The organism is Shewanella sp. SP2S2-6 (genome assembly GCF_031931965.1).
GTDB classification, from domain to species: Bacteria; Pseudomonadota; Gammaproteobacteria; order Enterobacterales; family Shewanellaceae; genus Shewanella; species Shewanella baltica.
In genome coordinates this window covers 1-115,343 of the sequence record NZ_JAUOEQ010000006.1, presented here as the reverse complement: position 1 = coordinate 115,343, position 115,343 = coordinate 1, and the positions used below count along the sequence as shown (strand labels likewise).

Genomic DNA, 115,343 nt, shown 5'->3' with positions numbered 1-115,343 from the left:
ACCAATATCTTAGGGCATAGCAGTTTAGTTAAGTTAACCGACATCACCATGGCATATTGACCGCTGGATAATTCCACCACACTGCCGGGAGGATAAATGCCGAGCATCTTGATCATCTTGCCAATGTATTCTTGATTAAGCTTAGTTTTGTATTGCTTGTATAAATGTCCCAGAGCGGCATAGGGCATTCTGGCTTTGCCCTGTTGGCTTGGATAACACAGGGAGTCATATTCGTTCACTACCGCAATCAATTGCGAAACTTTATCGAGAGCCTCTTCCTTTAGGCCTTTGGGATAACCACTGCCATCGAGAAACTCATGGTGATTGATGATTGCAGGTAAGGCTGCTTGGGGAAAATTATCGGCTAATTTGAGCAGTTCAATCCCAAGTAATGGATGCTGCTTGATGAAATTAAGCTCTGGCGCCGACCAAGGAGTCGATTTTTTAAGAATTTGGGGTGGAATTTTTAATTTACCCACGTCGTGGAATAGGGCACTGAGACCCACTGTTTCAATCTCACTTCTATCCCATTCGAGTTCTTTGGCGATCAGCATAGAAAGAATCGCGACGTTTAAAGAATGGTAGTAAATGCTTTCATCTTGCTTAGCATCGCTCATTAAGTGCAGCACTAAGTTATCTGAGTTGAGCAGCTGCTCGACTATGGTATGGACCAAATCTTTGGCGTCATCGACCGCATTTAAGGGGCGATTACGCAGCTTAGAGATGAGGCTGCGCATCATGGCTACCGAACGGGTAAAGTTTTGCTCGGTTTTATGAATATCGCGGCGTAATTTTTTTTGCACTTCGATTTGTTCGGCCTTGTACTGATCCATGTCGTTCTTAAGCACATTGATCTCAGCACTTGGCGGTAATTTGATTGGGTTGACTGCGTCAGCATCTATGGGAGCGACATCACTGCGTTCTAAATCGACAATGACATGCTCGATGCCTAGATTTTTAATCAACTCGATTTGTGCAGCTTGTTTAATATGAAAGCTACTGAATAAAAAGGGATGATCTTTCCAAGCCACAGGCAAACGCACAAAGTTGCCGACTTGAAGTTGATGGACTGAGACTTTACAGCTTTTTTTCATATTCTTGTTATCGTGAAGCCTAATGTGAGTTATTTTATCTCAATGATGCTGCTTTACAATTACTTAACTAACATGTCAGCATAGTAAGCCTAGAAAGTAGTCAATCCATTGAGGAAGTATGGACTTTATTGAAGTATACCCTAATGCGTTGCCGAATGACTTGTGTGACCGTCTCATTCTGGCATTTGAGCAACACGCTGGCGTTGTTGATGGACAAACGGGCAATGGCGTTGATTTGGAGAAGAAGATCAGCCGCGATTTGGCTTTAGATAGTTTCGTCGACCTGCAGCCCCTCAGAAACGAACTCTTAGGTTATACCTTAAAGGGCGCAGTAGATTATTTCACAAAGTACTCAATGGCGCTAATGGGCGCGGTCGCAGTGTCTGTGAGTGATGAAGAAGGCCAACCTGTGACGCTAACTCCGACTAATTTTTCGACGCTGGGTGCGCCTAGGGCCGATGGTTTAGTGAAGTATTTGTATCGCAGTGGCAGTATTAATGTTCAAAAGTATCAGCAGAATAAAGGCGGTTATCCCCACTGGCATTCGGAGCAATTCCCGCAGAATGGTCACAATGAAGCCTTGCATCGCGTCGTGCTTTACATGTTTTATTTAAATGATGTGGAAGAGGGCGGTGAAACCGAATTTTATTATCAGCAGCGTAAAATTTCCCCGAAAAAAGGCACTATGGTGATAGCACCTGCGGGATTTACTCATACGCATAGGGGTAATAAACCTGTGAGTGGTGACAAATATATTGCTACCTCTTGGATCATGTTCAATCGAGCTGAGCAGTTATACGCTGTGATTGCCTGATAAAGTTCACTATTCACACATAGTTACACATCCTTGTTTTAACTATTTGTATTTAGCCTTTGTTGTGAGCTATCCCTGTCCTTAAACAGGGATACTGATCCTAAAGAGTGCACCTTCTAAGCGGCTTTCCTCAATTTTTAAACTACCACCGTAGCTGTGAACGATTTCATCACATACGGCTAATCCGATACCTTGTCCTGGTGACTGGGTATCGGCTCGCACGCCGCGTTGGATAATCTTCTGTCTAAGGCTTTCTTCGACACCTGGGCCATCATCTTCGACGATAAGTTCAAACTCACCTTGTGAATTAATCTTAGCCAATACATGTACTTGGCTGATACATAAGCGGAAAGCGTTTTCCATCAGGTTACCACACAGCTCCATCAAGTCGCCCTTGTTGCCGGGGAACATTAAGGAAGGGGGAATGCTCGCTGAGAACTGCACTTGCTTATCGCGGTAAATTTTAAATAACATTTGCGCTAATTGATCGACTAAGGGCGCAATCACAGTCTGTTCTTGCTTCAGGCCTTGGCGGCCTAACATGGCGCGTTTTAATTGATATTTGACCAGCTGATCCATCTGGCTGACCTGTTCCATGATTTTTTCGCTCGCCGATTGTTTACTCAAACTGGCGTCATCTGTGATGGCATGCACAGCGGCTAAGCGGGTCTTAAGGCTGTGTGCTAAGTCATTCATGGCATTTTGATAGCGCTGTTGTTGGGCGCTCGATTGTTGCAGCATTTGGTTGAGTGCTTGGGTTACCCCTTCGAGTTCAACAGGATAACCCTCAGAAAGTGATTTACTCTTACCTTGGTTAATCGATTGCAGTTCATTCTGCATCCGTACTAAGGGGCGCATTCCCCAATAGGCGGCGCTGACCAATAGAATTAACGCTAAGGCTAATACCATGGCGAGTCGAATATAAGTGCGTTTACTGAACTTACTGTATTCCTGCTCGAGTTTAGCGGCATCTTTGAGGACGAGCAGGTTGTAATGTACGCTAGCAATTTCCACCGCGAGCAAATAGACGAAGTAACCTCTGTCATCGGCCATAGTAAGATAATAGGGCGGAGAATCGTTGCGAATTTCGTTAAAACGCTCGCAAGTATCAAATAAGCCACGGTCTACTGCGAGGGATGAAGTCCAAACTTGTTTGAATTTTTCATCACAACTCGCAATCACATAGCGTTCTTGCTTATTATTTTCCTCCAGCCACGCACTGGTATCGGGGATGAGATCGTGCTCCCGTAATTCGGCGGCGACTTGGGGAATTTCTGCAATGAGTTGTGCGGTTTCTTCGTTATAACTATTCTGCGCATGCAGGATATTGACCATCCATGCGAGCCCAAAACCCACTAAGGCAATAATCGATAGTGAGGTGAGAAACATCCGCGTCAGCAGACGTTTCTTAAATTTTAATCTTAATTGCATGGCAGGTTAAATTTATATCCTTGGCCGCGAATGGTGACGATAGGATTGTCAATGCCATCGCGGGTCAGTTTTTTACGTAGGCGGCTGACCATGACTTCAATTGTATTCGGATCGCCTTCTTTATCGCCATAAATCACATCGAGCAAACGTTGTTTGGCAACCACCTCATGGCAATGACGCATTAAATATTCGAGGATCAAATATTCAAAGGCAGTGACTTCCATGATTTCATCGCTCAGAGTGACTTGTTTAGCGGCGAGATCAAGTTTTAATTCTCCACTGCAAATCACAGGTTTAACAAAACCTGCGCTGCGGCGTACTAAGGCATCGAGTCTCGCGACGAGTTCTTCTTTTTGAAAGGGCTTGACTAAATAGTCATCGGCACCAGCATTAAGGCCTTCGACTTTATCCTGCCAATTAACTCGGGCGGTGAGGATTAATATCGGCGCTTTAAGACCCGCTTCTCTGAGTTGTTCAATTAAGCTAATGCCATCTTGATCGGGTAAACCTAAATCGACAATAGCCACATCGATGGGATAATTCGTGGCTTGATAGAAACCTTCTTTGGCAGTGAGCGCCACTTGAACTTGATTGCCGAGATCGCTTAATTGCACTTTTAAGTGGTGGGATAAAATAGGATCGTCTTCAACAACCAAAATTCTCATAATATACATGCCTTAAAGTGGATGAGCTAAGCCTTAGTTAGCAAAGCAGTCTACGCAAAATCACACTGATAACTAAATAGAGTATCAGCATATCTTAGTTGAACTTAACCTTTGCTGACCGAGCAGAACGTGTGGTCAAAATAAGTACTCATTTATTGTTGAATATGAAAGTTTTACTGATGAATTGCTAGCGTATCGGTGAATTTCCCCAAGGAGACTTTTGTTTTCTGATCCGCAAAATACCGTTACCACAGATAATTGCACCTAAGGTAAATAACATCACCGCCATCATAATAAAAGATAATCTCAACCAAGGCGCTTCTTGCGCTAAACGCATTTGTATCGCTTCAATCGTCGTGACGCCCCAGACGGTAAAGACACTCATAAATAATAAAGTTTGTAATAAACGCAGTAAGTAAACCGAGTTAAAGAATAAAACTAAGGGGGCAATTGCAAAGGGGATGGCAAAGCTAATTTGTTCATAACGTACAAAGTGGGCACACAATAGCCAGCAAGCTATCAGGATCCAAAGACTTCTCCACCACATTTGTTCAACTCCAATTAACGTATCAAAATAGTAAACATAATGTATCTAAAAACAAACTTCCGTACTATTGGCATGTTCACATTTTACTAATTTTAGAAAAATGAATTGGCATCATTAATGTAAACAAACAGCGCAGGTTTAAGTGTGAACAAAAAATATAAATAAAAACGCCCAACACAGAGGCTGGGCGTGATGGGTATTTAACTAAGGCTAGTTAGATTTATCTGAATGATGAACTTGCTCATCAAAACTTCTAGCAGCCTTACCCGCTTGTGTGTTGTTAAACACTTGCTCGTTAAATTCACCTTCAGATTTCGCAATAATCACTGTTGCGACACAGTCGCCCGTCACGTTAACTGCGGTACGTACCATGTCGAGTAGGCGATCAACACCGATAATCAATGCAATACCTTCAACCGGTAATCCAACTTGATTCAATACCATGGCCAGCATGATAAGTCCAACACCCGGAACGCCAGCTGTACCAATGGATGCCAATGTTGCTGTCACCACAACGGCGGCATAATCGGTGAGCGAGAGTTCAATGCCAAAAACCTGGGCGATAAATACAGTGGCCACACCTTGCATAATTGCAGTGCCATCCATATTAATGGTCGCACCTAAGGGGAGCGTGAAGGCAGCAATCTTATTATCGACACCTAATCTATGCTCAGAGGCTTCTATGGTAATAGGTAAAGTGGCATTTGAACTTGCTGTTGAGAAGGCAAACAATTGCACATCGCGCATTTTACGAATAAATATGAATGGATTGAGGCCTGAGAAGAGTTTTAGAAGTGTCGGGTAAACAATAAATGCATGGACCAGTAATACACCGAGAACCACGAAGAAATATTTAACTACGCTACCAAAGGTTTCTAAACCGAGCGTTAATGCTAATTTTGCCATCAGCGCAAACACACCATAAGGTGCCAATTGCATAATCAGTGTCACGACGCGCATGATGACTTCATTTAAATCTTCAAACAAAGCCGCAACTCGTTTACCTCGCTCACCAATATGGGCAATAGCAAAGCCAAAAATAACCGCAAAAATAATGATTTGCAGCATATTTCCTTCACTCAATGCCTGCATCGGATTGGTGGGGACTATATTGATAATCACGCTTGAAAGACTGGGCGCTTCTTTGGCAATGTATTCCATTTTTTCTGAAGCGAGTGAAGCGTTCCCAGGATGTATAAGTACGGCACTGACAATCGCAACTACGAGAGCAATTGCGGTGGTGAATAAATAGAAGGCGAGGGTTTTGCCACCTAAACGGCCTAATTTTGAAGGCTCACTCAGTGAGCAAGTGCCACAAACTAATGAAATAAAGACTAAAGGAACAACTAACATTTTTAAGCTGGAGATGAAAATGGTACCGATAACATGTAAAAAACCTTCGGTAATATAGTCTTTTACGATATCGCTTTCTGGAAAGGCATTGCGGAGTATGAGACCTAAGACAATACCTGTTCCCATACCGATCAGAATTTTACTTGTAAGGCCGAGTTTATTTTTTATCGAAATTGCCATGGGGAGTCCTGTGTGTTTTTTATACATTCTATTTTTTGGCGCTCACAAGACTAGCAAGAAAACGGCGAAGATGAAATGACAAATAGCGTTAAAGTATTTGTGTTATTTGTGAAATAAAATAAGGTTGTAGCGAGTAAAATTGGTGAAAATTGTGTAATGTTAGCCTATAAGTAATAAGCGTCTAGCTTAAGTATCATCATCAGAGTAACAGGGAGCCTGACAATGAAGTCAGCGTATAAGGTTTTTCTCGCAGGATTGTGTTCACTTTTCTTGGTCGCATGTGGCGGCGGAGGCAATATCTCCGACGATGGCACTGGCACTACACCATCAGATAAATATGTCATTAAACTGGGGCTGACAAATTCAAGTGGGCAACCAATTGATGAAGTTTCGAATGCTGCACCAGGAAAGTTAACAGCAACCTTGACGAAAAATTCTTCAGCTTTTAGTGGTGCAAGAATTGTTTTTAGTCTAGAAGGGCAAGGAGTGTTAACTCCTGATAGTGGGGTGACTAATGCTGAGGGTAAGGTTTCTATTGATGTCTTGACTGGTAATATACTTGGTTCTGGTGAAATTACAGCAACTTATACTCCAACAGGAGGTAGTGCTGTTACATCTGATATTTCCTTTAATACTAAAGGTGATGGTGGAGCATCAACAGGCGGTGCGCAGGTATCCTTGATTATGGTGAGTGACCCTGAGTCAAAAACTCCCATATCAACAATAACATCACTTTCACCAGGTTATCTTATTGCTAATGTTACAGGTATTTCCAAGCAAACAATTGTTCAATTTTCCAGTACGCGCGGTGAATTACCCATTGATACTGCTATTACTGAGCAAGGTGTTGCTTATGTTCAAATTTTAGCAGGTACTCAGCCAGGTGCTGGTAGTGCGACAGCGACGTTGCTAACGGGAGAAAAATCTGAACAACTAGTGTTTAGTATCGGTGCGACTAATGTGTTTATGGGAAGTGGTTCTCCATTTCAAAATGGTGTTGCATCTGTTGAGCCTTCAGTTGTTTCAGCGGGTGGGACTTCAAGTGTCTCAGTATCTATTCAGGATGACGCAGGAAATCTATTTGCCGATCCAGTTGAAGTTCAATTTACCTCTGTTTGTGCCTTGAAGGCGAATGCTGAAGCAGAATTAAGCACTCCTGTAGTCGCAGTTAACGGTATTGCAACCAGTACTTACTTAGCAAAAGGCTGTGTGGGGGACGACACTATTAATATAAGCGCTAATGTTGGTGGAAAATCTCTTACTGCCAAGGCGACGGTAAATGTCTTACCTGCAAGTGTTGGTAGTATCTTTTTCCTAGAGGCATTACCCGAAGTCATTAGGCTTAAAGGAACCGGTGGGGCAGAAGCCTCAACCGTGAAATTTAAAGTAATGGATAAAAATGGCATTCCGGTTAGTAATCAACGTGTGAATTTCTCGCTTAATACTGAAGTTGGCAATATCACTCTTGATCCTGAGTTTGCTACTACAAATGGTCAGGGAGTTGTTCAAACGGTAGTTAATTCGGGCTCAATATCAACAAGTGTCAGGGTTACTGCAGTGGTTGCTGGCAGTACGCCAGCAATATCAAGTCAATCGAATCAATTAGTTATTTCGACAGGTTTACCTGACCAAGATAGCTTTTCTTTATCGGCATCAAACCTAAGCCCTGAAGGTTGGGAATACGATGGCATTGAGGTTGATGTGACGGCACGATTGGCTGATGCATTCAACAACCCTGTACCCGATGGCACAGCTGTTTCCTTTACCACAGAGGGCGGTGTGATAGCGTCTTCGTGTTTGACAGTTAATGGTGCTTGTTCAGTTAAATGGACAAGCCAAAATCCTCGCCCTACTGGTGATACGTTAGCAATGCAAGGTAAAGAACCTTCGTTAGATGCGGAATTGGGTCAACCTTATGGCGGACGCGTGACGATATTAGCTACGGCTATCGGTGAAGAGTCTTTCCCAGATACTAATAGCAATGGACGTTTTGACGCATCTGAAGTGGCGAATTTTTTAAGCAAAAAGGATGTATCGGGTAATCCATATGACTTAAGTGAAGCGTTTGTCGACCATAATGAAGACCGTACTTTTAACCCAAGTGTAGCTGGTGGTGAAGAGGGAGGGGATGCTGAAGTGTTTACTGATTTTAATAGTAATGGCGTTTATGACCAAGCAGATGGTTTATACAATGGTAGTTTGTGCCAATTGGATGCTAATGGCAGTAAACATGCCGGATGTGCAGCGGGTAATACTTCGCTGAATGTGCGTGCTTCGTTAGTCTTGGTAATGTCGGGTAGTGATGCTATGGCTTCTGTTCCAGTAATTACTGATAGTTGTATTGATGATAAAGCTATAGTTGATGTGTGTGATGGTCTAAACGATAACAATACGATTGACATTATTGGTAAGTCGACTGGTGGCGTAACTATTATTATTGGGGATTTACATAATCAGCCTTTGCCTTCAGGAACAGTCATTACGTTTACCCCCTCAGCTGGTAGCTTAGCAAGTAAAGGCTCTTTCACTATCGCATCTTCAAATGATAACGGGGCAGGAAAGTATAGCGTTCTTATAAAAGGTGCTGACCAACCTGATGCAGGGTCATTAGTGATTGAAGCACTGACTAAAAAAGGTGTTTTAACGCAGATTGCAACGATCCCTGTCGTTATCCACTAGTCTATTGTCTATGAAATAAAATTATCGACAAGTGTTAACGCTATTTAGGACGGGTCAATAATATAAGTTAAAAGCGCACTTAATTGTGCGCTTTTATTGTCTAGTTTTTGGAATTATATTTATTCATTATCGCTGGAACTGATAAACGCTACCTAGTTTCATGATTTGCGTGAGCTCATCTAATGCAGTGCGTGATTCGATGATTAGCTGAGGGTCAGCAAGATCTTGGGTGGTTAATCTGTCACGGTAATGTTTGTCTACCCAAAGGTTTAAACGCGAAAATAAGGCATCATTCATTAGAGTGTGTTGATTCACTGCCGCGACTTCCATCTCATTCATGGCGACACGCAAACGCAGGCAGGCGGGGCCGCCGCCGTTTTGCATGCTTTGTTTTACGTCGAAGTAAAGCACTTGCTTAATGGGAGTATTCAGCGTCAGTAGTTCATTCAAATAGGCAAATACTGCCGGATTTTCTTGGCAATCGGTTGGGGCAATAATGGCCATTTCACCAGAAGGAAGCGTAATAATCTGGGTATTGAATAAATAGCTTTTGACGGCGTCGTTAATCGCCACTTTAGCGGTGGGCACTTCAATGAAATACAGTTCGGTATCGAGCTTACGTTTAATTTCATCAATTTTATGTTGGGTATTTAAGAAGGCTTGTTCATGGTAGAACAGCACATTTTGATTACCTACTGCGATAACATCATTATGGAATACACCTTGATCAATCACATCAGGATTCTGCTGGATGAAGACGCAATTATCTTCTTCAAGCTGATGTAAGCGTGCTACCGCCATCGATGCTTCTAAGGTTTGTCTAGCTGGATACTTTTGCGGTTTAGGGGCATTGGGATTGGTGGCTTCTTGCCCATAAACGAACAGCTCTACACCGGCATGGCCGTACTCGTTGCATAGCCTAGTGTGGTTCGCCGCACCTTCATCACCGAAGCTATTATGCTCAGGTAAGTGACTATGGTGATGAAAATAGTGGGGATCACTGAAAGTTGCTGTTAATATGCGCCCCGTTGTGAGGGGCTCGATGCTGCGATGCAGTTTATCGACTAAATTTGCTGGAGTGAAATGCAGTTTGCCGTCACGTGTATCTGCACTGGGTGAGACAGTTGCGGCATTGGCAGTCCACATACTGGATGCGCTGCAGCAGGCATTAAGTAGCATAGGCGCTTCTTTAGCAGCCTGTTTTAATACATTGGCGTCAGAGCCGGAAAATCCAATTCGGCGCAATGTGTAGAGGTCTGGACGCTCCTGAGGGGCTAACATGCCTTGAACCATGCCCATATCCGCGAGTGCTTTGGCTTTTTGGAGTCCTTGTTTCGCAGCAGCTTTGGGGTTGGAAACTAAGGCGGCATTGCTGAGCGAGGCGACATTGCCAAAAGACAACCCTGCGTAATTGTGTGTTGGTCCAACGAGTCCATCAAAATTCGCTTCAAAGTGCTTCATTGCTTATCCTTGTGATAGGGAAAGTTATTATTTGTTCATATGGTCCCTGAGGGAACCCAGTATACTGAAGCTTTTCGAGTGCACAAGCGGACGGTTTTGTGCTCAAAGCGACTTTTTCACGATAAATGCATAACTATTTCTTGCTTGCTGGCAAATAATGAAATATTAGTTTTTAATTACGCATATTATATTTTTACATTTTTTCAACTTTGATTAAAAAGTGACTCGCTGGTACATATAAAAGAGGGATTAACTTGAAACTATCAGTACAACCCTCTATATATGGTGCCAATTTCCACCTTCTTGAGATTTTTTGGCGCAAATTAAACTATGGGTAAATCGCTAGTTATTGTCGAATCACCGGCCAAAGCTAAGACTATTAATAAATATCTTGGCAAAGAATTCATCGTTAAATCGAGCGTAGGTCACATCCGTGATCTGCCGACATCATCGACTTCAGAAGGCAATGAAAAGGTTAAATCCGCTGCCGAAGTTAAGAAAATGTCGCCAGAAGAAAAAGCTCAATATAAAAAGGTGAAAGATCAGCAAGCGCTGGTGTCTCGCATGGGCGTAAACCCTGAAAAGGGCTGGGCAGCTAAGTATCAAATTTTGCCGGGTAAAGAAAAGGTCGTTAAAGAGTTACAGGCACTTGCCGATTCTGCCGACCAAATCTATCTCGCAACCGACTTAGACCGTGAGGGAGAAGCTATCGCCTGGCATTTGCAAGAGGTGATTGGTGGTGATCCTTCACGGTATCAACGTGTGGTTTTCAACGAAATTACTAAGTCTGCGATTCAAGACGCTTTTAGCAAGCCGTCGACACTCGACACTAACATGGTTAATGCCCAGCAAGCTCGTCGCTTCTTAGACAGAGTTGTCGGTTTTATGGTGTCGCCACTGCTGTGGAAAAAAGTCGCTCGCGGTTTGTCCGCAGGTAGAGTGCAGTCGGTTGCTGTTCGCTTAGTGGTTGAACGTGAAAGTGAAATTAAAGCTTTTGTGCCTGAAGAGTTTTGGGATGTACATGCAGAGCTCAATACGCCAGCTCAAGAAGCTTTGCGGATGGAAGTGGTTAAGCATCTAGATGCTGCCTTTAATCCCATCAACGAACAGCAAGCGATGGCCGCGGTTCAAGCGTTATCGGCGGTGAGTTTTACCGTGCTGGCCCGCGAAGACAAAGCGACCCAAAGCAAACCTTCTGCGCCCTTTATTACGTCGACATTGCAACAGGCAGCGAGTACGCGCTTAGGTTTCGGTGTCAAGAAGACCATGATGATGGCCCAGCGACTTTATGAAGCCGGTCATATCACTTATATGCGTACCGACTCGACCAATTTGAGTCAAGAAGCCGTTGAAAGCTTGCGCGATATGATTGCCAAAGAATTTGGTGATAAATATCTACCCGCTGAACCGATTCGCTACGGTTCTAAGGAAGGCGCACAAGAGGCTCACGAAGCGATTCGTCCATCAAACGTTCAGGTACAAGCGGCAAGCTTATCAGACATGGAGCGTGATGCTCAGCGCCTATATGAGCTGATTTGGCGCCAGTTTGTCTCGTGTCAGATGACGCCAGCACAATATGATGCCACTAAGTTGACCGTCAAAGCGGGTGACTATGAGCTCAAGGCAACAGGACGTACTTTACGTTTTGATGGTTGGACTCGGGTGCAAACAGCACTCAAGAAGAAAAACGAAGAAGACAATACGTTGCCATTTGTGGCGCAAGGCGATGTATTAGCATTGAAAGAGTTGCAGCCTAAGCAACACTTTACTAAGCCGCCAGCGCGATACAGCGAAGCCTCTTTAGTTAAAGAATTAGAGAAACGTGGTATTGGCCGTCCATCGACCTACGCAACCATCATTTCAACGATTCAAGATCGAGGTTATGTAAAAGTTGAGAATCGTCGTTTCTATGCCGAAAAAATGGGTGAAATTGTCAGCGAGCGATTAGTCAGCAGTTTTGCTGATTTGATGAGCTATGATTTTACCGCCAGCATGGAGCAAACATTGGATGATGTGGCTCGCGGCGAGTTAGACTGGAAAAAAGTGCTCGATGGTTTCTATGCTGACTTTACTAAGCAATTAGAAAAAGCGGAGCTCGATCCCGAAGAAGGTGGTATGCGTCTTAACCAAATGGTGATGACGGATATCAAGTGCCCAACCTGCGGCCGTTCTATGGGGATACGCACGGGAACAACTGGGGTTTTCTTGGGTTGTTCTGGTTATGAATTACCGCCTAAAGAGCGTTGTAAGACAACGATGAACCTAACACCTGGCGTTGAGGCAATTAGTGAAAACAGTGAAGATGCCGAGACTGATGCGCTGCGTGCTAAGCATCGATGTGGTATTTGCGGTACCGCAATGGACAGTTACCTTATCGATGAGAAGCGTAAGCTACATGTCTGTGGTAATAACCCGATTTGTGAAGGTTATGAGGTCGAAGAAGGCCAGTTCAAGATCAAAGGCTATGAAGGTCCGCTAATAGAGTGTGATCGTTGTGGCAACGACATGGAACTGAAAAACGGCCGTTTTGGTAAGTATTTTGGTTGTACCAATAGCGAATGTAAAAATACCCGTAAATTACTCAAAAACGGCGAGGCTGCGCCACCAAAAGAAGATCCTATCTATTTGCCTGATCTGAAATGCAGCAAATCGGATGCCCATTTCGTATTACGTGATGGTGCAGCAGGGATCTTCTTAGCGGCCAGTACTTTCCCTAAATCACGGGAAACCCGTGCACCTCTGGTTGAAGAGCTGGTTCAATACCGCGAGCTGCTGTGGCCTAAGTATCAATATTTAGCCGATGCGCCCGTCACTGATGACGAAGGCAATAAAGCTGCGGTGAAGTTTAGCCGTAAGACGAAAGAGCAATACGTTGCGACTGAAGTCGACGGTAAAGCTACTGGTTGGTCAGCCCATTACGTTAATGGCAAGTGGGTGAGTGAGACTACCAAGAAAGCCAAGAAAAGCGCATAGCGGCGGATTGAGTTAGCATAACGCCAAGATAATAACAAAAAAGCCAAGTCAATTATGACTTGGCTTTTTTGTTTCGATTTTCTTTAGAGACTGATTTGTTGCTGTAGATAATGAGCCAAAAATGTTACTCGCTTTACTCGCACTAACTCACCACGCCAATAACGCTGAAGAACGAGTGTAAGACGTGCCGCTAATTCAACTTAAAGGTAAGCAAACAGTAACTGATCACCATTTCTTTTTCGGTTGAAACAGCATGTCGATATCATCTTCTTCATTTTTAGGTCTAGGTGCACTGGGTTCAGATTGTTTTTGTGCGCCCATAATCTCATCAAGTAATTGTTTAGCCTCATCCACTTTACGACCAATGAAAGGGTCATTAGGCGTTTGTGCCTTAATCGCGTGCAATGTCGATAGTGCTTTAGTCACCATTTGTTTTGATGAACCATATTGCTTCATAAAACTGGCCGCTCTTGCACGGGAAAGCATGGAATCAACATTAATCCTGAGCTGTAAACTGTCGATACGACTTTCTTCCTGAGCAAAAATGCTCGGGTCGACTTTCCCTTTGTTATGTTCTGCTCTAAGTATCGCCTTGAGCTTTTTCAAGGTTTGCACTAGCGCTAAAATTTGTTTGTCGTTATCGGGTAGTCTGAAATTCTCAATCGGTGGTGATTGAGGTTGACCAGACTGTAAGGTTGTTATTTGATTGTTGATATCGGCTAGTCGGCGCTGGTAATCAGACTGTTGTTGGCTATTACTAATAGCTGTCGCAGCCTGCAAGGCATCTTGCACGCGACGGTACAAAACCAACACAATATTCGTGCTACAAGGCATCATCCCTGTGTTTGATAACACAGCTTCTGTTTCATCGATAATTGCTCTTTGACGGGCAAATTCAATGCGCCGCTCAGCCTCTACGCGTTCTTTTTGTTGTTGTAATACGTTAATTCCGATAACAAGCAGTAAAAGCGCACCGATGAGGATCAGAACCAAGGTGAATGACATAGATGTTCCATTATTTATCCAATTGAGCTAATGCTACAATAAATCAATAAACTAGCATAGTTATCTTAGCCTAGGTTATCATTTCTGTCGTATGAATCTGCAGACTTGTGCTCTATATTCCTATTTGCTTTAAGTTTTACTATATACTATAACGATTGATTATAGCTGAGAGTGCTTTGAGGGCTCAGTTGTTAATGGCATTTTGCGTGTTTGAAACAAGGAAATAAGATGAAACTGCAACAACTCAGGTATATTGCTGAGGTCGTAAAACATAACCTCAATGTATCGGCGACAGCTGAAAACTTGTATACCTCTCAACCTGGGATCAGTAAACAAGTTCGCATGCTTGAAGATGAGTTGGGGATCCAAATATTTGGTCGTAGCGGTAAGCACTTAACCCATGTCACACCTGCGGGTTTGCAAGTGATCAGCATTGCCAATGATATCTTGGGTAAAGTCGAGAGCATTAAAAAAGTTTCTGAGGAATATACTAAGCCCGATCAAGGCGAGTTAAATATTTCCACGACAGACACTCAGGCGCGCTATGCATTGCCGACGATCATTCGGCAGTTTATTGATCGCTACCCTAAAGTGAACTTGCATATGCATCAGGGGACGCCATCGCAGATCAGCGAACAGGCGGCTCGCGGTGATGCGGATTTCGCCATTGCGACTGAAGCAATGCATTTATATTCCGACTTAATTATGTTGCCTTGTTATCATTGGAATCGCTCCATCGTCGTTCCTAAAGATCATCCCCTTGCGACCCGTAGCCCAAATAATTTGATTAGTATCGAAGATTTAGCGCGCTTCCCCTTAGTGACTTATGTCTTTGGTTTTGACCGTGCTTCTGAAATTGAGAAAGCGTTCAATCGCGCCAATTTAGAGCCGCGTGTTGTTTTTAGTGCGACCAGTGCCGATGTGTTGAAAACCTATGTCCGTTTAGGATTAGGTGTGGGCGTTATTGCCTCTATGGCGATTGACCCTAATGTCGATAAAGACTTAGTTGCTATTGATGCTGGCCATTTGTTTGCCCACAGTACGACTAAAATTGGCTTCAGGAAGGGCAGCTTCTTGCGCAGTTATATGTATGATTTTATTCAGCACTTTGCGCCGCATTTAACCCGTGACGTGGTGGAGAAAGCTGTCGCCTTACGGGACCAGCAGCTTATCGATGAAATGTTTGCTGATAAAAATTTGCCAATGCGTTAATTGGCGACGAGTTGCCGACATAAAAATGCCGCTAATATAAGCGGCATTTTTGTGGGATGAGCGATTAAGATAAATCGACTTTATCCATTTCAAGTTGAGCAAGTGCTATAACAGCTTGGGTTCGGTTGCGAACGCCCAGTTTTCTAAAAATGGCAGTCGCGTGCGCCTTGATGGTCGCTTCTGAAACGCCAAGATCGTAGGCAATTTGCTTGTTTAACAAACCCTCGGCAAACATCTGCAGCACTTTATATTGCTGCGGCGTGAGATCGGATAATTTACTGGCCATTTTATCAACGGCATCGTCATCGATATCAATAATCTCAGTGTCTTTAGGTAACCAAATATCCCCGAATAACACTGCACTTAGCGCCTCTTTGAGGGTTTCCATCGAGGCCGATTTAGGGATAAAACCACTGCTGCCATAATGAATTGCACGGCTAATGGTATTGATATCCTCGTGGGCTGATATCACTACAACGGGTAGTTCGGGATAATGTGAGCGAAGATGGATAAGGGTGGAGTATCCGTGTGAACCTGGCATCTGCAGATCTAACAGTACAAGATCGTAGTCGACACTACGGACATCCAATACAGATTGCAGTGCATCAGCACTGTCGGCTTCAAACCATTGTGCATGCTCAAACGCTGTGGTCAGCGCTTGACGTAGTGCATTTCTGAACAATGGGTGATCGTCTGCGATAATAATATTTAAGTTTTCTAGCTTCATGGCTTTTATGATTATGTTCGGTGCGCGTGAAGATTGAACTCAATGTAACAGAAAAGTAATCAAGGATCCTATTGCTTTATTCATGAATCAGGACAAAATTTTGATATGTTTCTGGTTGTTAGACTTTGGTCGGTGTTATAAAAAACATATTCAAATTGTAAAGTCGCGATCAAAAGCCCGAGATGACGGGCGGTTCAGTGTCTTTCAATCGTCTACAAACTACTCGTATGTCCACACTTGGGTGGGATTTCGTTGTTCGTCAACTGCAACAAAGGTAAACACACCACGTATGGCATGCTCTCGATGGTCTTGATACATGTCTTCGACATAGATATTCACTTCAACTTTCAATGAGGTGTTACCTACATGGATCACCCGCGCGATCAGTTCGGCTAATGTGCCTGCGGGGATCGGTTTTTTAAAATCGATTCTATCGGAACTCACAGTTACTAAGGTTTTACGGCAAAAACGAGTCGCAGCGATAAAGGCTGTTTCATCCATCCACGCTAAAGCTTCACCACCAAATAAGGTATTGTGATGATTGGTGATGGATGGAAATACCGCCTTGATAACCCGCGCTTCTGAGGAATCGATTCGCGTTTGAATCGCTTCTGGGAATTGTGCTTCAGGAGGTTCGGTTCGGGAGGTATTTTCGGTGTTTGGAGAAATGGGCGTAAGCGACATACAGCAACCTAAGGTAATGCAGCAAATAAGGCAGAATTATAGAGATTTTTAATTCTTAAAGATAGAAATGCACTGGCTTTAACGCTCATTAAGAATGTGGCTGAAGATTATTAAACCGCTCTTAATTAAAAAACCGATCTAAGATCGGTTTTTTATTGGAAAACGTATATCGCTTCGGACATTTTTTCGAGCGTCAGGCTTATTTCGCTAACAGTGCTTTTCGCTCGCGGGAAGCGGCTGCCAGTTTACGCAGCAGGACTTCTGAGTCATCCCAATGTAAGCAGGCATCTGTGATGCTTTGGCCATAACAGAGTGGTTGGTCTGCAACGACTTTCTGGTTGCCTTCCTGTAAGAAGCTTTCAGCCATAATACCGGCGATGGCAGTGCTGCCTGCCCGCATTTGCGCCATGATTGCATCGGCAACGTTAAGCTGCTTAAGGTGGTTCTTTTCACTATTACCGTGGCTGAAATCAACCACCATACGTTGAGTTACCCCAACAGAGGCAAGTTGTTGCCGTGCCTTTTCGATATCTTCGGCGTGGTAATTAGGCGTTTTGCCGCCGCGCAGAATGATATGACCAAACGGATTACCGTGGGTGCGATAGACCGCCATCGCGCCATCTTTATCCGGTGAATAGAAAATATGTGGAACTTGCGCGGCGCGCACTGCATCGACGGCAATATTGATATTGCCATCGGTACCGTTTTTAAAACCAACAGGACAAGACAGTGCCGAGGCCATCTCACGGTGAACTTGGCTTTCAGTGGTGCGTGCGCCAATTGCGCCCCAAGTGATGAGATCGGCGATGTACTGACCGTTCACCATATCTAAAAATTCGGTGGCAATAGGTAATTTTAATTCAGTGATTTGTTGCAGTAGCTCGCGAGCAATACGTAGGCCTTTGTTTGGCTCGAAACTGCCATCAAGATCGGGATCTGAAATTAATCCTTTCCAGCCGACAACAGTGCGAGGTTTCTCAAAATAGACCCGCATTAAGATACACAAATCATCTTTCAATTCTTGATGTAATATAGCTAAACGCTGAGCATAATCTAATGCTGCTTTAGTATCGTGTATTGAGCATGGGCCTACGATCACCAATAGACGTTGGTCTTCACCCATAATAATGGCTTCGACTTCACGACGTTGCTGAACCAGATAATCGGCCGCATCTTGAGTTAATGGGAACTCAGATGCCAGTTGCGCAGGTGAGATGACTTTTGCTAATAAGGAAGTGCGTAGTTCGTCTGTTTTTATGGTCATTCAAAATACCGAGCTTGCGTGCGGCGCTTTTCGCCAGATTGCCTCGGATTATAACGAATCGAACCGAGTTGCACAGCGCCAATTGTGTTAATTGTCGGCAACTGTGCAATGAATTTGATTTAAGTTAGATTCAATTAAGCTAAATTCACTCGGTTTATCTTGCTGCTTTTTGCTCTACAAGCTTAGAACATGTGCCGTTCTAGGCCCGTGACATCCAATATCTTGGTGGCAATTTCTTCCACGGAATGATTCGTTGTATCTATATAAGGAATGCGTTCACGTTTAAATAGCATTTCGACTTCTTTGACTTCTAAGCGGCACTGCTTGAGTGACGAGTAGCGGCTATTCTCCATTCGACTCTGACGGATTTCATGTAAACGCACGGGGTCAATCGTTAAACCAAACAGCTTTTTCTTATTGCGTTTCAACGCTTCAGGTAACTTGAGGTTATCCATATCATCTTCGGTGAAAGGGTAGTTTGCTGCTTTGATTCCAAACTGCATCGATAAATACAGGCTAGAGGGCGTTTTGCCACAGCGTGAGACCCCAAGTAGAACTAGATCGGCTTGATCCATGTGTTTCATGGTCTGGCCGTCATCATTATCCATGGCGAAATTAATCGCATCAATTCGCGCTTCATAGCCGTGATTGGCTTTTCCATGGGTGCGATGTAGCACCGGAGAAGCTGAAACCCCTAAATGTTGTTCGAGTGGTGCCACGAAAGTATTCAAAAAATCATAATCTAAGCCTTCACTCGAATAAATAATGTCGCGAATTTCTGGTTTGACGATGGAATGGAACACTAACGGCCGCTCACCTGTTGTAATAAAACAATCATTAATTTGTCGCTTAACTTGCTCCGCTTTCGTCAGAGTTTCAACGAATGGAATTGTAAGTGACTCAAATTCTAATGGAAATTGCGAGAGAACCGCATGACCAAAAACTTCAGCTGTGATCGCTGTCCCGTCGGAGATATAGAATACTTTTGGTGCCATACTGACCTCTTGTAGTAATAAAATTACAAATAAAATTATAGATTTACGCGTGTTCGGCAGGAGTGTAAAATGCCGCTGCCCTCGTGTGAAGGGGCCACTGAAATAAACTTGCGGAGATAGAACTGTGCAGCAATACGTACTCTGGTATCAAGAATTAGGCATGGGTGACGTCAACTTGGTTGGCGGTAAAAATGCTTCTCTAGGCGAGATGATCAGCAATCTGGCCAATGCCGGTGTTCAAGTACCTGGCGGATTTGCGACAACTTCCCATGCGTTCAACGAGTTCCTTGAACAAAGCGGAGTTAACCAGAAGATTTATGACATTCTAGCCACACTGGATGTAGATGATGTCAATGCGCTGGCTAAAGTAGGTGCACAGATCAGGCAGTGGGTTATCGACACCCCATTTCAACCAGCATTAGAGCAAGCCATTCGTGAAGCTTACGATAAACTTGCCGCTGAAACTAGCGAAGCGTCATTCGCGGTACGTTCTTCTGCAACAGCTGAAGATATGCCAGATGCGTCTTTTGCGGGTCAGCAAGAAACTTTCTTAAACGTTAAAGGATTTGAATCTGTACTCGTGGCGATCAAGCACGTATACGCTTCACTCTTTAACGATCGCGCTATTTCCTACCGTGTCCACCAAGGTTATGAGCACCACGGTGTAGCCTTGTCTGCTGGCGTGCAACGCATGGTTCGTTCAGATAAAGCGGCTTCAGGTGTGATGTTCACTATGGACACTGAATCTGGCAATAACGATGTGGTGTTTATTACTTCATCTTTTGGTCTGGGTGAAATGGTTGTTCAAGGCGCGGTAAACCCTGATGAATTTTATGTTCACAAACCGATTTTAGCCTTAGGTCATAAAGCTGTTGTGCGCCGTAATATCGGTAGCAAGCTCATCCAAATGGTGTATTCAGATGATGCTGCTCACGGCAAACAAGTGAAAATTGAAGACGTGAGTGCTGACAAGCGTCGCCAATTCTCAATCAATGACGCTGAAGTCGAAGAATTAGCTAAGCAAGCTATGGTTATCGAAAAACATTACGGTCGTCCAATGGACATCGAATGGGCGAAAGACGGTAACGACGGCAAGCTGTATATCGTTCAAGCACGTCCAGAAACGGTTCGTAGCCGTGAAGATGTGCAATTAATTGAGCGTTATCACTTAAAGAGCCGTGGCGCTGTGATCTGTGAAGGTCGCGCTATCGGTCATAAAGTGGGTACTGGTGTAGCCAAAGTATTAACCTCAATCGCCGATATGGATCAAATCCAACCTGGCGACGTGTTAGTGACTGACATGACAGATCCTGATTGGGAACCTATCATGAAGCGCGCAAGTGCTATCGTCACAAACCGTGGCGGCCGTACCTGTCACGCGGCGATTATCGCCCGCGAATTGGGTGTGCCAGCAGTCGTAGGTTGTGGTGACGTAACTGACCGTATCAAGAATGGTCAAATCGTGACTGTGTCTTGCGCCGAAGGTGACACTGGCTTTATCTACGAAGGTAAACAAGAGTTTGAAGTGATTTCAAACCGTGTTGATTCTCTGCCTACATTGCCAATGAAAATCATGATGAACGTGGGTAACCCTGATCGTGCATTTGATTTTGCCCGTTTGCCAAACGAAGGCGTGGGTCTAGCGCGTTTAGAATTCATCATCAACCGTATGATCGGTATTCATCCAAAGGCACTGCTTGAGTTCAATCAACAAGACGCTGCGCTGCAAACTGAAATCAACGAGATGATCGCAGGTTATGAATCTCCAGTTGAGTTCTATATTGCCCGTCTGGTTGAAGGTATTGCGACTATTGGTTCAGCTTTCTATCCGAAGAAAGTGATCGTACGTATGTCAGACTTTAAGTCTAACGAATACGCAAACTTGGTTGGTGGTGACAGATACGAGCCAGAAGAAGAGAACCCAATGCTGGGCTTCCGCGGTGCGAGCCGTTATATCTCTGAATCCTTCCGTGACTGTTTTGCGCTTGAGTGTGAAGCGATCAAACGCGTTCGTAATGACATGGGGCTGAAAAACGTTGAAGTTATGATCCCATTCGTTCGCACAGTGAAAGAAGCTGAGCAAGTGGTCGGCCTGCTCAAAGAGCAAGGTTTAGAGCGCGGCAAAGACGGTTTACGCGTCATCATGATGTGTGAAGTGCCTTCAAACGCCTTGTTAGCTGACCAATTCCTTGAGCATTTCGATGGTTTCTCTATCGGCTCAAACGATTTAACTCAGCTGACACTCGGCCTTGACCGTGATTCAGGTATCATCAGCCACTTATTTGATGAGCGTGATGAAGCCGTTAAAATGCTACTTTCATTAGCCATTAAAGCGGCTAAAGCGAAGGGCGCTTACATAGGTATTTGTGGTCAAGGACCTTCAGATCACGCTGATTTTGCCGCTTGGTTGGTAGAACAAGGCATAGATACAGTGTCATTAAACCCTGATACTGTGATTGATACTTGGTTGTATTTAGCCGAAGCGCACGCTTGATCTAGATAGTCATTTTATAAACTTGTTAAAAAAGCCGCTTTTTAGCGGCTTTTTTTTGTTTATAATGGCGCCATAACGATAATTGACAGAAGCCATCTATGTTACCCCTGCTATCACATCAACAAACATTAGAGCCAGTGTATTTGGCATACCTTGATGCACTGGAGCAAAGTGAGTATTCCGGTGATATAGACAAACGTTACAGCGCACGTTTAGTGCAAGCCACCGACAACTCGGTATACCAATTTTTACCTCAAGCCGTGTTATATCCTAAAAATCAGCAGGATATCCAAATTGCATTGACGCTGGCCGCCAGCGACACATTTCGCAGCGTGACCTTTAGTGCGCGGGGCGGTGGTACGGGCACCAACGGACAATCCCTCACCCATGGTTTGATTTTAGATGTGTCGCGTTACATGAACCGCGTGCTCGAAGTGAATGCTGAGCAAGGTTGGGTGCGAGTTGAAGCTGGTGTCGTTAAAGATGCGCTCAACGATGTATTGCGTCCCCATGGATTCTTTTTTAGTCCCGATTTATCCACCTCAAACCGCGCCACAATTGGCGGCATGATTAATACCGATGCCTCGGGTGCGGGCTCACTGGTTTATGGTAAGACCTCAGATCACGTGCTGGCGCTACGCAGTGTGTTGATTGATGGCAGTGTGCTGGATACGCATCCCCTAGATGCGGGACTACTGTGTAACCCAGATAACGTCAGTGATAATCCGCTGGGGCAGAAACTGATTTCTGCTGTGGCGGCGGTATGCCGCGAAAAGCGTACTCAGATTGAAAACCAATTTCCTAAACTTAACCGTTTCCTCACTGGCTATGACTTAAAACACGTGTGGAACGACAGCCTGACACAATTCGATTTATCTCGGATTTTAACGGGCTCAGAGGGCACGCTTGCGGTAATAACCGAAGCTAAACTCAATCTCACCCCGCTGCCGACTGAGCGCGCTATGGTGAACATTAAGTACGATTCGTTCCAATCGGCATTGCGTCATGCGCCATCCTTAGTCGCCGCGCGGGCGACTGTGGTCGAAACCGTCGATTCAAAAGTGCTGAATTTAGCCCGTGAAGATATTGTCTGGCACTCGGTATCTGATCTGATCCAAGAAGTGCCGGGTAAAGTCATCGACGGCCTCAATATGGTCGAATTTGCTGGTGACACAGTAGAGGTTGAGCAAAAGCTTGCGAGTCTTGAAGCTGTCTTGACTGAGCAGATCAGCAAAGGCGAGTGCGGCGTATTGGGTTACCAAGTGACGCAAGACAAGCCAAGCATCGAAAAAATATACGGCATGCGCAAAAAAGCCGTTGGCTTACTCGGCGCCACTAAAGGACGTCGTAAACCTATCGCTTTTGCGGAAGATACTGCGGTGCCGCCCGAAAAACTCGCCGATTATATTATGGAGTTTCGCGCAGTACTCGATGGCCATAATCTGCAATACGGTATGTTCGGTCATGTGGATGCGGGCGTGTTGCATGTACGGCCCGCACTCGATATGTGCGATGTTGAAGATGAAAAACTACTGCGGGTCATTTCCGATCAAGTGGCTGCACTGACGCTTAAATATGGCGGCCTGATGTGGGGCGAGCACGGTAAAGGCGTGCGTGGTGAATACGGTCCTGCTGTCTTTGGTGATGAATTATACGGCGTTCTACAAGATATCAAAGGCTTGTTCGACCCCGACAACCGATTAAACCCCGGCAAGCTGGTGGCGCCTAAACAGACTGGCTCCCTCTATTACGATGTTGACAGTGTTAAGCGCGGTAAATTTGACCGACAAATTCCCATCGAAGTACGTGATGCGTTCCCCGATGTGATGAATTGTAACGGCAACGGCCTGTGTTTTAATTACAGTAGCTATTCGCCCATGTGCCCATCGTTTAAGGTGACAGGCGATAGAGTACAGTCGCCTAAGGGACGTGCAGGACTCATGAGAGAGTGGCTAAGGCTACTTGAGGCTGAAGGAGTTGATGTCAACGCACTGGCAAAAGCAAAGCCCTTAGGTTTGCTGCAGCGCGTTCAAAATACCCTGAACGCCCAGCGCGATTATGATTATTCCCACGAAGTGATGGAATCGCTCAAGGGCTGTTTGGCCTGTAAAGCCTGCTCTGGGCAATGTCCGGTCAAAGTGGATGTGCCTAAGTTTAGGGCGCAGTTCTTTAATATTTACTATCAACGCTATTTAAGACCGGCGAAGGACTATCTTGTTGCAGGTATCGAAGATAGCTTGCCATTAATGGCCGCTGCACCGCGTCTTACTAACTTTGCCGCGCAAAATCCATTGAGCCAATGGGTGATTAAAAAGGCGATTGGTTACGTGGACGCGCCTGCGTTATCTGTGCCGACCTTGAAGCAAAGACTCGATGGTCATGCAAGCCGTGGTTACGACTTAGCTGCACTGCAGGCTATCCCAGAAGAGGCGCGCTCACAGTTTGTGCTGGTGGTGCAAGATCCCTTTAACAGTTTCTATGACTCAGGTCTTGTGCTGCGCTTTATCCAGTTGATTGAAAAGCTTGGTTTAAAACCTGTGTTGTTGCCCTATAAACCCAATGGAAAGCCAACGCATATCAAGGGATTTTTAGATAAGTTCGCGAAAACTGCGCAGTCGAGTGCGGACTTTTTGAACCAAGTCCATAAACTGGGCATGCCTATGGTCGGTATCGATCCTGCCTTAGTCTTGTGTTATCGCGACGAATACCGTGAAGTCTTAGGCGCTAATCGCGGTCATTTTGAGGTTAAGTTAGCCAACGAATGGCTACTTAATGTCATCAAGGATCTACCCGCGAAAGCGCCACAAGATAAGCAATATACCTGGTTTAGTCATTGCACTGAATCGACGGCCAAGCCAAATACTGCCAACGAGTGGACTAAAATCTTCGCCCATTTTGGTGCTAAGTTAACCGCAGTCAATTTAGGTTGTTGTGGTATGGCCGGAACCTACGGTCATGAGGCGGAAAACTTAGAGCGCTCTAAGGCCTTGTTTGAGATGTCTTGGCTGCAAACGCTAGCAAAAATTGAACAGCCGCAAGTGCTAGTGTCTGGCTATTCTTGCCGTAGCCAGGTAAAACGTTTTGCCGGTTACAAGCCAAAACATCCACTGGAAGCCTTGCTTGAGTTAGCAAATATCTAGTGGTGTTTATCGCTTAGCTAGTGAGCTTGTTATTATCCTCACTAGCATATCCCAGTGTTGAATGTCACACTAAAGCCAGCCGCAAGGCTGGTTTTTTTATGGATGATGGAGGCCGGAGATGGAAAAGATGACAGACAGTATTGAGCACACACTCAAGCAATTCGCCGCCGATAGCAGGCTAACCTCGGTTGCGACATTGTGCAGTGAAGTCCCATTGTTTGACATTAACGCCTTGGGTGATTGGACGTATTTGGGTACATCGCTGCCAGCAAAGTTTGCTAAGTTGTTCGCCAGTATTTTGCATTGCATCGATGATGAGTATTTTTTAATTACCCCAGTGGAGAAGGTGCGAGTACGGGTTGAAGATGCGCCGCTGCTAATTGTCGATTTCGAGCGAGCGCAACCCCATTCTCTGCTCAATGTGAGCACCAGTATTGACACTCTGCACCACCATGTGGATATAAAGCAGATGAAGCTTACCGATGACAGTGTTTATTTGCCGCTTGAGCGTGGGTTATGGGGAAAATTAGGTCGTGCCTGTTACTATAATTTTGTGAATGAATTCAATTTATCTGATCTAAATGAGCAGTGAGTTCGTAGGTTAATAGCATAATTAGCTGTGGTGTTAGCTAGTTTATTGCGGGTTAAGTGGTAGTATTAAAACTGACTCTGTCTTCTTATAATGGCGCACAGGGTAAGTGAAAACGCGTTAAAACCTTTGTTGTAGGAGGTGCTGTTTGAATCGTCATGAAAGCTTAGGCTATCTTGTTTCCCACTTAAATATCGAGCTGCAAAATGAGCTTGATCTGCATCTTAAGCGATATCAACTCGATATAAAACTGTGGCCTGTGCTGTTTGCTTTGTGGCAAGAGGAGGGCATCAGCCAAACTGAATTGTCTAAGCGTTGCGATGTGGCAAATTACACTATGACGCGTTTACTCGATCAGTTACAGGTACAAGGTCTTATTACCCGCCATCAAGAAGCCGATAATCGGCGCGCCTTTCAAATCTTTTTGACCGATGAAGCCAAAGCGTTAGAGCAAGATCTGATTTGCGAAGCTGAGCGGGTCAACGAAAAATTCCTGTCTAACCTCAGTGATGAGGAGCAGCAGCAGTTCGTCTTACTGTTAAATAAGATCAATCGCTTGGCTTAATGATACGGATTCATTCGGTTTGGAGGGAGACTGCGGTTTAGCCGTTTTCGCTGCTATCTGTATGCGGTTGTCTAAATTCATTTTCTCCAGTTTAATTCCGTCATTCATCCGTTACTTCGCGGGATTAAACTGGTGCAATCAATTCAAGTAAAGTGCAAAGACGCACAGTAAGCTGACGGCTATTACTGAGTGTTGCAAATAACGGCGGCTGGCTAACAAATTTTCTTTGCCTTGTTTTAGGCTGGCGACGAGGGTGTGCTGCTTATAAATCCGGCACATCAACTCATCGGTTTGGGGATCGATAAGCAGTTCAAACTTGCAAGGTGCGCCGTCTTTAAGTTGAATAGTGTGTTCGCTCTGAGGCTTAAAATTCAGTTTGTGCGACACCATCTGACCGTTGACAAAGACCCGCTCTAAACCGCTCCAATTGCTGGCTTGCAGTTCTACCACATCTTGGTTGAGATCGTACTTGAAACGGATCATAGCGCTATCCTGTGCTGGGACCTGATAGGCTAATTCAAGCAGACAAATATGACGTTTTCCAGCGTGATTAAATGAATATTCTGTGTCGAAATTAAAAGCGCGGCTAAACCATGGGCTTAGCGTTAGATTAAATTTTAGATAACAAAAAGCGACCTCAGGTCGCTTTTGCGTATGTTACACAGGTAGAGATATTACTTTTTAGCGGCTTCGATAATGGCTTTGGCCATTTCATCTGCTACAGCGCCAGTTGTCCGGTTCTGTTCGTCAGCTTGGCTGAAGATTTTCAGCAGGGTGTTGTAAATTTCTTCTACTTTAGCGGTCGATTTCGCCGTATCGTAATCTTTTTCGAACGACACGTTGATAATGCCGCCTGCGTTGATCACATAGTCTGGCGCGTACAGTATGCCCATTTCTTTCAGCTGTTCACCGTGGCGTACTTCAGCTAATTGGTTGTTGGCACAGCCAGCAACAATTTTGGCTTTCAGCTGCGGTAAGGTCGCATCGTTTAAGGTTGCGCCAAGGGCACAAGGAGCATATACATCCACATCTTGCGCGTAGATTTCTTGTGGCGCGACCACAATAGCGCCAAAGTCGGTAGCGACTTTGTCTAACGAGGCTTGATGAATGTCGGTAACAATCAGTTCAGCGCCTTCGTTATGCAAGTGTTTGCACAGGTAATAGCCAACGTGACCTACGCCTTGAACGGCGATTTTAAGGCCTTTTAGGCTGTCTAAACCGAGTCTATGTTTAACCGCAGCTTTGATGCCTAAATAAGTGCCAAGGGCGGTGAACGGTGATGGGTCGCCACTCTTGCCTTCAAGACCTGCCATATAAGGGGTTTCTTCATGGGCAATCATGATATCTGCCGTGGTAGTACCCACGTCTTCAGCTGAATAATAGCGGCCGCCAAGGCTATTGATGAAACGGCCAAAAGCGCGAAATAGGGCTTCGCGGTCTTGTCTTTTTGGATCGGCGATGATCACTGATTTGCCGCCGCCCATGGTTAAACCGGCAAGGGCGTTTTTGTAAGTCATGCCACGAGAGAGGCGTAATACGTCAGTCAGGGCTTCATCATCCGATTGGTAATTCCACATCCGGCAACCACCCACGGCAGGGCCAAGGTTGGTGTTATGGATGGCGACAATGGCCTTTAAGCCACTTTCTTTATCATGACAGAATACGACCTGTTCATGTTCGTCAAAGGATACATGATTAAATACAGCCACGTGAATTTCTCCGCTATACACAATGAAAAAGCCGACGAGATGAGCCTCTATCGACTGCTTGTTATATTTATTGCAGAACCATAGCATTTAGCGATACTCTCAACCATGCATAATGACCGAATAAATACATTATTTGTGGCAATTTAGCTTTCCACTTTACGTAAACGTAAGCTTTGCGGTTGAAAATGGATTGTACTGAATTTAATGTAACGAATAGAATGAATCGCGTACTGATCCCAAGAATTAGGTTCGCGTTATAACAATAAGATAGGACGGAAGTATGACTGAACAAGCTGTCGACCAAACTCAACAGAATTTATCAGCGGAAGAAATAGAAAAGCTGCGTCAAGAGTGGGTCAGAACTCAATTTCAAAAAGCGAATCGTTTCCTCGCTGAAAAAGGCGTGATCCCAACTAAAGTCTTGGCCGATGAAAGTCGTTATCTTGCGCCTTACATGGCAATTTGGAAAATGGAATCCAAGCGTCCCAGCAACAAAACCTATTGGGTTATGTCGGGCGATTTACCCTCGGATTTCGTCGATGTGAAAGTGGCAGCAACGGCCCGTGATGCGGTACGTCATTTCTCTATGATGTGGCAAATGCAGGCGGAAAACTTAGTGCGTTCGGGTGCAACCCGTGATGCCACTCAGGCTAAATTTGCTCAATTATTAGTATCGCGTGCCGAGAGTTTATATCGTATGCACAATGACGATAAACTGTGGAATGCTTAAACTCAAATGAGTTGAGGATTGTATTTAGATAGTATTGAGTTAATACAGTCACTTGTGTTGGTTGCTCAAAATAACGGCATAAATAATAAAAAGGCACTCAATTGAGTGCCTTTTTTATACTGACTTTTATGTTGATTTCCTATGTTAAGAACAAGGTCATCGAACAAAGTCGATAGGGCTTATTCTTCGCTGTCGCTTAAGTAGAAGAAACCTTGATTGATGAGTTTCAATAGTAAGGCTTGAACTTCTTCATGCTGACATATTTCAGTTGCTTCATCGGCGTTTAAGCTGACGTTATCGCTCAACTGTGCGATAACGTCCACAGGTGTTTGGGGCAATTCGTGCACATCACCATTGATGAATAATCGCGGCGTGGCATCATTTTCAAGGCGCAATACTTTCAAACCACCGATACGGCTGACGCCAGCGCCTTGGGCGAAGGCATCTTGCAAATCTTCAATGCTGTAAGCTTCTTCGCCTTCACACAAATCAAGCTCGAAACGGTTTTGACTAAGCAACTTGCCCAGCACGATTTGATAACTATTAGGATCTTGGCTCAGCTGACTCAAGAGTGACATTATGCCCACTTGATGGTCTTGGCTGACGATACCCGCTGAACTCGGTTCAGTTTGCGACGTGAAACGCTGCTGACCTAAGTTATTGTCGAGCAGATAATCGGCGACTTCACTGATCAGTTCTTGCTGGCTTGGTGCACGAAAACCAATTGAGTAACTCATTGCCACTGTTAGGGTTTCGCCGCAATGTGGGAAACCTGGTGGAATATAAAGCATGTCACCTTTTTCTAACACCACATCGATAATTGGGGTGAAGTCTTCTACCAGCGGCGAGTTGGGATTGCCACCACGGCGTTGTTGCGGGGTATTGTCACCCACAGTCCAGCGACGTTCACCTTCACCTTGAATGATAAACACATCGTAGTTATCAACGTGCGGGCCCACACCACCACTTGGCGTTGCAAATGAGGCCATCAAGTCATCGAAACGCCAGTCAGGTAAAAAACGCAGCGCTTCAACTAATGGTTGCGAATCGGGGTACCAATGGTTGACCGCTTGCACTAGCAATTGCCAATGGGTTTCACCATAGCTGTCGTAATCTTCAAACGGGCCTTGAACCACTTCCCAGTTATCATCTTTAGTGACGACGATACGCGAAGAGATTTCTTCTTCACAGGCAAGGCCTGCTAGTTCATCGGCGCTGATCGGATCTTCAAACTGTGGAAACGCTTTTTTGATCAGTAGGGGTTTCTTTTGCCAGTATTCACTAAGAAACTGGGCAATATCGAGATTGAGTGTATACATAGTGTTAAAAAAGGCGACCACATCGCGGAGATGTGAGTCGCCTTAATCCTTATTTCTGTTTATGAAAGAGTATTGTCCATCGCCAATTTCAGCTAATAACTAAGTTTATTTAAAAACTAAGTTCAGTTAAAAACTTACTTCAGTTCGTCGACAAACGCTTCGGCGCGACCAATGTAATTGGCTGGCGTCATTTTCTTCAGTTCAGCTTTCACTGAGTCTGGTAATTCAAGTCCGTCAATAAACACTGACAGTTGCTGGGCGTCGATACGTTTACCGCGCGTCAGTTCTTTTAATTTTTCGTATGGCTTTTCAATACCATAACGACGCATCACAGTTTGTACGGGTTCTGCTAACACTTCCCAGTTGTGATCGAGTTCATCACGCAGATGCGCTTCGTTAACTTCTAACTTGCTGATGCCTTTTAAGGTCGCTTGATACGCGATCAACGCATGGGCAATACCTACGCCTAAGTTACGCAGCACAGTTGAGTCAGTTAAGTCACGTTGCCATCTTGATAACGGCAGCTTAGACGCTAAATGTTGCATCAGCGCGTTAGCGATACCTAAGTTACCCTCAGAGTTTTCAAAATCGATTGGGTTAACTTTGTGCGGCATAGTCGATGAACCGATTTCACCGGCGATAGTGCGTTGTTTGAAGTGACCTAGGGCAATGTAACCCCAAATGTCACGATCAAAGTCAATCAGCACTGTGTTGAAACGGGCAACCGCATCAAACAGTTCGGCAATATAATCGTGTGGCTCGATTTGCGTCGTGTAAGCGTTCCAGTGCAGGCCAAGGCTAGTCACAAAACGCTCAGATAGTTCATGCCAGTTAACTTCAGGATAGGCTGACAGGTGAGCATTGTAGTTACCTACGGCACCGTTCAGTTTGCCCATGATTTCAACATTGGCGATTTGTTTGATTTGACGCTCAAGACGCATTGCCACGTTCGCCATCTCTTTACCGAGTGTCGAAGGTGAAGCAGGTTGGCCATGGGTGCGTGACATTAATGGCACAGAGCGATATTCAATCGCCAGCTTTTTAATCGCAGTCAGCAACTCGTTGCAATATGGCAGTAATACTTGCTCACGGGCTTCAGTCAACATTAAACCGTGGCTTAAGTTGTTGATATCTTCGGAAGTACAGGCAAAGTGAACAAACTCACCCACAGCGGCTAATTCGCTATTGCCCGCGATTTTTTCTTTGATGAAGTATTCAACCGCTTTCACATCGTGGTTAGTGGTGCTTTCAATAGCCTTAACACGCAGCGCATCTTGTTCGTTGAAATTGTCTTTAATGCCATCGAGCACAGCGATAGCAGACTCGCTTAGCGGCGGCACTTCGCTAATGTCTGGGCAGTTTGCTAACAGTTTTAACCAATTGATTTCAACCTGAACACGGTACTTGGTAAGACCGAACTCGCTGAAAATCCCTCTCAATGACGCGGTTTTACTACCATAACGACCGTCTACCGGAGAGATAGCAGTTAGTGCGGAAAGATCCATGTGAAGCTCCTTGATGAACGCTAATTTTATTATAGGGTAAGACTTTTCTTGGCTGTATCGACTATGGCTTTGCGGGCGAAGACTAAGTGTCGACGCTTACCGCCAAGTTGGCGCCACAGTACAGCACTGCGCATGGCTGCAAGCAGCAGAGCACGAATTTTTTGTTGTACGATAGGGCGTTGCAAACATACTGGATTACCAGAGATTTGGATTTTCGGCCCTAAATTACTGATGATGTCACTGTAAATGCTGGCAAGATTGGCAATGACTTGTTCATCGGTGATCGCAAAATGATGTAGCTGGCGATTCACTTGATTAATGCGCTCGGCCAACATGCCTAAACCGCTGTTTGAGCGAACTAATTTTCGCTCTAGCGCCAACACGCCAACTAAATAGCGGGTGATTTCAACATCTTTTTGACTGCTGTCACCGAGCTGATTCAGGATCAGCTTATAGCCTTTTTGCAATACGATTTTGTCTTGGTAGACATCGGCCGTATTGTCAGGATTGGTGACAAGAATGGTGTTTAAGCTCGCCGCGAGCTCGGCATTATCTAATTCGCCATGGCGGGCTAAATGTTGAACTTGGGCAATGGCTTGCAGTATGCCCGCAAACGCCATGGTCCGATTAACTAATTGCTCGTTCACGCTTTACCCTCGGATCAATTGATCTATGATGCCGCCACCTAGGCAGACTTCACCATCATAAAATACCGCAGACTGTCCTGGCGTCACCGCCGCAACAGGTTCATCGAAGACCACGCGTAAGGTGTGTTCATCTGTGTAGGTCAAAGTACAAGGCACATCTTGTTGGCGATAACGGGTTTTCACTGCAATATGACAGCCATCGATAGGTCCGATTCTATCCACCCAATGCAGTTGGTTAACTGTCATGCCGGTCGACATCAAACGAGGATGGTGTCCGCCTTGCCCTACGATCAATACGTTACGCTCAAGATCTTTATCGACGACATACCAAGGATCGTCATTGCTGTTTTTCATACCGCCAATGCCTAGGCCTTTACGCTGGCCTAAAGTGTGGTACATCAGCCCTTGGTGTGTGCCTATGATTTCACCTTCTGGGGTTTCGATATTGCCAGGCTGCGCAGGTAAATAAGTGCCCAGGAATTCAGTGAACTTGCGCTCACCGATAAAGCAGATGCCGGTGCTGTCTTTTTTATCATGGGTGATTAGGCCCATTTCTTTTGCGATTTCACGTACTTGATGTTTTTCCAATTCACCGACAGGGAACAGACTTCGGGCCACTTGCTCGTGGCTAAGGGTGTAGAGGAAATAACTTTGATCTTTATTGCCATCGACGCCACGGAGCATTTGTGTGCTGCCATCGCTATTGTCGCGGCGGCGCACATAGTGGCCCATGGCGATGTAATCGGCGTCGAGGATTTCGTCGGCAAATTCTAAAAATGCCTTAAATTTGATTTCTTTGTTGCACATGATATCGGGATTTGGCGTGCGGCCGGCTTTGTATTCGGCGAGGAAATACTCAAATACATTGTCCCAATATTCGGCAGCAAAGTTAACTGTGTGTAGCTTGATCCCGAGCTTGTCGCATACGGCTTGGGCATCTTTTAAATCTTCTGCGGCAGCGCAGTACTCGTTGTTATCATCTTCTTCCCAGTTCTTCATGAAAAGGCCTTCAACCTGATAGCCTTGCTGCATAAGCAAATAGGCTGAAACAGATGAATCTACACCGCCGGACATGCCGACAATGACTTTTTTTCCTGTATGAGTGGGTTCGATTGATGTCATAGATCCTAAAAACCATTGAGTATGTGTGTTGGCTAGGTTGTTGAAGTTAAGCCGCGACATTGAGCGCGTAACAAAAGTGCCTAACAAAAGTGCCTAACCTAGCTTAAAATATGGGCTAGCATTAAATCCAAGCTAACTTAAAAGCTAACTTAAAAATCTGGGTGTAGTGCGAGCGGCCAGTAAACTCGTATTTACGGCCTACTGTACAGTCTACTTTTAGCCACGTAGAGGCCGATAGGCACTAGCACATGCATAAGTTTAACAAGCAGTTTATGCGGGGCGGTATTCTATCACGCCTTACTCGCTTGGGCTATCGCGAGGCGGTCACTATTGAGTAAGGAGAGGGGATAAGTTTGGCCCTGTTGTGCGTTATTAAGATAGTCTTTTAGGCAATCGAGCACTAAGGGGCTGCGCAGTAAAGATGACTTGGCTTCTATCTGTGCAAAACTCAGCCAGTGCGCACTGTGGATAGCCTTGTCCTGCGGCGCAGGTGAGGGCATATCATTTAACTGCACGAAGAAGGTAAAGCGCACAAAGGCTAAGTCTTCACTGGCGCTAAATTGATAGATGCCGACGAGTCCTTGGGGGTTAAGTGATAACCCCGTTTCCTCAAATACTTCGCGCTCACAGGCTTGGATTAAGCTTTCATTTGCTTCTAAGTGACCCGCTGGCTGATTAAAGCGCTGCTCGCCATCAATCCACTCTTCTACCATCAGATATTTGTCCTGTGAAGTCGCATGAATAATACAAGCGACGGTCACATTGGGTTTATATCGTTGACTCATGGTGTCTCCTTTGAGTGGACATGGTGCCACTTTTTAGTGGCGTTGGGCGTAGAAACTTGGCTGAAAGTTAGACTTCATCACCGAGACGGATACATTTATGCTCGCCCGATGGTAAATTATCTAGACTCCATTGGCCTATTTTATAACGGATTAATCTTAAGGTCGGAAAACCGATATGCGCTGTCATGCGTCTGACTTGGCGGTTACGGCCTTCATGAATTTGGATTTCTAACCAAGTTGTTGGGATATTTTTGCGTTCTCTCACCGGCGGATTACGTGGCCAAATATCGGGTGAATCCATGATTTTGACTTTAGCTGGTAGCGTCATACCATCATTTAATTCAACACCTTGGCGCAGTTTCGTCAGTGCATCTTCCGTCGGCACGCCTTCTACTTGCACCCAATAGGTTTTAAAGGTTTTCTTTTTCGGCTCGGTCAGTCTTGCCTGTAATTGACCGTCATTGGTCAGCAACAACAAGCCCTCACTGTCTCTATCTAAGCGGCCCGCGGCATACACGTCAGCAATGGGGATATAGTCTTTTAGGGTTTTACGACCTTGTTCATCGGTAAACTGGCAAAGTACATCAAAAGGCTTATTAAACAGCACGATAATCGGTGCGATCGTTTGGCTCTGCACCGGTTTTGCCGCAGCAATTGCGCGTCGATTGGGATTTTTAAAGGGTTCTTTCTTTAAACTGCCATTGGCATTACGTGCCGGCGCCACTTTGCTATCTACGGCGGCAGCGCGGTTGGCTGGGCCTCTGCTTGCGGGCTTAGCGGGTTTAATCGTGCTCTTTGCTGGGGAATTGGCGCTGGAATTGGCACCTTTAGGTGGAAACTTGTTTTTGTTCATACTTTTGCTAACAGGAGGTTGAGACACGCTTACCTGACTTGATTGAGTCGTTAATGTGGTCATAGTGTACTTGGCATTCGCCGTTAGTGGAATTTGAATATTATTGCGAATGCTCTATGATGTCGGCCAGAAAATGTGATCTGTGCCTAAATGTTTATTAGGTTTTAATGAGTCGTTGTAACAAATTTTAGCTTGCGCGCAAAGGCAGAAGGGCATTGATAATTTGAAAGGTTAAGGCGGATTCGATTGCCTTGATTGATATTTTCACTGTGCTCAGATTTGTTCGCCATGCTATAAAATTATTATAAAAAATATTAAATTTTACAATAATGTAGGATGTAACATGAAAGATAACTCATCAACAATTATTTACACTGAAACAGACGAAGCGCCAGCACTGGCCACCCTCTCACTCTTACCTATTATCAGAACGTTTACCGACGCCGCGGGCGTTGCGGTTGAAACCCGTGATATCTCGTTATCGGGCCGTATTATTGCCAGTTTCCCTGAGCAACTGACCGAAGCACAAAAGATTGGCGATCATCTGACTGAGCTTGGCGAGTTAGCGAATCAGCCAGAAGCGAACATCATCAAGTTACCGAATATCAGTGCTTCGATTCCACAATTAAAAGCCTGTATCCTTGAACTGCAGCAAAAAGGTTACGACATCCCTCACTATCCGGATGAGCCAAAAACCGACGCTGAAAAGTCAATTAAAACACGTTACGACAAGATTAAAGGCAGTGCGGTAAACCCAGTACTACGTGAAGGTAACTCAGATCGCCGTGCCCCATTATCGGTGAAAAACTTCGCCAAGAAAAATCCGCATTCAATGGGTAAATGGGCTACAGATTCTAAGTCACACGTTGCTCACATGACTGACGGCGATTTCTACGGCAGCGAGCAGTCAGTGACTTTATCTGATGCGGGCAGCGTGAATATCGTGCTGACGCAAAAAGATGGCCAAGAAGTGGTGCTGAAATCGGGTCTTAAGCTGCTGGCTGGCGAAATTATCGATGCTGCGGTATTGAGTAAAAAAGCCTTAGTGAGCTTCTATGAGCGTGAAATCGAAAACGCCAAAGCAGAAGATGTGCTGTTATCGCTGCATCTGAAAGCCACTATGATGAAAGTGTCTGATCCTATTATGTTTGGTCACGCTGTGAAGGTATTCTTCAAGCCAGTGTTTGACAAGCATGCGGCGCTTTTTGCTGAATTAGGCGTAGATGTTAACAACGGTTTTGGTGATGTTTATGCCAAAATAGCGACATTACCTGCCGATAGCCGCGCCGAAGTCGAAGCCGATATCGCCGCCGTTTACGCTGCACGTCCCGCATTGGCTATGGTTGATTCTGACAAAGGTATCACCAACTTACACGTGCCAAGCGACATCATTATCGATGCGTCTATGCCTGCTGCGATTCGTTCATCTGGCCAAATGTGGGGACCAGATGGTCAACTGCATGACACTAAAGCTATGATCCCAGATCGTTGCTATGCCGGTATCTACCAAGAAACGATTGCCTTCTGTAAAGAGCACGGCGCTTTTGATCCTAAAACCATGGGCAGCGTGCCAAACGTGGGCTTGATGGCGCAAAAAGCCGAAGAGTACGGCAGCCACGATAAGACCTTTGAAATACCTGCTGACGGTGTGGTCAACGTTGTCGATGCCAGTGGTAAGGTATTGATGAGCCATAACGTGGAAGCGGGCGATATCTGGAGAATGTGCCAAGTTAAAGACGCACCTATCCGTGATTGGGTCAAACTGGCCGTGCGCCGTGCCCGTTTAAGCAATACACCTGCGGTATTCTGGTTAGATAGCAAACGTGCCCACGATGCTCAAATCATTGCAAAAGTGCAGCAATATCTGCCAGAGCATGATACTGATGGCTTAGAGATCAGCATTATGTCTCCAGAAGAAGCGACTCGCTTCTCGTTGGCTCGCATCAAAGAAGGCAAAGATACCATTTCAGTTACGGGCAACGTTCTACGTGACTACCTGACTGACTTGTTCCCTATCCTAGAGCTGGGCACCAGTGCCAAAATGCTATCAATCGTTCCGTTAATGAACGGTGGTGGTCTATTTGAAACTGGTGCGGGCGGTAGTGCACCTAAGCACGTGCAACAGGTTGAGAAAGAAGGTCACTTACGTTGGGATTCACTCGGTGAATTCTTGGCTCTGGCGGCGTCTCTTGAGCATTTAAGCCAAACTGTCGGTAATCCAAAAGCCCAAGTGTTAGCTGATACCTTAGATCAAGCCATTGGCCAATTCTTAGATAGCAACAAATCGCCATCAAGAAGAGTCGGTGAGTTAGATAACCGTGGCAGCCATTTCTACTTAGCCATGTACTGGGCACAAGCCTTAGCCGCGCAAACGGGCGATGAGCAGTTACAAGCCCACTTCATTCCGTTAGCGCATGCGTTGGCGGCAAATGAGCAAGTGATTGTGGCTGAATTAGCGACGGCACAAGGTGCACCAGTCGATTTAGGCGGTTACTACCGTTTAGATGCGGCTAAGGCTGAAAAAGCAATGCGCCCAAGCGAGACGTTAAACAAGCTGTTGATTGCTTAATCTCGTTAGTTTTAGCTTTTGGATGGCGTGCGCGTCAGTGTGGGCCATCAAAGTTGATGTAAAGTTGTAAGTCATTAGACTGATTTTGAAAAGGGATCTGCATGGCAGATCCCTTTTTTATGCCCTAAATTTACTGTCGAGACTGGTGATAAAATCTTTTTGTGGGGATGCTATGGGTGAGGGGCTGCGATTGATCTTGAATTAAATTCATGCGTAATGCTGACAAGCGATGGAGCATTAAGTGGTGAGGATTGATAAAACACGCAGCAATAAAAAGGCAGGGACAAGTCCCTGCCTTTTAGATCATTGGCCTCACCAAACGTTATTTTGTTGGTGAAATGGCTGAAGCGTGCATCCCTTTTGGACCGGCTTCTACTTCAAATTGAACGGGTTGGCCTGCTTTTAGAGTTCGATAGCCTTCCATTTCAATGGTAGAATAGTGTGCAAAAACGTCCTCACCACCTTGATCAGGGCAAATAAACCCGAATCCTTTGGCGTTGTTGAACCATTTAACAGTTCCGCTTGCCATACTTCCACTTCCTTCTGTTGTCTACTTACCAGTAAGATAGTAAAACCTGTATAGACGGGTATTCGTTCACCGTCTGCACAACAGAATGTAAGGAGTAAAAGCGGAAGTCAAGCTAAAATTAACAAAGGGGTAACAACTGATTAATTTGAACGGATCAATTGGAAGAGGCCAACACGAGAGGCTAGTATTAAAAAATGGCAAAGATAGGAAATATTGAACACGTTGAAGAACGTGTCGAATCAGAGTTAATGCCGCCTTCGATGTACAAGGTGGTACTCAATAATGATGATTACACCCCAATGGATTTTGTGATTGAAGTTTTGCAGGTTTTCTTTCGCAAGAACGAGCAGGAAGCGACCGATATCATGTTGACGATCCATCACCAAGGAAAAGGTATTTGCGGTATTTTCCCGTTTGGGATTGCAGAAACTAAGGTGATACAAGTAAATCAATTTGCAAGACAAAACCAACATCCGTTACTGTGTTCGTTAGAGAAAGCATAAAACCGCTTTACTCTGTAGTCTGTTGTTAATTTTGGGGGTGCTTATGCTGAACAAAGACCTGGAAGTCACCTTAAATCTGGCGTTTCAGCAAGCCAGAGACGCGCGTCACGAGTATATGACAGTGGAACATCTGTTATTAGCTCTGATCGACAATCCTGCGGCTCAAGAAGCGTTAATCGCCTGTGGAGCGAATCTAGATAAACTCAGAGATGAAGTGGCAAGCTTTATCCAACAAACAACCCCAATCATTGCCGATATTGATGATGACAAAGAAACTCAGCCAACGCTGGGGTTCCAACGAGTGCTGCAACGTGCAGTATTCCATGTGCAGTCATCGGGTCGCAATGAAGTGAACGGCGCTAACGTGTTAGTCGCCATTTTCAGTGAGCAAGAATCCCAAGCCGTGTATTTACTGCGCCGCTGCGATATTAGTCGCCTAGACGTTGTGAATTTTATTTCCCATGGTTTCGCCAAAAATGATGATGCTGAGTCACATCAAGATCAAGAACGGGTTGAAGATCAGGGCGAAAGCAGCGAAGAGCGCAGCATGTTGTCGCAATTTGCGTCCAACTTAAATCAACTTGCTAAGCAAGGGATCATCGACCCACTGATTGGTCGCGATCAAGAAATTGAGCGCGCGATTCAAACCCTGTGCCGTCGCCGTAAAAATAATCCGCTGTTAGTGGGTGAGGCGGGCGTAGGTAAAACGGCGATTGCCGAAGGGCTGGCGTATCGCATCGTCAATAAACAAGTGCCCGATGTGATGCTTGAAGCCACAGTGTATTCTTTGGATTTAGGTTCACTGCTGGCGGGAACTAAGTATCGCGGCGACTTTGAAAAGCGCTTTAAGAACCTGTTAAAAGAACTGGCGGCGGATAAGCATGCCATCCTATTCATCGATGAGATCCACACCATCATCGGTGCGGGCGCGGCATCTGGCGGCGTAATGGATGCCTCTAATCTGCTGAAACCTTTGCTATCTAGCGGTAACTTGCGCTGCATGGGCTCGACAACTTTCCAAGAATATCAAAGTATTTTTGAGAAAGACCGCGCACTTGCACGTCGTTTCCAAAAGGTGGATATCAATGAGCCTTCAGTGGAAGAAACCACTAAAATTTTGATGGGGCTTAAGTCTAAATACGAAGAATATCATGGAGTTCGTTATACACAGGCTGCGATCAGCAGCGCTGCGGTATTGTCGGCCAAGCACATCAATGACAGACATTTACCCGATAAAGCCATCGATGTGATCGATGAAGCGGGTGCACGTATGGTGATGTTGCCTATGAGCAAACGTAAAAAGACTATAGGCCAAGCCGAGATTGAGTCGATAGTGGCGAAAATGGCGCGTATCCCTGAGAAGTCGGTATCCGCCACTGATAAGGACTTACTGCGTAATCTTGAGCGTAACCTTAAGATGGTGGTCTTTGGCCAAGACAAGGCCATTGAGAGTCTGAGTTCGGCCATTCGCTTATCGCGCAGTGGCTTAGGCACAGACAGGAAACCTGTGGGTAGCTTCTTATTCGCGGGCCCCACCGGTGTGGGTAAAACCGAAGTCACTAACCAATTGGCCAACTGTTTAGGGATGAAACTGGTGCGCTTTGACATGTCAGAGTACATGGAAAGCCACACAGTTTCTCGCTTGATTGGTGCGCCTCCTGGATATGTGGGTTATGACCAAGGTGGCTTGCTCACCGATGCTGTGATTAAAAACCCACACTGTGTGGTGCTATTGGATGAAATCGAGAAGGCCCACCGCGATGTGTATAACTTGCTGTTGCAGGTGATGGATCACGGTACTTTGACCGACAATAATGGTCGTAAGGCGGACTTCAGACACGTGACTTTGGTGATGACGACGAACGCGGGTGTTCAGGAGACTATTCGTAAGTCGATTGGCTTTACCCAACAAGATCACACTCAAGATGCGTTATCTGAAATTAATCGGGTATTTTCGCCAGAATTTCGAAATCGTCTCGATTCCATCATTTGGTTCAACCATTTGGATATGACGATTATCGCCAAAGTGGTCGATAAATTCTTGGTGGAATTGCAGGCTCAATTGGATGCAAAACACGTTACTTTGGAAGTCAGCGACGAAGCCAGAACCTTGTTGGCCGAGAAAGGCTACGACAAGAACATGGGCGCGCGTCCAATGGCTCGGGTCGTGACCGAATTGATCAAACGTCCATTGGCAGACGAGATCTTATTTGGTGTCTTAGAGTCAGGCGGTGTGGCGCATGTGGATGTGAAGGAGGGTGAGCTTGTCATTCGTACCGAACGTCACGAAAAAGCGACAACAAAAGCTTAACGCTTGATTATCCATTAGTTTTAGACATAAAAATGGCTGCAATTGCAGCCATTTTTTTCATCTTTCGCAAACAAAAAAACCCGGCCTTGCCGGGTTTTTAAATCTAAGAGGCTATATCAGCGTGCGCGGAAGACAATGCGACCTTTGGTCAGATCATAAGGAGTCAGCTGGACGGTAACTTTATCGCCAGTAAGGATCCGGATGTAGTTTTTGCGCATTTTGCCTGAAATGTGGGCTATCACCACATGACCATTTTCAAGCTCTACACGAAACATTGTGTTTGGCAAGGTTTCAAGGATAGTGCCTTGCATTTCAATGTTGTCTTCTTTCGCCATTAATTAATTATCCCATTAGCCTTCGAATATAAAAAACGGGCGTATCATGCCCCAAATTCACCCTGCTGTAAAGGGGAAGTACTTAGCAAACTTGGGAATACTCCCAGCCCGTCGGTGTGAGAATTTGATATGGGCGATATAAACGCTTGTAGGACATCTTACGGTTTTCATCTATTTGATATCCGAGATAAACAAATTCTTTGTCCATGAGTTTTGCCAATCGGCACTGAATTAAAATTAACAGGGCGCCGAGGGAACGCTGTTCTTCATCGGGGTCAAAATAGCTGTAAATCGCCGAAAGACTATTGGGTAAGGTATCTGTGACCGCGACGGCTAATAATTTATCGCCGTTATAGACCTCGATAAACGTCGGCGGCAACCAATGGCAAAAAAGAAAGTGATTATATTGATCTTCACTCGGGGGGAACATAGGGCCATCAAAATGCCGCTCACGAATGTAATGCTCATATAGGGCATATTGTTCGGCGGTTTGTTCCGATGTAATTCGCCAGGTCAGATCTTGGTTTTTGGCTAAGGTCCGTTTTTGGCGTTTCGATGGCACAAATTCATGCGCTGGCACACGAATAGGTTGGCACGCGCCGCACCTTGGGCAACGGGGTTTATAGATGGAGCCGCCACTGCGGCGAAAACCCACCGCAAGTAAACGCTCAAATAAAATGGGATCGAGCGTATCTTCTTGGATGACAAGTAGCTGCTCCTGCTGGCCATCGAGGTAGCTGCAGGGGAATATTTGACTGATACCGATAGCGATCGATGCTTTACTCGAGTTCAAGGATGACCTCTTTAGTGGTCCAAGTCGCTGGGTCCACGGGATTGTTTCTCAGTTCGCTCAGTAACGTTATAAAATCAATGCGTTTAATGGCTTTGGCTCCCAAACTTTCTAGGTGAGGATTCATCACTTGTGCATCGATGAGTTTGAATCCCATTTTGAGTAAATGCTGTTGCAGCGCTGCAACGGCGGCCTTTGACGCATTGGTTTTACGGTGAAACATGGATTCGCCGCAAAATACTTGGCCGATTGCTAAGCCGTAAAGCCCACCGATTAAACGTTCGCCTTCCCAGACTTCAATGGAATGGGCGTGACCTGTGTGATGCAGTTCGCGATAGGCCATTTGAATTTCTTGGGTGATCCAAGTGCCGCTCTGTTTTTCTCTTGGCTGCGCACATCCCGCCATCACATCGGTGAAAGCGTGATCGATTGTGATCCGCCAAGGTTGTTTTTTTAAGTATTTCCGCAAACTTGTGCTGATGTGTACGTCACCGGGAATAAACACGGCGCGGGGATCGGGCGACCACCACAAAATAGGATCATCTGAGTTAAACCAAGGAAAAATACCGTTGTAGTAAGCCGAGAGTAAGCGTTCAGGACGTAAGTCGCCGCCGATAGCCAATAACCCATTAGGATCAGTTAAGGCGAGTTCGGGTGAAGGAAAAGCTTCAAATTCGTGATTCAGAAAAGACAGTGACTTCACAATTGAGTATGATTTAGTTATAGACCTTATTATTAAGTTAGCGGAAATTCAGATATGTGGAAACCTACTCTAGCAAGCTTTATGTTTATTTTTGCGTTTATCCTCAGCCCCGCGAGTGCGGGTTATGACCGTAATCAAGCCGTGCCAGTCGAGAAAGTGCTCTATGGCGATATCACTTCGGTACGTAATATCACTGAAACCCAGCTGATTGAAGACCGTAATAGAGGTTGGAAAACCTTTGGTGGCGCCTTAGCGGGTGGGGTGATTGGTAATCAGTTTGGTGGCGGTTCTGGCCGTGATGTGGCGACCATTTTAGGCGCCTTGATTGGTGGCGGTATCGGCAATCGTTATGGCACTGGCACGAGCGTGCAGTCATTGAAGCTGGTGGAATTGATGATCAATCAAGAAGATGGCACCCAAGTTATGGTGATCCAAGACTATGATGCTGGCATGGTATTCAATGCGGGTGACAGAGTACGTGTCGTCTACCTGCAAGGCGGTGTGCGTGTTGATGTCGCGATGTAAGCGACTGTCTTATCTTGATTAAGTCGTCATCTTCAGTAAATGGTCATCTCGAGTAAAGGACGGTAATGCAATGACACGGACAGAATTAACCCAATATTTAGCCGATTTTTTACATGTATCGGCGTTTAAAGATTACGCGCCCAATGGGCTGCAAATAGAAGGCAAGGATGAGATCCGCACCATAGTGACGGGCGTGACTGCGTGTCAGGCTTTGATCGATGAAGCGATTCGATTAAATGCCGATGCGATTTTGGTCCATCACGGCTTTTTTTGGAAGAATGAGCCTGAAGTGATCACTGGCATGAAACAACGCCGGATTAAGGCACTGCTCAAGCATGATATTAATTTATTTGGCTATCATTTGCCCTTAGATGCCCACCCAATGCTCGGTAATAACGCGACCTTAGGCAGGCAACTTGGGATCGTCGACGCAGAAGCCATCGAAGAGGTGGCTCAGGGGCTGCTGTGGCGTGGAAAACTTGATCTTGCGGTTAGTGCTAGCGAATTTTCTCACACCCTTGAGGATGCGTTAGGCAGAGCCCCACTGCACATTGGTGATGGCGATGCCAAGATCCAACATTTAGCTTGGTGTACTGGCGGCGCGCAGGACTATATCGATGTTGCGGCGAGTTTAGGTGTGGATGCGTTTATCAGTGGTGAAGTGTCCGAACGCACTTTCCACAGTGCGGTGGAGCAGGGCATACATTATTTTGCGGCGGGGCACCATGCGACCGAACGTTTTGGGATTCAAGCCTTAGGCCGTCATCTCGCCCGCGAGTTTGATCTCGTGCACCATTTTGTGGATATCACTAATCCGGTCTAATCCTGTCTTAAAGCGGCTTATGATGATCATATTGCCGTTTTATCCCTAATCGAAAGGCGAGCATGGCTCGCCTTTTTTACTGTGAGTTATGGTGACGTATCAGCACTCAAACTTGTTCCTCTCGCGTTTGAGCAATCAGCTCTTAGCATTTAGCTGTAGCTAGATCAGCTCCAAAGTTGACAATACAAAGATGCCTAAGGTGCACGTGATCAACGAGCAGACTGTGGTCAGCGCGATAATATTGGCTGCAAGGGGTGCATTGCCACCCATGGCGCGTGCCATCACATAGCTGGCGGCTGCGGTGGGCGCAGAACTCATTAAAAAGACCAGCGCTAACTCAATCCCTCGATAGCCCAACAGCAAGGCCCCAAGCGTGATAAAAAGCGGGGCAAAGATCAGTTTCAATGCGGTCGAGAACCAAGTCGAATGCTTTTCATGTTTGAGTGAACCAATATCGAGCGAACCGCCAGTGCACAGTAACGCTAGTGGCAGGGTCATATTGGCAAAGTATTGGCCCGCATCGAGCACCATTTTCGGTACTGGAATAGCAAGTAAATAGAACAACATGCCGACCATAATGGCAATGATCAGCGGGTTTTTAGTGATGGTTTTGATGATTACGCCAAATGCGCGTTGGCTGGATTCTTCGCCTTTAGGGCTTAGGCAAATAACCGCTTGAATATTGTAGAGCAGCGTCATCGAGGCGACATAAACCGCAGCTAAAGCAACACCAGAACTGCCATAGGCGTTGGAAACATAAGCTAAGCCGATAATGGCGGTATTGGCCCTGAATCCCCCTTGAATAATCACACCTTGGTCTTTGTGCTTGGGAAATAGCCGTCCAGTTGCATAGGTGGAGAGTATAAAAAACAGTAAATTGGCCGCTAAACCATAGCCAATTAAGGGCGCACTGGAGGCGAGATCGTGATTGGAGCTAATAATGCTAAGGAACAGCAAGGCTGGCAGCGTCACGTTAAAGACTAATTTTGATGCGACATCAATAAAGTTTTCATTGATGATTTGGGTGCGTTTTAGGATCACACCGAGCGCTAACATCAAACAAATTGGACCCGTAATCGAGGCAGAAAACAGCAACTGCTCAACGATATTTCCCATAACTACTCCTCGAATGATTCACTGAACACTGCGTCGATTTTAGACCTGTCACAGATATGAATATCACACTGCAGCGAATGCCTTGTCGATAGAAATACGAGCATTAACTCGTTTTCTGCAACCTGTCACTTAAAGCAGTCGCTTAAACCTGTCAGTTAAACTAGTCGCTTAAACCTGTCTGCTAAACTTAGTGGCGTAAGCTCAGTCTTTTAAAAGACAAAGTGACACTCGAAGCTACAGATAGGCTCAAACAATCGATACCAACAAATAAGGCCACATAAAATGCGGCCTTATTGATTTTTCGAGCGTTAGCTAGCGCAGATTACTTAACCCGCATGCCAGGCTGTGCGCCTTCATGGGGTTCTAAAATCCACAGGTCGCTGCCACCAGGGCCAGCAGCTAACACCATACCTTCTGACATGCCAAAACGCATCTTACGTGGCGCTAAGTTAGCCACCATCACAGTCAACTTGCCTTCGAGATCTTCTGGCGAATAGGCCGATTTGATCCCGGCAAACACTTGGCGCGTTTCACCACCGATGTCGAGTTGTAACTTGAGTAACTTGTCAGCGTCAGCAACATGCTCTGCTTTGACGATGCGAGCGATACGCAGGTCGATTTTCGCAAAATCATCAAAGTTGATGGTCTCACTGATCGGATCGTCAACCAGCGGTTCACTGCTTACCGATGAAGCTTTAGCGGTTTTTTCAGGCGCTGCCGTCTTTGGTGCATCCGCCGTGACTTGCAGGTTATCCTTGGAATCAGCAACCATAGCATTGACTTTATCCAGCTCAACACGTTGCATCATTGCCTTGAATGGGGCGATTTCATGACCCGCTAAATCTTGGCTCAATGCATCCCAAGTGAGTGGCAATTGGAAGAAGGCTTCCACATCTTGGGCTAAACGTGGCAATACAGGTTTTAGATACGTCACGAGAATACGGAACAGATTCAAGGCGTTTGAACACACTTGATGGGCTTCTTCCTGTTGGTCGTCATGTTTTACCATTTGCCAAGGTGCAGCATCGGCCACAAACCCGTTAGCGATGTCCGCTAATGCCATGATTTCGCGCATCGCTTTACCGTATTCGCGCGACTCGTAAAAATCGGCAATCACGTCTTGCTTGGCTAAAAACGCTTCGGTCAGCGTAGTATCAGCAATTTTCGCGAGCTTGCCATCGAAGCGTTTAGTGATAAAACCTGCTGTACGCGAGGCTAAGTTCACTAGTTTACCGACTAAATCTGAGTTCACGCGCTGGGCGAAATCTTCCAGATTTAAATCTAAATCGTCGATACGGCTGCTGAGTTTGGCGGCGTAGTAGTAACGTAAATATTCAGGATCTAAATGATCTAAATAGGTACGCGCCTTAATGAAGGTGCCTTTCGATTTAGACATTTTTGCGCCGTTGACCGTCACATAACCGTGGGCATAGACGCTGTTTGGCTGACGATAACCTGAGCCGTGCAGCATGGCTGGCCAGAAGAGGCTATGGAAGTAAACGATGTCTTTACCGATGAAGTGGTAAACCTCGGCGGTAGAATCTTTGCCCCAGAACTCATCGAAGCTCAGTTCAGGACGTTTTGCACACAGGTTTTTGAATGACCCCATATAACCGATAGGCGCATCTAGCCAAACATAGAAATACTTGCCCGGTGCATCGGGAATTTCAAAACCAAAATACGGTGCATCACGGGTGATATCCCATTGCTGCAGACCTTGCTCAAACCATTCGTCGAGTTTATTGGCCATTTCGACTTGTAGGGCGCCAGAGCGAGTCCACTCTTTTAGCATGCCTTCGAAGGCGGGCAGGTCGAAGAAAAAGTGCTCAGTGTCTTTCATCACTGGCGTTGCACCCGATACCGCTGATTTTGGATTGATCAGTTCAGTTGGACTATAAGTCGCGCCGCAAGAATCACAGTTATCGCCATATTGATCAGGCGACTTACACTTAGGGCAAGTACCTTTTACGAAGCGGTCGGGCAGGAACATGGATTTCTCAGGATCGAATAACTGAGAAATGCTCTTGCTTTTGATATAGCCGTTGTCCCTTAGCTTGAGATAAATATCGCTCGCCATAAGGCGGTTTTCTTCGCTGTGAGTGCTGTGATAGTTATCGAAGGCGACATTAAAATCGGCAAAATCCTGCTGATGTTCTTTGTTCACTTGGGCGATCATATCTTCAGGCGCTATGCCTAATTGCTGCGCTTTAAGCATGATCGGCGTGCCATGGGCGTCATCGGCACAAATATAGTGGCACTCATGTCCACGAAGTTTTTGATAACGCGACCAGATATCTGTCTGAATGTATTCCAACATGTGACCTAAATGTATCGGTCCGTTTGCGTAGGGAAGTGCGCTGGTCACGAGAATTTTACGTTGTGAAGTTGCCATCTTGTCTCAAATATCGTGGTGGGCCAAAAATATTGGTAGAGATACTAACCGATTACAGGATGATTTTCATCAAAAGCTGAGCCGATTGAGCTAAATCTGCGCTAATGTTTTCTGCATTATCTGGTACACTTGGGCAAATTTATTGGTGGGGGTAATTCTTTTGTCTTCAACTCAAACTGATTATCGTCTAAATGACGATCTTCTCGGGCCAGTTCTGGCTATTCTCGATTCATTTGTTGACCCGTATCTCGCGAAAGGGTTAGTGAGCGCAGGATGCGTAAATAAACTGGCGTTGGAAGGTAAGCGTTTGCAGCTTGGCTTAGTCTATCCATACCCTTGCATGACCCAGTATCGCGACACTGTGATGGCGTTGACCAACAAGTTGGCCGTGCTAGATGCTATCGATGAAGTCGAATGTGAAATCGATTTTCAACCTAAAGCCTATTCAGCGTTATCTTCTATCGCACCGATTGCCAATGTGAAGCAAGTGATTGCCGTTGCCTCAGGTAAGGGCGGCGTGGGTAAATCAACCACAGCGGTGAACTTAGCCTTGGCCTTAGCGGCTGAAGGCGCGCAGGTGGGTATTCTCGATGCGGATATTTACGGCCCGTCAGTGCCTATGATGCTAGGTATTCCTAATTTCAGACCGCTTTCCCCCGATGGCAAACATATGACCGCCGCCAGTGCCCATGGCATTGCCGCGCAATCGATTGGGTTTATGCTCAGCGGTGATGAAGCCGCCGTGTGGCGTGGCCCAATGGCAGCGGGCGCCTTAGCGCAACTGCTCAATGAAACCCAATGGCCAGAGCTGGATTATTTAGTCGTCGATATGCCGCCTGGCACGGGTGATATTCAATTAACCCTGTCGCAAAAAGTGCCGGTGAGCGGCGCTGTTATCGTCACTACGCCGCAGGATATCGCGCTGGCCGATGCCAAGAAGGGCATCAATATGTTCCAGAAAGTGAACATTCCTGTGCTGGGTATCGTCGAAAACATGAGTTTCCATTTATGTCCCGAGTGTGGCCATAAAGAACATCCATTTGGAACACACGGTGGCAGTAAAATCGCCGAGCGTTATCAAGTTCCACTGTTAGGCGCCTTACCGCTGCACATTAATATCCGTGAAGCCATGGATAACGGTGCGCCGACGGTCGTTGCCGATCCAGACAGTGAAGTCGCGGCACTTTATCGGGAAATTGCCCGTAAAGTGGGCGCAGAATTGGCTTTAAAGCAAAGCCAGAAAACAGTTTCTATTAGTGTTTCAGATGACGAGTAAGGTTTAAGGGTATGAATTCTCAGCAGTGTGTCATTATTGCAATTGCTGGCGCGTCAGCATCGGGCAAAAGTTTAATTGCCAAAACGATTTTTGACGAATTACGCCGCGATTTAGGCACAGATCAAATTGGGGTAATTAATGAAGACGCGTACTATCGCGATCAGAGTCATTTATCCATGGATGAACGGGTATTAACGAATTACGATCATCCAAAAGCGTTGGACCATCAACTGTTGTGCACCCATTTACAGTTGCTCAAGTCTGGCGAAGCTGTTGATATCCCTTGTTATAGCTACACAGAACACACTCGTATAGCAGAAACCCTGACGATGACACCGAAAAAGGTGATCATTTTAGAAGGTATCTTACTGCTGACCGATCCTAAATTACGTGCGCTGATGGACGCGAGTGTGTTTATGGACACACCGCTGGACATTTGTTTCCTACGTCGCCTAACCCGTGATGTGGCTGAACGCGGCCGTACGATGGAATCTGTGATTTCTCAGTACAAGAAAACCGTGCGTCCTATGTTCTTACAGTTTATCGAACCGTCGAAACAATATGCCGATATTATCGTTCCCCGCGGCGGTAAGAATCGTATTGCGACCGATATTTTAAAAACTCGTATCCAACATTTACTGGCAAAATAACGACATAAAAACTCAAGGAGTAATAGGCAAGATGCGCTTAACCGATATCGAAATTGAACAGGCCCTTGATAACGGCACTATCGTAATAGAACCTCGCCCAGGCATAGAAGCTATTTCAGGCGTCAGTGTTGATGTGCGCTTAGGTGGACAGTTTCGCGTCTTTAAAGATCATACTGCGCCTTATATCGACTTGAGTGGCCCAAGCGTCGAGATGCAAGCTGCGCTTGATCGGGTGATGAGTGAAATTATCGAAATCCCTGATGGCGAAGCGTTTTTCCTGCATCCTGGCGAATTGGCCTTGTCGGTGACTTACGAGAGCGTGACGCTGCCCGCCGATATCGTCGGTTGGCTCGATGGTCGTTCATCATTGGCGCGTTTAGGCCTGATGGTGCACGTGACTGCGCACCGTATCGATCCGGGTTGGCAGGGTAAAATCGTGCTCGAGTTCTATAACAGCGGCAAGTTACCTTTGGCCCTGCGTCCACGTATGACCATAGGCGCGCTTAACTTTGAACGCCTCAATCATGCGGTTGCACGTCCTTATAACACCCGTAAAAGTGCCAAATACAAAGATCAGCAAGAAGCGGTTGCCAGCCGTATCAGTCAGGACTAACACAAGTGTTTTGGGTGAATGGCGCATCGCAGGCGAGTGTCGACCCTTCCGATCGAGGGCTTGCCTATGGTGATGGCCTGTTTGCGACTATGCGGACAGGCGCTGAGGGGATTTTGTTTTTCAACGCCCATCAAGCTCGTTTAACCGCAGGCGCCGCAAGGCTTGGGTTTCAATGGCAAATGAGTGAAGCACTGCAACAGCAGCTTCATGCCTTAGCCATTGAATATCCACATCATTGCATTAAGTTAATCGTTTCCCGTGGTGTCGGTGGCCGTGGTTACACACCACCAGAAACGGTTAATCCTACTGAAATCGTCTCAGTTCATGCTATCCCAAGCCATTATGCAAAGTGGCAGCAAGCGGGCATTTGCCTTAAAACCTCGTCGATACGATTGGGTTTGCAGCCCTTGTTGGCTGGGATGAAGCATTTAAATCGACTCGAACAAGTCTTAATAAAATCCCACCCTTTACCTCAGGGGTTTGATGACTGGTTAGTTAACGATATCGAAGGCAATGTGATCGAATCTTCGATGGCGAATGTGTTTTTTATCAAAGGTAATCGCGTTATAACCCCTTCATTAGCCCAGTGCGGCGTGGCGGGTGTGATGCGCGAACAGGTTATGATAGCCTTGCTTGAACAGAACATGAATATCGAATGTTTGCCCGTTGGCGCCGAGCGTTTAATTGAATTTGACTCAGCGTTTATCACTAACAGCGTTTTAGGAATTGTGGATGTGCTGGCGATTGATTCGCTCAAGTTCAGCCGAGCTCCGATTACCGCGCAACTTAGACAGACACTTTCACTCACCCTATGAAAAAACTCATTCTTATCGCCAGTTCAACCCTGTTGACCTTGCTGACATTAGTCTGTTTGGGCGCCTTTTGGGGCTATCAAACCGTTATCGAATACAGTCAAACGCCGCTGAGTCTCAGCGAGCCTAAAGAGCTGACCGTTGAACGCGGTACCAGCGTGAACCAGCTTTCGCAGCAACTTGCCGACGATGGCGTGATTCAAGACACGTGGAAACTCAAGTGGTTACTTAAGTTCCGCCCTGAGCTTGCTAAGATCCGCTCGGGTCTTTACGAAATCTCACCTTCACAAACCATTACCGATTTGCTGAATGATTTGATTGCTGGAAAAGTGAAAACCTTCAGTTTGACCTTAGTTGAAGGTAAAACCATCGTTGAATGGGAACAACAACTTGCCAGTGCGCCGCATTTACAGATGTCACCAGAGGTGTTTGCCGCCGTGTTGATGGCGCAGGGCGATGATTCAGGTTTGCCAGAGGGTAAATTCTTTCCCGACACTTATCATTATACCGCCGAGGCGGATGTTAAAGTCCTGCTGACTCAAAGCTATAAGATGATGGAGCAAGAGCTTGCCAAAGCGTGGGCGGAACGGGCACCAAATCTGCCGTTAAAATCCCCCTATGAAATGCTGATTTTGGCATCGATAGTCGAAAAGGAAACCGGCCAAGCCCATGAGCGCGACCAAATTGCCGGAGTATTCGTTAATCGTCTTAATCAAGGCATGCGTCTGCAAACCGACCCGACGGTTATTTATGGCATGGGCGAACGCTATAAGGGCAATATCACCCGTAAAGATTTAGTCGAAGAGACACCTTTTAACACTTACCGTATTTTTGGATTACCGCCAACGCCGATTGCAGCACCGAGCAAAGCCTCACTGATGGCCGTGTCTAAGCCCGCCAGTGTGAGTTATCTCTATTTTGTGTCACGCAACGATGGTACCCATGTGTTTTCAAGCACACTTGAAGCACACAACCAAGCTGTAGATGTGTATCAGCGTAAGAAAAAACCGGCGACGCCAGAAAAATCACCAAAGTAAAAATGCAGAGAAAGAAAATCCAATGTCAGTTTTTGCAAAATTTATCGTTATTGAAGGTTTAGAAGGCGCGGGTAAATCGAGTGCGATTAACCTTATTCGCGACTTTATTGAAAAACATACGGGTAAAGCGCCAATCTGTACCCGTGAGCCAGGTGGCACGCCACTGGCCGAACGTATCCGTGACTTAGTCAAAATTGCCGATTCGACCGATCCCCTGTGCGACGAAGCCGAGTGTTTACTTATCTATGCCGCCAGAGCCCAGTTGGTTGCTAATGTCATTAAGCCCGCGCTTGCAAAGGGTCAATGGGTATTGGGTGACAGACACAATTTATCGTCACTGGCCTATCAAGGTGGTGGCAGGGGCTTAATGCCGTTAGTGGAAGCGGTGAGCACTGCCACCCTAAAAGGCTTTAAACCCGATCTCACCTTATACTTAGATTTAGATCCTAAGCTTGGGCTAACCCGCGCAGCTAAACGCGGTGAGCTTGATAGAATCGAGCAACAAGCGATTGATTTCTTTGAACGGGCTCGCGCGACTTATCTTAAACTTGCCAGCGAAGATGACAGCATAGTGGTTATCGATGCGAGTCAAACCATGGCCGAAGTGCATAAAGATATCTTAGCCGTACTACAGGCGATGGCATGGTAGCCGAGTCAGGGTTTACAGCTGCGCAATTGCCTTGGCTCGAAGGGCCAAGACAGGCATTTTTAGCGCAACTCACGCGGCAAAAAATGCCCCATGCGCAACTTGTCGGCATTGATTCTGCCTATGGTGGTGAGCTGCTGAGTGTGTTCATGGCGCGTGCAGCCATGTGTTTGCAGCCAACACCGGCGGGGGCCTGCGGTTTTTGTAAGTCTTGTCAGCTCTTTGATGCGGGTAATCATCCCGATTTTTACCATATTGCCGCCGATGGCAATCAAATTAAAGTCGATCAAATTCGTGAGCTTTGCACGCGTCTTACTGCTACTGCCCAGCAAAGCGGTATGCGAGTGGCGATTATTCACCATAGCGAGCGACTTAACTCCGCTGCCGCCAACGCACTCCTTAAAACCCTTGAGGAGCCGGGTAAAGACACTTTACTGATATTGCAGTCTGATACGCCTGCACGTCTAATGGCGACGGTCAGCAGCCGCTGCCAACGCATTCCCTTCGTTGTGCCAAGTCGAGAGATCATCAAAAACTGGTTAGCGCAGCAATGTAATATCCAAGAGGATGTCACTTGGTGCTTGAGTGTGGTGGGTGGACCGCTAAAGTTGGCAGAGAGCTTGCAATCTGAAGGTGGTCAACAGAGCCGTTATCAATCCTTGTTACAGTTTCGCAAAGATTGGGCCCAAAGTTTGTCGTCTGGTCATCTGTGTGCTAGTTTGTTAACTATAAGTGAACAACAAATAATTGATGTTCTTAAGGTTTTATACCTGCTTATACGGCAGATATTACTGAAAAATAGCCACCAAGATGCGTTTATCCATGCGCAGCTCGGGAACTTGGCGGCCAAGATCATGGGAATGTGTCATAGCTTAAGTACAATGCCGAGCGTCAATTATCTGGCCTTGTGTCAAAGTTATGTCTTAGAATATAGAGAGATAACAAATAAGTAATATGCCATGGTAGATCTCGTCGTTAATTTTGATACCTTACATCAGCTATATCGTGCCTATATGCCTTTTATTAAGCCGGCAGGATTATTCATTGCCACCAGTGAAGGGCATTACCTTGGCCAGCCGCTGACGATTGCGTATCGCTTACCGGGCGCGACCATAACGAATGAATTTCGCGGCGTCGTGGTATGGATCAATCCCTTAGGTGCTTCGGGCGGCCGTCCTGTAGGCATTGGCATTAAAATTGTTTCTGAGCCCGATAGCCATAAACACCACATCGAAAAATTACTGTCCCGCGAACTTGCCTCCGGCGATCTAACCTGCACTATGTAGGTTGGCCCGCATTATTGCTCTGGTTTGAAGGTTACTTAGGTTTAAATGTTACTTAGGTTTAAACGCTCTGCTTTAAGCGTTACTCTCGTTTAACTGTTCTAGTTTTAACATTGGCCCACACTCTAAACTGATACTTCGCCTCCGTGGAATTTGACCTCGATCCCTTGGCTGGGTATCCTTGTCGTCCTTTTGTTATTCAGCTTGGAAATCCCTGTGCTTATTGATTCACACTGCCATCTCGATCGCCTTAAAGCGGCGCCTGATCAACAAACCCTAGAACATATTCTGGCCAGCGCGAAAGCCCGTGGCGTGGACTATATGCTATGCGTCAACGTGCGCCAGCAGGGATTTGAATCGATGCGAGATAAAGTTGCAGCCTTCGATCAGGTATTTTTGTCATCGGGCGTGCATCCATTAGACGTTAAAGAAGGGCTTGATGTTGAGCAAATCCGCCGCTTTGCCACCGATCCTAAAGTGGTCGCGATTGGTGAAACTGGCCTAGATTATTTTTATGCCGACGAAACTAAATTGCTGCAACAACAATGTTTTGAGCAGCAGATCGCCCTTGCGGTCGAAGTGAATAAACCTTTGATTGTCCATACTCGCGATGCGCGTGAAGACACGATCACTATGCTTAAGCAGGGCAACGCGGATAAAGTTGGCGGCGTACTGCATTGCTTTACCGAGAATTGGGAAATGGCAAAAGCGGCGATTGATCTTGGTTTTTACATTTCAGTATCAGGTATCGTCACCTTTAAAAATGCCGGTGAACTTCGCACTGTTATCCGTAAAGTGCCACAGGATCGCCTGTTGGTTGAAACAGACTCGCCCTATTTGGCGCCTATTCCACACCGTGGACAAGAAAACCAGCCCGCCTATGTACGTGATGTGGCACAGTTTGTGGCCGAGCTTAGAGGTGAACGCTACGAAGATCTTGCTGAGTACACCAGTAATAACTTCTTTAATTTATTCAAAGATGCGGCGCGTTTAGTCGGCCGTTAGCTTTAAGTGCTTTGACCCACGTTATGCGATTGCGTGCTTGCCAACACTGAGACATAAAGGCTCAGGCAAAAAGACTCAGGCATAAAGGCACTGGGATAAAGACACTGGCATAAAAAAAGGCCCAAAACGATGAAAGCTGTTTGGGCCTAGGGGAATGGCTCGTTGAAGAGCCGTGCGCTACAGGTGAAAGCGCCATGCAGTGCGCTTTACAATAGACTCAGTGTAGTCGAGCTTTTGCCCTAGAGTCGCGTTCACCTTCCCCTTCTTTAGGTTATTTATCGCTAAAAAACAGCAGAACTATAACGATTTTGTCTGTTCTGGTAGCAATAACACTTTATCTTTCACTAAGTCTCTGGGCAGGTTGTTTTTTAACTTATTGCCTAAATGTTTCGCCATGCCTAACGGCGCGCCGCCATAACAGACGATCACTTCACCTTGGGCTTTGCCTGCGGTTGCTAAGGGAATATCTCGCCCCATCAAATACTCTTTGGCTTCAACATCGCTCACATCGACCGTTTTTGCGGTTGGGCTGAGCTGTTTTCCCGCTAAAGCAATAATCGCTTCATGGCGGACTTTAAAACCGTGCTTACTGCTATCTGCGAGTTTAATGCCAATACGCTGAAAGCGCATACGGCCGATAAAAGCGTTGAATTCGTGCGGAAATAGCCAGAATTCATCATCGCGAACCATGATGAGTTCGTCCGGTAAGCTGATACCTAAATCCTGCTGAAAATAGTCTTTGATCCCTTGTGCTTGTTTCGCTGATGCTGGCGTGAAGGGGAAGTTTTTCTGCAGTTTAGGCTCTGGCTGTAACCGCGGCACAGAGGCAGTTTTTGTCAATTTAGCGACAAAGAAACCTTCACTGTCGTAAATCTGCGGCCAGACATGCAAGAAGCCTTCGGCAGTCGTGGCTCGCTCAGCGCCATCAAATAAATCACTTAAGGATTCAAATTGCACGGCATCGCCGTACACTTGCTTTAAATACTCGCACACGCCTTGGTTTTCGAGGCGGTTTAATGTGCAGGTCGAGTAGACCAAACTGCCGCCGGGTTTCAGGGCGAGAAACGCCGATTCGATTAAGGCTTTTTGGGTTTCGCTAATCGCCAACACATCGTCAAGGCTCCAATGTTTTAACGCATCGGCGTCTTTACGCACTGTGCCTTCGCCGCCACAGGGCGCATCAATGAGCACGGCATCGAAACTTTCGTACAGGTATTCGCCAAACACGCGGCCATCGAAATGGGTGAGGGCGCAGTGACTTGCGCCCATGCGCAGCACATTGGCGTGCAATACTTTCACGCGGCTCGCCGAATACTCATTCGCCACCAATAAACCTTGGTTTTGCATCAATGCGGCTATTTGCGTGGTTTTTGAACCCGGCGCAGAGGCGAGATCGAGTACGCACTGCCACTTTGCACTAGTCGTAAATGCACTAGGCGTAAAAAGTGCGGTCGGCGGCAGCATAGAGCTGGCTTCTTGAATGTAGAATAAGCCCTGAATGTGCTCTAAGGCATTGCCGAGTTGTTCTTCTTCATCGTAACTGATCCAAAATCCGTCTTCACACCAAGGAATAGGATCAAACGTCCAGCCCTTAGGTTGCATCAGAGTCTTAAAGTCGTCGCTGCTGATTTTTAAGGTATTGACCCGAATTGAACGTCTAAGCGGCCTGTCGCAGGCGGCAATAAACTCGTCCATGGATAAATGGGCGGGGAGTTCTTGGGTGATTGTATCGATAAAATTTTGATTTAATTGAACCATTGATTTCATTGAACCATAGGAAAATAGACTGTGTATCAACTGGCGCGAGTATATCATAATCCCTTATTGGGTCTGAGATTTTATCCCAAGTGCCTCAGCCGTTATGATGATTTGAGGTTTATGCACAGACGATTGCCGCAATATTGCAATGAGTCGCCATAAAGCTAGCACTCAGTAGCCATGAGCTAATAGAATAAAAACAAATAAAAATAAGGGGATTAGCGTGCTGAATCGCGTGTGGTTAGCTTTTTTTATCACGGCATTGCTAGCAATAGCGGTGCAACTGTTCAATGGGCACATAGAAGTCCTATCGGCTTCGGTCGCCGCATTATTTGCGAGCGCTAAGCTTGCCGCCGAAATTTCCCTTGGCCTGATTGGTGTACTTTCCCTGTGGATGGGGTTAATGCAGGTGGGCGAGAAGGCCGGAGTGGTCAGCGCTATTGCCTTTGTTTTTGAGCCCTTACTGCGCCGCTTGATGCCAGAAGTGCCCAAGGGCCATCCCGCCTTTGGCAGTATCACAATGAATTTAACGGCGAATATCTTTGGCTTAGATAATGCCGCCACGCCGCTTGGTTTAAAGGCCATGCATGATTTGCAGAGTTTGAATCCACTAAAAACTGTGGCGACTAATGCGCAAATCTTATTCTTAGTGCTCAATACTTCCTCTGTGACCTTAGTGCCTGTGACGGTATTCCTTTACCGTGCCCAGCAAGGTGCTGCTGCGCCTGCGGATATTTTCCTGCCGATTTTACTGGCTACTTCGGCCTCGACACTGGCGGGTTTGTTGGTTGTGGCGTTAGTGCAGCGGATTTCGTTACTAAACTCTGTGGTGCTCGGTTATGGCGCCTTGATGCTCTCTGGCCTAGTGGCGAGTGGTTTTTATCTGATGACCTTAAGTGCTGAAGCCATTGGCACAGTGTCGACGGCAATGGGTAACGGCATTTTATTGTTATTAGTGTTTACCTTCGTCATTGTTGCGGGCATCCGTAAGGTGGCGGTTTATGATGAGTTTATTGAAGGGGCGAAGGCGGGTTTTGCCCAATCTATCCAGCTGATCCCTTATTTGCTCGCCATGTTATTGGCTATAGGTTTACTGCGCGCATCCGGCGCTTTGGATTATCTGTTGCACTTGATTGCCAGTGGCGTACGGATATTGGGTTTCGATACGCGTTTTGTCGATGCTATGCCGACCGCGCTGATGAAACCTTTTAGTGGCTCAGGTGCCAGAGCCATGATGCTCGAGACCATGGATCATCACGGCGTCGATTCTTTTGCAGGCCGATTAGCGGCGATTTTTCAGGGTAGCACTGAAACCACTTTTTACGTACTCGCCGTGTATTTTGGCTCTGTGGGTATTCGCCATGGCCGCCACGCCTTAGCCTGTGGGTTAACCGCGGATTTTGCAGGGATCAGCGCTGCGATTGCCGTTTGTTATTGGTTTTATGGATAAGGGGTTAGAGTGTTGAGCGACCTAGAATGTCTCAATAGAATTGCAAGGGAAGCTAAAAATAAATCAGGCGCATAATGCGCCTGATTGACTTTTAAGAGCTTTAATATTAGTGCGTTGGTGTAAGTATTTTGAAGAAAAGAATTACTGGGCGGGTGCCCATTCCTGCCATTCGTTTTCGGCTTTGTGTTGCAATCTTAATACTGTTCCTGCTGCTAAACGATTAACCTCTTGAGTCGTGTCCTTAGTCGCGACATTAATACCGCCAGCGAGTAAGGTTTCCAGCGAGCCCGCTTCGATTTGCGCACCTGAAAAGAGGCCAACATCGACTTTAATTCCAGAAGCATCCCAGAACTGACTGCTTTGATTCACTAAGTGACTGTACTGCGGCTCAATATGGGCTTGCATCAGCACGCTATTGCCCTGTGTCGACAGGTGATAACCATCGATTTGACCGACTTTGATACCACGGAAGAAGATAGGTGTGCCGACTTTCATCGAGCCTAAGTTGTTATCTTCTAAGGTGAATTTTAGCGCATCTTCGGCAACGTTGGCATAGCTGCTGACAGCGAGGTTGGCAACAAACTGGGTCGCTTTTTGACTGCTTGTACCCGGTAGCACACCGATGTAAGGGCCAGTGATCAAGGTTTCTGGTGCTTTAATTCCTGCTAGAGAAATTTGCGCATCCACTAGATGATATTCACAGTCGCTGCGGCTGAAATGTTCGGCGTATTCGCCGTAGAGATAGGCCGTTGCAGTGAGTGTATTGAGATCGGCATTGAGCTTCACCTGCGACACTTCACCCACTTGATGACCTTGATAGCGAATCGCTGCTTTGGCCGTCAGTTTACTTGAAGCGGGTAAGGTGAGGCGAATTGCCTGCGCCTGCGTTAATGCCAACTGCTTGCTCTCATAGAGTTTTAAGTTAGCTGTATTGCTGGCTTTGCCATTGCTATCAAGCAATCCCAGACTGATGCTGCCCTTTAATGCTCCTTGAAGCGGCGCGACCGCAACATCAATGCCCGCAAGACTGGCGCTAATATCCACGGCGCTGTTACGCCAGAACACATTCGGCTTTTTCAGCAAGGGCTGGAATTGTTTGTCGATAGCGAGCTTGATAGCAAAGTCTTCGGTCTTACTTTGCCAGTTCACTGAGTCAACTGTGCCAATTTGCATCTTTTTATAGTAAATCGGTGAGCCTTGGCTGACATCTGCGCCATCTTGACTGATTAAGGTTAGATGCACTTGTTGCTGACGATCATAAAAGGCTGTCGCGGCATCCACTGAGCTAAACAAGGTGAGGGCGCTGTTGGCGGCGAGTGGTGTATCGCTGTGGCCTTGGATCAAGCTAACCGCACCTTGAGTGAGCGTCGTAAAATCCCTTGCTTTGACTGAAACGCTGTCTAGTGATGCTTTTACTGTTAATGCCGACTCAGGGACAAAATAGCTGTCGCTGCGAATTAGGCTAGCAAACTCAGGTTGTAACTCGAGTTGGTATTCCACCGCCGATAAATCTTTGGTTAACTTAACCGCAAGCACTGAGCCAATAGGGATTTGCTTAAAGCGAACTTCAGCGCCCGCTGAAATACCCATGTTTTCGGCTGAGGTTAAGGTCAAGAAACGCTTCTTTGATTGCAGTAAATCAGGCGCTTTGGCTTGTAAGGCAAAACTGCTTGGCATCGCCGTTTTTGTATTAATGCCCGGCAGGAAGTTAATCACGCTGCCCGTTAGTAAACGCTCTGGATTTTTAATGCCTGAGAGGGAAATATCGGCACCTTCAAGCCAAAACACCCCGTCGTTAGTTAACAGTGAACCGTATTGAGGTTCAAACTTAGCCACGGCTATTACGCCATTCGCGGTGAGTTGCTTGCTTAAAATGCTGCCGATATTGATGCCGCGATAAACAATACGAGTGCCTTTGTCGACACCGTTAGCATCAGCCATGGTCAGGTTTATTTCTATGCCGCCAAGGGCTGTGGTTTCTGAATCATAAAGCGAAAAAATGTCACCGTTTTTGGCAATATCCGCTTTATCATCAGAGCTAAAACTCACGCCGCCAGCCAGAATGGATGCCAAACTCTCAGAGCTGACTTTAACGCCTGTCAGTGATGCATCAATTTTGACGCCGGAGACATTCCAAAAGTGGGAGTTTTTCTTCACTAATCGCGCGTATTGCTCTTGAATAAAAGCGCTGATGATGACTCTTTGATTACCATCTAAACGATAGCTAACCACACTGCCCACAGGGATTTGGCGGAAAAATATTGGCGAGCCAACATCCAACGAACCGAGTTTGTCTGAGGTCAGTTCGACCATCACACCTTCTGAGCCGATTTGCATCGGCGGCGGTTGGCGTTCAGCCTCGAAGAAGGTTGACGCATTACCTTTGCCCGGTTGAATCGCGATGTAGTTACCCGAAAACAACGCATCTAAGCCTTCAACACCTGTGATACTGGCCTTAGGGGTGACCAGCCAGAAGAGAGTTTCCTTATTTAAGAAAGGCTTAGCACGGTAGTCCATCATGACTTTAACGTTTACGCCCTTGAGATCTTCATCTATTCCTATGTCTTTGACTTTACCGACAGTCAAGCCTTGGTATTTGACTAAGGTTTTACCTACGTCAATCCCAGTGGCGCTCGGAAAGTGAATTTGAATTTCAACGCCCGATTCTTTAATGCTCTTAATGCCCAGCCACGCACCCAATGCCAACGCGACAATAGGCAGTAGCCAAATGGGCGAAAAGAGTTTTTTCTTTACAACTTTCGGCGATTCAATTTGTGTCATCTTGAGGTTCCAATCGATCCCAGAGTAAACGAGTGTCTAACACTTTTGCGGCTAACTGAGTTAACAGAATAACCAAGGCAAATGCGGTCGCTGCAGGCGCGGGTTTAGCGTCGAGTAGTTGTCCCATATTCACTAATGCCACTGTGATTGAGATGACAAATAAATCGAGCATAGACCAACGACCAATCCATTCGATGATGTGAAAACCCACCATCAATTTCTTTTTTGAAATCGGAATATCAAAGCTGATCGCGCACAGATAAATGGATAAGCCGATGATTTTAATCCATGGCACTAAAATACTGGCAGTAAAAACTATCACGGCAATGGGCAACATATCTGAATGCACTAGATGCAAAATGCCCGAAAAAATGGTGTCGTGCCGCACTTGCCCTTGGTTGGTCAGCATAGTGATAGGGTAAATGTTGGCAGGCACCAGCAAGATGGCAGCGGTAATCAACAAAGCCCAACTTTTTTGCAGGCTGGAATAGTCCCTGACCTGCAACTCAGCTTCACAGCGCTGACAGTGGCTGAGGTCACTACTATTGAGCTGGCGGCAGACCTTACACAGACACAGGCCGATATCTTTACCTTGTTGCTTCATATCAGCGATGACCTTCCAATAAAGTCCACATGTGCTCTAAGTCGTACTCTCGTTGAAGAAATAAAGTCACGAGAAACAACATATTGAAGCAAAATGTGCCCATACCAAAATAAATATCCGAAAAATCAGAAAGCTGGAACGATGAAACCAAAAAGCTGATCACATAAATTTCCAGCATAGTGAGCTGCGACAATACGCCATGAAACTTCAATAATTGCTTTAATGAGTTACGCCAAAAAAGACGACTCAGTCCCCATTTCACAATCAAAATCTGCGTCAGTATCGACAACAGTAATAAGCCTGGACCAATCACAGCGGCGGCAAGCACAGCTAAACCAACGACCCAATAACCTTGGTCAAATACCGCAAACGCGCCCTGAAAAACCGTGGTGGTGCGAATGCTGCCGAAAAAGTGAATTTCGAGTACGGGTAAAAAATTGGCAGGAAAATAAAATACTAGTGCCGAGATACATAGGGCGAGCATGCCATTTACAGAGCAGTAAGGAGTGTCATAAAGTGCAGTGCTGCAACGGGGGCAAAGGGCTCTGACACCGCTTGGCAAGGCACGTTTGCGGACTGCTAAATCGCAGGAACGGCAAAGGATTACTGAATTTTCTGCTGCGTTTTCATGCATATAAAAATATATATTAGCCTAAATAGGAGTAATAACAGCGAGATCGGTGCAAAGTGTAGTGCTAATCAGCCGTTCTGCACAGTCTAGCGCTTTATAATCTTGGCAACGAAAGTACGCTAATAATATCAGATTAATCAGAACACTTGCATCACAAGTTCAATCTATGTCACTCTAGTTACTGTATATAAAAACAGTGCGAGGGCAGTCATGGCAGTAATAACACAGTTTGTCGTGGTCAGAGAAGGGGTTGAAAAGATGACATTCACATCTAAGAAGGAGGCTGATGCCTACGATAAGATGCTCGATATCGCCGATAACCTTATCCCCTTCATTCAAAAAGCTGATTTAGGTATAGATGAAAGCGTGGGCGAAAAGCTCGCATTCTATTTTGCTAACAATAAAGATGAGCTGACGAACTTGCTTAAAGGTGTCGTTCAGGTTAATAGTACGCCAACGAATCCACCTGCTGCGAAAAAAGCGGCTAAAAAGACCGAAGCAGCAGAATAAAATTGTTAGGAAATGTAATGAAATCGAAATTTTATGAGTCACTTAACCGTCAAGCCTTGGCCTTGTTGGAAGGGGAAGATGACCTTGTTGCGGCAATGGCGAATTTTTCAGCCTTACTCAATGATAATTTGACTGAGCTGAACTGGGTGGGATTCTACGTTATGCGTGGCGAACAACTGGTACTTGGCCCGTTTCAAGGTAAACTGGCTTGTACACGCATTCCGCTAGGAAAAGGCGTGTGTGGTACGGCGGCATTCACCAATCAAACCCAGCGAGTGGCCGATGTTCATCAATTTGATGGCCATATTGCCTGTGATTCTGCCAGTAATTCTGAAATCGTTGTGCCAGTTCGTGCCCAAGGTAACGTGGTTGCCGTGCTCGATATTGACAGCCCAATCTTCGATCGTTTCGATGAAGAAGACCAAAAGGGGCTGGAATTACTGGTTAAAAGTTTTGAAAACTGCCTATTTGATTAATTTGCGTACAATAACGCATAATTCATAGTCGCAATCGGTGGCGTGCGCCTTATAATATGCGCCTGCACGCATTAAGCTGGTTTGATTGGCATGCAATGAATAAGCTTAGTGTTTTGAGCTGTAAAAATTTGTTAAGGTATATTTTTTTTAACTTTAGTAAACGCGGCTAGGATGCTAATTTGTACGTTGACTCAATATTGAGTTTAACGAAGATAAACGACACGTAAGAAGCTGATATATATATCACCTCGAATCGATGTCCCTTTTTGACTGTGGAAGTAATGATGGAATCAACAGAAAAGTTGACCGACACCAATGCAATTTTGGCGTATTTGTATGAAACATTTCCTTTGTGCTTTATTGCTGAAGGTGAAACTAAGCCATTAAAAATCGGATTGTTTCAAGATTTGGCTGAAAGGTTGGCTGATGATTCTAAAGTCAGTAAAACTCAGCTCAGAGTTGCCTTAAGACGTTACACCAGCAGCTGGCGCTATTTAAAGTGCGTTAAAGCGGGCGCACAACGCGTTAATCTGGATGGCGAACCTTGCGGCGAGTTAGAGCAAGAGCACATTGACCATGCTCAAGCCATGTTGAAAGAGAGTCAGGATAAAGCGAAAGCGAAACGTGCAGCACTCGCACCTAAGCCTGCGGCGAAGAAAGCACCTAAAAAGGTGGCTGTTCCTCAACGTGCTAAAACTGAGCGTCCTGCTAAGCCTGCGCCTAAAGCTGCAGCGCCAGTCGTAAATTATGTCCAAGCACAATTGACTGATTTAACGAAAAAACAACGCGTCAATGTTAAGTTAGGTATGACACCCGTAGCCGGTGTGATTACTGATATTAACAAGGAAGATATTCATGTTCAGCTTGATAGTGGCCTAACGATTAAAGTTAGAGCAGAACATATCCTGCTGTAATCATTTTTTAAAACGGAGTAACTTGTTGATGCGAAAACTCACTTTGGCTACCTCGATCGCCACTGTTTTTGTCGGATTCTCGGCTTGGGCCGTACCACCCACGATTCAAATCAGCGAGTTACCCACTCTCAAGCAGGAAGCGCAACATAAGGTCGCGAGCAAAAGGGTAACGGACTTATACACTCGTTCGCACTATCATAGATTTAATCTTGATGATGCCTTTTCTACGCAAATTTTTGACCGTTATCTACAGCAGTTAGACTATCGCCGCAATGTGTTAACCCAAGCGGATGTCGATAGTTTTAAACCTTATGCTACCCAATTCGATGACATGCTCAGTTCTGGTGAACTTGAGCCTGCCTATAAAATGTTTGATATCGTCCAAAAGCGTCGTTATGAAGGCTTTGTCTATGCTTTATCCCTACTGGATAAAGAGATGGACTTCTCCGCCCCTGGCGATGCCTATGAGTACGACCGTGACGATGCGGCATGGCCAAAAGATCAATCCGAGATCAACGAGTTATGGCGTCAACGTGTTAAATACGATGCGCTAAATCTAAAACTCACAGGTAAAAAATGGCCTGAGATTGTTGAGATCCTGCAAAAGCGTTACAACAACGCCATCAAACGTTTGACTCAAACCAACAGTGAAGACGTGTTCCAAGGCGTGATGAATGCCTTCTCACGCAGCATTGAGCCGCATACGAGTTACCTGTCACCACGCAATGCTGAACGTTTCCAAATGGAAATGAATTTAAGCCTTGAAGGGATTGGTGCTCAACTGCAACTTGAAGACGATTACACTGTTATTAAAAGCTTAATTGCTGGCGGCCCTGCGGCTGGCAGCGAAAAACTGTCGCCGGAAGACAAGATTGTCGGCGTCGGTCAAGAAGGCGGTGAAATTGTTGATGTGATCGGCTGGCGTTTAGACGACGTGGTTGATCTGATAAAGGGGCCTAAGGGCAGTAAAGTCGTACTGCAAATTTTACCGAAGAAAGGCGGTTCGAATGCTAAGCCATTCGACGTTACCTTAGTACGCGATAAAATTCGTCTTGAAGACAGAGCGGCAACCTCTAAGGTGATTGAACCTAAAGACGGCGAGTACGCTAATCGCAAAGTCGGCGTGATCCATATTCCTGGTTTCTACATGAACCTGTCACAGGACGTTGAAAAAGAGCTAGTGAAGTTAAACGAAGCCAAAGTTGAAGGCATAGTCATCGACCTTAGAGGTAACGGTGGTGGTGCATTAACAGAAGCCGTGTTGCTGACGGGACTCTTTATCGATATGGGCCCTGTGGTGCAAATTCGTGATGCTGATGGCCGTGTGTCTGCGCACCGTGATAACGATGGCAAAACCAGTTATGCGGGCCCGTTGACTGTGATGGTTGACCGTTACAGTGCTTCAGCCTCTGAGATTTTTGCTGCCGCATTGCAAGATTATGACCGCGCGCTGATTGTTGGTGAATCTAGCTTTGGTAAAGGTACAGTGCAGCAGCATAAGAGCTTAGGCCGTATCTACGACATGTATGAAAAGCCAATTGGTCATGTGCAATACACGATTCAAAAGTTCTATCGGATCAATGGCGGCAGCACTCAGCTTAAAGGTGTGACACCAAACATTGCTTACCCAAGTGCGTTAGAGCCAGGTGAGTACGGCGAAGCTGAAGAGAAAAATGCCTTGCCTTGGGATAAAGTGCCAATGGCACAATATGGCACGCTCAATGATGTGACGCCTGAGTTAGTGACTAGCCTTGAGGCCAAGCACCTTAACCGCATCAAAAGCAGTGTAGAGTTTGCTTATATCAATCAAGATATTGCCGACTTTAAAAAGCACCACAAAGAGAAGACAGTTTCTCTGGTTGAAAGTGAGCGCATTGCCTCCCGCGAAGCCGATGAGAAGAAAGTCCTCGATAGAACGAACGAGCGCCGAGTCGCCAATGGTTTAGCATCGGTTAAATCCATGGAAGACATTAAAGACGACGCCGAATTGCCAGACGCATTTTTAGATGAAACGGCTTATATCACTTTAGATATGGCTGATGCGCAAAAACTGGCTAAAACTAGTGCTAAGTAGGCGCTAGTCGAGTCGATTTATCCAATATCAAAACGCGCTTATGGCGCGTTTTTTCTTATTTAGATCAGCGTTAAAGGGATCGAAATGACACAAGCTCAAGCAAAATACTTAAAAGATTATCAAGCGCCACTCTTCACGATAGACACGATCGACTTAGCCTTTAATCTGGCGGGCAATGAGACTCATGTGGAGGCGATAAGTCGGGTAAAACGCGCTTCTAAGCATGCCCAAGCTTTAGTATTGGATGGCGAAGACTTAACTGTCGTCTCGTTGACGGTTGACGGTGAAGCAGTGCCTTACCATGTTAGCGCGGGTCAATTAGTCTTAGAAACGGCGCTTGATGAGTTTGAGCTGAACATCGTCACTAAGCTCGAACCCGAGGCCAATTCGAGCCTTGAAGGCCTGTATATGTCCGATGGTGCCTACTGCACGCAATGTGAGGCTGAGGGCTTTAGACGGATCACTTATTTCCTCGACCGTCCCGATGTATTAGCCAAATATACTGTGCGCATCGAAGCCGATAGAGCCGCATTCCCGTTTTTACTGAGTAACGGGAATTTGATTGATCAAGGCGAATTAGAGGGCGGTCGCCATTATGTTTGCTGGCAAGATCCGTTTCCAAAACCGGCTTACTTGTTTGCCTTAGTCGCTGGCGATTTTGATCTGTTGCAAGATGAGTTCATTACCCGCAGTCGCCGTAAAGTGATCCTGCAAGTGTTCGTCGATAAAGGTAATTTACATAAAGCACGCCATGCGATGGCATCGCTGAAAAAATCCATGGCATGGGATGAGAGTCGTTTTGACCTCGAGTACGATTTAGATATTTACATGATAGTTGCCGTCGACTTTTTCAATATGGGAGCGATGGAAAACAAAGGCTTAAATATCTTCAACACTAAATATGTGCTTGCAGATACGTTAACGGCTACCGACGAGGATTATCACGGTATTGAATCGGTGGTAGGCCATGAGTATTTCCATAATTGGACCGGAAACCGCGTGACGTGCCGTGATTGGTTCCAGCTAAGTTTAAAAGAAGGCTTAACGGTTTTTCGCGATCAAGAATTCAGCTCCGATTTAGGCTCACGCGCTGTGAATCGAATTCACGCAATCAAAGTGATCAAGAATCAGCAATTTGCCGAAGATTCTGGCCCAATGTCCCATCCCATTCGTCCAGAATCTGTGATTGAGATGAATAATTTCTATACAGTCACTGTGTATAACAAGGGCGCTGAAGTGATCCGCATGATGCACACTTTGCTCGGCGAAGAAAAGTTTCAAGCGGGGATGAAACTGTATTTTAATCGCCACGATGGCCAAGCGGTCACCTGCGATGATTTTGTGGCGGCAATGGAAGATGCCAGTGGCGTGGATTTAACCCAATTCCGTTTATGGTATAGCCAAGCGGGCACGCCGATTGTGACTGCGATGGACAGTTTCGATGCGCTAACGGGCATTTACCAATTAACCCTTAAACAAAGTTTAGCGAACTGTGCATCCCCCTTGCATATCCCGTTCAGCATCGAACTCTTAGATGCCAAGGGCCACTCTTTAGTGAATGAAGTTCTCGACTTTACTCAGGCTGAACAAGTGTTTAGTTTTGAGGGATTAAGTCATAAACCGGTGGCTTCGTTACTACAAAACTTCTCCGCGCCCGTTAAATTGCAATATCGATTCAATGTGGATCAACTGGTTCACTTGATGCGTTTTGCCAGCAGCGAAGTGGCGCGATGGGAAGCCTCAGTGACCTTAGTGAGCCAAGCGATTTGGCAGAATGTTGCGAGTTTACAGCAGCAACAAGCCATGACACTCGATCCCCGCGTGCGCGATAGTTTTAAAGGCGTGTTGTTAGACACTGAACTTGACCCAGCATTGATTGCCGAAATCTTAGCCATACCTACGGCATCTGCTTTGATTGAGCAAACTGACAGCGTTGATCTCGATGCGTTAGCCTTAGCCCGTGAATTTGTGTTAACAGAGCTTGCTTCACACTCTGAAGATGAATTGATCGCGCTCTATCGCTCTTTGGTACCTGTCGATAGCACGCAGGCAAGAGCGCTTAAAAATCAGTGTTTAACGTGGTTAGCAAGAGTGTCGGATGAGGCTGAAGCGTTAGTGATTGCTCAGTTTGATAAAGTCAGCAATATGACTGATTCCCTCGGCGCACTGACTGCGGCGAACGTGGGTGATTTGCCTTGTCGCGATGAGTTGATGACCGCATTTGAGCTGCGTTGGCAGGACACGCCATTGGTAATGGATAAATGGTTTATGTTGCAAGCGACTCGTAATGCAGAAGATGTGATTGAACGTCTGCGTCAATTACAGCAGCACAAGCGTTTTAGTATGAGTAATCCAAACCGAGTGCGCGCGTTAGTGGGCAGTTTTGCGGCGGGGAATATTTACCAATTCCACCGTCAAGACGGTAAGGGTTATGCCTTCTTAACCGAATGCTTAATTACCCTTAATAAGCTCAATCCGCAGGTCGCGGCGCGCATGGTGACGCCATTGATCCAGTTCCATAAATTCGACTTAGGCCGTCAAACCTTAATAAAAGCCTGTTTAGGGCAACTTTTGGCTTTACCTGACTTATCTAAGGATATGTACGAAAAAGTCTCTAAGGCATTGGCAAAATAGCGGTTTGTAGGAGGAGGGCGGCAATCGATGCCGCCCTGATATTATGGAATTGTATTTCAAACTAACGATCAGTTATCGAGATTTCTTACCTTACTATCAAGGGCTTGCTGATAAAATTGAAGTCCGCGAAACGCAAGGACGTATTTTGTGGATTAATGGCCGTCATTTCAGACGTTTTTTGACCGAAAATGGCATTCAAGGCTATTTCAAATTGGTTTTAGATGACAAGGGACAATTTGTTTCATTAAATCGAGTCTAGCCTGAATTTGTTTATTCGTGCTTAGAGTAATTACTTTAAACGGTCGGCTGATTATCAGGCTCGGTTTGTGATATTTAGTTTTTAAATATGTTAATGAATTATATGATTTTTTGATATCTTTTTCCGCTTCATTTCTCTCCCGCTTTTCTCTAATTTAAATCCCACCTTTTCAACTGCTGGCAAAAATGTACCTACATGCTTAATTCTTTAGAAAATTTTCTCTAACTGCGCCTTGCCCAAGGGGATTAATTGCTGTAACAATGATGTTACCTGTGAGCTAACAAGATGTTGGTTGTAATTCCTAAAACAAAGAATCCTGCAGGGTACGGAGAGCTAAAATGAAAATTGTTAAAAATAGTTTTAACAAATCGGCGCTTGCTTTGGGGGTGGCGTCGGCATTGAGTTTGTTAATGATCCCAAGCGTTAATGCAATATCTTTTGATTGGGGAGAGGTTGAGGGGACATTTGACTCAACTTGGACTGCTGGTGCGAGCTGGCGTGTTGGCGCGCGCGATTGGGAAGGTCAAATTGGTAAGGTGAATCAACCCCAATTCGATTGGTCTAATTACAGCGCATTTGGTAATACAAAATATACTTCAGCTGAGATTTGGGCCCAGCCCGGGTCGTATTCCAGCAACAATGACTTAAGTAACTTACTTTATTCTCAAGGCGATACTACGTCTGAGATCGTCAAAGGTTTGCATGAATTATCTTTGAAATACAAGAACTACGGTTTGTTCGCCCGCGGTATGTATTTTTATGATCGTAAACTGAACGATGGCAATTATGACTACAACGATCCGATCACGGGTAAAGAATTTGACCCTTGCGAAGATAGCCGCGCTTCAGAAGTACAATGTAAAGATATCCGTTTATTAGATGCGTTTGTCTATGCCAACTTCGATTTGAATGAGGGTGCGAATCCATTATCTATTCGTGTTGGTAACCAAGTGGTGTCATGGGGTGAAAGTACGCTGATTGCCCATGGGATCAGTGAAATCAACGCCGTGGATTTGAACATTCTTAACGCACCTGGTGCTGAGTTAAAAGAAGCGTTTAGACCGCAAGGTATGGTGTGGGCATCCCTTGGCCTGACAGATTCGTTAACGGTTGAAGCGTTCTATCAATATGATTGGCAACCTATTTGGGTCCCAACTCCGGGCTCCATTTTTGCGACTAACGATTTTGCCGGTTTTGGTGGTTATGCTCAAAACGCTCAGCTTGGTTTTAACGCTAACCCTGACATCAACTTAGATTTTGTGATGCAAGAATATGAGCGTTTAGCGGGCATGATCGCCAGCGGCCAATCTATTCCGACGCAGCAATTGGTTTCTATGGCTTTAGCCTACCCAACGAAAGTGACGCTAGTGCAGGATGAAGAAGAACCAAGCAATGATGGCCAATACGGTATCAAGCTGGGTTATTACGCGCCTGAGCTAGGTGAAACCGAGTTTGGTTTCTATTTCATGAATTACCATAGTCGTCGTCCACTTATCAGTGGTACTGCTGCCGACTTTAGCACAGGTGCATTGTTATCTGATTTGGCGACGGTAGGCCAAAACTCGGGCAACATCAACCGTGAACTGCTGCTTAGCCTGAAGAGCTTCTCTAAGGCGCAAATCGTTTATCCCGAAGATATTAAACTCTACGGTTTCAGCTTCAACACCTTGATTGGTGATACGTCTGTCGCGGGTGAGATTGCCCATCGTCAAGATGAGCCACTGCAGATTGATGACGTTGAATTGCTGTTCGCCGGTATGCCACAACAGTTAGCCAATGCGGGGCTTCGTCCCGATCTTGATGGTATTTCACAGATTAAAGACGTTCAACCGGGTGAAACCGTGGATGGCTTTATTCGCGTGGATACCACACAGGCGCAGATGACTTTCACCCATCTATTTGGCCCAACCTTAGGTTTAGATAACTTAACTATGTTGGCCGAAGTGGGTGGTGTGTGGATCCACGATATGCCAGGTTTCGATGAGCTACGTCTCAATGGTCCCGGTACGTCACGTTCTGGCGGCAACCCAGATATGCCTGGCATCATTCAAGCCTTGCACAATGGTCCTGAAACTAACCCGTTCCCAACTGACTTTGCTTGGGGCTACCGTTTAGTGGCAAAAGCGGATTTCAACAACGTCTTTTCTGGGGTCAATATGTCGCCACGGGTCATTTTCTCCCATGACGTTGACGGTATTACTCCGGATCCTATGTTCCTGTTCACGGAAGGACGCAAGTCTGTCGCGCTAGGCGTTAACTTCGACTATCAAAACCGTTGGGGTGCAGATATCTCCTATAACAATTTCTTTGGCGGTGTCGGTACGACGAATGCGATGGCAGATCGTGATTATGTTTCATTCAATATCAAGTATTCGATCTAAAAGGACTCAAACAATGAAGAAACTGACGATATTGGCGAGTGCAGTGATGTTCGCACTCGTAGCGCCAGTCGCTATGGCTAAGGTATCAGAGGCTGACGCGGCTAAACTTGGCAATGAGCTCACCCCTTTAGGTGCTGAAAAAGCAGGTAATGCTGACGGTTCTATTCCTGCTTGGGATGGTGGTATCACTAAGCCTGTGGCGGGTTATACCAAAGGGATGCATCACCCAGATCCTTTCCCTGAGGATAAGATTGAATTCACCATTACCAATGCTAACAAAGCGCAATATAAAGACTTTTTAACGCCGGGTCAGATGAAGTTGTTCGAACTTTATCCTGATACTTACAAGATGAATGTGTATAAGACTCGCCGTAGCGCATCAGTGCCGCAGTTTGTCTATGATGCGACCAAAGCTAACGCGACACGTGCAGAATTGATTGCACAGGGCAATGGTATTTCTGGCGCTGCTATTGGTATTCCATTCCCGATCCCAGCAAATGGGTTAGAAGCGATTTGGAACCACATTTTGCGTTTTCGCGGGGTTGATATTGAGACTTCCCGTAGCCAAGCTGCACCAACGGCCGATGGTAGCTATAGCTTAGTGGAAACCTCAGAGGAAATTCGCTTCGAATATTCTCGTCCAGAAATGACCTTAGATCTGCTTAAAGCCAGCAATACGTTGTTCTACTTTAAGCAAGTGGTGACTCAACCAGCCCGTTTAGCGGGAACTGCGTTATTGGTGAAAGAGACCATGGATCAAGAGGCGTTGCCACGTCAAGCTTGGACCTATAACACAGGACAACGTCGTGTCCGTAAAGCGCCAAACGTCGCTTTCGATACACCGGGTACAGTGTCTGACGGTCTGCGTACGACGGATGATTTCGACATGTTTAACGGCTCTCCAGTGCGTTATAACTGGGAACTGGTTGGCAAGAAAGAAATTTACATTCCGTACAACGATTACAAACTGCACTCAGACAAGCTGAAATATGACCAAATCTTAAAACCTGGGCATGTTAATCCTGAGTATGTTCGTTGGGAAAAACACCGCGTATGGCAAGTGAAGGCGACGTTGAAAGACGGTATGCGCCACATTTACAAAGTGCGCGATATGTACCTTGACGAAGATTCATGGCAAGTGTCGATAGCCGATCTCTACGATAACCGTGATCAGCTGTATCGTGTGGCTGTTGCACATGGCTTGAACTACTACGAAGTGCCAACTCAATGGGACACGCTGGAAGTCTTCCATGATTTGCAATCCCGTCGTTATCTCGCCATGGGTTTAGACAACCAAAGTGGTATGTATAACTTCGATGCCAAACTGACTGAAGCTAACTTTACCCCCGATGCATTGCGTCGCGAAGGTATCCGTTAATACGCCACAAATAAAGGGGCGCTCTGCGCCCCTCATTAGTTTAAGGAAGTTTGTATGTCGTTTCGCATCCTTCAGTGTGTTGCTGCATTAAGTTTCGGTGGCGCTTTTTTCCCTTCTACGTTATCTGCAACCCCCTCTGATCCGATTTTTTCTCAAATTCAACCACTTGCGGCTTCATCCCTGATTTTAGATATTGCCAACGTGGGCAAAGGGTTAGTGGCTGTGGGTGAACGCGGTCATGTTCTGGTTTATGACGGCAGTTGGCATCAAGTGGCGACACCCGTGAGCTCGCAGCTGACCAAAGTGTTTTTCCTTAATGACAAACTCGGCTGGGCCGTGGGCCATGATGCGACCATTTTACATACTCAGGATGGCGGTCAAACTTGGCAGCAGCAGATGCATTCGCCCGAGATTGAAAAGCCATTCCTTGATGTGGTCTTTTTAGATGAAAACAAGGGGTTCGCCATTGGGGCTTACGGTTTGTTTTATCGTACTAATGATGGTGGTGCCCATTGGAGCGACGAGTTCCATGAGGAGCTGTTAGCCGAAGAAGATGTGTCCTATTTAGCGGAGTTGAAAGGCAGCGATCAATCAGCCTATGTGAGCGCACGCGCTTCATTATTGCCGCACTTTAATCGTATTTTAACCTTGACTGACGGACGTTTATTACTGGTCGGCGAGTTAGGTCTAGTGGCCGTTTCAAGCGATCAAGGCCAAACGTTTGCGCGTACCAGTTTTGATTACGATGGCTCTATGTTTAATGCCATTGAAACGAGAGATGCCGTGTATGTGATGGGCCTTCGCGGTCATATATTCAAAGCTGACGTGAGTTTAAGCCAGTGGAATGAAATCGAACTTCCAGTGCAATCTTCAATCAATGGGGCGATGTCAGTATCGGACGATGCGGTTTATCTCGTGGGCAATGCAGGGATAGTGATTAAGCTCAATGGGGATGATACCAGCAGTATTGTCACTCGTCGCCAAGGGGAAAACTTAGTCTCTATTGCGAAGGATAATCAAGGGAATATGTGGTTATCCGGCAGCCAAGGGCTGTTTATTCTTAAGCCATAAAATTTTAAAACTACAATAACAGGGCCGAGAAGATGTTAGAAAAACTGGTCAACGGATTTGAGTCATTTTTATTTCGCAATCGTGCGTGGGTCGTCGGCATTTTTGTGTTTTTGACGTTGTTTTTAGGCTTTCAAGCCAGTCAACTCAAAATGGATGCGGCCTTCATCAAAAATATTCCACTGCATCACAGTTATATGCAGACCTACCTGAAACACCAAAAAGATTTTGGTGGCGCCAACAGCATCATGGTGGCGGTGGAAGACACCAGCGGCAATATTTTTAATGCGAACTATTTTGATACCTTAAAAAATGTGCACGATCAGCTGTTTTTTATACCTGGGGTTGATCGCGCGCAGGTGAAATCGATTTTTTCGCCTTCCACTCGTTTTACCGAAGTCGTTGAAGATGGTTTTGCTGGCGGGCCCGTTATTCCTGCGGATTTTTCGACCTCAGTATCTGGGCTCGAAACCGTGCGCGATAATATTGAAAAAGCGGGCATCGTTGGCCGATTAATTGCCAACGATTACAGTGCGGCCATGGTGTCGGCGCAGTTAATGGACTTTGACCCACAAACAGGTAAACCCTTAGATACCATTGCCTTTGCGGCGCAGCTCGAAAATGAGCTTAGGGGCAAGTTTGAAACTGACAAGGTTAAAATTCACATCATAGGTTTCGCCAAAATGGCCGGGGATGTGGCCGATGGTGCTAAGGGTGTATTACTGTTCTTTGTGATCGCAATTTTAATCACCGCCGTCATGGTTTACCTCTTCTCTAAATCGATCATTCTGACCGTTTTACCCCTCGTCTGCAGTTTAACCGCTGTGGTTTGGCAGCTTGGTTTATTGACTGTGATTGGTTTTGGTCTTGATCCCATGTCGATTCTGGTGCCGTTTTTGGTATTTGCCATCGGGGTCAGCCACGGGGTGCAGATGATCAACGCGGTAAGGCGCCGCGTGATGGACGGACAAACCACCAAAGCGGCGGCGGCTTCGGCATTTCGCAGTTTATTAGTACCGGGCGGTGTCGCGTTACTGTCTGATACTGTTGGTTTTATTACCCTGTTGTCGATTGATATCGGAATTATTCGCGAGCTTGCGATTTCGGCGTCACTCGGTGTGGGCGTGATCATTTTCACTAACCTTATCCTGTTGCCTTTGGTGATTTCTTTTACCGAAATCAAAGTCAATAAAACCGCAGAGCCGACGGCTGAAGAAGTCCGCACTGAAGCGATTTGGCGTTTCTTAGCACGTTTCGCGACGCCTAAATACGCTGTGGTGGTGATTATTGCCACTGTGGTGTTGTATTTTGCCGGTCTGCAACAAGCCAATCAGATGAAGATTGGTGACTTACAGGGCGGGGCGCCAGCGTTACACCAAGATTCGCGCTATAACCTCGATACCTTCTTCATCACAGATCATTTCTCCATCACTACCGACGTGATGACTGTGATTGTTGAGGCGGCGTCCGAGGCTTGTACTTACCACGATGTGCTGACTCAAATTGATGAGTTTGAATGGTTAGTGCGTAATACGCCTGGGGTCGAGTCGACTGTGAGTCTGGCGTCGGTTGCTAAAAAAGTGAACGCAGGCTTTAACGAAGGTAATCCAAGGTGGGAAGTGCTGCCGCGCACGACCGCGAGTTTAGTGCAGGCCATTGGCCAAATTCCGACGACCTCTGGTTTGTTAAATGGCGATTGTTCTGTCATGCCTGTGTATTTGTTTATGAAAGATCATAAGGCAGAAACCATAGAAACTGTGGTCGCTAAGGTGAAAGCCGTCGCCGCGAAAATGGATAACGACAAGCTGCAGTTTAAACTGGCATCGGGTCCTGTAGGCGTGATGGCTGCGACCAACGAAGCGGTAGCTGAAGCGCAATTACCTATGATGTTATACGTCTATGGTGCCGTGTTTGTACTCTGTTTAATCAGCTTTAAATCCTTAAAAGCGACTGTGGCTGTGATTATCCCGCTGTATGTAGTGTCGACATTGGCGCAAGCCTTGATGACGCAACTGGATATTGGCTTAGCAGTCAGTACCTTACCTGTTATTGCGCTGGGTGTCGGTATCGGTGTGGATTACGGTATTTATATCCTCTCGACTATGTCGTCTAAGCTCTCGAACGGTATGCCAGTGCAACAGGCATACTATGAGGCGTTGGTCGAACGGGGCAGTGCGGTGATCTTTACTGGCCTCACATTGGCGATTGGTGTCAGTACTTGGTTCTTCTCGGCACTTAAATTCCAAATGGACATGGGAATATTGTTAACATTCATGTTTGTGGTAAATATGCTCGGTGCCATAATTATCCTTCCTGCATTGGCCGCCGTTTTCTGGCGCCAACCTAAGTAGGGTCTACGAATGGGGAGCTTAGCTCCCCATTTGTTTTTGAATACTTAGTCTGCTTTATCGATTGTTTGGTCATTTGTCATTCATTGTTTACGCGAATACTGGATTTCAAGAGGATGTACCACTAAAATTTTCCTCGAAATACAGCGGTTTTAGTAATAAACTTCGCGCGATGATCCAGATCACATTAATTTATCTGAGATCGTTAAGCCGAAGCATCCAAATAATGAAAAAAGCGCTGCCATAGACGCTTAAGGAAACAGCAACATGGCCTTGAAAGATGCAATGCCTTCAGTACTACTTGAAAATGTAGTCAGTTTAATTCACGCTAAAGTCCCTAATTCACAAGCCAAGCAAGTTGAACAGTTCGCCACCTGCCTTTATGCCCACATGTCGAAAGACGATCTCAATGCGCGTAATGACAGTGATTTATACGGTGCGGTTCTCAGTTTATGGAACGCCCTGAACAAGACGCCAAAAGGTAGCACTCACCTACGAGTGTTCAACCCTAGCCAGGCCAAACACGGCTGGCAATCTACCCACTCGATCATTGAAGTTATCCAACCTGACATGCCATTCTTGGTAGATTCAGTTGGTATGGCATTGAATCGTATGGGTATTACTGCTCACATGATGTTACACACTCCGCTGGCCATTGAGCGTTCAGATAGCGGTGTGACCAATGTCACTTATCTTAATCAGAGCCCAGAAAGCACTGAACATGTCGCCGTATTCTTGATTGAAATTGACCGTCAAAGCAGCACAGTCGATATCAAAGCATTAGAGCGCGAAATTCAGTCTGTGCTTGCCGATGTTGCTTCATCAGTCAATGACTGGGAAGCCATGTCTGCCAAGTTGGGTGAGATGATCAAGGAATTGCCAAAACGTCCGTTCCCGGGCGATAAGCAAGAGTTAGAAGAAGCGATTAACTTCCTGACTTACTTGAATAATCATCACTTTACGCTTTTAGGTTACCGCCAATACGATTTGAATCGTGTCGAAGGTGATGTTGAGTTAGTGCCTAATATCGCCTCTAGTTTAGGTTTGATGAACAAGCACACTAAAGCGCAACCTGAGCAAGGTTTGTTGCTATCTAGCTTCTCAGATAGCGCCCGCAAAGAAGCCTTAGACCACAGCTTGTTGATCCTCACTAAGAGCAGTGCCAAGAGCCGCGTACATCGCCCAGCTTATGTCGATTATATCGGCATCAAGCGTTTCGATAAGAAAGGCAATGTGGTTGGTGAAGATAGATTTATCGGTTTATATGCGTCAAACCTGTATAACCGCAGCCCACGTGAAATCCCACTGCTGAACGAAAAAGTGCAGCGTGTGTTAGATCGTTCAGGCTTAACCCCACGTTCACACGACTATAAAGCCCTGCTAAACATTCTTGAGAATTTACCTCGTGACGAGCTAATTCAAGCCAATGTTGATGATTTATCGCACATGGCCCATGGCGTGTTAGAAATGCAAGACAGAGACAAGCTGAAACTCTTTGTGCGCAAAGATGGCTTTGGTCGTTTCTTATCCTGTTTAGTGTACGTTTCTAAGGATCGTTACAACACTAAACTCCGCCAAGATACTCAACGTATTCTGGCCCAGCATTTTAACAGCAAAGAAGATGTAGAGTTTACGACTTATTTCTCCGAGTCGACGCTAGCCCGCACTCACTACATAGTCAAAGTTGATAACAATAATATGGATGTAGATGTGGCTGCCATAGAGAATAACTTAATAGAAGCGGCACGTTCGTGGGAAGATAAGTTAAGCACTGCGCTTAACAGTGCACTCGGTGAAGAAGCCGGCACTCATCTGACAAAGCGTTATTTCAATGCGTTTGAGCAAAGCTATAAAGAAGATGTATTGCCAAGCTCTGCCGTCGTTGACATGCAACAGCTCGAAGCACTGGATGACGAACACAAGCTCGGCATGTTGTTCTATCAACCGCAAGAAGCGGCGCTGAACGACAATAAAGTGCGTTTAAAGCTATTCCATAAAGATGAGCCAATTCATCTTTCTGACGTGCTGCCAATGCTGGAAAACTTTGGTCTGCGCGTGATCAACGAGCGTCCATATGAAGTCACGACCTCAGACGGTTCTACCTTCTGGATCTTAGACTTCTTGATGACAGTTAAAGTCGTCAACACCGACAACATCGCCGATAGCCAAGACAGATTCCAAACTGCACTGTCACAAGTGTGGCAAAAGAAGTTAGAAGATGACGGTTTCAACCGCATTATTCTGGCGTCAGGCTTAACGGGCCGTGAAGTCTCGGTACTGCGCGCGTATGCCAAATACATGCGTCAAATCGATGCGACGTTCAGTCAGTCTTATATCGAAGAAACCTTCGGTCGTTACCCACAAATCGCTGATTTGTTGGTGAAGATGTTCATCCGTAAATTTAACCCTAAACTGAAAACCCGTACTCTGGGCAAGTTTATGGAACAGATCAATTTACGTTTAGACGAAGTGTCTAGCTTAGATGATGACCGTATTATTCGTCGTTATTTAGACTTGATTAACGCCACTTTGCGTACCAACTTCTACCAACAGGATGCTAAAGGCGAATCTAAGAGTTATATCTCGTTTAAATTCATGCCTTCACTGATCCCTGAAATGCCACGTCCACTGCCGAAATTCGAAATCTTCGTTTATTCGCCACGGGTTGAAGGTGTGCATTTACGTTACGGTAAAGTGGCCCGTGGTGGTCTGCGTTGGTCAGATCGTCGTGAAGATTTCCGTACCGAAGTATTAGGTCTGGTAAAAGCACAGCAAGTGAAAAACACTGTGATCGTGCCTGTGGGTGCTAAAGGTGGCTTTGTTTGTAAACAATTGCCAACCGAAGGCGGCCGTGAAGCTTTCTTCACCGAAGGTCAAGAATGCTACCGCATCTTTATCCGTGCTTTACTCGATATTACCGATAACATTTTGAACGGTGAAATCGTCCACCCATTGGATGTGGTTCGTCACGATGAAGATGACCCATATTTAGTGGTAGCAGCCGATAAAGGCACTGCGACATTCTCTGATATCGCGAACTCGATTTCTCTTGAATACAACTTCTGGCTCGGTGATGCATTCGCATCGGGTGGCAGTAACGGTTATGACCATAAGAAAATGGGTATCACGGCCAAAGGCGGCTGGGAATCTGTTAAGCGTCATTTCCGCGAAGTCGGTATTGATTGTCAAACCACAGACTTTACCTGTTTAGGTATAGGTGACATGGCGGGCGACGTATTCGGTAACGGTATGTTGTTGTCTAAGCACACTAAACTGGTTGCAGCCTTTAACCACATGCATATCTTTATCGATCCGAATCCGGATACGGCATTAAGTTATGATGAACGGGCGCGTTTATTCGCTCTGCCACGTTCAAGCTGGGAAGACTACAACAGCAAGTTGATTTCTAAAGGTGGCGGTATTTTCCTACGTTCATCTAAATCCATTCCGTTATCGGCAGAAATTAAGCAAATGTTGGCCACAGAGAAAACCTCTATGACCCCAACTGAGCTGATGAAAGAACTGCTGAAAATGCCAGTGGATTTGATCTGGAACGGCGGTATCGGTACCTATGTGAAATCTGCACGCGAAACCCACGCTGAAGTCGGCGATCGTGCTAACGATGCATTGCGTGTCAACGGTGGCGAACTGCGCGCTAAGATAGTCGGCGAGGGCGGTAACTTAGGTTGTACTCAGTTAGGTCGTATCGAATATGCGTCTAACGGCGGCCGTATCAACACTGACTTCGTGGATAACGTAGGTGGTGTGGACTGTTCAGATAACGAAGTGAACATCAAGATTTTGCTGAACGCTATGGTAACTGAAGGTGAACTGACGTTGAAACAACGTAACCGTTTACTGGAAGAAATGACTGAAGAAGTCGGCCACATCGTACTGCAAGACTGTAAAGATCAAACGCGTACTATCTCTGTGACTCAAGTGCGTGGTGCTGAGCAGTTAAAAGAGCAGATCCGCTTTATCCAGTATCTGGAAAAAGAAGGCAAGTTAGACAGAGCCTTAGAGTTCTTACCGTCTGACGACGAATTGGCTGAGCGTTTAGCCAGTGGTCGTGCGTTAACACGTCCTGAGCTATCAGTACTGGTTGCCTATGCGAAGATGGTGCTGAAAGAGCAATTAGTGACCCCAGAAATCACTGAAGATACGCTGTTAAGCCAATTGCTTATTGCCTATTTCCCGAAAAAACTTCAGGAAAAATACAGCGACAAAATGGCAACCCATCCACTGCGTGGCGAAATCATTGCGACCTCACTCGCCAATGAACTCGTTAACGACATGGGCTTGAATTTTGTTCAACGTATGCAAGATGAGACTGGTGCCTCAGTTGCTGACGCGGCAATTTGCTACACTATGGCCCGCGAAGTATTTGGTTTAGCTGAATTAACTAAATCGATCACTGACTTAAACGGCATAGTTCCTGCTGTGGTTCAAGGTGAAATGCTGCATCAGTTACGCCGCAATATGCGTCGTGCTAGCCGCTGGTTCCTGCGTCACCGTAACCGCACAGGTAGCATCGAACAAACCGTTGCCTTCTTCAAACCCGTATTTGAACAAATTAAAGATAATGTTCATTTATATCTGGTTGAAGAAGAAGCTAAGGGTATCCAATCTGAGATCAATGCTTTGGTCAAAGAAAACGTACCACAAGCTGTGGCAACTATTGTGGCTAACATGAGCACCTTGTTCTCTGCCTTAGACATTGCCCAAATTGCCCAAACAGAAGATAAGACAGTTGCGCTAGTGGCTGAAACTTACTTCAAACTCGGCGCCCGCGTTGAGCTGCACTGGTTCTTAGAACAGATCAGCGCTCAACCTGTGGCTAACCATTGGCAAGCACTGGCTCGTGCCGCCTTTAGGGAAGAGTTGGATTGGCAACAACGTGCATTAAGTTCAGTGGTACTAAGAACCTGCAGTGCAACCTGTGATGCCGAAAGCGTGATTTCTCAGTGGATTGAGATCAATCAAGGCTTATTGGAAAGATGGTTCCACATGCTAGCTGACTTCAAAACGTCGCAAAGCCATGAGTTTGCTAAGTTCTCTGTCGCCCTACGTGAACTTAACCTTCTGATCCTTCACTGCGAAGGCCAAAAGTAAACTTATTATAACAATCAGAAGCCCTGGCGATCGCCGGGGCTTTTTTTAGGTCGAGGAAAGTACATGTTTTATAAAATCGCACAGAAAGTCATGTTTCAGATGGATCCTGAGCGAGCTCACCATCTTGCTATAGGCAGTCTAAAAATGACCGCCAATAGCCCGTTAACGTGTCTGTACGGACAAACGATTGCACCGGCTCCCGTGAGCGTTATGGGACTGACTTTTCCTAACCCAGTGGGACTCGCTGCGGGTATGGACAAGGACGGCGAATCGATTGATGCCTTTCATGCGATGGGATTTGGTCATGTTGAAGTGGGCACTGTGACCCCAAGACCACAACCCGGTAATGATTTACCCCGTCTATTTAGATTAAAGCCTGCCAAAGGCATTATTAATCGCATGGGGTTCAATAATAAAGGTGTCGATAATCTGGTCAAAAATTTGATCGCTAAAAAGACCGACATTATGGTTGGCGTCAATATTGGTAAAAATAAAGACACCCCAGTAGAACAAGGTAAAGACGATTATTTGATCTGCATGGATAAAGTTTATCTCCATGCGGCTTATATTGCGGTGAATATTTCATCACCCAATACCCCAGGATTGCGATCGCTACAATATGGCGATCTATTAGATGAATTATTGAGCGCAATTAAAACTAAGCAACTTGAGCTGGCCGAAAAGCATAAAAAATACGTGCCCATCGCGCTTAAAATTGCCCCAGATTTAACCATCGAAGAAATTGAAAATATCGCGCAAGCTTTGATTAAAAACAAATTTGATGGCGCAATTGCGACCAATACTACCTTAACGCGTGATGGTGTTAGCGGTCTTGCCAACGCCAATGAAAGCGGCGGCTTAAGCGGTAAACCTTTGACAGAGCTGTCTACCAAAGTGATCAAGCAGTTAGCTATGTGCTTGAAAGGGCAGATCCCGATTATCGGCGTGGGCGGCATCAATAGTGCCGAAGATGCCTTGGCCAAATTTGATGCGGGCGCCGTTATGGTGCAGATTTATTCGGGTTTTATTTATCAAGGTCCGAAGTTAATTAAAGAAATTGTGAATGCATACCGCTTAAAATAATGATCTTAAGATCAATATAACGATCTAAAATAAGATCTTATTCTTTAACAGCGATCTAAAATGATCCCCAGATCGCTGTTAAGATCCTATATTAGATCGACTAAGTAACTGTTAAATAATTTGTATTTTATTATTTTTATTTTGATATTGGATAAAATATCTACTATTATGTCCCAGTGTTCAAATATTGGGTCACCGTTATGTTATTAATGCCACAAAAAGATTGGCAATGGAAATATAACGATTCGTATGGTGTTTTAGGCGTATCGTTAGGTTCCGAGATAGAATTTCTGACGTCTTATAAAGCAAAATTACTCATTCCAGATGCCTTATCAAGCATGGAATTTAATATTGCGCACGCCAAATTCTATATGAGCTTACTCGATAGATTGCCCAAAACCCTGTCTTTGTCCGATGCTGCAATTGTGCAAATTGCCCTCAATGCCACCGCAGCCCATTTTATGCTGACACCGCAAATGCCTAAATCATGGTTTTTTGATACCAGTGATGTCTGTGTTTATAGCGATGTGGGTAAAGTCTTTGAGCTTAAATGCCAAAAGCAAAGAGTACTCGCCCTCGTAGTTGAAAATACCCTACAGTCCGCGCTAGTGATGTTATTGTCACCTGAATGTGTCTTGTCGGGCGCGAAAACCATGGCGCAGTTTGAAACCATCAAAGTGATGCATAATCGCTTACACCCACCGCGTGCGCAGCGCCATGTGGTTGCGGCATAGCGTGGTTGCAGATCAATAGTCATTATTGGTTTTTGATATCTACCATTAGCCATACATCACGATTGCTTTTGATATTAACCACTTGCCGATAATTCGCTCAAATCCCCATGGCGTTAGTGCGTTATCTGTACTCTTTTCTGCTAAGAAAGCCTTTTCCTAAAATTAGTCACGTGGATCTTCAACACCTTTCTATCTAATGCTACCCAATGATAATTTGTGAGTCTTATTAATCTTTATTGGCTTTGCTTTTAGTATCAAACTCACTACGCAGTCTGGTTTGCCATGGTATTCACTCGTCGACTCGCAGCGAGTCCATCCGTGGATGCTCGACCGCCCCGTCCATGGGGCGGACGGTCGTCTCGCTAATCACCATGGCACACCTTTTAGCATTTGCGTAGTCTGGAGGTTCAAAAGGCGAGAGTTTGCATTAGACGACGGTTTTAAATTTTCGTTTTTTCAATGGATAATATCGAGCAATAATATCGCTTTGTTGTTTATGGCAAAGTTAATGTATTAATAATACTATTTTTGGGTATTCGTTAATTTACATACTGTGCTAATCAGTTTCTCGTATATAAAGTCTCGGTTACTTCTACATAACAAAGTGATTGAAAAATCATCGGGATAGATGCTAAGTTGCTGTCCTATTTAAATTATTTATTCGGAATGTTCGAAACCTAACTATTTCTTGCTAGGTTTTTACGAGGAGTCTGGGTAATAAATTGTTATCTGCTTGGTGGAAAGATGGAATATAACGAAGTCAAAAGTAGCGAGATTCCGATAGACTTACTGCTCGAAGCTGATCCTTCAGAAGCTAGCATTACAACGTATTTATCTGACTCGTGGTGCTTTACTGCGTCAGATAAAGGCCAAATACTTGGTGTTTGCGCCGTTAAATCTCAGAATTCGACTCTTGCTGAGATCTACAATGTTTCTGTATATCCAGAGCATCAAGGCCGTGGTATAGGCTCTGAATTATTGAAATTCGCTCTAGCTAATTTACCGATGAAAGGCATAAAAAGGGTTGAGCTTGGCACAGGCACATTTGGCTATCAACTGACATATTATCAACGTCTTGGTTTTCGCGTTGAGTCAGTGGTAAAGGACTATTTTCTACTCAACTATCCTGAACCTATTTTTGAAAATAGCATCCAGCATAAAGACATGTTAAGGCTTTACGTGCTGATTTAGTTACGTAGATGACACACGCTTGAGAGAGACTGTCAACGTGTGGCGTTTTCAGTTCAAATTGGATGTTGTGTTTGAATGAGGTTACCCGATCCGATGAGCAGTATGGATTTGTCGATGTGATTAAGCACAATCACGTAAGTGATCGTTTTTGACGTAGATGTCACGGATGAGCCTATAGGGATGATTTTATTAGGTAACAAAACGGCGAGTCACTGTAATGACTGTGATTTATCAAACTCTCTAAAATCTAGATCTTCGCTCAAAGGTAGAGAATTTAAAATTTAATAATAAAATTTAATAAGACACCCATTGTTAAATTTGGTTACCAGTATACGCAGGGGTTGATGAGATTAAGCACAATCACGTAAATGATCGTTCGTGACAGGGATATGATGGTCGAGCTTTTAGGTATGCTTTTTACTAGGAAATAGGACGGCGTGTCACTGCAATGAGTGTGCTTAATCAAACTCCATCAACAAAAACGCCTGCTATTGCAGGCGTTTTGTTTATGTCTATTTGTTTTGCTTTTATGCGCTAGAGCGCTTTAAAAGCGGACTACTTTTTAATCCATTTGCCTTTGGCATCTTGCACATAGTTGCCTTTATCTGTGGCGGCTATGGCTTTTTCACCGGCGAGTTTAGCGACGTCGGCGGGGGAGAGTTTGTTCTTCTTAGCGATGGTTTCGTAGTGGGCGCGACGTTTGTTATTTACGTCGTCCATCACGGCTTTGGCTTCGGGATTGGCTTGCACTAATCCCAAGTAGCCGTTGGCTTGTTCGCCTAAATAGCCCTGTGATTTAGCGTCTTGAAGTGACATAGCGAAGGCACTGAGGCTTAAGACGCTGAGGGTTAATAGCAATAATAACTTTGTTTTTAGTCGGATTGATTTCATGGTGATTCCTCAATTCTTAATCAATTAGAACAGCTTATCGTCTGACAGGAGTTGATCTAATTCCTTATCCACTTTGATCCGTATCTCATGTTCAATTTTCACATTGAGATTGATAACGATAGGTTTATCCGGCGGTTCTATTTTTACTGTGGGCGCACAGCCCTGCAATGCGGCGAGTGCGAACAATGCGACAAGCGCGCTTCGGGCACCTATGCTAACTTGCTGTAATTGAATTATCTTCACTGAGGTTTCCTTGTTACTTCACTGATTTTTCGATTCTGTCCTGCAAGTCATTACCAATTTGCAGACTTCTAAATAATTGCAGCATGTTCTCTTCATGAGAGTAATTCAAGTGAATAGGGCGTTCAACCCCTTGGCTGCGGCCTTTCACTTCGACGAGTAGCTTAGCATCACCGGCTTGGTCCATGTCAAAGCTGCTCGATAATTGACTGTATTGTAAGTGTTCTAGCGTCGAAAAGACAAAATCGAGGTATGGCTGGGATTGGCGCATCTGTTCAACCGCCGGATTACCTGAAATGGCGATTAGGCCGCCGGGGGCGCGGGCGGCGAGTTGACCGCCTGTGATCGACACTTTGCCGTTGATTAAATCGACGGGTAATACGCCATCGAATATGCCGTCGGCATAGACACCAATTTGCGGTTGAATGCGCAGAACCTCTTCCAGACTCATGGCCTGCAGCAGCAGATACGCATGGGATTTATCCTGTAATTTCAGATTAAATTCTGGCAACAGGAACTGGCCGCTGAGTACTTTGCCTTTGGCGGTCATGGAAACATCGGTGTCACTTAAGCCTGTGAGTTGCTGTATCCAATTGTCGGGCAGTTTCTCGGCATCTTTACCAAGGGCGATATCGGCTTCCACTTCGATATCGGTCAGTGGAAAGCCAGGATCAAACAGGTTAAAGGTCATCAGTGTCTGCGGACAATTGAGCTTACTGAGACTGCTAAAATAGCCTTTATCCTGCTGTTTTTTGTGAGACTCTTTTTTATAAGATTGACCCCAAGTAAACTCACATTGCGCCTGCAGTTTTCCCCCCTCAAAGGTGGTGTCCTTATAAAAACCTTCAAGTTCGGTCATCGACTGGGTAATTTGCATGGCAAATTGGGTCTGATCGCGCTGTTGGGTTAAATTAAACTGTGCCTGTAATTGGTTATGACCCGTGACATTAAGCTCAGCAGGCAAGGGCTGGGTTTGATTGAGCAAGGACAGTGCCTCGGTCATGCTAGTGTCGACAACCCATTGCCCCGTCAGCACTAGAGGTTTGCTTGCAGTGGCAAGGTTCAGCTTGTGTTGGCTTTGCAGCTCAACTGTGCCCACTTGCCAGTGCTCATCACCAAAGAGCGTGTTATTTTTCCAATTTAAGCTTTGTGCCAGTGTTAACTTGTCTAGCTTAAGTACGGTTTCTTTGCGGCTGCGACCTTTGCTGCTGAGCTGCTTTTCGATATTGAGCTGATTGGCTTGCCATGCGAGTTGATTTTGCCAAGTGGCTGTGAGCAGCGAGTCGAGTGGGGCTTCGACCTCGGGCTTAAACTCAAATGACATGGCTTTTTGTAATGCAATCGAGAAACTGCCCGCGCTCATGTCGGTTTTAGTTGTGATGCTCGTGTTTGTGCTTTTTTCAGCGCTAGCTTCTGCCGCTTTCGTTTCAACAGCAGTCGTTTCAGCTTTTTTTGTATCAACAGCTGCTGTTTCACTAACAACCGTCTGTGTGGTTTGCGAAAAATGCAGCTGCTCCAGTGCCAAGTTCAAAGGCGGTAAGGCCAGTGTGAATTGGTTTGCAGTATCGGACGCGGGCACTGAAGTTTGTGCTGAGCTGGTATTTGAGTTGCGCTGCGATCTGACGGTAAGCGGCGCAAGGGCGTTTATTGTGATACTGCCAAGGCTCACATCGGCATGTTTAGCCGCATTGTTATCTTGAGCGCTTAACTGTTTAAGCTCGCCCACAATGAACTGCAGCGTGTCGCCGGCATTTTGCTGTGTTTGGGTGGCAGCGCCGATAGGCGTCGTAATGAATTGCCAGTCCGTTGAGCTTGGTGTCCGATTAAAGCTCAATCTGCCCGCAGTGGTTAACTGGCTGCTATTCCAGCTGAGATCTTGGGGCATATTCGCCCACAATTCAGATAATTGCAGTGAGCTCGTTTGTTTAGCGTTAAGGCGCCAATCTGTTTTGAATGACAGCGTTTCGGCGGACTTGACCAGTTCAACATTGGCCAAATCGATTTGGGTATCGAGTTTACTGCCTACGGTTTTTAGTTGAATTCGGGGAAGCTTGAAGCTAAGCGGCTTATTATCAAGCGGCTCATTCTTAAGCGGTTGACTCTGTGCATCTTGCTGGATTTGAGTCAGCGGATAATGCAGGGCTTCACTTAATGTCAGCGCGATTCCCACTGGTGCATCTGTGCTTTTGAGCCCTGACAGCAGCTTAGCGATTTGACCTGCTGTTTGACTTGCAACTCGTTCCGGCGCTTGATCCGAAGCGGGCTTGGCTGCCGAGTTGGATGGAGGCAAAGGCTGAGTTAAAGGTTTAGCCAAAGGTTTAGCCAGCGTCTCATCGAGCAGATGCATCAATCGCTGTTGCTGCGCGGCATTGGGGCTCACAGCTAAGGTAAAGGGCTCAAGGCTTAGGTCAAGTTCGGCTAAATGTCCGGCAATCTTAAATGCTAACTTAGGTTTTGACACAAGCTCGGGTTTTGGCGCAAGTTCTAGCGCCGCCAACTGATTAAAGGTCAGCTTAGGATCAATTAACTGGTGCTGGCTGATAAGCTCGCCCGAAGTTAATGTAATACGGCTGTCGGACACTAATTGACCTTGTAGATCAATCGCTAACGCTTGCCACTCTTTATCAAGTTCCGTTAACGGGCTCAGCACACTGTCTTGCGTTTGCCTCAGGCTGATTTGATGCAAGCTCGCAAGCAGCGGCGCGAGTGCAATTTGACTTGCCAGTTGCCACTGTTGGGCTGCGAGTGTGGCTTTGAGTTTGGCGATGCTTTCACCTTCGTGGCTAAACTCGCTGTTGATTTCCCCCGCGCCGTTAAGGCTCAACTTGTCCATCACCAAACGATAGACGGGTAAATCGTTTTGGGTGTCGAGATGGCGAGCTTTGAGAATAAGGCTGGTTTTGCCGATATCGATGAGGGGTAATGATTTGATATCTAAGGCCAAGGCGGGGCCTTGTTCATCGATGGCATTTCGATTGGGTAAAAATAGCGATTGCCCTAACTCGACTTCAATATCACCCGTGGAGATTTGGGTGATTTTTTGAGTGAGGTAAGCGATTTGGCTGAACTGTTTCAGCTCAGCAAAGCTCTGCGGCCAATCAAGTTTTAGCTGAATATTCAGGTTATTCAGCCTGATATGGCTGTCATGCACCCTAAGGTTGGCAGAGGTAATGCGCCAATGTTCTAACTGACTTTTCCCTAATTCAATGTCAATCAGTTCGCTGTCCATGCCTGCGAGAGCAAAATTTGCCGCCTGCATGATCAGTTTTTCAGCCTGGGAATTCACAATCCACACGGTTAACGCCACGCCTGACAAAATGCCCGTTAAGCTGGTCGCCAATATGGTCTTTTTTAGGGGAAATTTACGGCGGCTTTGTGTTGCAACATGAGTATCCGTCCCAGAACCTGCAGCACCTCTGTGAGGGCCAGCGGAAGTCTCCGTTGCCTCGTGTTGAGGTGTCTCGCTATCAGAAGCACTGCTACGGCTTGGCTTGTTGTGGATTGGCATTGGGTTCGACATCTTTCCTTATTCACTGAGCCCTGATCAAACTCGTGCCTTAGCATTGCACAAATACACTCACGCCTGCTTTGCATCGGCATTTTTGCTGAGGTACTTTTTTAGCAACTGACTTTAGTAACTGACTTTAGTAACTGACTTTAGTAACTGACATTAGTAACCGTCTTTAGTCACTGACTCTAGGAGCCGTCTTCTTAGCCGCTGTCGCAGCGTGCACGAGCATCAGAGGCAGTTTAACACCCAAGGGCTTAGCTGACTAATGTGAAAGGATCATCGAATAGACAAGAGCCTGCTGTCAATAGTTGAAGCTTTACAGGCTCTTGTACCTAATCTGTTATTCGAGCTAGCGAATAGGGCTAACTAACTTTTGGTTAGTGAATTGGAGCTAGCTAAACATCTGCGCTGCGATAACCACTATTCCGCAAAGTGTGGCGAGCATTAAGGCAAACTTGCCGCCCGCGACCCGATATCCCGTCGGCATATTGGCCACATCTCGCGTCTGGCGCTGTGTCCACACCATGGCCACAGGTAAAAAGATGGCGAGGATCACCAGCGCAATCGCCGCGTAACCTAGGGCTGTGATAAAACCTTGGGGGTAGAAGAGGGCAAAACCTAAGGGCGGTAAAAAGGTGATGGCAGCGGTTAGGCTACGACCAGAAAAATTATCCTCTCGTCTTAAGGTTGAGGCCATAAAATCAAACAAACCTAAACTCACCCCTAAAAACGAAGTCGCAAGAGCGAGATCGGCAAACAGACTAATCGCGCTGCTTAAGTATTCGCTGTGTAGTACGCTTGCCAGTTGATTGATAAAGCTCGATAAACTTTGGTTTTCGAGCAATTGGCTTTGGCTCAGTACGCCTTGGCTACCTATTTGCCACAAAAGGTAAATGACCAGAGGTAAGGCCGAGCCGAGCAGCATGATCCTGCGCAGGGATTTGACCTCAACGCCTAAGTAGCGCACCACTGATGGAATCGAACCGTGGAAACCAAAGGAGGTAAAAATCACCGGAATAGCCGTGATAATTAAACCTTGGTTAAGTGGGAGTTCGAGTAAATGTGGGCTTTCTACCTGCGGCAGTAACAAGGCCAACATAAGCAGTAATGCCAATAGCTTAAGGGCAAACAAACCGCGGTTGATAAGGTCCACACAGTGAGTTCCCATGCCCACAATCGCCCCAATCAGCAGGGTAAACAGGATGGCGCCCGCCTGTGGTGGCAAACTTAGCCCTAGCCAAGTGCTCAGCTTTTGGTTCACTTGCTCACCACCACCGGCAATGTAGGCGGCGCAAAGGGCGTACAGTAAAAACATCAAGGCGCTATTGGCGATCAACTGGCCTTTACGGCCCAATAAGCGTTGCGCTAAGTGATTAAGACTGGCATCGCTGGGGGCGAATTGATGGATTTCCACCATAAGCAGTGCCGTGTAGGCCATTAGCGCCCACAGGATCAACATGATGGCGGAGGACGTGCCAAAACCAAGTCCCGCCGATGCGATAGGCAAAGCCAGCATACCCGCGCCAATTGTGGTGCCTGCGATAAGCAGCAAACTGCCGAAAATTTTATTCTGTGTCATAACATAATCTCAAAAGCGTGTCGGATGAAAAAGAGCTAAAGATTTGATCCGAAAGTCACTGTCTTAAAATATTTTGATTCGATTCAATGTGAAACGATTCAAACACAAAATGATTTAAGCAAATGAGACAGTGGCGCTAAGCGGATCCGAAAGGATATGGCCACAATGGAAGGTCAGGCGAGGTGCCTATCTATGCCATTGCGGCTACAGATAGGGAGTATAAAATGCTGTGAAACACATAAAACTTGCCTTAGCGTGTGTTGAGTAAAAACGGATAAGTGTTTTCATGCCTTGCCTTAATAACCTAACGGCAACGGAGGCTACCATAGGGAGTTGAGGTGTACTTGTCAACCATTACAACAGTATTTTGTTTGTTTTTTGTCATGTAACTAAGCTTAAAGACATGCCTAACTCACACTGAGTTTATGGTCAACGAGAGGAAGTAAAGAGGAGTTAGCTAGATTTATGGCAAGATAAAAAATGCCGCAGACTTGGCTTAAGTGTGCGGCATTTCTAGATGTCAGTGACTAGCATGAAATCAGAGTCAGTAAGCTGTTTATGCTTTGCTCTGCAGCGCCTTTTCATGTCTTGCCAGCAAGTTTGCTGTGATATCACTGAGGCTTAAGTTTTGATCTTCAAGCAATACCAGCAAGTGATAGATAAGATCTGAGGCTTCGTTAACCAGTTCTTCCTTATCGTGTGTCGCAGCGGCAAGGGCGGTTTCAAGACCTTCTTCCCCGACCTTTTGGGCGATACGTTTAGTGCCGCGCGCAAATAAAGACGCTGTATAGCTGGAATCGGCACTTTGCCCTTTACGCGAGGTGATTAAGCTGGCGAGATTATTCAAAAATGGGTGCGCATTGTCATCTAACCAGCAACTTTCGGTGCCTTTGTGACAGGTTGGGCCATTGGGAATAACTTGCACTAACAGGCTGTCGTTATCGCAGTCCTTATCGATAGCCACCAACTTTAGCGTATTGCCCGAGGTTTCACCCTTAGTCCATAAACGCTGTTTTGAGCGGCTGAAAAAGGTGACATCACCTGTGCTCAAGGTTTTTTCCAGCGCGGCCTTATCCATATAACCGAGCATTAATACCTTGCCCGATAAGTGATTTTGGATCACGGCAGGAATAAGTCCATCCTGTTTGTCCCAATCCAGCTCGCTAAAATCCGCTTTAGTGTTTGTTTGCGTTAACATAGTGTTCACTCTTAATTTGTTGATACTTTTTAGCGACGTATTGTGGTTGCTAGCTCTTACTCATGCTCTTACTGTATCGGTAGGCGGCATTAGCTCGCTATAAACGATTGACCGCGAGCGTCTAATTGCAATCGCTAGCGCCTAATCGCAATGCCTTCGGCCGCTAAATAGGCTTTTAACTCACCGATGTTGATAATCGCCTTGTGGAATACGCTCGCTGCCAGCGCCGCATCGACCTTGGCTTCAATAAACACATCACGGAAATGCGCCATAGTTCCAGCGCCGCCAGAGGCAATTAAAGGCACGTCGCAGATGGCACGAACAAGGCTTAACTGCTTGATATCGTAGCCGCCGCGCACGCCGTCTTGGTTCATCACATTGAGCACGATTTCACCACAACCTCGTTTTTGCACTTCTTCAACCCAGTCTTGGGTAAACCACTGCGTATCCTTAGTCGCCGCTTCATCGCCGGTAAATTGCTTTACCTTATAGCTGTTGCTGGTGGCATCGAAAAAGGAGTCGATGCCAATCACGATACACTGGCGGCCGAACTCGTCCTGCAGGCGCGAGATCAAACTCGGATCGGTTAAGGCGGGCGAGTTAATCGAAATCTTATCCGCCCCAAAGGCTAATAATTCACGGGCTTGGCTAATGGTTTTAATGCCACCTGCCACGCAGAAGGGAATATCAATCTGCTCTGCCACGCGGCTCACCCAAGATTTATCGACCACACGTTCGTGGGCGCTGGCGGTAATGTCATAAAATACCAGCTCATCGGCGCCTTCTTCGGCATAACGCGCGGCTAAGGGCACGATATCACCGACAATTTCGTGGTTACGAAACTGCACGCCTTTCACTACTTTACCGTCTTTCACATCTAAACAGGGAACTAGTCGTTTGGCCAGCATTGGATTGCCTCCGCTACGTTAAACTGATTGATAAGCAAGGCTTTACCGATAATGATGCCCGCAGCGCCGCTGTCACGCACGGCGGCAACATCTTCAAGAGTCGCAATACCGCCGGAGGCTTGCCAAGCGATATCGGGATAACTTGCAGCAATTTCTTGATAAAGCTCGGTATTCGCGCCCGTTAAGGTGCCGTCACGGCTAATATCAGTTACTAGCGCATGCTTTAAGCCGACCGCGCTAAAGGTTTCTACAAGGGATTCTAAACTCTTACCGCCGCCACTTTGCCAACCGGATACGGCGACAATTTTCTCGCCGCTTTGGTTGATATTGACATCGAGTGCGAGGCAAATCGCTTCGCTGCCGTATTTGATAAACCATTGTTTGACTAACTCAGGTTCTTTCACTGCCAGCGAGCCAATTACCACACGTTTTACGCCGATATTTAATAATTCAGTGACTTGTTCTTCCGTGCGAATGCCACCGCCAACTTGAATATTAGCGTTTAGTCCCGCCACGAGTTGACTGATAAGGCGAGTTTGGCGTTTAGCGGGATCTTTCGCGCCTGTTAAATCAACGATATGCAACCACTTCGCGCCTTGAGCCTCGTAGGATTGCAGCTGCGCCAAAGGACTTAAATCAAAGGTGGTCTGTTGGCCGTAATCACCTTGATAGAGGCGGACGACATTGCCATCAATTAAATCAATTGCAGGAATAATCATAAGCTTAAATCCTTGGTTGATTTGTTTGTAAGTGATTTATTAATAAATGGTTTTTTGATGATTAATTTATTCATTGGTCAGCCTTATTTGCACCCGCATGGCCATTAGCAGAGCTGCCTTGCAGCGCTTTGTTCATCAGAGCTTCGTTCATCAGAGTTTTGTTTATCTGTAACTCGTCCATCTGTAAAAAGTTACGCAGAATTTGCGCGCCCACGGCGGCACTTTTTTCGGGGTGGAACTGCACGCCCATAAAGTTGCCTTTGCCAATGGCGGCGCTAAAACCTTCACCATAAGTACATTCGGCTAAGGTGAATTCACTCAACGGCGCGCGGTAACTGTGGACGAAATATACATAACTGCCATCTTCAATGCCCGCAAACAGCGGGTGAACGTTAGGGCTGTTGGCGCCTTGTGAGTTTGTCGTGAGCTTAAGTTGGTTCCAGCCCATGTGTGGCAAAGGTAAGCTTTCAGCTTTGAGTAACTGCGTATCCAGTTCACAAATGTCGGTTGGGATTATGCCTAAGCACTCGCAATCTTGACCTTTTCCGCCGCGCTCCTTAGAAATCGCCGCCAACATTTGCATGCCAAGACATACGCCCAGCACAGGTTGAGTCAGGCCTTGGATGAGTTCGACTAGGCCTTTTTCATGTAAGGACGCCATGGCGACACCCGCTGTGCCTACACCCGGCAGTACCACACGTTTTGCCGCTTTGATTTTGGCTTTATCATCTGTGACCAATACCTTAGCGCCTAAACGCTCGAAGGCGAAACGTACTGAACTTAAATTGGCGCAGCCCGTGTCTATGATGACGGTTTCAGCATCTGATGATTCATTTGCTGTTATTTGCGGGCTAGCTGTTAATTGCTGACCAGCTGTTAATAGAGTGTCTTGTTGCATCCTAACCTCTTAAACGATTTATGCTGATGCCTTAAAGTACGCCTTTGCTCGATGGCAGAATATCGCCTTCGACTTTAACCGCTTGGCGTAGCGCGCGGCCGAGCACTTTAAACAGGGCTTCGACCTTGTGGTGATCGTTATCGCCTTCGGTCGACACATGCAGCGTACAGCGCAGGCCATCGGCAAAGGAGCGGAAGAAGTGTGGCACCATTTCTGTGGCCATTTCGCCTACGTGCTCACGTTCAAAATCGGCCGAGAATTTGATAAAAGGACGGCCAGAGATATCCAGCAGACATTCGCCCTTGGCTTCGTCCATCGGCAGACTAAAGCCGAAACGGGCAATGCCGCGTTTGTCACCGAGCGCTTGGCGCAGGGCATCACCTATGGCTAGCGCCGTGTCTTCGACGCTGTGGTGATCGTCGATTTCTAAGTCGCCATCGACTTTCACATCCATTCTAAAATTACCGTGGGTGGCAATTTGATCGAGCATGTGGTCGAAAAAGCCAATGCCAGTGTCGATTTTTCCTTTGACTGAACTGTCGAGATCCACAGTCACACGAATATCGGTTTCTTTGGTGGTGCGCACAACAGTGGCGGTGCGGCCTTTACTCAGCAGCGCATCGGCTATGGCGTTCCAACCTAAAGTGTCGCGTTGATATTTCAGGCTTTTAATGCCCATGGCATTGCCGAGTTCCACATCCGTCTCGCGATCACCAATCACAGCTGATTGGGTGAAATCGATGCAGCCTTGGGTGAGATAGTCTTTTACTAGTCCCAGCTTAGGTTTACGGCAGCTGCAATTTTCATCATTAAAGTGCGGGCAAATCACCACATCTTCAAAGTTCACCCCTTGGCTTTTGAGGATTTGCATCATCATATTGTGGGGGGCGTCGAAATCTTCCTGCGGGAAAGACGGTGTGCCAAGGCCGTCTTGATTGCTGACCATGACTAAACGAAATCCCGCCTTTTGCAGACGGAGCAAAGCGGGGATCACCTGTGGCTCAAACACTAATTTAGCCAGGCTATCGACCTGTTTGTCGGTGACGGGTTCTTCAATCAAGGTGCCATCGCGGTCGATAAACAGAATTTTTTGTGCAACGTTCGGGATAAATTGTGGGTTCATGGCTCTACCTTCAAATTTAATTCGTTTAGCTAATGCTTAACCTGATTTTACCTTCAGCGCAGCATTTGCTTTTTATTGGTTTTATTAGTCGTTATGTTCAGTTACTTATTATTCGTTTCTGGTGATTGATCAGTGCGTTGCGATTCAAATAAATTCACTAACACATCGGTATCCGCCTTTGAACTAAAGCTAAAGCGGATAGCCTGGGCAAGCCTTGGGTCTTTGTAGGCGCGGGCGACAACACCGCTTCCTTGCAGTAACGCTGCGACCTTGGCGACATCATCAAATTCAGCCAGCACATAATTGCCGTTAGGCTTAAGCACGCGTGCGCGAGAATTTGAGCTATTCGATTTTGAACAATAAGCGCTGATCGCCGCTGTGAGTCTGGCGCCTTGCTCATTTAATTCAGCAACTTGCACTTTCATCCGCGCAACGCCAGCGCTTGATAGTGCCTGCGTGGCGACTTCACTCACGGGTAGCGGCACAGGATAGGGCGCAATTACGCGCATAATGATTTCGACTACGGCCTCATTTGCCAGCATAAAACCACAGCGTGCTCCGGCGAGTGCAAAAGCTTTTGATAGGGTGCGCAGTACCACTAGATTCGGATAGCTTTCCAGTAAATCCGCCACGTTGTATTCAGGGCAAAACTCAATATAGGCCTCATCGATCACCACAAGCACGTCGGGCAGGGCTTTGATTGCTTGCTCGATAATGGCTTTGTCGATCACAGTCCCGGTCGGATTATTGGGATTGCAGATAAACACCAGTTTTGCGCCGCGAACGTCCTCGGCATAGCTTGTCGGCAAGCCATATTCGGCACTGAGATTTAACGCTTTAACGCCCACATTAAAGGTGTTCGCGCTGATGGCATACATGCCGTACGTCGGGCCAAAGCAGGCAATGCTGTCGACGCCTGGTATACAAAAGGCGCGAATTAACAGTTCAATCGCTTCATCGGCGCCGCGGCTGGCGACTATCTTGCTGGCGCTTACGCCGCTGTATTCGCTGTAGGCATTGATAAGCTGCGGCGGTTGGCATTCTGGGTAACGATTCAATTTTGATAAATCGAGTGCTGCCGTATCGACATTATTGAACGGCGATTCGTTGGCATTGATCCAAATATCACCACGACCGCCCAGTCTGCGAGCACTCTGATAGGGCGTTAAATCCAGTAATTCAGGGCGCGCTAGGCGCTCGGCTAAATTAAGCGCTAATGCTGTGGGTTCTGCTGTCTTTTCCATGCTGCTCACTTGGCTCATTTTCTTCACTCACATCTATTTTCAATCACTTAAGATTAAGCGGATCATTTCTCTAGGCTAGCTAAACGCACTGCGACGGCATTTTTGTGCGCATCGAGCAATTCGTTACTGGCTAACGTCATGACCGCTTGCCCCAATCCGATTAAGCCTTTAGCGCTGAGTTCCTGCACGGTAAAGCGGCGGCTAAAATCGGCTAATGACAGGCTCGACACGGCGCGGCTGTAACCGTAAGTCGGCAGCACGTGGTTGGTGCCACTGGCATAATCGCCAACTGATTCCGGCGTATAAGCGCCTAAAAATACTGAGCCAGCGGCGCGAATGTTTTTCAGCACCTCACGGGGAAAGCGCGTTTGAATGATCAAGTGCTCAGGCCCATATTGATTAGAAACTTGCGCGGCTTGGAGCATATCGTCTACAACAAAAGTGCGACTGCTCAGTAGCGCCGTTGCCGCGATATCACAACGGGGCAGGACGGCGAGTTGTCTTGTCAGTGCGTCATTCACGCCATCGGCGATAGCTTGCGAATCCGTCACTAAAATCACTTGTGAATCAGGGCCGTGCTCAGCTTGCGAAAGCAAATCGGCGGCAATGAATTCGCAATTCGCGTCGCTATCGGCAATCACTAACACCTCAGAAGGGCCTGCCGGCATATCGATACACACAGTGCAGCGACCATCCTGTGACACTAAACGTTTAGCTTCCGTCACATAGCGATTACCAGGACCAAAAATCTTATCAACCGCCGGAATCGTTTCTGTGCCAAAGGCCAGTGCCGCAATGGCCTGCGCGCCGCCCACTTGATAGATTTCAGTGATCCCGCAGGCATTGGCGGCATAGATAATGGCATCGTTGATCGGCGGTGGACTGACCAATACTCTTTGTTCGCAGCCGGCGATCTTGGCGGGCAGGGCAAGCATCATCACGGTAGAAATTAATGGTGCGCTGCCACCAGGGATATATAAACCCACTTTTTCAATCGGTTCGCTACGTAGCTCGCAGCGTACTCCTGCCTCGGTTTCCATATCAATCGGGCGAAATTGCTGGGCGCTGTGAAACACATCTATGTTCGCCATGGCTTTGGATATCGCCGCTTTCAGCTCTGGCGATACCCGTGCGCTTGCCGCAGCTATTTCGGCTTCGCCCATACGGAGTTCACCAATATTAGCGTTATTGAAGCCATCAAATTTTTGATTAAATTCTTGAATGGCGGCATCACCCCGCGTCGCCACCGCATCGAGAATGGCGCGAACGCTTTGCTCTAAGCCACTGTCACCGATTAAGGGTGAGCGTTTCAGCGCCGTTTTCTGCTCGGCGGTTGATAAAGTTGACCAAGTTAGGATTTCCATACATTACCCCATCATTTTTTCGATTGGCATCACCAGAATCGAGCTGGCACCGAGTGCGGTCAGCTGTTCCATGGTATCCCAGAACAAATCTTCGGTACTGACGGCGTGGATAGCCACGCGGTTAGTATCATCATTTAATGGTAATACGGTGGGGTTTTCAGCACCGGGCAGCAGGGCGACGATTTGGTCTAAGGTTTCGGTTGGCGCGTGCAGCAGGATGTATTTGCTCTCACGGGCGCGGATAACACCATTGACGCGGGAAAGAATCTTGTCGATGAGTGCTTGTTTAGTCGGCGTTTGGGTTTGGGTCGACTGAATGATGCAGGCCATAGAGCGGTAAATCACTTCGGTTTCGTATAAACCGTTGGCTTCTAAGGTGGCGCCCGTGGACACGAGATCACAAATTCCATCGGCAAGGCCAGCGCGTGGGGCAACTTCAACCGAGCCTTTTAACATACAGTCGCGATAAGTTATGCCTTTTTGTTGCATAAAACGGCGCAGCAGGTTCGGGTAAGAAGTGGCGATGCGTAATCCTTCTAAAGAGGAGGCATCGGCATAACTGAATTCTGTGGGTACGGCTAACGAGAGGCGACATGAGCCGAAATCTAACTGACGCAGTTTGAGGCAATCTGCGGGTTTGTTCAGAGTTTGACGCTCGATTTGTTCCTCTTCGAGCACGTTTTCACCGATGATCCCCATATCAACCACGCCGTCCATCACCAATCCAGGGATATCGTCATCACGAACGCGCAGTAAATCGATAGGCATATTGTCGGCGTGAGCGATAAGACGTTGTTCATTAATGGAAAATTTAACACCACAGCTTTTTAGCAGTTGCTGAGAGTCAGTAGAAAGACGGCCAGATTTTTGGATGGCGATGCGTAAACGGTTCGATTCAGTCATAGTGTTATCTCGCTCAAAAGTATCAAAATTAAAAGATTCAAAATGTGTTGTTTAATCGGTTTAATACGCCTTGCCATTCAATGGGCTCTAGCTAACGTATTGATAATTTATAAAATATCTAAAATTTCTATTTAAATTTAAATCAAAATTAAAACCAAAATTAACGCCTAAATGCAAAAACCCCCGGAATTCCTTCCAGGGGTTTATGATCATCTTGAATCAGTCCGCCAGAAGGATATAGTCCTCCGGCAGTGAGCGTCCGAAGGCTACCGCATATGGTGGTGATGGTGGTGGATAGCGTTCAGTAATGGGCTCATTTTACTCTCTCGGTATTTAGCTTTATTGGCTCAACTGCTCGAAATAAAGTAAAGCGTTGAATGCGTTGTTACGGACGTCTATCCGTATAAGTGGATTTAAACTAACCGCTTTTATGAGCCTTTGCAACAGCAATTTTGAATTAAATGAGAATATTTATGCGTTTTTGTGAAAGGCAGGTGGTTATCGCTAAATAAAGCGATCGAGCATATTTGTTGGCGGAATGTTTAAAGTGGGCCGAAATGTGTTGGTAAGTCGTGCCGAACTAGTATCAGCGTAATCTGTTCCAATGACCGAGAAAGTCGTGAAGTCAATGTGTATGTAATCATTAAGCACAGTCATTCCAGTGACACGCCGTCAATATATCCATATATGCCGCCGTCGAGCCTTCAGCGACGAGTTTATGGCGAGTCACTGGGGAAACAATGGCAATTAATGCTGCGCGTACTCAAGTATCTTGTTTTGGGAGCTTTGTATCAAAACTGACTACCCATAATGAACAGCTTTAAATGGCGGCTCATGTATGGCGCGAGGGAAAGAACCCGCGAAATTATCCTTGCTAACTTGTAGTCTTATCTCAAATCAGCATAATGCTTCGAGCCGTTAAGCTTAACGCTATTGTTTACGGCCGCGGTTTGCGGTACTAACCAGTGCGTGTGGCTAAAAAATCATCACAATGCACTCGCGCAGCAGCCTCGCAGCAGCTTATAGTGTGGCCTTACTACATTTTTTATAACGCTATCTAACACCTTGATAAAGGATTGATTCTCCCTTTGACTCGCTCCCGCCAACCTAACTCAAAGCATGCTTCCTCTAAAGAAACAGTGGCTAAGCCTGCTGCCGCAAAAGGCGCTGTTGCGGTGAGCCGACTCGCTGCCGAAGTGCAACGCGCATTTTTGCCCGATGGAGTATTGTCTAAGCATATTCAAGGATTTAGTGCGCGAACAAGCCAAATGCAAATGGCGCAGCAAGTGAGTGAGGCGATAGCGTCTAAGAGTAATGTGGTGATTGAGGCGGGCACAGGGGTGGGTAAAACCTTTGCATATTTGATCCCCGCGATATTGAGCGGCAAGCAAGTTATCGTCAGTACGGGCAGTAAAAATCTGCAAGAGCAGTTGTTTTTTAAAGACTTACCCGCGCTGGTCGCCATGTTGGGGATTGAGCCTAAACTGGCACTGCTAAAGGGGCGTAATAATTATCTGTGCCAGTGGCGACTCGATAAGCAAATGAGCGAGGCGACACATATCGATGCGCGTTTGTTGGATGATTTGTTGAAAATCAATCAGTGGGCGAGCACCTGTAAAGATGGTGATATTGGCGGTTTAACCTCAGTACCTGAGAATTCCTCGGCGTTGCCGCTCGTAGTCAGTACTAAAGAAAGCTGTATTGGTAAGCGCTGCGATTTTTATGATGCCTGCTTTACCCGCAAGGCGCGCAGCCGTGCTATGGATGCCAAAATTATTGTGGTTAACCACCATTTATTTTTCGCCGATAGCGTACTCAAAGACACGGGTTTTGCCGAGTTATTACCCGATCCCGACGTGGTGATTTTCGATGAAGCGCATTTATTACCCAATATTTGCGTTAACTATTTTGGCCAGCAATGTTCGAGTCGCACTATCGATGATTTTATTCAAAAGCTACTCGCTATTTATCAGACCGAACTCAGTGACACGGGGCAACTCGCCCAATTTTGTCAGCGTTGCCTCGCTAAATTAAGTGACTGGCATAATCAGTTATATTCCTGCGATGAATCCGACTGGCGTTTAGTTCTGGGCAATAAAGCGCTCGCGGCGGCGTCATGGGATTTATTAGCGGAATTAACTGCGCTGCAGAATTTATTAATGGCCCATATTGGCCGCAGTGAATTGTTAGATGATATCGCCATCAAGTTGGCTGAGCTGAATAACAAGCTCAGTGTGTTTTTTAACTGTGATAATAATCTGGCTGCCTACAGCATTGAATTTGGTAGTCGTTTTGTGGTGCTGCGAATTTCACCCATCAATATTGCCCGTGAGTGCCAGCAGTTATTTGTGCCGGAAACCAGCTGGATATTTACCTCGGCAACTTTGCAGGTTAATCGCAGCCTTATCCATTTCGCCCGAGAAATGGGTATCGTCGATGCGCAGCAAAGCATTCTCGACAGTCCCTTTGATTATCCCCGCCAAGCGGTATTTTGTGTGCCGAGACAACTTGGCAGCGTGACCAATCAACAGCAAGCATTAAAACAGCTGGTGGAGGTGTGCGTGCAAGCGATAGACGCAGCGCAGGGACGGACTTTTATTCTTTTTACCAGCCATAAAATGCTCGAACAAGCAGCGTTGGCACTGCGAACTCGCACTCAGTATCCGCTGCTGGTACAAGGTCAAGCGGGTAAACAGAGTCTGCTGACTAAGTTTCGCCAACTCGGCAATGCGGTATTGCTCGGCACCAGTAGTTTTTGGGAAGGGGTGGATGTGCGCGGCAAATTGTTAAGCTGCGTGATTATCGACAAATTACCTTTTGTGTCGCCCGATGAGCCCCTGTATCGCGCCCGAGCCGATAATGTGAGTCGTCAAGGACTCGATCCCTTTACTGAAGTCTCGTTACCTCAGGCGATTATTGCGCTGAAACAAGGTGTTGGCCGTCTTATTCGTGATGAAAAAGATCGCGGTGTGCTGATCCTTTGTGATAATCGCATCGTGAATCGCTATTACGGCCAAGCCTTTTTAAACTCACTGCCGCCAATGGCGCGCACCCGTGACCTAGATAAAGCGCTGGAATTTTTAAGACAGATCCCTTAAAGCCGCTCCCCTAAAGCCGATCCCATAAAACAAATCCCTTAAGGCAGCTCGCTTGGGGAAGTGTTCTAAAAGTTCGAAAGCTTACAACGAATTCATAAACAACGGGCTGGCGATAGTTTCGCAAGCCCGTTTTTACCTAGATAAACCCATGTGTGTGGCTGATTGCTATTAGAAACTTGCCGTCACGCCCGCATAAATACTGCGGCTCTTTTGAATGTAATCAAGATCGGTAGCCACTTGGTCGCGCTCAGCATCCGTTAGGTTAGTGACGCCGAGTTTGACTCTGAACATAGGATTGATTTGGTAATTCGCGCCTAGGTCGAGTGAACCATAACCTTCTGATTTTACATTGGTGCGCAAATACTGATCGCCAGTATAGTGGTAGGCGATAAAGGTGGATAAGCCCTCCAATGCCTGCCATTGCAGTTTCAGGTTGTAGCTGTCATCCGGTGTTAGGGTAAAAGGGGCGCCATTTTGCTTATCTTCGGCATCGGTTTTACTGTAATTACCGCTAAAGCTGACCGTGTCGGTTACATCGTACCAAGCCTGTAGTTCCCAGCCGGTGATCTTGGCTTCGTTCACGTTTTGATAAGTCAACACTGCGCCAGGCGTTCTATCCCAGGTTTCTGTGATGATTTTATTTTCTACATCGTTGTGGAAGTAGGTGATTGAGCCACCAAAATCCGTGGTTTGATATTGGGTCGATAACTCGTAGTTCACTGAGGTTTCGGGCTGTAGATCGGGATTGCCCGCAACGGTGCAGGCGCCGCGACAAGCGGGGATAATATAATCGGCTTGGGATTGCGACATATTCGGCGCTTTAAATGCCTTGCCACCGCCACCTTTGATCACCCATTCAGAGCTTAAGTTATACACCAAATACACGCGTGGGCTAAATTCGGTGCCGTACACATCGTGGTGATCGACGCGCCCTCCTAAAGTGATATTGAGTTCGCCTAAACTAAATTCATCTTGCAGATACAAGGCCGACTGGCTGTCGTCTAAGGTGCCATCACCCAAAATATTGCGGCTGTTTTCAAGCTGAGTCCAACGGTATTCCGCGCCGCTGGTTAACATGTGATCCCCCAGTAAGACTGTGGTTTGGCCGTCGAGATTGTGGTTGGTTTGGGTGATATTCCCAATCTCGGCGATCAGCGCCGAGTCGTCAGTCACCTCAACATTTTCATAGTAATAGCGCAGGCGAGTATCGCCCCAATTCCAGTGGCCATTGTGGGTTAAACCTGAGCTTATCCGCTCGGCTTGTTGGTTATTGGTGAGAATAGTGCCGTAGTTATTCCAATCCGACTCGCGTTCGTCGTTGGCGTAACTTAAATCAAATTGCAGATCTTGCTGGCTATCAATCAACCATTGCAGGTTAGCGAGGGCGCTGATTTCATCTCTGTCTTCTAACGCATCGATTGTGGGTTTTAAATCTGAGCGCCAGGCATCGCGTTTATTGTTATCGATGATTAAGTTTGCCAGTAATTTATCTTTGATCAGCGCGCCGCTGGTGTAGAAGTTGTACTTAGTGCTGTCGCCGCCTTTGCCGCTGGTGGGCGCATCGTATTGCACGCCGACACTGGCCTGCCAGTCGTCAGTAGGTTGGCGCAAAATCACGTTAACCACACCGCCTAAGGCTTCGGAGCCATAGAGGGATGACATAGGCCCGCGCACGACTTCGATTCGCTCAATCGCAGACATGGGAATGGATGATAAGTCAAAATCGTTGCCATAACCGGAGGTTAGTGCTTCGCGGGAGTTGACTCGGCGGCCGTTGATTAAGATCAGCGTGTAGTCCGAATCCAGTCCGCGCAGGCTAATTTCATTGCGACCATAGGGCGTGCCTTCACTGATATTCACGCCCTGTAAATAACGCACTGCACTGGCCAGATCGTCTATGACTAGCGCTTCAAGTTCGCTGCGATTAATCACAGACACAGAAGCGGGCGCCGACAGTTCCGAATGCTGAGTTTGCGTAGCTGTGATCACCATACGTTCCATTTCTGGCGTGGCATCTTGGGGAGCTGCGGCAGTTGCCCATGCAGCGGGTAACAACAGGCTTAAGCCAATGGCGCGCGATAGCAGGCTCAGTTTAGGAGACAGAGTTGCACCGGATGTATGACTTGTTTTGCGAGTACGGCAGATAAAGCGGGACATATCATTCTTCCTTGGATAATTTCGGCGAATGATAATTATTCTTAAATAGCGCTTCAAGATCTAAGATCGCGCTTTTGTGTAAAGACTATGTAAATTTTACTCTTTAGTAACAGTATGATAGCGGGTATGCAGTTGTGGATCGAAGCGTTCACCACGAAACTGATATTGCTGAGAAGCAAATATGAGAAAGCAAATACGAGAAAGCGAATACGAAATAGCTAATGCGAAAAGGCTAAACGCTGAGGTGGAGTAAATCGCGAAAATATAGTGAAACTAGCCATAAATTGTCGGCAGATGCAGCAGGGAAATTCAAGTTTTTAATTATATTATTCTGATTTAAAAGGATAATTTAATTGGCATACGCTTTGCTGACATTTCTGCTTCAGATTTGTGGCGTTATGCAGGTTTGTGATGTGAATCGTCGCCATAAAAATTTACAGCCAACATTCACGGAGAGAATATGAATCCAGCATTTTATAGCCTAGCCACAGTCGCCGTTTTAACTTTGTCACTCGCCACTACCGAACCGGCTGTTGCCACAGATGCGCCTACACTAGCTAAAGCCGCATCGGATAAAACCGCTGAGGCTTCACATGCAGGCATTGCGCAACCCGCTACTGCGTTAGAAGATACCTTATCTGCCCAAATTGCAGCGGTGGATTTTGCCGTGTTTGATAGCTTCAATAAGTGCGCAGCCCCCGCTGAACTTAAGAAACACGCGGCGTTTTTCACTGAAGATGTGGAGTTTTACCACGACACGGGCGGCGTGACGTGGAACCGCAAGGATATGATCGCCAATACAGAAAAATATGCCTGTGGTCATTACCGCCGCGAGTTAGTTGCGGGCACGATGAAAGTGTTTCCGGTGAAAGAGTTTGGCGCAATAGAGCAAGGCGTTCACCGTTTTTGCAGTTTTGAAACCGGCAGCTGCGATGGCCTAGCCGACTTTGTGATCGTGTGGCGCAAACAGGATGAAGAGTGGAAAGCCACTCGAGTGCTGAGCTATGGACATAGAACCGCCGAGATCAAAACGGACTAAACCAAAGCTAGCTTTTAACAAAAACTAGCTCCTAACAAAATGCTAGCCTCTAACAAAATGCAGTAATCGATTATTGGCGGGCATAGCTACATCTTGCTCAAGTGTGAAGCCTCGCTCGCTGGCTAAACTGCAAATCCATTCGATATCTCGAATACCGCTGGCGGGATCGCGCTGTTTTAAAAAGGTATCGAATTGGCGATTGCTATCACTGCTAAATTCGCCTTGGTAGTTGAAGGGACCGTAAATGCAAAGAGTCTTGAGTTGGGGCAGATACAGACCAAGGCCGCTAAAAAATGCTTCTACCATTTTTTTGCTCATAATATGCAAAGTGTTCGCAGTAAATACGCCATCAATATCAGGTGTTAATCCCTCCACCAGCCATGGCGCGGTAACATCAAGGGTAAGTGGTAAGCGTAGGTTTGCCGCTGCATTGGGTAGCTTGCCTTCATGCATACACCTTGCGCTAATGATCTCAATATATTCAGCTTGATCGCTGGTTTGCCAGATTAAATGGGGAAGACTTGCTGCAAAATACACCGCATGTTGGCCTGTGCCACTGCCGATTTCGAGTACATGTTGGTTGAGTGAGAAGGCCTGCGTTAATACGGCTAAAATCGGCGCTTTATTGTTTTCGCACGCTTGTGAAAACGGCAGTTGGCTAAGTGGCTGGGCAATTGGCAATCGTTGCATAATGGACTCTAGGTTGCTGAGATAAAAAGAGGATGACGCCACACAAGCCTATCTTAAACCAGCAAAAAGCATAAGACTTAAAAGATAAAATGAGCCGCGCCTTAATATTCGGCGCCTAAGCTCATGTTCTTAATCTCTGGCTCCATAATCACAGGGCCGCCATTTCAGATACTTTCATATCAAGCTTTTCGATTTCAGGCTCGTCAAGCAGAAACCAGCCCAACTCCCTTTGTTATGTCCAGCAAGCGGTTAACTCAATCCACTATTGACCTCGATCTCAACTCAGATATACTCTCAAATTCTGAACGCGTGTAAAAAATATAAAACAACCGTCGACGGATAACGTGTTAACACTAGCGCTCATAGACTAAGATTCAACACCCATTACCAGCACACAGCTTTCAGTACTTAACGTTCAACACTCAACTTTTAATATTTAACTTTCAACACTTAACTTTCAACATCAAGGAATGACTATGCCAGTAGAGCGTTGCGCCTCCTACTACAATGCCACCATAAACCAAGAGTCGAATTATCCTGAGTTAGAAGGCGACATTCGCGTCGATGTGGTGATCGTCGGTGGCGGGTTTACCGGTGTAGCAACGGCGCTGGAATTATCCGAGAAGGGCTACAAGGTGGCGCTTATTGAGGCCAACAAAGTTGCGTGGGGCGCAACCGGACGCAACGGCGGGCAGGTGACAGGCAGTTTGTCTGGCGATGCAGAGATGACAAAACAGCTGCGCCGCCAAATTGGCAATGAAGCTGAAGATTATGTGTGGAATTTACGTTGGCGCGGTCACGACATTATTAAAAATCGGGTGGCCAAGTACGGCATAGATTGTGATTTAAAGTTTGGTCATATTCAAACCGCTTACCAGATGCAGCATATGCACGAGCTTATGGCTATGCATGATGAGGCGCAGCGTCGCGGTATGGGTGAGTTTATGACGCTGGTATCAGCCGATGAAATACCCGCCTATTTAGGCTCGCCCTTGTATCACGGCGGCTTAGTTAATCGGCGCAACATGCATTTACACTCAGTCAATTTATGCCTGGGTGAAGCCCGCGCCGCCGCAGGTCTTGGGGCGTTGATCTTTGAAAACTCGCCCGTGCTCGATATTGAAGAAGGCGATCTGGCTACCGTTGTCACCGCCAAGGGAAAAGTGCGCGCCAATAGCGTGCTGATCGCGGGGAATGCCTACCATAAACTCGCGCGTCCTCAACTGCGCGGCATGTTATTTCCGGCGTCCTTAGGTAATTGTGCCACGGCGATTCTGCCCGATGAGATCGCTTCGCAGATTAATCCGCAGGATTTAGCCGTGTACGATTGTCGCTTTGTGCTAGATTACTATCGCCTGACCGCAGATAAACGCTTGATGTTCGGCGGTGGCACTAATTACAGCGGCCGCGATCCTAAAAATGTGGCGGCGGAATTACGGCCTGCAATTGAGCGCACGTTTCCACAATTAAAGGGCGTTGATATCGAATTTGCCTGGGCGGGAATGGCGGGCATTGTGATTAACCGTATCCCGCAGCTCGGCAAAGTGTCGCCTAATGTATTCTATTGCCAAGGCTATTCTGGGCATGGGGTGGCGACATCGCACATTATGGCTGAGATCATGGCCAATGCGATGCACGGGCAATTGCGTGAATTTGATTTGTTTGCCGCCATGCGCCATATCCGCATTCCGTTAAATGAATGGTTCGGCAATCAAGCGCTGGCGTTAGGCATGTTGTATTACACTTTGCGGGAAAACTGGCGTTAGTTTGCGCCGTGTTGTCTGTTGCTGCTTAGTCTGTTCGAACTCAGCAATCTGCTCAACAACAGGCTATTCAGAAAAAGATTAGTCCTGTTCGGCGAGTTTTTCGGCGAGGTAATCGACCAATACGCGGATCTTAGCCGACAGGTGGCGGTTTTGCGGATAGAGTGCCCAAATGCCTTCTTTGGCTTCGCGGTGACCGTCGAGTAAGGACAGTAAACGTCCAGCTTGAATATCTTCTTCAATATAATAATCAGGCAGTTGTACTATACCAATTCCCTTTAGCGCCGCATCCCTTAATGCGTAGCCGCTGTTACAATTGAGATTGCCGCGCACTTTGATATTGCGTTCGCGGCCATTCTCCACGAAGCGCCAGTAATTGTGATTGCCAATCAAGCAGTTGTGCTGGCTAAGTTCAGATAAGGTATGGGGCTGACCGTACTTTTCCACATAACTCGGTGAGGCGGCGACATAGTGAGTACGGCTGCTTAAGGGTTTGGCCATTAAACTCGAGTCAGCGAGTTTGCCGAGGCGAATGGCCAGATCGTAACCACCTTCAATCAAGTCCAAAGTGCGATTAGTGAGGTCAACACTAAACTCAACACTGGGATATTGCACCATAAAATCATTGAGTAACGGCATAATAAATTTTTCGCCATAGGCCACGGGAGCCGTGAGTTTGACTAAGCCTTGGGGTGAGTCCTTTAGGTTTGAGATAGCGCGCTCAGCTTCTTCTAAGCCGGTTTGTAATTGGCGGCAATGGCGATAATAAATCGTGCCTTCTTCGGTTAGCGACACTTTGCGGGTGGTGCGATAAAACAGCTTAGTGCCGAGGCGATTCTCTAAGGCGCTGACTTGGCGGCTCACGTGGGCGGTGGAGATATTCAGTCGCTGCGCCGCTAAGGTAAAGCTTTCGGCTTCGGCCACTGCGACAAACTCAGAAATGCCATCCCAGAGATACATTGTTGTTGCTCAGTAAAAATGAATTGCATGAATACTAGATTGTCTCTCACTGAGAAACAAATACAATCTTCCTATATAGTAACATCAGTGCAATTGGCATCAGCGTATGCAGAGCCCTTATTCTGAGTCTGTATGCTTGAACCAATATGCTTTAGCTTAAGTAGAATCGATTACAACAATAATTTTCTCCTATTACCTATCAAGGGACGGTAACAATGTCGAACGAAAAACCGCAGTTTATTAAATCAAAGGCCGCAGTTGCTTGGGGACCAGGACAACCACTGAAGATTGAAGAAGTGGATGTGATGTTACCTAAAGCGGGCGAAGTCTTAGTGCGCATTGTGGCCACCGGCGTGTGTCACACGGATGCGTTTACCCTGAGCGGTGACGATCCTGAAGGGGTATTCCCGGCGATTCTAGGCCACGAAGGCGGCGGTATCGTTGAGCAAGTGGGTGAGGGCGTGACCAGCGTGCAAGTGGGCGATCATGTGATCCCACTTTATACCCCCGAGTGCGGCGAGTGTAAGTTCTGCCTATCGGGCAAAACTAACCTGTGCCAAAAAATTCGCGCGACCCAAGGTAAAGGCTTAATGCCCGATGGCACCACGCGTTTTTATCTCGATGGCAAACCTATTTTCCATTACATGGGCTGCTCGACCTTCTCTGAATATACTGTGCTGCCTGAAATCTCATTGGCGAAAGTCAATAAGAGCGCACCATTAGAAGAAATTTGTCTGTTAGGTTGCGGCGTAACCACTGGCATGGGCGCTGTGATGAACACGGCCAAAGTGGAAGAAGGCGCAACCGTGGCGATTTTCGGCCTCGGCGGTATTGGTTTATCGGCGATCATTGGTGCGACTATGGCAAAAGCCAGCCGCATTATCGCCATTGATATCAACGAATCTAAGTTCGAGTTAGCTAAAAAACTCGGCGCGACCGATTGCATCAACCCTAAATTACTCGATAAGCCTATCCAAGAGGTGATCGTTGAGATGACCGACGGCGGCGTGGATTACTCATTCGAGTGTATCGGCAACGTCAACGTGATGCGCAGCGCCTTAGAGTGTTGCCATAAGGGCTGGGGTGAGTCGGTAATCATAGGTGTTGCCGGTGCAGGGCAAGAGATTTCAACCCGTCCATTCCAATTAGTGACTGGCCGCGTGTGGCGCGGTTCTGCCTTTGGGGGTGTGAAAGGGCGCTCTGAACTGCCCCACATTGTTGAGCGTTACTTAGCCGGTGAGTTCAAGCTCGATGACTTTATCACCCACACTATGGGACTTGAGCAAATCAATGAAGCGTTCGAGTTGATGCACCAAGGTAAGAGCATCCGTAGCGTGATCCATTTTGATAAATAAGCGGTTTCGCACGCTAAGTTGATGCTTCAGCTTGATGTGACAAACCAGCAGGCAGGTGCAAATCTGTCTGCTGTGTTGCCAACTGAACAGATGACTAACGCTAAGACTAACGCTAAGACAAGCGTTATGACCAAGCGCTAACAGATTGAGCTTAAAAGGACTTGTATGACCATAGAAAATATCAGTTGTAACAAGAGTTTCGGCGGTTGGCATAAGCAGTATCGCCATCAATCTCAGTCGTTAAACTGCGAGATGCGCTTCGCGATTTATCTGCCGCCCGAAGCGGTGAATAAACCTGTGCCTGTGCTGTATTGGCTCTCAGGTCTAACCTGCACCGATGAAAACTTTATGCAGAAGGCGGGCGCACAGCGCATGGCGGCTGAGCTTGGGATGGCGATTGTTGCCCCTGATACTAGTCCTCGCGGTGATGATGTGCCCGATGCAGCGGATAAAGCCTACGATTTAGGCTTAGGCGCGGGTTTTTACCTCAATGCAACCAAAGCACCGTGGAATCGTCACTACAAAATGTACGATTACATAGTCCACGAGTTGCCCGCGTTGATTGAAGCCCATTTTCCTGTGACTACCCAGCGCGCCATCTCTGGCCATTCGATGGGCGGCCATGGTGCTTTGGTGATTGGCCTGAGTAATCCGCACAGATACAGCTCTATTTCGGCCTTTAGTCCGATTTCGAATCCAAGTAATGCGCCTTGGGGCATTAAAGCCTTCAGTGAGTATTTAGGTGAGAATCGTGAACACTGGCGCCAGTACGATGCCTGCGAATTGCTCAAGCTCGCCATTGCCGAGGTGCCAGTTATGATTGATCAAGGTGAAGCCGACAGCTTTTTAGACAGTCAATTGATGCCACAATCGCTGGTGGACATTGCCAATGCTAAGGGTTATCCCTTAGATGTGCGGATGCAGCCGGGGTACGATCACAGCTACTACTTTATCGCGAGCTTTATTGAAGAACACCTTAAGTTCCATAGTTTGTACTTTAAGCCCTGAATCGTCGATTCAGCAGTCACGCCGATCAGCTAAAACAAAAATGCCGCAACTCAGTGAGTGGCGGCATTTTTTATGGTGCGATTTAAGCGGTTAGCTAGAGTGAACTAACACTCAGCACTCAGCACTTAGCACTCAACAATGTTGACCGCTAGACCGCCTTTGGCCGTTTCTTTGTATTTGCTGCGCATGTCTCTGCCGGTATCCATCATGGTTTTGATCACTTTATCCAGTGAAACCTTATGGTTACCATCACCACGTAGGGCCATACGAGAAGCGTTGATCGCCTTGATCGCACCCATGGCATTACGTTCGATGCATGGTACTTGCACTAGGCCGCCCACAGGATCGCAGGTTAAACCTAAGTTATGTTCCATGCCGATTTCAGCTGCGTTTTCAACGTGCTCAACCGTGCCGCCCATGATTTCAGTCAGTGCGCCAGCAGCCATAGAACAGGCTACGCCGACTTCACCTTGACAACCTACTTCGGCGCCAGATATTGAGGCATTTTTCTTGTACAAAATACCAATTGCGGCGGCGGTTAATAGATAACGGGCGCAGACATCAATATCCACTTCTTGTACGAAAGTATCGTAGTAGCATAATACTGCTGGGATAATTCCCGCAGCGCCGTTTGTGGGTGCTGTCACTACGCGATCGCCGGCTGCATTTTGCTCATTGACCGACAGGGCGAATAAATCGACCCAATCCATAGCGGTTAATGGATCGACATTGTTACGGCCTTCGGCTTTCAAACGACGGTACAGGGCAGGGGCGCGGCGACGCAGTTTTAAGCCGCCAGGTAAAATGCCTTCCTTCTGATAGCCGCGTTCGATACAGGTTTTCATGGTCTGCCAAATGTTCCACAGCTTGGCTTTGACTTCATCTTCGGTGGCTAAACTCAGTTCGTTCGCCATCATCAAAGAAGAAATACTCAGACCTTGTTCGCCACACAATTCTAATAATTGCGCTGCGCTGCCAAAATCAAAAGGTGCCGCTTCGATTTGTGATGCTGGGGATGCGTTACGTTGGCTGATTTCGTCTTCATCTAAGATAAAGCCGCCGCCGACAGAATAATAAGTACGCTCGAAAAGACACTCATTTTTACAATAAGCGTACAGGGTCATGGCGTTGGCGTGTGCTGGCAAGGTTTTGCGTCTGTGGTAAGTAATGCCTTGCTCGCGGGTAAATTTAACCACTTTGCCACAGTGCAGGGTTAAGGTTTCGTCCTTAGAGACGTGCTCTAAAATGCCGTCGATACTGTCAGTGTCTACGGTTTCTGGATCTTCACCCATTAAGCCTAAAATCACTGCTTTGCCCGTGCCGTGGCCTTTGCCTGTTTGGCCGAGGGAGCCAAAGAGCTCGGCTCTTAATTCATCAATCTGGGTCACGAGTCCTGAGTCAGTCAGGTTTTGCATAAATATTTTGCCCGCTTTCATTGGGCCGACGGTATGTGAACTCGATGGACCTATGCCGATCTTGAACATGTCAAATACGCTAATCATGATAGAAGTCCTGTTGTGTCTTGTTTATTATTTTAGTCTGAGTGCATGGGATTGCTCGCTCTGCAGATTGAAGCACGCTAATCTTCAACGTGAACTCTGGTCAATGGCGGCGCTCTTTCATGCGAAATCTGCTTGTGTGATACTCTAACCTCAGTATCCCATAGATTAGTGTGACAATTCACATTAGTTTTTTTAATTCGTTATAGTTCGGATAAGCTGAACTTAATTGGGACTTTTTTGCTGGCCATTTTATGGCCAAGAATACAGGCTTTAAACGCGCTACAAGGGCAGATGGTTCGCTTTTTTGAGCATTTTTGTGAGCGCAGACTACTTATGGCTTGAGTGGTTATTTTTTGAGTATTAATGAAAATTTTTAGGGAGAAGTATGAGCTATTTAATGTTGGACCTACTGTCGTTGGACGTCAGTGAGGCAGAATCTGAGATGCTACGCCATCCACAGGTGGGTGGTTTAATTCTATTTTCCCGCAATTTTTCAAGCCGTGATCAGTTGATCCGTCTGGTACAACAGATACGCCAAATTCGCCCTGAACTATTAATTGCCGTCGATCATGAGGGCGGTCGAGTACAACGCTTCCGCGATGGCTTTACCGTTATTCCTGCTATGGGCGACATTTTACCTGCGGCAAAAGGTGATATAGCGTTAGCCAAACGCTGGGCCTGTGAGCTCGGTTTCTTGATGGCGATTGAACTACTGGCCTGCGATATCGACTTAAGTTTCGCGCCCGTATTGGACTTAAACGTTGTGAGTCAAGTGATTGGTAAACGCAGCTTTAGCCCAGAGCCTGCCGAGGTGATTACACTGGCCGAAAGCTTTATTGCGGGTATGGCCGCCGCAGGCATGGGCGCTGTGGGTAAACATTTCCCCGGACACGGCAGTGTGGTGGCGGATTCGCACTACGAGAAACCCATTGATGAGCGTGATGCCGAGGCGATTTTTGCAAAGGATATCCTGCCGTTTAAAGATTTGATCGCAAAAGAGAAGTTATTAGGCGTGATGCCCGCGCACGTGGTTTATCCTAAAGTCGACCCCAACTCTGCGGGCTTCTCTGAATACTGGCTAAAACAAGTGCTGCGCAAAGAGCTTGGCTTTAATGGGGTGATTTTCTCCGACGATCTTGGCATGCAAGGCGCAGGATTTGCGGGCGATTACCGTGCAAGGGCCAGCGCGGCGTTAGCTGCCGGCTGCGATATGATTTTGGTGTGCAATGACAATGCGGGCGTGATGTCGCTGCTGGATGGCTTTACATGGCCAGCGAGCGCGCCGCAGTATCCAGCAAGTTTACTTAAACCCAATGCCGCACAAACGGCCGCAGCGCTCGATAATACCGCCCGTTGGGAAAACGCGAAGCAGCTTGCCGAGCAAATTTGTTTGGCCCAACAGGCGAAAGTTTGATGTAGCGCAAGGTGTGAGATCACTCTTTTGCTAGGGTTAGTTAATTCACTGTAATCAAAAATGATTAAAAGGCCTTGATATGATTTTCTATCTTCATGGATTTGATGCGACTAGCCCAGGTAATCACGAAAAAATGCGTCAGCTGCAATTTATCGACCCTGATGTACGTTTGATCAGTTACAGCACCTTGCATCCTAAGCACGACATGCAACACTTGCTCAAGGAAGTCGCTAAGCAAATGAAGCATAGCGACGATCCCGCGCCGTTAATGGTCGGCGTGGGACTTGGCGCTTATTGGGCCGAGCGCATTGGTTTTTTAAATGGGCTTAAATCTGTGCTGATTAATCCTAATTTGCACCCAGAAGATAATATGCAGGGCAAGATTGATCGCCCAGAAGAATATGCCGATATTGCCAATAAGTGCGTGTCGCAATTTCGTGAAAAGAATACTCACAAGGCCATGTGCATATTTTCTGTGAATGATGAGATGTTCGATAATCAGCAACTCGCCAGTGAATTAAGCGCCTATTATTCGATTGATTGGGATGACGTTCAACCCCACAAATTCCCCCAACTCGCTGCCCATCTGCCCAAAATAAAAGCCTTTAAGTTGGCTTGATTGATATCGATTGAATAAAAGTATCACTCCTCTTTTTCTATTTAAGAGGGGAGTGGGTTTGTCTCATCGGCTATTCCGCCTTATGGTTTGGCTTTCGTACTTCATGTGGCGGACATATGACTGTGACTATTGGGGATAGATTAAGTAGGATTTTAGTGTTGGCTGATATCCCCGCATATAGGCTTGCCATGGTATTTACTCACCGACGCGCTGCTAGTCCATCCTTGGATGCTCGACCGCCCCGTCCATGGGGCGGACGGTCGTCTCGCCAATCACCATGGCTCACCTTTAGTGCATTCACGTAACCTGTAGATTTAAAAGACATACGCAACACACTTTGGGATATTTCCGTGTTACAAAGATCGGACAGAATTTGGTTTTCAGATAACTTCTAGTATCCCAATGACCTACAAATGCCTGCTCAAAATTACTGCACCAACACATTGGGCAGCTTCAAGTTTGAATTCAGCACTAAATGTTTTTCTGGTTGTCGGTCTCATATGTTCACCTAAGGTCATCTATGAGGCAATAATATCACCTCTATTTAGGTGGCCAAAATTAGTGTGCCACTACAAATACCTCTTTCCCGAGAAATGGTTCATTAAACCAATACAAAGCCCTACCTGAGTAAAGGGGGTCATCAAGCGTAAGAAAAGTGGTAATCTCATGCTTACCCCAGTATGAGAATTCAATTTTACGACCAACAGCTTTTGCTTGGCCCTCCCACTTTTTAATGTGCTCTAACCACTGATCCTCGACAGAAACTACTTGTTTTCCACCTTTTCCTTTCTTTCTGCTATCGGCTTTATCTAGAGGTAAGCAGACAATATAATGTGTTAACTTGGAGTGCTTTTCTAAGGCTGTAGTAAATGACTCATCTATTTGTTGCCAACGGGAAGAATTCATTCCATCTAAAAAATATTTAGCTTGCCAGCATATTTCCGAGTCATCTTCAAGAATCCAGTAACATTCAACACCTGCATCGCCTCCAGCGCCATCCTTCTTAACGAATCTCTTTCCATCACCTGGCTTTTGAAGATGGGCAATTTGGCAAATCAACTCTTCAAATCCTGAGTTTTTACTACCATCATGTGTTCTAATGCAAGAGAAGTTAATATCCATATAAGAAGTCTTAAATAACTGAATTAATACCAAATTAAGTACATACTCTATCATTAGAAAAAATAGGTCAATTAATAGCAAAGGAAATGTGTGCTAAATCTTAGGCTAGCCCACAATGGGGCAATCGCTTTTTAGATGAACGAACAGCGAGAGGGTTAGTGAGGATTGGCATTGTTGCAACAGTGACCGTTG

Annotated in this window: 91 protein-coding genes (1 of these 91 running past the window's edge); 45 read left to right on the top strand and 46 right to left on the bottom strand. The window is 46.3% G+C overall.

Annotated features, from left to right (window positions below):
- Positions 1-1,094, bottom strand: partial view of a DUF3391 domain-containing protein gene (locus Q4Q57_RS06990; RefSeq protein WP_311890341.1) — the 5' portion only. It extends 169 nt beyond the left edge of the window; 1,094 of the gene's 1,263 nt are visible here — the first part of the coding sequence; the start codon lies at positions 1,092-1,094; its stop codon lies off the left edge, out of view.
- Between the two features lie 118 nt (positions 1,095-1,212).
- Between Q4Q57_RS06990 and Q4Q57_RS06985 the strand changes: the two genes are divergently transcribed.
- Entirely contained in the window at positions 1,213-1,908 is a 696-nt protein-coding gene (locus tag Q4Q57_RS06985; protein WP_311890339.1) for a 2OG-Fe(II) oxygenase, read from the top strand.
- Positions 1,909-1,989: 81 nt separating this feature from the next.
- Here Q4Q57_RS06985 and Q4Q57_RS06980 read toward each other — a convergent pair whose 3' ends face one another.
- The 4 genes from Q4Q57_RS06980 to Q4Q57_RS06965 form a co-directional block, all read right to left on the bottom strand.
- The gene (locus Q4Q57_RS06980; RefSeq protein ID WP_311890337.1) at positions 1,990-3,339 is read right to left on the bottom strand and encodes a sensor histidine kinase; all 1,350 of its coding nucleotides are present in this window, start codon (positions 3,337-3,339) and stop codon (positions 1,990-1,992) included.
- Positions 3,330-4,004, bottom strand: coding sequence for a response regulator (locus Q4Q57_RS06975; RefSeq protein WP_006081964.1), 675 nt, complete (start codon positions 4,002-4,004; stop codon positions 3,330-3,332). The genes Q4Q57_RS06980 and Q4Q57_RS06975 overlap by 10 nt, the downstream gene beginning before the upstream one ends.
- Positions 4,005-4,191: 187 nt before the next feature.
- A complete protein-coding gene (locus tag Q4Q57_RS06970) occupies positions 4,192-4,551 on the bottom strand; it encodes a hypothetical protein (protein ID WP_012587462.1) in 360 nt (119 codons plus the stop codon).
- A gap of 210 nt (positions 4,552-4,761) precedes the next feature.
- Positions 4,762-6,084, bottom strand: a complete 1,323-nt coding sequence (locus Q4Q57_RS06965) for a dicarboxylate/amino acid:cation symporter (RefSeq protein WP_259510517.1) — start codon at positions 6,082-6,084, stop codon at positions 4,762-4,764.
- 222 nt (positions 6,085-6,306) lie between these two features.
- Here Q4Q57_RS06965 and Q4Q57_RS06960 point away from each other — a divergent pair, with 222 nt between their 5' ends.
- Positions 6,307-8,763 carry a hypothetical protein gene (locus Q4Q57_RS06960; RefSeq protein ID WP_311890334.1) on the top strand — a complete coding sequence of 819 codons (2,457 nt, stop codon included), beginning with the start codon at positions 6,307-6,309 and terminating at the stop codon, positions 8,761-8,763.
- 126 nt (positions 8,764-8,889) lie between these two features.
- On the opposite strand, the gene astB is transcribed toward Q4Q57_RS06960, so the two are convergent.
- Positions 8,890-10,224 (bottom strand): N-succinylarginine dihydrolase, encoded by a 1,335-nt coding sequence (gene astB, locus Q4Q57_RS06955; protein WP_311890332.1) that lies wholly within the window; start codon positions 10,222-10,224, stop codon positions 8,890-8,892.
- A 330-nt stretch (positions 10,225-10,554) separates the two neighbouring features.
- Here astB and topA point away from each other — a divergent pair, with 330 nt between their 5' ends.
- Positions 10,555-13,197, top strand: a complete 2,643-nt coding sequence (topA, locus tag Q4Q57_RS06950) for a type I DNA topoisomerase (protein WP_311890331.1) — start codon at positions 10,555-10,557, stop codon at positions 13,195-13,197.
- A gap of 225 nt (positions 13,198-13,422) precedes the next feature.
- Here topA and zomB read toward each other — a convergent pair whose 3' ends face one another.
- Positions 13,423-14,202 (bottom strand): flagellar motor control protein ZomB, encoded by a 780-nt coding sequence (gene zomB / locus Q4Q57_RS06945; protein WP_006086247.1) that lies wholly within the window; start codon positions 14,200-14,202, stop codon positions 13,423-13,425.
- 228 nt (positions 14,203-14,430) lie between these two features.
- Here zomB and cysB point away from each other — a divergent pair, with 228 nt between their 5' ends.
- Positions 14,431-15,414 (top strand): HTH-type transcriptional regulator CysB, encoded by a 984-nt coding sequence (gene cysB / locus Q4Q57_RS06940; RefSeq protein ID WP_006081957.1) that lies wholly within the window; start codon positions 14,431-14,433, stop codon positions 15,412-15,414.
- A gap of 64 nt (positions 15,415-15,478) precedes the next feature.
- Here cysB and Q4Q57_RS06935 read toward each other — a convergent pair whose 3' ends face one another.
- The 4 genes from Q4Q57_RS06935 to Q4Q57_RS06920 form a co-directional block, all read right to left on the bottom strand.
- On the bottom strand, positions 15,479-16,141 hold the full coding sequence (locus tag Q4Q57_RS06935) for a response regulator transcription factor (protein WP_311890326.1): 663 nt from the start codon (positions 16,139-16,141) through the stop codon (positions 15,479-15,481).
- Positions 16,142-16,360: 219 nt separating this feature from the next.
- The gene (locus Q4Q57_RS06930; RefSeq protein ID WP_220777958.1) at positions 16,361-16,825 is read right to left on the bottom strand and encodes an acyl-CoA thioesterase; all 465 of its coding nucleotides are present in this window, start codon (positions 16,823-16,825) and stop codon (positions 16,361-16,363) included.
- 199 nt (positions 16,826-17,024) lie between these two features.
- Positions 17,025-18,089, bottom strand: coding sequence for a 3-deoxy-7-phosphoheptulonate synthase (locus Q4Q57_RS06925; RefSeq protein ID WP_311890322.1), 1,065 nt, complete (start codon positions 18,087-18,089; stop codon positions 17,025-17,027).
- 182 nt (positions 18,090-18,271) lie between these two features.
- Entirely contained in the window at positions 18,272-19,084 is an 813-nt protein-coding gene (locus tag Q4Q57_RS06920) for a pyruvate, water dikinase regulatory protein (protein ID WP_106650736.1), read from the bottom strand.
- Positions 19,085-19,208: 124 nt separating this feature from the next.
- Between Q4Q57_RS06920 and ppsA the strand changes: the two genes are divergently transcribed.
- The 4 genes from ppsA to Q4Q57_RS06900 all read left to right on the top strand — a co-directional run bounded on the left by ppsA (position 19,209) and on the right by Q4Q57_RS06900 (position 25,872).
- Positions 19,209-21,578, top strand: a complete 2,370-nt coding sequence (gene ppsA / locus Q4Q57_RS06915; protein WP_220590425.1) for a phosphoenolpyruvate synthase — start codon at positions 19,209-19,211, stop codon at positions 21,576-21,578.
- 98 nt (positions 21,579-21,676) lie between these two features.
- A complete protein-coding gene (locus Q4Q57_RS06910) occupies positions 21,677-24,718 on the top strand; it encodes an FAD-binding and (Fe-S)-binding domain-containing protein (RefSeq protein ID WP_311890321.1) in 3,042 nt (1,013 codons plus the stop codon).
- A gap of 118 nt (positions 24,719-24,836) precedes the next feature.
- Positions 24,837-25,310, top strand: a complete 474-nt coding sequence (locus Q4Q57_RS06905) for a DUF1285 domain-containing protein (RefSeq protein ID WP_311890320.1) — start codon at positions 24,837-24,839, stop codon at positions 25,308-25,310.
- Positions 25,311-25,455: 145 nt separating this feature from the next.
- On the top strand, positions 25,456-25,872 hold the full coding sequence (locus Q4Q57_RS06900) for a MarR family winged helix-turn-helix transcriptional regulator (RefSeq protein WP_006081948.1): 417 nt from the start codon (positions 25,456-25,458) through the stop codon (positions 25,870-25,872).
- Positions 25,873-26,010: 138 nt separating this feature from the next.
- On the opposite strand, the gene Q4Q57_RS06895 is transcribed toward Q4Q57_RS06900, so the two are convergent.
- Both Q4Q57_RS06895 and Q4Q57_RS06890 read right to left on the bottom strand, forming a co-directional pair.
- The gene (locus tag Q4Q57_RS06895) at positions 26,011-26,355 is read right to left on the bottom strand and encodes a hypothetical protein (protein WP_006081947.1); all 345 of its coding nucleotides are present in this window, start codon (positions 26,353-26,355) and stop codon (positions 26,011-26,013) included.
- A gap of 191 nt (positions 26,356-26,546) precedes the next feature.
- Positions 26,547-27,581 carry a Glu/Leu/Phe/Val dehydrogenase dimerization domain-containing protein gene (locus tag Q4Q57_RS06890; RefSeq protein WP_311890316.1) on the bottom strand — a complete coding sequence of 345 codons (1,035 nt, stop codon included), beginning with the start codon at positions 27,579-27,581 and terminating at the stop codon, positions 26,547-26,549.
- Positions 27,582-27,861: 280 nt separating this feature from the next.
- On the opposite strand from Q4Q57_RS06890, the gene Q4Q57_RS06885 reads away from it, so the two are divergent.
- The gene (locus tag Q4Q57_RS06885) at positions 27,862-28,311 is read left to right on the top strand and encodes a DUF4826 family protein (RefSeq protein WP_106650731.1); all 450 of its coding nucleotides are present in this window, start codon (positions 27,862-27,864) and stop codon (positions 28,309-28,311) included.
- 179 nt (positions 28,312-28,490) lie between these two features.
- Here Q4Q57_RS06885 and Q4Q57_RS06880 read toward each other — a convergent pair whose 3' ends face one another.
- The 6 genes from Q4Q57_RS06880 to rluE all read right to left on the bottom strand — a co-directional run bounded on the left by Q4Q57_RS06880 (position 28,491) and on the right by rluE (position 34,542).
- Complete coding sequence (locus tag Q4Q57_RS06880) at positions 28,491-29,630, bottom strand: cupin domain-containing protein (RefSeq protein WP_259573831.1); 1,140 nt, start codon at positions 29,628-29,630, stop codon at positions 28,491-28,493.
- Positions 29,631-29,764: 134 nt separating this feature from the next.
- Positions 29,765-31,135 (bottom strand): adenylosuccinate lyase, encoded by a 1,371-nt coding sequence (gene purB, locus Q4Q57_RS06875; RefSeq protein ID WP_259573830.1) that lies wholly within the window; start codon positions 31,133-31,135, stop codon positions 29,765-29,767.
- A 29-nt stretch (positions 31,136-31,164) separates the two neighbouring features.
- Positions 31,165-31,782 (bottom strand): high frequency lysogenization protein HflD, encoded by a 618-nt coding sequence (gene hflD, locus Q4Q57_RS06870; protein ID WP_006081942.1) that lies wholly within the window; start codon positions 31,780-31,782, stop codon positions 31,165-31,167.
- 3 nt (positions 31,783-31,785) lie between these two features.
- Positions 31,786-32,904: a tRNA 2-thiouridine(34) synthase MnmA gene (gene mnmA, locus Q4Q57_RS06865; protein WP_311890309.1), complete on the bottom strand. Its 1,119-nt coding sequence runs from the start codon at positions 32,902-32,904 to the stop codon at positions 31,786-31,788.
- A gap of 290 nt (positions 32,905-33,194) precedes the next feature.
- Positions 33,195-33,689, bottom strand: coding sequence for an NUDIX hydrolase (locus Q4Q57_RS06860; protein WP_311890307.1), 495 nt, complete (start codon positions 33,687-33,689; stop codon positions 33,195-33,197).
- A 67-nt stretch (positions 33,690-33,756) separates the two neighbouring features.
- Entirely contained in the window at positions 33,757-34,542 is a 786-nt protein-coding gene (rluE, locus tag Q4Q57_RS06855; protein WP_311890305.1) for a 23S rRNA pseudouridine(2457) synthase RluE, read from the bottom strand.
- 343 nt (positions 34,543-34,885) lie between these two features.
- On the opposite strand from rluE, the gene Q4Q57_RS06850 reads away from it, so the two are divergent.
- Complete coding sequence (locus Q4Q57_RS06850; RefSeq protein ID WP_006086260.1) at positions 34,886-37,111, top strand: NADP-dependent isocitrate dehydrogenase; 2,226 nt, start codon at positions 34,886-34,888, stop codon at positions 37,109-37,111.
- A 322-nt stretch (positions 37,112-37,433) separates the two neighbouring features.
- Here the strand turns inward: Q4Q57_RS06850 and cspD are convergent, their stop codons facing one another.
- Positions 37,434-37,640, bottom strand: a complete 207-nt coding sequence (cspD, locus tag Q4Q57_RS06845; RefSeq protein ID WP_006081937.1) for a cold shock domain-containing protein CspD — start codon at positions 37,638-37,640, stop codon at positions 37,434-37,436.
- A gap of 194 nt (positions 37,641-37,834) precedes the next feature.
- Between cspD and clpS the strand changes: the two genes are divergently transcribed.
- Both clpS and clpA read left to right on the top strand, forming a co-directional pair.
- Positions 37,835-38,143, top strand: a complete 309-nt coding sequence (clpS, locus tag Q4Q57_RS06840; RefSeq protein WP_006081936.1) for an ATP-dependent Clp protease adapter ClpS — start codon at positions 37,835-37,837, stop codon at positions 38,141-38,143.
- Positions 38,144-38,186: 43 nt separating this feature from the next.
- The gene (gene clpA, locus Q4Q57_RS06835) at positions 38,187-40,454 is read left to right on the top strand and encodes an ATP-dependent Clp protease ATP-binding subunit ClpA (protein ID WP_006081935.1); all 2,268 of its coding nucleotides are present in this window, start codon (positions 38,187-38,189) and stop codon (positions 40,452-40,454) included.
- A 116-nt stretch (positions 40,455-40,570) separates the two neighbouring features.
- Here clpA and infA read toward each other — a convergent pair whose 3' ends face one another.
- From infA to aat, 3 genes are all read right to left on the bottom strand, one after another.
- Positions 40,571-40,789, bottom strand: a complete 219-nt coding sequence (gene infA / locus Q4Q57_RS06830) for a translation initiation factor IF-1 (RefSeq protein ID WP_006081934.1) — start codon at positions 40,787-40,789, stop codon at positions 40,571-40,573.
- An 82-nt stretch (positions 40,790-40,871) separates the two neighbouring features.
- Entirely contained in the window at positions 40,872-41,582 is a 711-nt protein-coding gene (locus tag Q4Q57_RS06825; protein ID WP_259520285.1) for an arginyltransferase, read from the bottom strand.
- Positions 41,569-42,282, bottom strand: a complete 714-nt coding sequence (aat, locus tag Q4Q57_RS06820; protein ID WP_311890251.1) for a leucyl/phenylalanyl-tRNA--protein transferase — start codon at positions 42,280-42,282, stop codon at positions 41,569-41,571. Before aat ends, Q4Q57_RS06825 begins: the two co-directional genes overlap by 14 nt.
- A 54-nt stretch (positions 42,283-42,336) precedes the next feature.
- Here aat and Q4Q57_RS06815 point away from each other — a divergent pair, with 54 nt between their 5' ends.
- Both Q4Q57_RS06815 and Q4Q57_RS06810 read left to right on the top strand, forming a co-directional pair.
- Positions 42,337-42,807 carry a glycine zipper 2TM domain-containing protein gene (locus tag Q4Q57_RS06815; protein WP_311890249.1) on the top strand — a complete coding sequence of 157 codons (471 nt, stop codon included), beginning with the start codon at positions 42,337-42,339 and terminating at the stop codon, positions 42,805-42,807.
- A 70-nt stretch (positions 42,808-42,877) separates the two neighbouring features.
- The gene (locus tag Q4Q57_RS06810; protein ID WP_006086263.1) at positions 42,878-43,630 is read left to right on the top strand and encodes a Nif3-like dinuclear metal center hexameric protein; all 753 of its coding nucleotides are present in this window, start codon (positions 42,878-42,880) and stop codon (positions 43,628-43,630) included.
- Between the two features lie 159 nt (positions 43,631-43,789).
- On the opposite strand, the gene Q4Q57_RS06805 is transcribed toward Q4Q57_RS06810, so the two are convergent.
- Both Q4Q57_RS06805 and metG read right to left on the bottom strand, forming a co-directional pair.
- On the bottom strand, positions 43,790-44,746 hold the full coding sequence (locus Q4Q57_RS06805) for an AEC family transporter (protein ID WP_259520288.1): 957 nt from the start codon (positions 44,744-44,746) through the stop codon (positions 43,790-43,792).
- A gap of 322 nt (positions 44,747-45,068) precedes the next feature.
- The gene (metG, locus tag Q4Q57_RS06800; RefSeq protein ID WP_311890244.1) at positions 45,069-47,138 is read right to left on the bottom strand and encodes a methionine--tRNA ligase; all 2,070 of its coding nucleotides are present in this window, start codon (positions 47,136-47,138) and stop codon (positions 45,069-45,071) included.
- Between the two features lie 160 nt (positions 47,139-47,298).
- On the opposite strand from metG, the gene apbC reads away from it, so the two are divergent.
- The 9 genes from apbC (at position 47,299) to Q4Q57_RS06755 (ending at position 54,460) form a co-directional block, all read left to right on the top strand.
- The gene (apbC, locus tag Q4Q57_RS06795; RefSeq protein WP_006086266.1) at positions 47,299-48,414 is read left to right on the top strand and encodes an iron-sulfur cluster carrier protein ApbC; all 1,116 of its coding nucleotides are present in this window, start codon (positions 47,299-47,301) and stop codon (positions 48,412-48,414) included.
- 11 nt (positions 48,415-48,425) lie between these two features.
- Complete coding sequence (udk, locus tag Q4Q57_RS06790; RefSeq protein ID WP_006081926.1) at positions 48,426-49,064, top strand: uridine kinase; 639 nt, start codon at positions 48,426-48,428, stop codon at positions 49,062-49,064.
- A gap of 31 nt (positions 49,065-49,095) precedes the next feature.
- Positions 49,096-49,677, top strand: a complete 582-nt coding sequence (gene dcd, locus Q4Q57_RS06785) for a dCTP deaminase (RefSeq protein WP_311890239.1) — start codon at positions 49,096-49,098, stop codon at positions 49,675-49,677.
- 5 nt (positions 49,678-49,682) lie between these two features.
- On the top strand, positions 49,683-50,492 hold the full coding sequence (gene pabC, locus Q4Q57_RS06780) for an aminodeoxychorismate lyase (protein WP_012587483.1): 810 nt from the start codon (positions 49,683-49,685) through the stop codon (positions 50,490-50,492).
- Positions 50,489-51,526, top strand: coding sequence for an endolytic transglycosylase MltG (mltG, locus tag Q4Q57_RS06775; protein ID WP_311890236.1), 1,038 nt, complete (start codon positions 50,489-50,491; stop codon positions 51,524-51,526). The genes pabC and mltG overlap by 4 nt, the downstream gene beginning before the upstream one ends.
- A 22-nt stretch (positions 51,527-51,548) precedes the next feature.
- Entirely contained in the window at positions 51,549-52,175 is a 627-nt protein-coding gene (tmk, locus tag Q4Q57_RS06770) for a dTMP kinase (protein ID WP_300483724.1), read from the top strand.
- Positions 52,169-53,125, top strand: coding sequence for a DNA polymerase III subunit delta' (holB, locus tag Q4Q57_RS06765; protein ID WP_311890235.1), 957 nt, complete (start codon positions 52,169-52,171; stop codon positions 53,123-53,125). Before tmk ends, holB begins: the two co-directional genes overlap by 7 nt.
- A 6-nt stretch (positions 53,126-53,131) precedes the next feature.
- Positions 53,132-53,458 carry a PilZ domain-containing protein gene (locus tag Q4Q57_RS06760; RefSeq protein WP_006081920.1) on the top strand — a complete coding sequence of 109 codons (327 nt, stop codon included), beginning with the start codon at positions 53,132-53,134 and terminating at the stop codon, positions 53,456-53,458.
- 213 nt (positions 53,459-53,671) lie between these two features.
- Entirely contained in the window at positions 53,672-54,460 is a 789-nt protein-coding gene (locus tag Q4Q57_RS06755) for a TatD family hydrolase (protein WP_006081919.1), read from the top strand.
- A 297-nt stretch (positions 54,461-54,757) separates the two neighbouring features.
- On the opposite strand, the gene rsmF is transcribed toward Q4Q57_RS06755, so the two are convergent.
- Complete coding sequence (gene rsmF, locus Q4Q57_RS06750) at positions 54,758-56,218, bottom strand: 16S rRNA (cytosine(1407)-C(5))-methyltransferase RsmF (RefSeq protein WP_311890234.1); 1,461 nt, start codon at positions 56,216-56,218, stop codon at positions 54,758-54,760.
- Positions 56,219-56,441: 223 nt separating this feature from the next.
- On the opposite strand from rsmF, the gene Q4Q57_RS06745 reads away from it, so the two are divergent.
- Entirely contained in the window at positions 56,442-57,668 is a 1,227-nt protein-coding gene (locus Q4Q57_RS06745; RefSeq protein ID WP_311890233.1) for a nucleoside recognition domain-containing protein, read from the top strand.
- Positions 57,669-57,809: 141 nt separating this feature from the next.
- Here Q4Q57_RS06745 and Q4Q57_RS06740 read toward each other — a convergent pair whose 3' ends face one another.
- Genes Q4Q57_RS06740 through Q4Q57_RS06730 form a run of 3 tightly spaced genes read right to left on the bottom strand, consistent with a single transcriptional unit; the run spans position 57,810 to position 61,687 of the window.
- Complete coding sequence (locus tag Q4Q57_RS06740; protein WP_311890232.1) at positions 57,810-60,449, bottom strand: MlaD family protein; 2,640 nt, start codon at positions 60,447-60,449, stop codon at positions 57,810-57,812.
- A complete protein-coding gene (locus Q4Q57_RS06735) occupies positions 60,436-61,053 on the bottom strand; it encodes a paraquat-inducible protein A (protein WP_006086274.1) in 618 nt (205 codons plus the stop codon). The genes Q4Q57_RS06740 and Q4Q57_RS06735 overlap by 14 nt, the downstream gene beginning before the upstream one ends.
- A 1-nt stretch (position 61,054) precedes the next feature.
- Positions 61,055-61,687, bottom strand: a complete 633-nt coding sequence (locus tag Q4Q57_RS06730; protein WP_311890231.1) for a paraquat-inducible protein A — start codon at positions 61,685-61,687, stop codon at positions 61,055-61,057.
- Positions 61,688-61,894: 207 nt separating this feature from the next.
- Here Q4Q57_RS06730 and Q4Q57_RS06725 point away from each other — a divergent pair, with 207 nt between their 5' ends.
- The 14 genes from Q4Q57_RS06725 (at position 61,895) to Q4Q57_RS06660 (ending at position 83,846) form a co-directional block, all read left to right on the top strand.
- Complete coding sequence (locus Q4Q57_RS06725; RefSeq protein WP_006081913.1) at positions 61,895-62,194, top strand: YebG family protein; 300 nt, start codon at positions 61,895-61,897, stop codon at positions 62,192-62,194.
- A 17-nt stretch (positions 62,195-62,211) separates the two neighbouring features.
- Positions 62,212-62,670, top strand: coding sequence for a GAF domain-containing protein (locus Q4Q57_RS06720; protein ID WP_311890230.1), 459 nt, complete (start codon positions 62,212-62,214; stop codon positions 62,668-62,670).
- A 284-nt stretch (positions 62,671-62,954) separates the two neighbouring features.
- Positions 62,955-63,584: an RNA chaperone ProQ gene (proQ, locus tag Q4Q57_RS06715; protein ID WP_006081911.1), complete on the top strand. Its 630-nt coding sequence runs from the start codon at positions 62,955-62,957 to the stop codon at positions 63,582-63,584.
- A gap of 28 nt (positions 63,585-63,612) precedes the next feature.
- On the top strand, positions 63,613-65,658 hold the full coding sequence (gene prc / locus Q4Q57_RS06710) for a carboxy terminal-processing peptidase (protein WP_311890229.1): 2,046 nt from the start codon (positions 63,613-63,615) through the stop codon (positions 65,656-65,658).
- 84 nt (positions 65,659-65,742) lie between these two features.
- Positions 65,743-68,292: an aminopeptidase N gene (gene pepN / locus Q4Q57_RS06705; RefSeq protein WP_311890228.1), complete on the top strand. Its 2,550-nt coding sequence runs from the start codon at positions 65,743-65,745 to the stop codon at positions 68,290-68,292.
- 43 nt (positions 68,293-68,335) lie between these two features.
- On the top strand, positions 68,336-68,551 hold the full coding sequence (locus Q4Q57_RS06700) for a DUF2835 domain-containing protein (protein ID WP_006086278.1): 216 nt from the start codon (positions 68,336-68,338) through the stop codon (positions 68,549-68,551).
- A 338-nt stretch (positions 68,552-68,889) separates the two neighbouring features.
- Positions 68,890-70,932, top strand: a complete 2,043-nt coding sequence (locus Q4Q57_RS06695) for a DUF1302 domain-containing protein (protein ID WP_311890227.1) — start codon at positions 68,890-68,892, stop codon at positions 70,930-70,932.
- Positions 70,933-70,945: 13 nt separating this feature from the next.
- Positions 70,946-72,310 (top strand): DUF1329 domain-containing protein, encoded by a 1,365-nt coding sequence (locus Q4Q57_RS06690; protein ID WP_006081906.1) that lies wholly within the window; start codon positions 70,946-70,948, stop codon positions 72,308-72,310.
- 54 nt (positions 72,311-72,364) lie between these two features.
- Complete coding sequence (locus Q4Q57_RS06685; protein WP_006081905.1) at positions 72,365-73,381, top strand: YCF48-related protein; 1,017 nt, start codon at positions 72,365-72,367, stop codon at positions 73,379-73,381.
- A 32-nt stretch (positions 73,382-73,413) separates the two neighbouring features.
- Positions 73,414-75,729 (top strand): MMPL family transporter, encoded by a 2,316-nt coding sequence (locus tag Q4Q57_RS06680; RefSeq protein ID WP_311890226.1) that lies wholly within the window; start codon positions 73,414-73,416, stop codon positions 75,727-75,729.
- A 264-nt stretch (positions 75,730-75,993) separates the two neighbouring features.
- Positions 75,994-80,838, top strand: a complete 4,845-nt coding sequence (locus tag Q4Q57_RS06675; RefSeq protein ID WP_107947821.1) for an NAD-glutamate dehydrogenase — start codon at positions 75,994-75,996, stop codon at positions 80,836-80,838.
- A 63-nt stretch (positions 80,839-80,901) separates the two neighbouring features.
- Positions 80,902-81,921, top strand: a complete 1,020-nt coding sequence (gene pyrD / locus Q4Q57_RS06670; RefSeq protein WP_311890225.1) for a quinone-dependent dihydroorotate dehydrogenase — start codon at positions 80,902-80,904, stop codon at positions 81,919-81,921.
- A 200-nt stretch (positions 81,922-82,121) separates the two neighbouring features.
- Positions 82,122-82,655, top strand: coding sequence for a cell division protein ZapC (locus tag Q4Q57_RS06665; protein ID WP_311890224.1), 534 nt, complete (start codon positions 82,122-82,124; stop codon positions 82,653-82,655).
- Between the two features lie 744 nt (positions 82,656-83,399).
- Complete coding sequence (locus Q4Q57_RS06660; protein WP_126491793.1) at positions 83,400-83,846, top strand: GNAT family N-acetyltransferase; 447 nt, start codon at positions 83,400-83,402, stop codon at positions 83,844-83,846.
- A 555-nt stretch (positions 83,847-84,401) separates the two neighbouring features.
- On the opposite strand, the gene Q4Q57_RS06655 is transcribed toward Q4Q57_RS06660, so the two are convergent.
- The 12 genes from Q4Q57_RS06655 to hisG form a co-directional block, all read right to left on the bottom strand.
- Entirely contained in the window at positions 84,402-84,737 is a 336-nt protein-coding gene (locus tag Q4Q57_RS06655) for a YdbL family protein (protein ID WP_006081899.1), read from the bottom strand.
- Between the two features lie 24 nt (positions 84,738-84,761).
- Positions 84,762-84,980: a YnbE family lipoprotein gene (locus tag Q4Q57_RS06650; RefSeq protein ID WP_107404411.1), complete on the bottom strand. Its 219-nt coding sequence runs from the start codon at positions 84,978-84,980 to the stop codon at positions 84,762-84,764.
- Positions 84,981-84,993: 13 nt separating this feature from the next.
- On the bottom strand, positions 84,994-88,485 hold the full coding sequence (locus Q4Q57_RS06645; RefSeq protein ID WP_311890406.1) for a YdbH domain-containing protein: 3,492 nt from the start codon (positions 88,483-88,485) through the stop codon (positions 84,994-84,996).
- A 394-nt stretch (positions 88,486-88,879) separates the two neighbouring features.
- Positions 88,880-90,067, bottom strand: coding sequence for an aromatic amino acid transport family protein (locus tag Q4Q57_RS06640; protein ID WP_311890223.1), 1,188 nt, complete (start codon positions 90,065-90,067; stop codon positions 88,880-88,882).
- 556 nt (positions 90,068-90,623) lie between these two features.
- Entirely contained in the window at positions 90,624-91,265 is a 642-nt protein-coding gene (gene hisIE, locus Q4Q57_RS06635) for a bifunctional phosphoribosyl-AMP cyclohydrolase/phosphoribosyl-ATP diphosphatase HisIE (protein ID WP_011846974.1), read from the bottom strand.
- Between the two features lie 134 nt (positions 91,266-91,399).
- Positions 91,400-92,173: an imidazole glycerol phosphate synthase subunit HisF gene (hisF, locus tag Q4Q57_RS06630; protein WP_006081894.1), complete on the bottom strand. Its 774-nt coding sequence runs from the start codon at positions 92,171-92,173 to the stop codon at positions 91,400-91,402.
- Entirely contained in the window at positions 92,155-92,892 is a 738-nt protein-coding gene (hisA, locus tag Q4Q57_RS06625) for a 1-(5-phosphoribosyl)-5-[(5-phosphoribosylamino)methylideneamino]imidazole-4-carboxamide isomerase (protein WP_311890222.1), read from the bottom strand. Before hisA ends, hisF begins: the two co-directional genes overlap by 19 nt.
- Before the next feature lie 70 nt (positions 92,893-92,962).
- A complete protein-coding gene (gene hisH, locus Q4Q57_RS06620) occupies positions 92,963-93,790 on the bottom strand; it encodes an imidazole glycerol phosphate synthase subunit HisH (protein ID WP_311890221.1) in 828 nt (275 codons plus the stop codon).
- A gap of 31 nt (positions 93,791-93,821) precedes the next feature.
- The gene (hisB, locus tag Q4Q57_RS06615) at positions 93,822-94,913 is read right to left on the bottom strand and encodes a bifunctional histidinol-phosphatase/imidazoleglycerol-phosphate dehydratase HisB (RefSeq protein ID WP_259529210.1); all 1,092 of its coding nucleotides are present in this window, start codon (positions 94,911-94,913) and stop codon (positions 93,822-93,824) included.
- A gap of 101 nt (positions 94,914-95,014) precedes the next feature.
- Positions 95,015-96,175, bottom strand: coding sequence for a histidinol-phosphate transaminase (gene hisC, locus Q4Q57_RS06610; RefSeq protein WP_311890220.1), 1,161 nt, complete (start codon positions 96,173-96,175; stop codon positions 95,015-95,017).
- Positions 96,176-96,219: 44 nt separating this feature from the next.
- Positions 96,220-97,521, bottom strand: coding sequence for a histidinol dehydrogenase (hisD, locus tag Q4Q57_RS06605; RefSeq protein WP_311890219.1), 1,302 nt, complete (start codon positions 97,519-97,521; stop codon positions 96,220-96,222).
- 3 nt (positions 97,522-97,524) lie between these two features.
- Positions 97,525-98,424, bottom strand: coding sequence for an ATP phosphoribosyltransferase (gene hisG, locus Q4Q57_RS06600; protein WP_006086295.1), 900 nt, complete (start codon positions 98,422-98,424; stop codon positions 97,525-97,527).
- Positions 98,425-99,512: 1,088 nt separating this feature from the next.
- Between hisG and Q4Q57_RS06595 the strand changes: the two genes are divergently transcribed.
- The gene (locus tag Q4Q57_RS06595; RefSeq protein ID WP_311890218.1) at positions 99,513-101,522 is read left to right on the top strand and encodes an ATP-dependent DNA helicase; all 2,010 of its coding nucleotides are present in this window, start codon (positions 99,513-99,515) and stop codon (positions 101,520-101,522) included.
- Positions 101,523-101,690: 168 nt separating this feature from the next.
- Here the strand turns inward: Q4Q57_RS06595 and Q4Q57_RS06590 are convergent, their stop codons facing one another.
- Positions 101,691-103,679, bottom strand: a complete 1,989-nt coding sequence (locus tag Q4Q57_RS06590; RefSeq protein WP_311890217.1) for a TonB-dependent receptor domain-containing protein — start codon at positions 103,677-103,679, stop codon at positions 101,691-101,693.
- A 460-nt stretch (positions 103,680-104,139) separates the two neighbouring features.
- On the opposite strand from Q4Q57_RS06590, the gene Q4Q57_RS06585 reads away from it, so the two are divergent.
- Positions 104,140-104,718 carry a DUF4440 domain-containing protein gene (locus Q4Q57_RS06585; RefSeq protein ID WP_311890216.1) on the top strand — a complete coding sequence of 193 codons (579 nt, stop codon included), beginning with the start codon at positions 104,140-104,142 and terminating at the stop codon, positions 104,716-104,718.
- A gap of 42 nt (positions 104,719-104,760) precedes the next feature.
- Here the strand turns inward: Q4Q57_RS06585 and Q4Q57_RS06580 are convergent, their stop codons facing one another.
- Positions 104,761-105,408, bottom strand: a complete 648-nt coding sequence (locus tag Q4Q57_RS06580) for a DUF938 domain-containing protein (RefSeq protein WP_311890215.1) — start codon at positions 105,406-105,408, stop codon at positions 104,761-104,763.
- Between the two features lie 476 nt (positions 105,409-105,884).
- Here Q4Q57_RS06580 and Q4Q57_RS06575 point away from each other — a divergent pair, with 476 nt between their 5' ends.
- Positions 105,885-107,174: an FAD-binding oxidoreductase gene (locus Q4Q57_RS06575; RefSeq protein WP_311890214.1), complete on the top strand. Its 1,290-nt coding sequence runs from the start codon at positions 105,885-105,887 to the stop codon at positions 107,172-107,174.
- A gap of 78 nt (positions 107,175-107,252) precedes the next feature.
- On the opposite strand, the gene Q4Q57_RS06570 is transcribed toward Q4Q57_RS06575, so the two are convergent.
- On the bottom strand, positions 107,253-108,131 hold the full coding sequence (locus Q4Q57_RS06570; protein ID WP_311890213.1) for a LysR family transcriptional regulator: 879 nt from the start codon (positions 108,129-108,131) through the stop codon (positions 107,253-107,255).
- Between the two features lie 215 nt (positions 108,132-108,346).
- Between Q4Q57_RS06570 and Q4Q57_RS06565 the strand changes: the two genes are divergently transcribed.
- Together Q4Q57_RS06565 and fghA are read left to right on the top strand one after the other, a co-directional pair.
- On the top strand, positions 108,347-109,486 hold the full coding sequence (locus Q4Q57_RS06565) for an S-(hydroxymethyl)glutathione dehydrogenase/class III alcohol dehydrogenase (RefSeq protein ID WP_025007830.1): 1,140 nt from the start codon (positions 108,347-108,349) through the stop codon (positions 109,484-109,486).
- Between the two features lie 165 nt (positions 109,487-109,651).
- A complete protein-coding gene (gene fghA / locus Q4Q57_RS06560) occupies positions 109,652-110,494 on the top strand; it encodes an S-formylglutathione hydrolase (protein ID WP_063883480.1) in 843 nt (280 codons plus the stop codon).
- Positions 110,495-110,619: 125 nt separating this feature from the next.
- On the opposite strand, the gene Q4Q57_RS06555 is transcribed toward fghA, so the two are convergent.
- Positions 110,620-111,996 (bottom strand): L-serine ammonia-lyase, encoded by a 1,377-nt coding sequence (locus tag Q4Q57_RS06555; RefSeq protein ID WP_106650679.1) that lies wholly within the window; start codon positions 111,994-111,996, stop codon positions 110,620-110,622.
- Positions 111,997-112,381: 385 nt separating this feature from the next.
- On the opposite strand from Q4Q57_RS06555, the gene nagZ reads away from it, so the two are divergent.
- Together nagZ and ycfP are read left to right on the top strand one after the other, a co-directional pair.
- Positions 112,382-113,410 (top strand): beta-N-acetylhexosaminidase, encoded by a 1,029-nt coding sequence (gene nagZ / locus Q4Q57_RS06550; protein WP_311890212.1) that lies wholly within the window; start codon positions 112,382-112,384, stop codon positions 113,408-113,410.
- A 79-nt stretch (positions 113,411-113,489) separates the two neighbouring features.
- A complete protein-coding gene (ycfP, locus tag Q4Q57_RS06545; RefSeq protein WP_220590378.1) occupies positions 113,490-114,029 on the top strand; it encodes an alpha/beta hydrolase YcfP in 540 nt (179 codons plus the stop codon).
- A gap of 558 nt (positions 114,030-114,587) precedes the next feature.
- On the opposite strand, the gene Q4Q57_RS06540 is transcribed toward ycfP, so the two are convergent.
- Positions 114,588-115,151: a hypothetical protein gene (locus tag Q4Q57_RS06540; RefSeq protein WP_311890211.1), complete on the bottom strand. Its 564-nt coding sequence runs from the start codon at positions 115,149-115,151 to the stop codon at positions 114,588-114,590.
- Between the last annotated feature and the right edge of the window lie 192 nt (positions 115,152-115,343).

Bases quoted from the DNA above. Each gene is read 5' to 3' on its own strand.
- Q4Q57_RS06575 (WP_311890214.1), top strand. From the start codon at position 105,885: ATGCCAGTAGAGCGTTGCGCCTCCTACTACAATGCCACCATAAACCAA.
- Q4Q57_RS06655 (WP_006081899.1), bottom strand. From the start codon at position 84,737: ATGAAATCAATCCGACTAAAAACAAAGTTATTATTGCTATTAACCCTC.
- Q4Q57_RS06675 (WP_107947821.1), top strand. From the start codon at position 75,994: ATGGCCTTGAAAGATGCAATGCCTTCAGTACTACTTGAAAATGTAGTC.
- Q4Q57_RS06580 (WP_311890215.1), bottom strand. From the start codon at position 105,408: ATGCAACGATTGCCAATTGCCCAGCCACTTAGCCAACTGCCGTTTTCA.
- pyrD (WP_311890225.1), top strand. From the start codon at position 80,902: ATGTTTTATAAAATCGCACAGAAAGTCATGTTTCAGATGGATCCTGAG.
- Q4Q57_RS06735 (WP_006086274.1), bottom strand. From the start codon at position 61,053: ATGAAGCAACAAGGTAAAGATATCGGCCTGTGTCTGTGTAAGGTCTGC.
- cysB (WP_006081957.1), top strand. From the start codon at position 14,431: ATGAAACTGCAACAACTCAGGTATATTGCTGAGGTCGTAAAACATAAC.
- Q4Q57_RS06725 (WP_006081913.1), top strand. From the start codon at position 61,895: ATGGCAGTAATAACACAGTTTGTCGTGGTCAGAGAAGGGGTTGAAAAG.
- hisD (WP_311890219.1), bottom strand. From the start codon at position 97,521: ATGGAAATCCTAACTTGGTCAACTTTATCAACCGCCGAGCAGAAAACG.
- Q4Q57_RS06930 (WP_220777958.1), bottom strand. From the start codon at position 16,825: ATGTCGCTTACGCCCATTTCTCCAAACACCGAAAATACCTCCCGAACC.
- Q4Q57_RS06760 (WP_006081920.1), top strand. From the start codon at position 53,132: ATGGTAGATCTCGTCGTTAATTTTGATACCTTACATCAGCTATATCGT.
- Q4Q57_RS06960 (WP_311890334.1), top strand. From the start codon at position 6,307: ATGAAGTCAGCGTATAAGGTTTTTCTCGCAGGATTGTGTTCACTTTTC.
- Q4Q57_RS06970 (WP_012587462.1), bottom strand. From the start codon at position 4,551: ATGTGGTGGAGAAGTCTTTGGATCCTGATAGCTTGCTGGCTATTGTGT.
- prc (WP_311890229.1), top strand. From the start codon at position 63,613: ATGCGAAAACTCACTTTGGCTACCTCGATCGCCACTGTTTTTGTCGGA.
- Q4Q57_RS06700 (WP_006086278.1), top strand. From the start codon at position 68,336: ATGGAATTGTATTTCAAACTAACGATCAGTTATCGAGATTTCTTACCT.
- Q4Q57_RS06885 (WP_106650731.1), top strand. From the start codon at position 27,862: ATGACTGAACAAGCTGTCGACCAAACTCAACAGAATTTATCAGCGGAA.
- Q4Q57_RS06565 (WP_025007830.1), top strand. From the start codon at position 108,347: ATGTCGAACGAAAAACCGCAGTTTATTAAATCAAAGGCCGCAGTTGCT.
- Q4Q57_RS06555 (WP_106650679.1), bottom strand. From the start codon at position 111,996: ATGATTAGCGTATTTGACATGTTCAAGATCGGCATAGGTCCATCGAGT.
- hisC (WP_311890220.1), bottom strand. From the start codon at position 96,175: ATGAGCCAAGTGAGCAGCATGGAAAAGACAGCAGAACCCACAGCATTA.
- Q4Q57_RS06975 (WP_006081964.1), bottom strand. From the start codon at position 4,004: ATGAGAATTTTGGTTGTTGAAGACGATCCTATTTTATCCCACCACTTA.
- clpS (WP_006081936.1), top strand. From the start codon at position 37,835: ATGGCAAAGATAGGAAATATTGAACACGTTGAAGAACGTGTCGAATCA.
- Q4Q57_RS06695 (WP_311890227.1), top strand. From the start codon at position 68,890: ATGAAAATTGTTAAAAATAGTTTTAACAAATCGGCGCTTGCTTTGGGG.
- zomB (WP_006086247.1), bottom strand. From the start codon at position 14,202: ATGTCATTCACCTTGGTTCTGATCCTCATCGGTGCGCTTTTACTGCTT.
- Q4Q57_RS06965 (WP_259510517.1), bottom strand. From the start codon at position 6,084: ATGGCAATTTCGATAAAAAATAAACTCGGCCTTACAAGTAAAATTCTG.
- udk (WP_006081926.1), top strand. From the start codon at position 48,426: ATGAATTCTCAGCAGTGTGTCATTATTGCAATTGCTGGCGCGTCAGCA.
- Q4Q57_RS06720 (WP_311890230.1), top strand. From the start codon at position 62,212: ATGAAATCGAAATTTTATGAGTCACTTAACCGTCAAGCCTTGGCCTTG.
- hisG (WP_006086295.1), bottom strand. From the start codon at position 98,424: ATGACTGAATCGAACCGTTTACGCATCGCCATCCAAAAATCTGGCCGT.
- Q4Q57_RS06935 (WP_311890326.1), bottom strand. From the start codon at position 16,141: ATGAAGCTAGAAAACTTAAATATTATTATCGCAGACGATCACCCATTG.
- Q4Q57_RS06815 (WP_311890249.1), top strand. From the start codon at position 42,337: ATGTGGAAACCTACTCTAGCAAGCTTTATGTTTATTTTTGCGTTTATC.
- dcd (WP_311890239.1), top strand. From the start codon at position 49,096: ATGCGCTTAACCGATATCGAAATTGAACAGGCCCTTGATAACGGCACT.
- Q4Q57_RS06540 (WP_311890211.1), bottom strand. From the start codon at position 115,151: ATGGATATTAACTTCTCTTGCATTAGAACACATGATGGTAGTAAAAAC.
- Q4Q57_RS06570 (WP_311890213.1), bottom strand. From the start codon at position 108,131: ATGTATCTCTGGGATGGCATTTCTGAGTTTGTCGCAGTGGCCGAAGCC.
- Q4Q57_RS06680 (WP_311890226.1), top strand. From the start codon at position 73,414: ATGTTAGAAAAACTGGTCAACGGATTTGAGTCATTTTTATTTCGCAAT.
- Q4Q57_RS06690 (WP_006081906.1), top strand. From the start codon at position 70,946: ATGAAGAAACTGACGATATTGGCGAGTGCAGTGATGTTCGCACTCGTA.
- Q4Q57_RS06805 (WP_259520288.1), bottom strand. From the start codon at position 44,746: ATGGGAAATATCGTTGAGCAGTTGCTGTTTTCTGCCTCGATTACGGGT.
- hisIE (WP_011846974.1), bottom strand. From the start codon at position 91,265: ATGTTAACGCAAACAAACACTAAAGCGGATTTTAGCGAGCTGGATTGG.
- Q4Q57_RS06685 (WP_006081905.1), top strand. From the start codon at position 72,365: ATGTCGTTTCGCATCCTTCAGTGTGTTGCTGCATTAAGTTTCGGTGGC.
- Q4Q57_RS06980 (WP_311890337.1), bottom strand. From the start codon at position 3,339: ATGCAATTAAGATTAAAATTTAAGAAACGTCTGCTGACGCGGATGTTT.
- Q4Q57_RS06730 (WP_311890231.1), bottom strand. From the start codon at position 61,687: ATGCATGAAAACGCAGCAGAAAATTCAGTAATCCTTTGCCGTTCCTGC.
- tmk (WP_300483724.1), top strand. From the start codon at position 51,549: ATGTCAGTTTTTGCAAAATTTATCGTTATTGAAGGTTTAGAAGGCGCG.
- topA (WP_311890331.1), top strand. From the start codon at position 10,555: ATGGGTAAATCGCTAGTTATTGTCGAATCACCGGCCAAAGCTAAGACT.
- Q4Q57_RS06895 (WP_006081947.1), bottom strand. From the start codon at position 26,355: ATGATCCGTTTCAAGTACGATCTCAACCAAGATGTGGTAGAACTGCAA.
- ycfP (WP_220590378.1), top strand. From the start codon at position 113,490: ATGATTTTCTATCTTCATGGATTTGATGCGACTAGCCCAGGTAATCAC.
- mnmA (WP_311890309.1), bottom strand. From the start codon at position 32,904: ATGACATCAATCGAACCCACTCATACAGGAAAAAAAGTCATTGTCGGC.
- clpA (WP_006081935.1), top strand. From the start codon at position 38,187: ATGCTGAACAAAGACCTGGAAGTCACCTTAAATCTGGCGTTTCAGCAA.
- Q4Q57_RS06645 (WP_311890406.1), bottom strand. From the start codon at position 88,485: ATGCCAATCCACAACAAGCCAAGCCGTAGCAGTGCTTCTGATAGCGAG.
- Q4Q57_RS06585 (WP_311890216.1), top strand. From the start codon at position 104,140: ATGAATCCAGCATTTTATAGCCTAGCCACAGTCGCCGTTTTAACTTTG.
- Q4Q57_RS06880 (WP_259573831.1), bottom strand. From the start codon at position 29,630: ATGTATACACTCAATCTCGATATTGCCCAGTTTCTTAGTGAATACTGG.
- Q4Q57_RS06810 (WP_006086263.1), top strand. From the start codon at position 42,878: ATGACACGGACAGAATTAACCCAATATTTAGCCGATTTTTTACATGTA.
- infA (WP_006081934.1), bottom strand. From the start codon at position 40,789: ATGGCGAAAGAAGACAACATTGAAATGCAAGGCACTATCCTTGAAACC.
- astB (WP_311890332.1), bottom strand. From the start codon at position 10,224: ATGAAGCACTTTGAAGCGAATTTTGATGGACTCGTTGGACCAACACAC.
- Q4Q57_RS06740 (WP_311890232.1), bottom strand. From the start codon at position 60,449: ATGACACAAATTGAATCGCCGAAAGTTGTAAAGAAAAAACTCTTTTCG.
- Q4Q57_RS06660 (WP_126491793.1), top strand. From the start codon at position 83,400: ATGGAATATAACGAAGTCAAAAGTAGCGAGATTCCGATAGACTTACTG.
- Q4Q57_RS06590 (WP_311890217.1), bottom strand. From the start codon at position 103,679: ATGTCCCGCTTTATCTGCCGTACTCGCAAAACAAGTCATACATCCGGT.
- fghA (WP_063883480.1), top strand. From the start codon at position 109,652: ATGACCATAGAAAATATCAGTTGTAACAAGAGTTTCGGCGGTTGGCAT.
- Q4Q57_RS06640 (WP_311890223.1), bottom strand. From the start codon at position 90,067: ATGACACAGAATAAAATTTTCGGCAGTTTGCTGCTTATCGCAGGCACC.
- hisH (WP_311890221.1), bottom strand. From the start codon at position 93,790: ATGCAACAAGACACTCTATTAACAGCTGGTCAGCAATTAACAGCTAGC.
- Q4Q57_RS06665 (WP_311890224.1), top strand. From the start codon at position 82,122: ATGTTATTAATGCCACAAAAAGATTGGCAATGGAAATATAACGATTCG.
- nagZ (WP_311890212.1), top strand. From the start codon at position 112,382: ATGAGCTATTTAATGTTGGACCTACTGTCGTTGGACGTCAGTGAGGCA.
- rluE (WP_311890305.1), bottom strand. From the start codon at position 34,542: ATGAACAAAAACAAGTTTCCACCTAAAGGTGCCAATTCCAGCGCCAAT.
- hisF (WP_006081894.1), bottom strand. From the start codon at position 92,173: ATGCTGGCCAAACGACTAGTTCCCTGTTTAGATGTGAAAGACGGTAAA.
- mltG (WP_311890236.1), top strand. From the start codon at position 50,489: ATGAAAAAACTCATTCTTATCGCCAGTTCAACCCTGTTGACCTTGCTG.
- Q4Q57_RS06925 (WP_311890322.1), bottom strand. From the start codon at position 18,089: ATGACCATAAAAACAGACGAACTACGCACTTCCTTATTAGCAAAAGTC.
- Q4Q57_RS06910 (WP_311890321.1), top strand. From the start codon at position 21,677: ATGTTACCCCTGCTATCACATCAACAAACATTAGAGCCAGTGTATTTG.
- Q4Q57_RS06920 (WP_106650736.1), bottom strand. From the start codon at position 19,084: ATGGCACCAAAAGTATTCTATATCTCCGACGGGACAGCGATCACAGCT.
- proQ (WP_006081911.1), top strand. From the start codon at position 62,955: ATGGAATCAACAGAAAAGTTGACCGACACCAATGCAATTTTGGCGTAT.
- hisB (WP_259529210.1), bottom strand. From the start codon at position 94,913: ATGAACCCACAATTTATCCCGAACGTTGCACAAAAAATTCTGTTTATC.
- metG (WP_311890244.1), bottom strand. From the start codon at position 47,138: ATGGCAACTTCACAACGTAAAATTCTCGTGACCAGCGCACTTCCCTAC.
- Q4Q57_RS06860 (WP_311890307.1), bottom strand. From the start codon at position 33,689: ATGAGTCAACGATATAAACCCAATGTGACCGTCGCTTGTATTATTCAT.
- purB (WP_259573830.1), bottom strand. From the start codon at position 31,135: ATGGATCTTTCCGCACTAACTGCTATCTCTCCGGTAGACGGTCGTTAT.
- Q4Q57_RS06985 (WP_311890339.1), top strand. From the start codon at position 1,213: ATGGACTTTATTGAAGTATACCCTAATGCGTTGCCGAATGACTTGTGT.
- cspD (WP_006081937.1), bottom strand. From the start codon at position 37,640: ATGGCAAGCGGAACTGTTAAATGGTTCAACAACGCCAAAGGATTCGGG.
- rsmF (WP_311890234.1), bottom strand. From the start codon at position 56,218: ATGGTTCAATTAAATCAAAATTTTATCGATACAATCACCCAAGAACTC.
- pepN (WP_311890228.1), top strand. From the start codon at position 65,743: ATGACACAAGCTCAAGCAAAATACTTAAAAGATTATCAAGCGCCACTC.
- Q4Q57_RS06850 (WP_006086260.1), top strand. From the start codon at position 34,886: ATGAAAGATAACTCATCAACAATTATTTACACTGAAACAGACGAAGCG.
- Q4Q57_RS06905 (WP_311890320.1), top strand. From the start codon at position 24,837: ATGGAAAAGATGACAGACAGTATTGAGCACACACTCAAGCAATTCGCC.
- holB (WP_311890235.1), top strand. From the start codon at position 52,169: ATGGTAGCCGAGTCAGGGTTTACAGCTGCGCAATTGCCTTGGCTCGAA.
- hisA (WP_311890222.1), bottom strand. From the start codon at position 92,892: ATGATTATTCCTGCAATTGATTTAATTGATGGCAATGTCGTCCGCCTC.